Here is a 113672-nt window from a genome sequence, read left to right as displayed (position 1 = left end):
CGAGCGATCGAGCGCGTTCGTAAATGTTAGCCAAGGGCACGCCATCGGATGTGAATCCGAACTGGGCTGGTGATACGCTGACGAGCTCGACATCCATTTTTTGCGAGCTGACGGTGAACGCGGGCCGAGCAAGGATTTCGGCGGCCTGCCCACCGACGTTGCAGCCCTTGGCATCCAGCGCATCGCGTAGCCTCATCGGGTCGGCGAAGCTGCCGATTGTAATGGTCTTCCATGCGGCGATGTCGCGGGCGGACTTGATAGGCCGTTGGGACGTTTGGGTCGCGCTGGTCCTGAACTTGAGCTGGTTCTGCAATAGATCGCGAGCTGCGCATTGAGCCGAACCGGTGCTCGCGCATAAAATAGTGCAAGCTGCACATATCAGCGAAGCCACGACGCAATGACACACGCGTCCGGCGATCGAACGATCCCGACCTGCTCTGCGATCGTTGCTTGCCCTGCAATGGGCCCGGCCTATCGGAACAGACATGGCGAAACGCTCTTTCATGGCGTTTGACAGAAAGAGCCCGCCTCCGAGTCAAGGGGAAGAACGGAGGGAAATGACGTCCATGACATTTCCCGGCCGACTTTGAAAAGCGTCCGGAGGCGGAGCCAGGGGCCTCAAGTATTCCAATCTCGGCGGGCGGCAGTCCGTAAGCCTGGTCGCCCGCCCCATCACTCACAGGAATGATGTGGTTGGAGACGTACCATCACGGCCACCTCGCCTCAATGTCGAGCGTCCGCTTTTGGGTCACACTGTGAATGGCTCAAACGGGGTATATCGAACGGAGTATATCTCGTCTGCCATGCCTCACGGAACGGTCCGGCGTTGCGAACGCGGCGCCGGTGCATCATCCACGGACTGCCGGGCACCTTCTTCAGTGCGCCGTGTTTGATCGCCGGAGTTCAGCAAAGCGCCCAGCGATGAAGTCCAGAAGCGCGCGAACGCGATTGGGGACGAAGCGCCCGCTGGGTAGGAGAGCATGCAACGGATACGGATCCGTCTCCCATTCGGTCAGCAATCGCACCAGATTGCCGCTTTGCAGATCACGCCGTTGTTCAATCTCGGTCATGAAGATGATTCCCGCTCCCGAAACGGCCCATTCGCGTGCCAGCGAGGCGTCATCCACGATCCGGTCGCCACTGACCCTTACCATGGTCCATTGGCCGTTCTGACCGAAGCGCCAAGAGCTGAATGCGCGGCCACCGCGAATGAATGAGATGCAGTTGTGGTTCACCAGGTCTGTCGGCACGAGTGGCGTGCCGTGACGACTCAAATAGTCGGGAGAGGCGCTGACAACGGGATGCGCAGGCCAAAGAGGACGGGCCACGAGGCGAGAGTCGCTCAACTCACCGTACCTGATAACCAAGTCCACCTCATCTCGCAGCACGTCGAGCACGCGGTCGCCAACATTGAGCGCCAGTTTCACTCCGGGATGAAGGTGCAGGAACTCGTCAAACATTGGCATTAACACGGTCCGAGCCAGGTCCGACGGCGCCGAGACACGCACGGTGCCCACCAGCGCGCTGCGTTCGGCATCAAGCTGGGATTCCCCCTCGGCAAGCAGCTCGAACGCGCGCTGCGCATACTCCAGAAGGATTTGACCTGGCGGCGTAAGCCGCATTGCACGTGTGGAGCGTTCGAAGAGCCGCGTGCCGAGCTGAGTCTCGAGCCGCTTCAGCGTTGCGCTGGCCGCCGCCGGCGTGATGCCGAGTGCCTGCGCCGCCGCGGTCAATGATCCTCCGCTGACCGTGTGCAGCAGCACCTGGAGGTCGCCCACATTTTCAATTTTGCTTTGAAAGTGAAACATCCAGATGCCGTATTATCAAATTCATAGATGCTATCTACATTGCCTTCCATCGACATGGAAGGAAAGATTGCCATGAAAGCTGTCGGTTATCACACGAACCTGCCCATCAACGCGCCCAAGGCGCTCGAAGACGTGGAACTGCCGGCCCCGGTGCCCGGTCCGCGTGACCTGCTCGTGCGCGTGCACGCGGTCTCGGTCAATCCGGTCGACACCAAGGTGCGCGCCACCAGCGCGCCGGCCGCCGGCGAGATCAAGGTGCTCGGCTGGGATGCCGTCGGCGTGGTCGAGGCCGCTGGCCCGCAGGCCAGTGGCTTCGCTGTCGGCGACCGCGTCTGGTATGCCGGCTCGATCAAGCGCCCGGGCGCTAACAGCGAGCTGCATGCCGTGGACGCTCGCATCGTCTCGAAGGCGCCCAACTCGCTTTCAGATGCGCAAGCCGCGGCGCTGCCGCTGACGGCCATCACCGCCTGGGAGCTGCTGTTCGATCGGCTGCGCATCGTCCAAGGCGGCGGCGAAGGTCAGACGCTGATGGTCGTGGGCGGCGCCGGGGGCGTGGGCTCGATCCTGATCCAGCTGGCCCGGCAGCTGACCAAGCTGCGCGTGATCGCCACGGCGTCGCGTCCGGAGTCGCGTGAATGGTGCCTGGAGCTGGGCGCGCACGCGGTGATCGATCACTCCAAGCCGTTGTCGCAGGCGCTGCGCTCGGCCGGCATCGAGCACGTCGACGACGTGGCCTCGCTGACGCAGACCGGCACGCACTACCAGGAGATCATCCAAAGCCTGAGGCCACAGGGCGCGCTGGCCGTCATCGATGACATGGAAGGGCTGGATCCGATCGCGCTCAAGAGCAAGTCGCTGTCGCTGCACTGGGAGCTGATGTTCACGCGCTCGATGTTCGAGACGTCCGACATGCAAGAGCAAGGCGTGCTGCTCGGGCGCGTGGCTGACCTGGTCGACTTCGGCCGCCTCAAGACGACCGCCAATGCCGTCTTCGGCCGCATCAATGCGGAAAACCTGACCCGTGCGCATGCGCTGATCGAAAGCGGCAAGGCCGTAGGCAAGGTCGTGCTCGAAGGGTTCTGATTTCGAGCGCTCCGCATACGAGCGCCCAGGCGCACAACTTCAATTCTCCGCCCCCTAACGTCACCTCAAGGAAATTCATCATGGCTCAAGGCAACGCTACTCATACCCAAACCAAGGCTTCCATCACGCGTGACAGCGCGCTGGCGCTGGCCATCGCTGCGCGCGAGGCGGCCACCAGGGTCGGCCTGAATCTGGCCATTGCGGTCACCGACGAAGGCGGCCACCTGATCGCCTTCGAGCGTGCCGACGCCACGCCGTTCCTGGCCGCCGAAGTGGCCATCAACAAGGCTTGGACTGCCGCCTCCTTCGGCCTGGACACGATGATCTGGAACCAGGTCGTCGCTCTGCCGGCCACGGCTCCCTTGGCCAACCATCCGCGCGTCATGCCGGTGGGCGGCGGTGTTCCCATCGTGGTGGGCGGCCGTGTGGTCGGCGGCATCGGCATCTCCGGTGGCACCGCCCAACAGGACCACGACGTGGCAGTCGCTGCGCTCGAGGCCGCCGGTCGGGAGGTCCCCAAATGAACACACCCCTCTCTCAACCGATGTCGGCTCTGCCGCGGCTGTCTTTAGCAGCGCTCCGCGCAGGCCTGCGAAGACCCGACTTTCAACCTAAGTTGCAGGCCGTTCGCCTGCGTTCTTGATCCTCTGGAGGATGAAGTTCGCCGCGTCTTGATGGGTCAAGCCCTGCTCTGCAAGAAGCCAGGCGGCAGGGCTCTTCTTCTCGTAAAATATTGCGCTCAAGAGGTCGCCTCCGGACATGGCGCGATCCAGATGATAGTTTGCGCCTCCATCTGCCCCAAAGAGCCGGCCACCCTGATTGAAATTTGCTGACCAAAAGGACTTTGCCAATGAAGAGCATTTCGTCGGACATGATACCCGAGCACTTCTGGGGAATTCGATACGATCAAAACCACGACCCAAATACGCCGACGCTGCCAAGCATCTCCGAGAGCCCCAATTGCCAGAACTTTGCGTACAGTTTGCTCAAACACGTCGGATGTGAGGTCTCGCCGTTTCGGTCTAGCAATTTATGGCAGGACAGCAACGAGACCCATGTGGTGACAGACGAATTGAGAGCGCTCGATCTGTTGCTTTTCAATCGAACGAAAAATCCCTGGGGCGCGCACGTCGCACTTTATCTCGGCGACGACCGCGCCATCCATCTTAGCAAGAAGCAGTCCGAACCGGTCATCTGGCCGTTAGCCCAATTTCGAGAGCTTGCCGAGTATCGAATCTTCATCGGGGCAAAGCGGCTCCGAAGTATTGCCGTCTCGCCTTAAGCTAACGCTGAAAGTCAGCTTCGGGGCAAAGCCGACGGTCAGCTCATGGAGCGGCAAACGCCCGCAACGGGCCAGAACATTCGCGCAGCGATCTGGCGCGATGAGCGGACGTCCGTCAGACGCGGCGCAACTCCCATTAAGCGACATCCTGTGCGGGGTTGACGGACGCCCCATCCCATTGAAGCGAGCCGTTCCGTTGGTTAATTCATTGGGCATATCCCAAACCGATCCGCCGAACGGCTGTCGGAAACCATCGATCTCAGATGAGCGCGTGGGGTATCGTCGCGCTATTTGGCGTCGATCACGATGGACGCCGTGAGTTCGAGGTGTTTGTTGGAGCTAAGCAGCGCGTCAACCGCTACGGTCCAGTTGCCCGCAGCCGTCAGCTCGATGCCCTCGACACGCCAGTTGCCGTCAGCGTCCTGGACGGCGGCGCGCATGATCGGCTTGCTTCGGGGCGTCGGCGGGGTCAGGTTGAGCGTGATCTGCCGGACGGCGAGCGTCTTTAGATCGTCGCTCAAGATGTGAATGATGACCTTCGCCGGGCCGACGCGGCCCGGTTCGATCATGACGTCCGCCATGCCGTCTTCGCCATGGATGTGCTGAAAGCTGGCCTCGGCCGGGATCACGGCTTCGGCCGAATGATGATGGGCGTGGCTTCCGGGCGGCAACGTGCCCAGCACCGCGACAATGGCGATCACGGCGGCACCGAGGGACGCTTCGATTGTGGCGTTGCGGCAGAGCGCGCCTCGCGCGCGTTGAGCCGCTGTCAAATCGGCGCCGTCGAGCAGCTGGGGCGTGAGCCGCGTGCGATTGACGGCGGCGAACGCGACCATGGCTGCGAACAACGCGATCTTGATCAGGAGCAAGCGGCCGTACTCGGATCGGGTCAACGCCGGGATGCTGCCAACGAGATACCAGCTGTTGACGATGCCGGTGAACAGCAGGGTGGCGACGCTCAAGATGCCGAGCGTGGAGAAACGCAGCGTTGCGGTGCGCGCCGATGCCAGTGCGGTCACATGCTCGCCCGTCAATGAAAGCAACAGCGCAAGCGGAACGAGCGCTCCGAGCCACGCCGCGGCGGCGACCAGATGCAAAGCGTCGGCGACTGGATGCACAATGCCCTCGATGCCTTGGGCGCCGATCGCGTGGCCGGCCCAGGCCAATGACCCGACAAGCGCCGTGGCGAAAACGACTGCGGTCATCTTGAGCCAAGGCCGCACGGAGCCTTTTGCCGACGACAGCGGGACGAACGCGCCGGCGAGCATGCAGGCGAACACGAAACGTGCCACCCAGTCATTGCCAAAATCGGTCTGCGACAGCACTGTCCACAGCACGCCCTGCGTGTAGACGTTCGCGAGCGGTTGACCGCTCATCGATGCAGCTGTCAGAACCAGCCATAGCGCGCCGGACAGCAACAAAGTACCGAAGCTGATCCATACGATCTGCGCGACCCGGCGTCGAAAGGCCAGAGCGAGTGGCACCTCATTTGGTGCCTTGCGGAACGCCGCGTCAGCGATCAACACGACAAAGAAGGCGGTGCCCGCCATCAGCAGGGTAGCAGCGAAATGAACGCCACGCACGTAAAGCAGCAGATGGCCCATGTCGTCACCGGTCCGGGGGACTGGCTCTACTATTGACCGACCTGAAACGTGAAGCTGCCGTCCGACTTATGGGTATCCACCGACAGCACGTGCCAATCGACGCGGTAGGTGCCGCTGCCGGCCGGCCGCAACGAGACCGACATCTCGTTGCCGCTCACACGGGCCTTGCCGGTATCGACGCGCTGGCCGGCCGCGTCGGTCACGGTTACGCCGGAGAAGGCCGGCTCGAGTTTCTGGGTAAACCAGAGCGTGACCTGGTGCGGCGGAGTCGCGACCTTGTTGCCGACACGCGGCTCGGCATGATCCAGAAATGCGTGCGCCTGCGCTGCGCCGCTTGCGAGCACAAGCAGGAGGGGCGTGATGGCGATGAGAGATGAACGTGGCATGGTCAGTTACCTGGCAAAGGGGCTGGCGGGCTGGACCGAGCCGCCGAAGATCGGCTTGCCGATGCCGCGCGGATCGATGTCGTCGAGATACATGTGCAGTTGAGCGATCACACCGACATTGGTGCCGCTTTGGCGGTTGATCGGAATCAGCGCCTCGACGCCGACCTGAAACTTATTGCCGACCCAGATAACCCCGGGATTGATGGTCCCCGTGGTCGTTGTGCCCGAGGTCAGCGTGTTTGCCACCGGCGTCTGCAGGGTTGCTTCGACCAGCGGGACCAGGTGATTGATGAAGTCCGGCAAGCCGAGGTCCATCACGGCGGATTTCAGATAAGGCATGCTGTACTGGATGGTTCCACCCCAGTTCAGCACCCGCGGATGGAATTCAGTATCGGAGGTCAGCTCGCCCGTGTCCGGATCTCTTCCGAACGTCGTCGTGAAATTCCGGGCCGGGATCGCGTAGCCGACCTGGCCGGTGATCGCCACCGGCCTCAGCCACGGGAGCGTGTCCGGCAGGTCGCCGAATCCTTTGCCGAAAAAGATCGTCGGCGTGTAGGTGTTGAAGGGATCCGCACCGACATTCGCCGCGCCCGTGCCACCCCATTCGACGCTGAGGCCGACCGACATCACGAACTCGTGCACGGGGTCTTTGAAGACGCGATACTTGAACGTGGTCTCCAGGTTCTGAAATCCGTTGGCTCCAGGCACCGTCGGGTCTATCGGACCGAGGAAGGTGTAGGTCGTCCCAAACGAGATCGCGAAGTCTTCCGTGATACGCTTGGAGAATTCGGCCGATACATCGCGCTGGCGAATGGGCGGAACGTCGCCTGTCTTGAAGCTGTCGACCGTCGGAAGCGACAGCTCATCGTTGACGCCGGGATCATCGATGCCGAGTGTGGCGGGAAAGAAGCGATTGCCCACGATTTCATGAGCGCTTCCCGAGAGAGGAACAAGCGCAACAGCGAGCCCCGACAGGCCCTTACGCACGTGACGGATAGACATGAACATCTCCACAAACTTGAGGAGCAGGTGAAGTGGCCGACGGCCGCTCAGTTCACATCGCTTGCGGAGGAGCGCGCGCTGTGCCGGAGCCACCGCGTGCTGGAGAGAGATTGATTTCCGCCTCAGGCCAGATGAAGCGTTCGGGCTGGCTATCGAAGGTCACAAAGGCAGTGGCGTTCGGCGCATCAGCCAGGGTGCTGGTGTGGGTGACGCAGCAGATCGCGCAAGCACCATGAGAGGCGTGATGATCCGTTTGATCGCCTTGCGCCGGGCTACCGCCGTCATGGCAAACACTGGCCGACTGCAGCGGATCGGAAACAACAATCGCGGCCGCCCAGCAGGCCGCGATCGGTGCGAGGATCTGCACCGCCAACGCGATCAGCGCGATCGGCAGAAACTTTAGATATCGAGGCACGCTGTCCCCCCCTTGATCGCGCTATTAGCATCTCGGAACACGGAGTGTCGATACCGATCAGCCGCGCGGTAGCTGCACCACGCTTGCCGGCACCTGCTCAGGTGCACCCATGCGCGTGTCGACCGTCGCTTCGAATGGAGGCGACTGACCGACGATACTCCTCCCAGGAGGATTTGAGCGGGCAGCGGGAAGAACAGACGCTGCGGCCATCTCCGCGAAGCGCAGCCATGGGCCAAAAACAAACCACGGGCCCGCGCACGGTTGCGAGGTACCTGCGGGCATCTCTCGCCGCCTGTTGCTGCTGTGCAGAATGCTCGCCAGAGAAGAGCAAGGCCACGAGCTCGCTTGAACGGAGTGGAAGATGTGCCGTTCAGGTAACAGTCCGCATCAGAAAATGGCGTGCGCGCCTGTTCGCCTTATTCAATCGCATTTTGTGCGGAACGTTCGGTCGAGCGCTCGACTTTGAACCGTCGTCGAACCCCGTTGTGTTGCCCTGGGTGAGCCGCGCGGCGCGCGCGCGAAAGCGACAAGGAGATCATCGTGACGAAGCTAGCCAAGCTGCTTGCAGTAACCGCCATACCCGCATTGTTGATCGCAACGTCTGGACCGCTGCTCGCTGGCGGCGGCGGTGGCGGTGGCGGCGGAGGCGGTGCTGGCGGCGGCGGTGGCGGTGGCGGTGGCGGCGCTGGTGGCGCTGGAGGCGGAGTTGGAGGAGGTGCCGGAGTAGGAGCCGGCGTTGGTGCATCTGGTATGGGTGGGGGACATGGCGGCGGCGTGGGTGCAGGGCATGGCGGCGTAGGAGGCGCAGGAGGTGTCGGCCACGGCAGTTCGGCATCAGCTCCGGGGCACGCGATGCAAGCCGCGTTGTCGAGCCCGCACGCGCATGGAACGAATCATGGCGCGTCGAGCCTTAGCCCAGGACACCTAGGACACGCGATACAGGCGGCGTTTTCAGCGGTGTTTTCGAGCCCGCACTCACATGCCGGGCATCATGGTTCGTCAAACCATGCCGGGCATCCCGGCGCATCCGGTTTCAGCCCAGGGCACCAAATGCAGGCGGCAACTTCAAGCGCGCCTTCCGGGCATCCGGGGGCATCCGGCTTCAGCCCGGGGCACCAAATGCAGGCCGCAACTTCAGGCGCGCCTTCCGGGCAGCCGGGGGCATCCGGCTTCAGCCCGGGGCACCAAATGCAGGCCACAACTTCAGGCGCGCCTTCCGGGCAGCCGGCGGCATCCGGCTTCAGCCCGGGACACGAAATGCAGGCGGCAACTTCAAGCGCGCCCTCCGGGCAGCCGGGGGCATCCGGCTTCAGCCCGGGACACGAAACGCAGGCGGCAACTTCAAGTCCGCCCTCCGGTCAGCCGGGGGCATCCGGCTTCAGCCCAGGGCACGACATGCAAGCGCCTCCGAACCCTTGAACGGCGCCGACAAGCAACGAGCCAAGCGTCGATGAACGCAGGACGGCCTAGCCGTTCTGGAGCAGCGAACATGCGGGGCCGACGGACTCGACGGATGCGAGCGACGCAGCTCACAGCCTCATCGCTCTGACGTTTCGCAGCGTTCAGGTCGAAGGCGATCGCTGCGCAGGTGCTTCTGCCGTGTGCGCAGCCAGGAAGCCCTTGGCCAGCGCGTGGTAGATTCCTTCGGGACACAGCAGGCGCGATGTCGCCTGGGCGATCAGCGCGGCGGCCATCAGCGGCACGACCATGGCGTGATTGTCGGTCATCTCGGTCACGATGACGAAAGCGGTGATGGGAGCCTGCACGACGCCGGCAAAATAGGAAACCATCCCAAGCAGCATGAACGCGCCGAGCGGAGCGCCCGAAAACAGATCCGCGACGTTCGTGCCGATGCCGGCGCCGACGGCAAGCGATGGCGAGAAGATTCCGCCGGGGATGCCGCTGATCGCTGATAGCGCGGTTGCAGCGAGCTTCAACACGCCGAAATCCTGGGGAAGCGGACTGCCGGTCTCCAGGGCCGACTTCACTTGCGCATATCCGGTGCCGTAGACCATATCGCCCGAGGCCAGGCCGCAAAGGGCAACCCCAAGTCCGCAGATCGCGGCAAACGGCAGAGGATATTGCTTGGTCAATGGCCCCAGCCGGCCGGGCAGCCCGCGCGCGACCTCGATGAGGAGCCTGCTGAAGGCGCCGCCGGCCAGTCCACCGGCGATGCCGCACAACGGCACCGCAAGCCAGTCGGTGCCGTTGCGCAGCATCGTCGAGCTGCTGCCGAAATAATCGTAGTTTCCGACCAGAGCCAGCGAGGTCAGGCCCGCCGCTATCACGGCGCCGATGACCAGGCTGCTCGTCCGGGTCTCATAGGCTCGGCTCATCTCCTCGATGCCGAACACGATGCCGGCCAACGGCGTGTTGAATGCGGCTGCAACACCCGCCGCGGCGCCGGCGAGGATCAGGCCGGGCTGGCGGCGTGGCGACATGCGGCCGAGCGCGAACATGACGGACGCACCGACCTGCACGGTCGGCCCCTCCCGGCCTGCCGAAGCGCCGCAAAGCAGCCCGAGCAGCGTCAGCAACACCTTTCCGATGGCGATGCGGATGGAGACGAGCCTCTCGCGCGCCGCGTGCTCGGTGAGCTGACGGGCGGCGATCGCCTGCGGGATGCCGCTGCCTTGCGAATTCGGAAAGAAGCTGATGGTGAGGTAGACGGACAGCGCAAACCCCAGGGGCGTCACCATCAGGGCGGCATATCGCGATTCCGACAGCAGCAACGCGAATGCCTGCTGCGCCCAGTCGGCGAGCTTGGCCAGAGCGACGGCTGAGGCGCCGACCGCGAGTCCGCCGAGCAGAAAGGTCAGACGCCTGCGCCAGCGAACCGAAACGACCCGGATAAAGCGAAGGCGGCGGTAGTCGAGCATTTTGGACATGTGTCAGCTGATAGCTTGGCGAACGAGACAAGGCGAGGTCAGTCATGTGCTGTAAGCGCCTCGCGCGGATTGCGCTACGTGATTTCGACATCCCAGGAACGAGATTCGATCCGCGGTTCCGCCGCCATGACCATCGGGCCAGTGTCAGCTACCCGACCAGCTGCCTCGCCGCGGCCGAGACCATCACCAGGCCGCCGGTGATCACGGCAACATCGAGGATCGCCGTGTGGATATGCACCGGCATCCGCTCGACGAAGGCCCTGGCCAGGAATGCGCCGGGGATGGCGATGCCGCCGATCAGGAGCGCGAAGGCGAGCACCTGCGCGGTGACGGCGCCGGCGAGGCCGAACACCGAGATCTTGATCAAACCCGTCCCGAGCGAGATCATCGCATCGGTTGCGATCACGGCCGCGCCTTCGAGGCCCGCGGCCATCAGCAGCGAGAGCAGGATCACGCCCGAGCCCGACGTGCCGCCGACCAGCACGCCATAGCCGACCGAGCCAGCCGCCAGGCCGGTGTCGCCGATCTTGACCTGGCGCCGCCGCAGCACGCGGCGCAGCGGCACGCTCAGGATCAGCATGGCGCCGATCACCAGCGCGGCTCCGGCATTGGTGAGACGCGTGTAGCCGTAGGCACCGAGCGCGGTCGTGAGCGCGGCACAGGCCAGCACGACAGCTGCACGGCGGCGGTCGGCGTAGCTGATATAGGCGACGGCGCGGCTGGAATTGGTGAACAGCGCAGAGATCGCGATGATCGGCACCACCGGTTCGGCGCCGACCAGCGGCACCAGCACCAGCGGCATCAACGCGCCGGTGCCGTAGCCGGCAAGACCACCGATGATCGAAGCAAACAACGCCATCATCGCGACCAGCAGCAGCTGGAAAATCGAGATGTCGGCGAAGCCTGAGACGATGGTCAATTTTTCTCGCGAGTGGCGCGTGCTGTGGCTTGATCGGCGATGGCAGCGAGTGCGGCTTCCTCTAGTGGAAAATCGGCCGCGAGCCAAGCGTCCTCGGCAAGTGTCAACACATGTCCGAGCGCGGGTCCTTCCGCCAGTCCGCGCGCGATGAAGTCGGCGGCGCGAAGCGGAAATTTCGGCGCGGTCCAGCGCAGCGGCAGCTCGGCGAGCGCGCGCCAGTGCGAGGCGGTGACTTCGCCGCCGGCCCTCGCCCAGGCCAGCAACACGCGATCGTGATAGCGCTCGGCGCCGAGCCGGTAGAGCAGCCGCCGTGCACGCGCCTCGTCCATGGCGGCGAATCGCCACCAGCGATGGCCCATCGAATCCAGCGCCTTGGCTTCGGCATTGGAGAGCCGCAAGCGCGTCGCGACACGCCTGGCGTCTTCGGTGACCGCGACCGTGAGCGCCGCGAGACGGCGCGTGCTGCTTGGCGCAAGATCGAGCGCGCGCTCGATCGCGATCATCGCGGTCAGCGGCCCGGTATAGGCGACACCACCGATCATCGCTTGCAGCAGGCCGGCATCGGCCATGGCAAGCGCGGCCGCCGATGCGCCTGGCGTCACCAGCAATTTCAGAATCTCCATGCGCACGCGTTCGGCCGAGAGGGTCGCAAGGCCGGCACGGCCGCGGATGCAGGCGAGCGTGCCGTCGCGATCGGGCTCGCCGGCGCCAAAGGCGGCATGGATGCGGAAGAAGCGCAGGATGCGCAAATAATCCTCGGCGATGCGCTGGTCGGGCGCGCCGATGAAGCGCACGCGCCGCGCTTTGGCGTCCGCGATGCCGCCGACATAGTCGTAGACGACGCCGTCAGCGTCGACCGACAGGCCGTTCATGGTGAAATCGCGCCGCTCGGCGTCCTTGACCCAGTCGCGGCCGAACACGACCTTGGCCTTGCGGCCGAACGTCTCGGTGTCCTCGCGCAGCGTGGTGACTTCGTAGGGCGTGCCGTCGATGACCAGGGTGATGGTGCCGTGCTCGATCCCGGTCGGCACGCTCTTGATTCCTGCGCTTTTCGCGCGGCGCACCACCTCCTCGGGCAGCGCCGTGGTCGCGATATCCGCGTCACCAGGCGGCAGGCCGAGCAGCGCGTTGCGGACGGTGCCGCCGACCACGCGCGCTTCCTCGCCATCGGCGTTGAGCAGTTGCAGGACGCGTGCCGTCCCGCCTGCGGTCAGCCACGGCGCGCCAGCGAGTATGGACTCTGCGCTCATCGCCCGGCCCTTATCTGTTTCTGCCCGGCACGAGCTTGCCGTTCTCGATGTGGGCGGGAACGTAGGTGGAGTTCGGCGCGGCGCCGGAGAAATGCGCAAAGCCAACCAGCCCGGCGATCACAAGCAGCAGCGCCGCCAGCATCAGGCGCGCGACGATGGTGATCGGCCAGGACGATTGCACGAACAGGCCGGATCTGGTGGCGGCCAGGAACAGCGCATAGACGGCAAAAGGGATGAGGAAGATACCGATCTCGGTCAGAACCGGCCGGATCATGACGAATAGATCCGCTCATACAACACGCGCAGCATTCCGGCCGTCGCGCCCCAGATGTAGCGCTCCGCAAACGGCATCGCGTAGTAAAACCGCTCCATGCCGCGGAATTCCTTGCTGTGCACCTGATGGTTGACCGGATTCATCAGGAAGGATAGCGGCACCTCGAATGCGTCATCAACCTCGGAATGGTTGATGGCGAGCTCGAAGCCCGGCCTGACACGGGCGACCGTCGGCAGGATGCGGAATCCGAACGCCGTGCCGTAGAGATCGAGATATCCGATCGGCTCGACGAAGTCTCTGGACAGCCCGACCTCCTCCTCGGCCTCGCGCAAAGCGGCGTCGAGCGGCGAGGAATCGGTGGCGTCGATCTTGCCGCCGGGAAAGGCGATCTGGCCGGCATGATCGTTGAGATGCGCAGAGCGCTGCGTCAGCAGGATGGTCGGCTCGGGATGATCGACCACCGCGATCAGCACGGCTGCGGGGCGGACCGGCTGCTCGCGCGCGACGATTTCCAGCATCTTGTCGGTGCCGGGATCGCCTGATGCCGGGATGATGTTCGGATCATAAAGCCCGGGCGGCACGTCGAAGCTGAGCCTGGCCCGGGAGCGGGCGAAGAACTCGGCCGCGCGGAACGCGACAGGCTCGCTGGTCGGGATAGGCTTGTTCAAATTCAAAGCGCGGCCCTCACCTGCTCCGCATCGGCCATGGCGAAGAACTCGCCCGATGATTCGACGCCGAACATCGGCTGGCCATCGACCATCCGCTCCTCGCCCATGTCAACCAGATCGTAATAGAGCGCCCGGGTGACCTTGGCCCAGAGATCGGCGCGGACGTGCAGATATGGCGTCAGGCCGCCGTCCTTGGCCTGCTCGAAGCGGAGCCGGTGCGCGGCGTCGCAGGTGACCCAATCGTCCACATTGGTGCGAAAGCTCAGCACGCGATGGCTCCCCTCGCCGCTTCTGCGCATCTCGACCGCCATGAACGGCGCGTCGTCGACGCGAATGCCGACCTTCTCCACGGGCGTGACGAGGAAATGCTTGTCGCCTTCGCGCTTCAGGATGGTCGAGAACAGGCGCACCAGCGCGTGACGCCCGATTGGCGTGCCCATGTAGAACCAAGTACCATCGGACGCGATTCGGATGTCGAGATCGCCGCAAAACGGCGGATTCCACAGATGCACCGGGGGCAGGCCCTTTTTGGCGCCTTCGGCATTGGCAGCAGTTTTGGCGGCGGCAGTCAGCCCCTCGAGACCGCGATCGGCGCTCTGCCCTTGGTTCGCCATGGTTTGCCCTGACTCTGTCCGTTGGCACGATTGGTGCAAGTCTGATTGGTGCAAGTCTGACTGGTACAAGTCTGACTGGTACATCTACCTTGTACATCTACGTGTCCGTAACTGTACGGTTCCACCCGGCCAGCCTTCGGGGGAGGTCTCCACTTCGTGATGCCGTACATAGCCCGAAGCCGATAAGGTGGGGATAGGTTAATTCAACGAATACATGGCCTTCCTGCAAGTCTAGCATAGGGCCCATGACTGAAATTGATGACGCGGATTGATGCGATCATCTGGCGACGCAGATGAGCCGCGTGGCAGGCTTAAGGAGCGAGCGTATGGCGGAAAGTGTCGAGAAGCTCGAAGACGGCGTCGTCCGGTCGGCCGAGCAGGTGTCTGAGCAGATTCGCGCAGCGAAGGATGCGATCGGATCCGTGATCTTCGGCCAGGATCGTGTGGTCGAGAACACGCTGGTCACCATCCTGTCCGGCGGCCACGCACTGCTGATCGGCGTGCCCGGCCTTGCCAAGACAAAACTGGTCGAGACGCTCGGCGTCACACTCGGCCTCGACGCCAAGCGCATCCAGTTCACGCCCGATCTGATGCCGTCGGACATTCTCGGCGCCGAGGTGCTGGATGAGAGCACCGCGGGCAAGCGCTCGTTCCGCTTCATCTCCGGTCCGGTGTTCGCGCAGTTGCTGATGGCCGACGAGATCAACCGCGCCAGCCCGCGCACGCAGTCGGCGCTGCTGCAGGCGATGCAGGAGCAGCACATCACCGTTGCCGGCGCGCGCCACGATCTGCCGAAGCCGTTCCATGTACTCGCGACGCAGAACCCGCTGGAGCAGGAAGGCACCTATCCGCTGCCCGAGGCGCAGCTCGACCGCTTCCTGATGGAGATCGACGTCGATTATCCCGATCGGGAGGCCGAACGGCGCATCCTGTTCGAGACGACGGGCGCCGAGGAGACGCTGGCGAAAGGCTCGATGAGTGCGGACGCGCTGATATCCGCGCAGCGGCTGGTGCGCCGCCTGCCGGTCGGAGATTCCGTGGTCGAGGCCATTCTCTCGCTGGTGCGTTCGGCTCGTCCGGGCGCCGAGAGCGGCGAGGCCGGCAAGTTCATCGCGTGGGGCCCCGGCCCGCGCGCCAGCCAATCCCTGATGCTGGCGGTGCGCGCCCGGGCGCTGATCGACGGGCGTCTCGCGCCCTCGATCGACGACGTGCTCGACCTCGCCGAGCCCGTGCTGAAGCACCGCATGGCGTTGACGTTCCAGGCACGCGCCGAGGGCCGCACGATTCCTGACGTCATCAAGCAATTGAAAACTCGGATCGGTTGATGGCCGCGGAGACCGGGCACACAGCAAAGGAGATCATCGCGATCCGACGTGCCGATGGCGAAAGCCGTACGCTCGCCGCTTCGCTGCCGCGTCTGGTGCTCGAGGCCCGCCGCATCGCCGCCAACGTCATCCACGGTCTACACGGACGGCGCCGCGCCGGCTCGGGCGAGAATTTCTGGCAATACCGCCGTTTCGTGTCGGGCGAGCCGTCACAGAATGTCGACTGGCGCCGCTCGGCGCGTGACGACCATCTCTATGTCCGCGAGCTCGAATGGGAGGCCTCGCACACGGTCTGGATCTGGCCTGATCGTTCGCCGTCGATGGCCTTTGCCTCGAAGACCGCGCGCGAATCCAAGCTGGAGCGCACGCTGATCGTCGCGTTCGCGCTGGCCGAGCTGCTCGTCGCGGGCGGCGAGCGCGTCGGCATCCCCGGATTGATGGCGCCGACCGCGAGCCGCAGCGTCATCGACAAGATGGCGCAGGCGATGCTGCATGACGATGCCGATCGCCTGAGCCTGCCCCCCTCCTTCGTGCCTGCGGCACTGGCCGAGACCATCGTGCTGTCCGATTTCTGGTCGCCCATCGCGGAGATCAGGACGACGCTCGCAGGCCTGTCCGGCTCCGGCGCGCATGGCACGCTGGTGCAGGTCGTCGATCCCGCCGAGGAATCGTTTCCCTATTCCGGCCGCGTCGAATTCGTCGAGCCGGAAGGCGCTGGCATGATCACCGCCGGCCGCGCCGAGAGCTGGGCGCTGGATTACACCACGAGGCTGGCGCTGCATCGCGACCAGATCCGCGCCGAGACCAATAAGCTCGACTGGCTGTTCGCGACGCATGTAACCGACCGTTCGGCCGCCGAATTGCTGCTGTTCCTCCATGCCGGCATGCAGGTGAGCAAGTCGGGAGTCCGCACCACCACGATCAAGGGAGGGCCGGCAGCATGATGGGATTGCCGCTCGCCTTCACCGAACCGCTGCTCCTGATCGGCCTTGTCAGCCTGCCGGTGCTGTGGTGGCTGCTGCGTGTGATGCCGCCGCGGCCGCGCCGCATCGAGTTTCCGCCGACCCGCCTGCTGTTCGACGTCGCGCCACGGGAAGAGACGCCCGCGCGGACGCCGTGGTGGCTGACCGCGCTGCGGCTGCTCGCAGCAGCGCTGGTGATCTTTGCCGCCGCCGGCCCGATCTGGAATCCGCAGACCGGCCTCGCCGCCAGCAAGGCGCCGCTGATGATCATGCTCGACGACGGCTGGAGCGCCGCATCGAGCTGGGACACCAGAATCAAGGCCGCCGACGAGCTGATCGCGAACGCCGACAATGACCGCCGCGCCATTGCACTGGTGCCGCTGTCCGAGCCGAACCGCGACATCAAGCTGACGCCGGCGGGTGCGGCACGCGTTGCGCTGCGGCAGATCGTGCCAAAGCCCTATTCGATCGAGCGCGTCGAAACCCTTACCGCCATTGATCGTTTCCTGAATGCAACCGGCGATTGCGAGATCGCCTGGCTGTCCGATGGCGTCGACACTGGCCGCGGCGAGGAGTTCGTGGCTGGACTCGGCAAGACCTTGGGGGAGCGCAGCTTGACGGTGTTCGAAGGCGGCACCTCCTCCCCGCTGGCGCTGGTCGCGGCGGAAAACGCGGCCGCGAAGATGACGGTGAAGGTGCTGCGCACCGACAGCGGCATTCTCGCCGGCACCGTGCGGGCCCTCGACCAGAAGGGCTCGCCGATCGGCGAGGCGCGCTTCAGCTTCGGACTACAGGACAAGGAGACCGAAGCCGCGTTCGACCTGCCCGTGGAGCTGCGCAACGACATCTCCAGGCTCGAAATCTCAGGCGAGCGTTCGGCCGGCGCGGTGCAGCTGCTCGACAAGCGCTGGCGCCGCCGCGCCATCGGCATCGTCTCGGGTTCGACCAGCGAAACAGCGCAGCCGCTGCTTGCGCCGACCTTCTACCTGACGCGTGCACTGGCGCCGTTCGCGGACGTGCGACTCGCCGACAAGGGCGCGCCGCAGCAGGGCATCAGCCAATTCCTCGATCAGAAGCTGCCGATGATCATCCTGGCCGACGTCGGCACCGTTGCGCCCGAATTGCGCGATCGCCTCAACGCCTGGATCGACCAGGGCGGCGTGCTGGTGCGGTTCGCAGGTCCCCGGCTCGCCCAAGCCGAGGACGATCTCGTTCCGGTCAAGCTGCGCAAGGGCGGCCGCACGCTCGGCGGCAGCCTGACCTGGGAGAAGCCGCAGCATCTGGCCTCCTTCACGGCCGATGGTCCGTTCGCCGGCGTCGCCGTGCCGAAGGACGTCACCGTGAGCCGGCAGGTGCTGGCCGAGCCCGATGCGGTGCTCGCGACCAAGAGCTGGGCCTCGCTCGAAGACGGCACGCCCCTCGTCACCGGCGAGCATCGCGGCAAGGGCATCGTCAGCCTGTTCCATGTCAGCGCCGACATGCGCTGGTCGGATCTGCCGATGTCCGGCACCTTCGTCGAGATGCTCAGGCGCATCGTCGACATGTCCGGCTACACCTCAAAGCCCGGCGCCGGCGTTGCCGCTGAGGGCAGCACCGAGACGCTGGCGCCGCTGCATTTGCTCGACGGCTTCGGCGCGTTCGGGCCACCGGCCGCCACCGCCAAGCCGCTGACGGCTGATTATCGCGACCGCGCCACGCCGGACCATCCGCCCGGCTTCTACGGACCGGCAGAAGGACCGCTCGCCGTGAATACGCTCGCTGCCGCCGACCGCATCGCCGCCCTCAACACCGCGCCCCTGCGCGCCCGGCACGCGACCTATACCAATGCCGAACCGCGGGACCTGCGCGGCTGGTTGCTGTCGAGCTCGCTCGCGCTGTTTCTGCTGGATGCCATCATCGTCGCGTTGCTCGGCGGTGGCCTCGCCGCGCTGCTGCGCCGTCGCGCTGCGCCAGCAATGATCCTGCTCGGGCTGTTGCTGACGGGCATCGCGGTGCTTGCGCCGACGCCGTCGCGCGCCGACAGCGCGTCTGACGAATTCGCGATGAAGTCGACCTCGCAGACGCGCCTTGCTTATGTCGTGACAGGCAATGCCGACATCGATTCAATCGTCAAGGCCGGCCTGACCGGTCTGACGCTGTTCCTGGCGCAGCGCACCGCGCTGGAGGCCGGCGATCCCGTCGGCGTCGATCCGGCGCATGACGAGCTCGCTTTCTTCCCGCTGATCTACTGGCCGATCGTTCCGGGCGCACCGAAGCCACCGCAGGACGCCATCAACAAGATCGACGCCTATATGAAGCAAGGTGGCACCGTGATCTTCGACACCCGCGATGCGGTCGAGGCGCCGCCTGGCGACAACGGTGCGTCGCAGACGCCGGGCATGCAGACCCTGCGCGAGCTCCTGTCCTCGCTGGACGTGCCCGAGCTCGAGCCGGTGCCGCGCGAGCACGTGCTGACCAAGACGTTCTATCTGCTGCGCGACTTCCCCGGCCGCTTCAACACCGGCCAGACCTGGGTCGAGGCGCTGCCGCGCGACGACGATGACGAGAACGCGCAGCGGCCCGCGCGCGGCGGCGACGGCGTCTCGCCGATCATCATCACCTCAAACGACCTCGCGGGCGCCTGGGCACTCCGTCCCGACGGCCAGCCGATGCTGCCGCTCACGCCCGGCGAACCGCGGCAGCGCGAATTCGCCTACCGCGCCGGCGTCAACATCGTGATGTACACGCTGACCGGCAACTACAAGGCCGACCAAGTGCACGCACCGGCCCTGATCGAACGGCTGGGGCAATGATGTCGGTATTGAGACTCGGTGTGCGCCGAACTGAAGCCGTCATGCCCGGGCTCGTCCCGGGCATCCACGGTCTCCGCGCCGACTGGAAAGGCGTGGTTGGCCGGGACATGGGTGAGCGAAGCGACGCCGTCCTTTGCACCGCTATGCCCGGCCATGACGATGCCGAGAGAGTGACGTCATGAACTACGGCATAGCTTTCACGCCGCTTGTCCCCGCGATCGTGCTGTGGATCGCGCTCGCCGCGATCGTCGCCGTCGCAGCCGTGCTGCTGCTCGCGCGGGCGCGCGGCGCGGCGGTGCGCGTGGCTGCGCTGGCGCTGTTCCTGCTGGCGCTCGCCAATCCCTCGTTCACGCGCGAGGACCGCGACCCGCTGACGTCGGTCGCCGCCGTCGTGGTCGACAAGAGCCCGAGCCAGAATTTCGGCAAGCGCAACCAGGAAGCCGCGAAGGCGCAGGAGGAGCTGGTCGACAGCCTGAAGAAGATCAAGGGGCTTGAAGTGCGCGTCGTCGATGCCGGACAGGCCGACGGCGAGACCGACGGAACCAAGCTGTTCGGCGCGCTTGCCTCGGCATTGTCGGACGTTCCGGTCGACCGCGTCGCCGGCGCGTTCCTGATCACCGACGGCCGCGTTCACGACATCCCGGCCAATGCCGCCGCGCTCGGCTTCCAGGCGCCGGTGCAGGCGCTGATCACCGGACAGAAAGGCGAACGCGATCGCCGCATCGCGATCACGGCGGCACCGCGCTTCGGCATCGTCGGCCAGAACCAGACCATCACCTACAAGCTCGACGACCAGGGCGTCACCGGCGAGCGCGCCAAGGTCACGGTTCGCCGCGACGGCGAGGTCATCAACGAGCGCGCGCTCGCGAGTGGCCAGAGCGCCAGCGTCGACGTCGAGATCAAGCATGCCGGTCCCAACATCGTCGAGATCGAGGCCTCGCCGCTCGAACGCGAGCTGACGCCCGTGAACAATCGGGCCGTCGTCTCCATTGACGGCGTGCGCGACAAGCTGCGCGTGCTGCTGGTGTCTGGCGAGCCGCATTCCGGCGAACGCACCTGGCGCAACCTGTTGAAGTCCGACGCCAGCGTCGACCTCGTGCATTTCACCATCCTGCGTCCACCGGAGAAGCAGGACGGCACGCCGATCAACGAGCTCTCGCTGATCGCGTTTCCCACCCGCGAGCTGTTCCAGCAGCACATCAACGAATTCCAGCTGATCATCTTCGATCGCTACGCCCGCCAGGGCGTGCTTCCAATCGCCTATTTCGACAACATCGCGCGCTATGTGCGCTCGGGGGGCGCCGTGCTGGTCTCGGCCGGTCCCGACTATGCCTCCAACACCAGCATCTGGCGCACGCCGCTCGACGCTGTGCTGCCGGCCGAACCGGTCGGCGTCACCGAGAAGCCGTTCTATGCGCATCTCTCCGACATCGGAAAACGCCATCCGGTCACACGCGGCCTCGAGGGCTCGGCGTTCGAGCCGCCGCACTGGAGCCGTTTCTTCCGCACCGTCGAGACCCGCAACTCGGTCAATCCGCCCGTCATGACGGGCGCGGACGGCAAGCCGCTGCTGTTCCTGTCGCGCTTCGGCGAGGGCCGCGTCGCGCTGTTGCTGTCCGATCACATCTGGCTGTGGGCGCGCGGCTATGAGGGCGGCGGTCCGCATCTCGACCTGCTCAGGCGGATGTCGCACTGGCTGATGAAGCAGCCGGACCTCGATGAAGAGGCGCTGCGCTTGCAGGTGCGGGGCAAGGATCTCGTCGTGGTGCGCCAGACCATGGCCGACAGCGTGCAGCCGGTGAGCGTGACCTCACCTTCCGGTGTCTCGCATGATCTGACGCTCTCTCCCGGCGATCCCGGCGAGTGGCGCGCCAGCCTGCCGGCCAATGAGCTCGGCCTGTGGCAGGCCACCGACGGCACGCTGAAGGCGCTGATCAATGTCGGCCCGACCAATCCGAAGGAGTTTTCGGAAGTCACCTCCACCACCGAAACCCTGAAGCCGCTGACGCAGGCGACCGGCGGCAATTCCGTGCGGATCGCGGATGGCGGCAGCGTCGAGCTGCCGCGCATCGTCCCGGTCCGCTCGACCAGCGTCTTTTCCGGTGACGGCTGGATGGGCGTGCGCATGCGCGACGCCAGCGTCGTCAAGGGCGTCGGCGTGCTGCCGATTTTCGCCGGCCTGATCGGACTGCTGCTGCTGCTCGGCGCGTTTGCTGCGACCTGGGTGCGTGAGGGGCGGTGAGCTTTCGAGCGTGGTGGGATGAGCCTCGCCCGCGATGAAGGTGCGTTCCCTCCCCCCTTGTGGGGGAGGGCTAGGGAGAGGGGTGGCTCAGAAAAAGGTGCCGGTTACAAGCGATGAATTGCGTGTGGGTACGCCACGGAGAGAGTCCCCCTGTGGTACCCCCCTCCCTGCCCCTCCCCCACAAGGGGGGAGGGAACGGAGAGAGCGTCGCTGTTGGTCGAACTCGTTTCGACTTCTAATCCGTCGTCCGCTTAGTTGCCCGAACGCCACATCGAGCGGGCCGACTGCTCGCACCGATCCTCTCGCGGTTGACATCCTCTCACCGATACTGCGATGTTACAATATTACATCGCGACGTCTCGGTCGGCGTCTCGCGGTGTGGGGTGCATTTGGATGAAGTGGTTCCGGTCGAATATCAGGCACGGCGCCCGGCTCGCGATGTTCGCGATGCTGGTGCAGTTCGCGCTGACCTTCGGTCACAGCCACTGGTTTGCGCGGGCTGCGCCGCTTGCGCAGTCGCAGCTCACGGACAGCGCCAAAAGCATCGCCTCGCCCGATAGCGCGGCGGTCCAGAACAAGCAATCTCCGACCAATCACGATCGCGAGCAGCCAGGCGAGGACAATTGCGCGATCTGCGCCCTCGTTGCGATGGCTGGCACGGTCGTGTTCGCGACACCGCCTCTGCTGCATTTGCCGCAGGCGGTCGAGCTGCTCTACCGCACCACCGATGCCGAATTCCTCCATCTGGAATCGGCCGGCTCTGCGTTCCAGCCGCGCGCCCCGCCCGCCTCCTGATCTCCGTCACTTGAGCTGCCTTCGGCATCGGCCGCACCTCACGCCGATTCCGCTGGGCTATCATGATCCGTCGCATGTCGACGACGCGTGCCGCTGGCAAAGCCTCGACAAGAGAGCTGCGGCGGCACGCCATCGGAAATCAGGACAATGCTGTCTTCAAAAGCAATCTTGGCAGGCCCGAGCCTCGCCGCATTCACGCTGTTCTATCTCGGCGGCAGCGCCATGGCGCAAACCCCGGACGCGGCCACGACACTGCCCAGCGTCGAAGTCGAGGCGCCCAAGCAGGCGCCGGCACCGCGCCGCCCGAAAGCTCGCGTCGTCGCCAGCAAGCGACAACCGACGACGCCGGCGCGTTCGCAGAGAGAAGCGCCGGCGGCCGTCGAGGGACCGGGCGAACGGCTGGATGCGGCGCGCCAATCCATTCTTCCGCCTGGCGGGGCCACGGCCCACACGCTCACGCGCCAGGCGATCGAGGCGCTGCCCCAGGGCAGCAATGCCTCGCTGGACAAGGTGCTGCTGCAATTCCCCGGGGTCACGCAGGATTCGGCAGCGAGCGGCGATTTGCATATCCGCAACGAGCACGCCAATCTGCAATACCGCATCAACGGCGTCATGCTTCCCGACGGCGTTGGCGCGTTCGGGCAGATCCTCGACACCGGCATCGTCGGCAGCCTCAGCCTGCTCACCGGCGCGCTGCCCGCGCAATATGGCCAGCGCACCGCCGGCGTGCTGGACATCACGACCAAGGCCGACGCCTTCAACAATTCCGGCGTCGTCGGCGTCTACGGCGGCAGCAACGGCACCATCTCGACCAATGTGGAATATGGCGGGACGGTCGGCCAGACGCAGTATTTCCTGTCGGGGCGCTTTCTCCAGAACAATCTCGGCATCGAAAACCCGACGCCGTCGGTCAACGCGATTCACGACCGGACCAACCAGGAGAAGGGCTTTCTCTATCTCTCGACGATGATCGACCCGACCAGCCGGCTCACCTTCATGAGCGGCGTGTCGAACGCGACGTTCCAGATTCCGAACAATCCCGGCCAGACGCCTGTCAACACGGCGTTCGGCGTTTCGAATTTCGACTCGTCCCGGCTCAACGAGCACCAGAACGAGTTCAACCAGTTCAACGTCGTCTCCTACCAGACCTCGAACGGCGAGTTCGACACGCAGACATCCTACTTCAACCGCACCAGCCTGCTGCACTTCCATCCCGATCCGATCGGCGATCTCGTCTTCAACGGCGTCTCCTCCGACGTCTATCGCCAGAGCGTGGTCAACGGCCTCCAGCAGGACACCTCATGGCGCATCGGCTACGCGCATACGCTGCGTTTCGGCCTGTCGGTGAGCGCGGAGCGAACGCTGGTGAACAGCGGGACCACGGTGCTGCCGTTGGACCCGACAGGGGCGACGATCGACGCGCCGTTCTCGGTGTTCGATTCCAGCGCCAAGACCGGCTGGCTGATCGGGACCTACGTCCAGGACGAGTGGAAGATCACCAACAATCTCACGCTGAATGCCGGCCTGCGCTTCGACCAGATGGTGCAATATGTCGATGCGAACCAGCTCAGCCCGCGCGTCAGCCTGACCTGGAAGCCGTTCGACGGCACCACATTCCACGCTGGCTATGCGCGCAACTTCACTCCGCCCTCGCAGGTGATCGCCGCACCGGTCAATCTCGCGCTGGTGACGCCGCCCGGCGCGCCTGTCAACACGCAAACGCCGGAGGTCGGGCAGAACAGCCCGGTGCTCCCCGAACGCTCGCATGTGTTCGACGTCGGGGTGATGCAGAAGGTGTATCCGATCCCCGGTCTCGAAGTCGGCGCCGACGCCTATTACAAGAAGGCGCGCGACCTGCTCGACGACGGCCAGTTCGGCGCGGCCTATGTGCTGAGCGGCTTCAACTACGATCGCGGCGAGAATGTCGGGGTCGAGCTGAAATCGACCTACAAGAACGGCAATTTCAGCGCCTACGCCAATCTCGCCTGGGCCAAGCAGATCGCGAGCAACGTGGTCTCGAACCAGTATCTGTTCGGCGCAGACGAGCTCGCCTATATCGCAGGCCATTACATCTACACCGACCACGCGCAGATGCTGTCGGGGTCGGCCGGCGCCTCCTATCTCTGGGAGGGCACGCGTTACAGCGTGTCGATGGTGTATGGCAGCGGCCTGCGCTCGGGCTTTGCCAACACCGATCATCTGCCCGGCTACACCCAGGTGAATCTCGGCCTGTCGCACGACTTCAACATCGTCGCACCGAACAAGCCGACGACGCTGCGGTTCGACGTGGTCAATGTATTCGACACGATTTACCAGATCCGCGACGGCTCCGGCATCGGCGTGTTCGCCCCGCAATACGGACCGCGGCGCGGATTCTATGTCGGAATATCGCAGCGGTTCTAGCTGTGCGTCATGCGTGCGTCGGGGCTGACGGCCCCGACGTCCAAGGCGCCTCACTTGCGATAGGCGACGCAGTCGATCTCCACCTTGCAATCCACCACCATGCTCGACACCACGCAGGCCCGCGCCGGCGGATGGGCGCCGAAATATTCGGCGAAGACCTTGTTGAAGCTTTGAAAGTCTCTGGGATCATCCAGCCAGACGCCACAGCGCACCACATCCTTGGGCTCATAGCCAGCTTCAGCCAGGATGGCGAGCAGGTTGCTGATCGCCTTGTGCGATTGCGGGATGATGCCGCCCTCGATCACCTCGCCGTTCTCCATCGGCGTCTGTCCGGAGACGTAGAGCCAGCCATCGGCCTGCACCGCGCGGGCAAAGGGAAGGTGCTGGCCGCCGGTGCCGGTGCCGCCGGCCGCGCCGTATCGTATCAGCGTCATTGGTATCGTCCTGTGTGTGAAGACTAAAACGGCGGGGCCGTCATCCCGTGACCAGGGCCCGGCCCGGCCGTGCGAGGGTGCTGTGTCCATCCGCGACCACGGCCTCGCCGGCAACGAAGACGGAGCGGATGCCTGCGGGCATTTCCGTCGGCGTCTCGAAGGTCGCCTTGTCCATGATGGTCTCGTCGAACAGCGTGAGATCGGCCATCATGCCCGGCCGCAAGATGCCGCGGTCGGACAAGCCGAAGCGCTGCGCGGGCATCGCGGTCATCCGACGCACGGCATCTTCCAGCGTGAACCAGCCTTGCTCGCGCGTCAGCCGGCCGGCGACACGCGGGAAGCTGCCATAGGCGCGCGGATGCGGCTTGGTGCCCGGACGCGGAATGCCGTCGGAGCCGACCATGTGCAGGCGATGGGTGAAGGCGGCGCGCAAGTCCGCCTCATCGAGCTGGAACATGATGATGCCGGTCTGGCCCTGGTCCTGCTCGATGCAGCGGACCATCAGATCGAACGGCGAGATGCCGAGCTCGCACGCGGCATCGACCATCGACTTGCCCTCGAGCGGCTTGAGCGCGGGATTGCCGGTGCCGGAGATGCGCACATTGTGCCAGCCGATCAGCACGATCTTGGACTGCGCCGCATGCGGATCGGGATCGCCCTCCTCCACCAGCACGCGCAGCGCCTCGCGCTTGACGGGATCGCGCAGCCGTTCGCGCAGCGCGTCGATGCCACCTTCGAGCGCGGCCGGCGGCAGCAATTGCAGCATGTAGGAGCTGCCGGCGGGATACGGATACATGTCGAAGGAGATGTCGATCCCCTCGGCACGTGCGGCCTCGAGCCGGTCGAGCGCCCTGGGGATCGCGCCCCAGTTCGGCTTGCCCGCCGATTGCAGATGCGACAGCAGCCCCGCCGCACCTGAGGCGCGCAGGATCGCAATGAACTCGTCGATGGAATGCAGCAGGCCCGCTTCATAGCTGCGGATGTGCGCGGTGAGCAGCTTGCCATGCGCCCTGACGGTCTCGGCCAGCGCGATCAGTTCGTCGGCATCGGCAAAAGCACTCGGCGGATAGACGAGGCCGAGCGACAGGCCGGCCGCGCCTTGCGCGAGCTGCTGCGCCAGCAGCGCCTGCATCGCCGCGATCTCCTCGCCGCTCGCCGCGCGGCGCTCGTAACCGAGCACGGCGAGCCGGATCGCGGCATGTCCGACCAGGGAGACGAGGTTGAGCGCCACGCCCGGCCCCTCCAGGGCCCGCCGGTAGCCGTCGAAGCTGTCGAACACTTCGTTCGTCCTGACCTCACCGGCCAGTCCCGAGAAATGCAGGCGCAGCATCTCGGCTGAGGCTGCCGTCGCGGGGTAGAGCGAGAAGCAGCAATTGCCGACCACGAGCGTGGTCACGCCCTGCAACACCTTCTCCGGTCTGTCAGGCTCGCGCAGGCAGATCAAATCGTCATGGCAATGGGCGTCGATGAAGCCGGGCGCGAGATAGCATCCGCGCGCGTCGATGACATCGGCCCCATCGGCAGGCAAGGCGGCGCCGATCGCAGCGATTCGGCTGCCGCTGATGCGCAAATCGGCCTCGAACCACGGCGCGCCAGTGCCGTCGATCAGCCGGGCATTGCGGATGACCGTATCCTTGCTCTCGGAATTCCGGGGCATGCCCCCTCCTCAATGCACCGGTACGGCGTTTGGCAACGGTGCCTCGGTGAGATCGGGAATCGATTCGATCCGCCCGAGCACCACGACGTAGAAGAAGATGCCGATCAGCAGCACGACACCTGCGATCATGAAAGCGCCGGCAAAGGATTGAGTCCAGTCGACCAGGATGCCGGTCACGATCGGCGCGAGCACGCCCATCATGTTGTTGGTGAAATTCAGAATGCCGCCGACGGTTCCTGCCCCGCCCTTCGGCGCGATCAGCGACACGATCGAGGATCCGACCGGCGCCGCGGCCGACAGCCCCGAGATCGCGATCGACAACCACAGCAGCGCCCAGCCCGGCTTCACGGTGAAGGCGGCACCGATCACGGCGAGCCCCATCAGCATGCCGACGATGATCACCGACTGGCGCACCCGCGTCGAGTCGTAGCCGCGCGCGATCAGATGATCGACCAGGAAGCCGCCGATCAGCAGGTCCGACAGCGTCGCGAAGATCCAGGGGATCGTCGAATAGCCCGCCGCCGACATCAGGTTCATATGCATGGTCTGGGCGAGATAGCCCGGCAACCAGGTGAGGAAGAGATAGAAGGTATACCCATAGGCGGAGAACCCGATGGTCAGTCCCCAGACCTTGCGGTTGCGCAGGAGATAACCGAGCATGCGGCTCTGTCCCGCCGTGGCCGGGCCTTCCGGTGTGCCGCCGCCGGTGATGATGTAGTCATGCTCCGCCTTCGAGAGCTTCGGATCCTCGCTCGGATTCCGGTAGATGAGGTAGTAGGCGACGAAATACAGGAAGCTCAGCAGCGCGGTGACGCCAAAGCCCCAGCGCCAGCCATAGAGAAAGATCACATAGGCGACCAGCGGCACGCCGATCACGTTGGAGAACTTTGCAGCGGAATCGAAGATCGCGGTCGAGCGCGCGCGTTCGTCGAGCGGAAACCAGTGACCGGTTGCTTTCTGGCTGGCCGGAAACGCCGGCGCCTCCGCGACGCCCAGCAACAGGCGCGCCGCGGCGATGCCCCAGAGACCGCTGGCGAGCGCGGTGATGGTGGCGGCGACGGCCCAGAGGAAGCTGGACGCACGGCCGACCGTGGTGACGCCGAAGCGGTCGAGCACCATGCCGCCGGGGACTTGCAGCAGCGAATAGGTCCAGAAGAACGCGCTGCCGAGCAGCCCGATGTCGGTGGCGGTGAGTCCGAGCTCCTTGGTGAGCTCCGGCGTCGCGGCGGACAGCCCGACGCGATCGATGTAGTTGATGAGAATTCCGACGCCGAGGAGACAACCGATCAGCCAGCGTCGCCCGGGTACCTGTTGGCCTGCATTCGCCATTTCGAATCCTCGCCTGGAAACGCAGGATCGCGCCGCTCCCCGACACAAAGGACCGGGAAAGCTCGCCACACCTGCACGTCAAATTGTCTCTTATAGTGGACTGTATTATCTTATAGCGTCACGTTAGAGATTCCGGCGGCATGATGTCAAGAGTGGACGTGCGGGAATGCCTGGGCTTCGCGCACATTCGGCCGCCACGAGAGCAGCAGCGGCATCGGCCGTCGCGCCGCTGGTCGATCAATCAGTGATTGTCCGAGAGTTCGGTTGCGGTGGCGACCAAATCGTCGAGCAGCGCAGCCCTGCGCTCCTTCACCGAATCCGCAGGCACGACGAAGCAAAGCGTCGCGACCGCGACACCCTTCTTGTCACGAACGGGGGCGGCAAGGCATGACGTGAACCGGTCGGACAGCGCCGTCGTCACGCATTTGCCGTCGCGCCGCGCGCGCGCCACGTCCCTGATGAAATCGTCGATGTCGAGCATGCGGCCGTCCGGAAGGCGAAAATCCTCTTTCGGAACGAACGCGCGGATCTCTGCCGGGCTCATGTGATCGAGCAGCAACCGGCCCGATGCGGTCCACGGCAGCGGCACTTCGACGCCAACATCCGTCGTGATCCTGAACAGGCCCGACCCGTCCCTGGTATCGACCACCACATATTTGCGGCCGCGCAAGGCGCAGAGTTGCGCAGTCGCGCTGTGCTGGGTCGCCAGCCGGTCGAGCGCCTCGCGGCAGCGGCGATGCAGGGGATTGGCCTCCGCATAGGCCCGCCCATAGAGGTGCACCGCCTTGCCGAAATAGACCTGACCGCCCTCGCCGACACTCTCGAGCAGGTCCGCCTCGATCAGGCGGTTGGCGATGGCATAAACCGTCGAGCGCGGCGCGCCCATTTGCTTGGCGAGGTCGCTGAGCTTGGATGGCGCGCGCAAATGCAGCAGCGCTTCCAGGAGATCGATGGTCCGATCAATCCCGTTCTGGCGTTCCGCGGGCGGGGCGCCCTTCTTGGGTGCGGCCAAACTTCAAGAATCCTTCGTCAGCTTCGCCAGCGGGTTTTGGCATAAACCGCGCCGACGGTATAGCGTGTCGGGCTTTCGCATTCAAAGCTTTGGGGTCGCAGCGACGGCCCCGGCAGACGACGAGCCCTGCATGTAGCGAACGGGATTCTCAGGATCCGCCTTGACGATGCCGGCAACCTCGGCGAACAGGGCCGATACCGCATCCTGCTCGAGGTCGTCGAAGCGCTCGAAACTGAAGTTGTTGTTTCCCAGCCGTAGCGCGCCGAGCTTTCCGGCATGATGGGATACGACCGGCGCGCCTTGCCGGGTCACCGCCACATAGACGCTGATGTAGTTTTTCTGGAGCGCAACGCCGATCACCGGCCACTCCACGCTCTTTCCTGACTTGACGGCGTAGCGAAACTTTCCATAGCCGATCATCCTCATGCGCATTCCCGCCTCTCCCGCCGGCGTTCCACGATGGAAGTAGCGCTTGAGGGCCGGAGCGGCCGATACGACCAGCTCATGCAGCGCGATCAGATCGCGCTTTCGCTCCGGATCGAAATCGACATAGGCCTGCAATGTATCGGCTGTCACGCGGAACATGTGAGCCTCGCCCCAGTGATTGGTGCGCTATCCCCGCGCCTTGCTCCAGTCGGGAGCGACGGTGCCCGCGACCCCCGCAAACGCGCCGTCAACGAGCTCGAACACCAGGATACGCGCGGCATCGACCGGGCCCGGCATGGTCACGCGGCCCTTCGCGACCGGCTTGAAGCCGACCCGGCTGTAATAGGGCTCGTCACCGACCAGCAGCACGATTCGATGCCCTCTGGCCTTCGCATCCTTCAAGGCCCGCTCCATCAGCATGCGGCCGATGCCGCGGCTGCGAAACGGCGGCTCGACCGTGAGGGGTCCGAGCAGCAGCGCAGGTGTCTCGCCGATCATGACCGGCAATTGCCTGACGGAGCCAACCAGCAGCGTGCCGATACGGGCGGTGAAGGAGACGTCGAGCAGGTGATCGACGTGCTCGCGGATGCGATAGGCGCTGAGCACGAAACGGCCCGGGCCGAACGTCCGCTCGTGCAGCCGCTCGATCGCCTGGGCGTCGCCCGGCGCTTCGGGACTGATGGTGATTGCGAGATCGTTCATGTCGCCTAGCGCAGTAGCATCTGGAAAGGCCAAGGTCCACCGGAGCGGGGTCGCAGTCCACCTAGCCGAGCTGCCCCTTCATGGCGAAGCGGGGCGGCCGCATGACACCGGTGAAGCAAACGCTCCACAGCGAGAGCATGGTAACCGGAACCACGTAGTAAGGGGTGAAAATCGGATGGCTCAGGAAGAAGAAGAGATTGATCAGGAGATTGCAGGCGACGAGCAAGGCGACCTGCCGTGCTCCGTTGTCGCCGACCCGCAGCAGCCACGCGGTCGATCCGATCGCGAGCAGGACCAGCCCGAATTGCGGGTCATGTAAATAATGGCCGAGAATTTCCAGGTTCAATTCGGGTCCGATGGCATCCTCCGAACCGTAGGTCGTCGCAAATGGACTGCCGGCATTGATGGCGTTGGCAATCAACGTCGGTATCATGCCGGCGACATAGGCGAGACAAAAGATCAACCCTCGCACGAATGACGCGCCGGTACGCGCGCGGAGGAACGCGATGCCCAGATACAGGACGTAGCCTGCGACCAGGAACAGGTTTGGCAGCCTGAAATTGACCGACAATCCGAGCAGGAGACCGATCAACGATACCGACGATTTTTCACGCTTGCCCGTGGCCAGCCAATGCGCGGTCAGATACCCCGCAGCGGCGCAGATCGCCATGGTCGGGGCCATGGAATAGCTGGCCTTCGTTGGATTGATCATCATGTACACGGCAAGGGCGCCGAACACCCCCGCTCCAACGACTGTTGGAGAGGACCGCGCAGCGAAGATGCCGAGCAGCGCGAAACCGGTGACGATCAGGCTCGCAGCCGCATAAAGCGGGACCACCTGATGCCCCTCCGGAAACAGAGCCAGCAGAAATCCGGTTCCCGGTGGATATTGCAGGACGTATTTGCCGCTCCTGGCCGGAGGATGACACGGCGCGAGCCGTTCCTGCGGAAAGCCGATCTCCTTCAGCTTGCGCGCCAGGAAGTGATCCCCGTCTCGGGAGAGGTCCGTATCGAGGCCGCCGACCCCATAAAGCTGAAACAGGTGAGCCTGACGCAAATAGCAGACGTCGTCATAGACGCCGCGCGCTTCGGTCCAGTGCGACATCGTGCGCATATTGCTGGCAAGGATCAGCAGGCAGACCAGGCCGAAAGCGAGCTTGAGAATTTTCATCGACCTTCCACTGTATCCCGGGACGTGCGCATGCTTAGGACTGCTTGATCGACATCAGGCCGGCGAGAAAGCCCGTAAAGACCAGCTGGGCACCGACGGTGATCGCGGTCGTGGAGAGAGCCACCACCCGAAGCAGGCTCGACACGTCAAGCGATCCGAAATTGACTTCACCCCACCTGGCCACCGCCGTGATCAGGCCGACGATCCCGATCGCGAGGATCGCAGCGCCGCCAAAGACGAAACGCTCGAGCGTGAACGCGTCGATGACGCGGCCAAGTCGTGGCGACGGAAGAAGGTTCAATTCCGCTGCAAATCTGCGGGCAATCGTCGCAAAGCAGATGGCCTGGATGCCCACGACCAGGCAGGTGCACGCGACCAGCATCGTGCGAATGTCGAAGCCTATTCCACCGATTCTGATCGGCCCGAAGAAAAGCAGGCCGCTGAGAGCAGTGCCCACCGCAACCAGAAGCGCGCCAGGGTAGAAGAACAGCCACCTCGGTGAATACAGCAGCAGAAATTTGAGGTGGCGCCAGCCGTCGCGCCACGTCCGCAGGTGCGGCGGACGGGATCGTCCGTCCTTCGACAGCGTGGTCGGCACCTCGGAAATCTTCAGCCTGACGAGGGTCGCTCGCACCACCATCTCGCTTGCGAATTCCATGCCGGTCGTGCGCAGGTCGAGCCGCGACACCGCGGCCTTGGAGAAGCCGCGCATGCCGCAGTGAAAATCGCCAAGCCCCGAACCGAAGAAGAGCCGTCCAAACCAGCTCAGGACGGGATTGCCGAGATAACGATGGAGAAACGGCATCGCTCCTCGTTCAATGCCGCCGCGAAATCGGTTGCCCATCACCAGGTCGTCACCCGCGCGCAGCCGCTCCAGGAATGCGTCGATGCGGTCGAAGCTGTAGCTGTCGTCGGCGTCGCCCATGACGATATAGCTGCCGCGCGCCGTCGCGATCCCGGCCCGCAGCGCAGCCCCGTAGCCGCGAACGGGAACGTCGACGACGCGTGCGCCTGCGCGCCTGGCGATATCCTGCGAGCCGTCGGTGCTGCCGTTGTCCGCAATCAACACCTCGCCGGCGACCCCTGTGCGCAGCAGGAACGACTGTGCTTTGGCAATGCAGGTCGCGAGCGTCTCGGCCTCGTTGAGGCACGGCATCAAAATGGTGAGCTCGAGATCGGACGAAACGTTCCGTTCGCCGACAGCCGGCATTTGCGTGCTCATGTCGACAGCCCGAAACATGGAAGCCTGGAAACTTCGCGCGATCTATCACCTATGCCTGGCAAAGTCGATGGACCCCTTACCGCCACGTCGCCATCACGGCCTTGCCGCCGAGCACTTCCGCGATCCGCAGTCGCGTGCCCCGCGTCGTGCCCTCCGGCAGCGCAGCGGGGTCGAAGAAGCCGCATTCGATGATCTCGCGGTTCGGCGCAGGCAGCCGGTCCTGGCGGAAATGCCTGACCACGTAGACCGCGACATGGTCGCGGCGGGAGATGTGGCTGTTGAGGAAGATGCCGTGCAGCACGGGTTCCCCGGTCAGGTCGATATCGCCCTCTTCCTTGAGCTCGCGGCGCATCGCCTGTTCCATGGTCTCGCCAAAGTCGACGCCGCCACCGGGCAGGTACCAGCCCGAGACGTAGCTGTGCTTGACCAGAAACACCTTGTCGTCGGCATCGAGCACCACGGCGCGGACGCCCAGCGTCATGCCACGCACCACCAGGAAATAGGCGTGGAAGACGTGCCGCAGCAGCGGCTCGAATCTCCGTCGGATCTCGTCCAGGCGCTTCCCCATTGGCCTCTCGTGATGCGCCTTTTCAGGCTTCGCTTGCGCAGTTGTCGCGACCTTGCCATTACAGCAAGGGAATAGCGAGGCAATCGCGCGCGATGACATCCTTCTCGGCACCTTTCACGCTCGCCCATCTGTCCGACCCGCATCTGCCGCCCCTGCCGAAGCCGCGGCTGAGCGAGCTCGCCGGCAAGCGTGCGCTCGGCTATGTCAACTGGACGCGCAACCGCCACAAATACCAGCGCCGCGAAGTGCTCGACGCGCTGGTCGCCGATCTGCGGGCGCAGGCGCCCGACCACATCGCGGTGACAGGCGATCTCGTCAACCTGGCGATGGAGGCGGAGTTCGCGCCTGCCCGCGCCTGGCTCGACGAGATCGGCCCGCCCGACGGCGTCACGACGATCCCGGGCAATCACGATGCCTATGTCCGGGCCACGTATCACCGCTTCGGCGAGACCTTCGCGCCTTATCTCACAGGCGACGACGGCAGGGTCGGGTTTCCGAGCCTGCGCCGCCGCGGGCCGACCGCACTGATCAGCCTCTCCAGCGCGGTGCCGACGCCACCCTTGATGGCGACGGGCACGCTCGGACGCGATCAACTCGCCGATCTCGAACGCGTGCTCGACCAGCTGGCGGCCGAGGACGTCTTCCGCGTATTGCTGGTGCATCACCCGCTGAAATCCGACGCACGCCAGAAGCGGCTGACGGACTCGGCTGCGCTGCTTGCGCTGCTCAAGCGTCACGGCGTCGAGCTGGTCCTGCACGGGCACGACCACATCCACTCGACGATGTGGTTCGAAGGCCGCAACGGCAACATTCCCGCCATCGGCGTGCCGTCCGCGTCCGCGCTCGCACACGGGCACTATCCGGCGGCAGCCTACAATCTGTTCAAAATCGGGAAGGACAATGCCGGCTGGCGCTGCGAGCAGATCGTGCGAAGCCTCGATCACGCCATGCAGGTCCGCGAGATCAAGCGCGCACGGCTGGTATAGCTCGCCGTCATTGCGAGGAGCGAAGCGACGAAGCAATCCAGACTGCCTCCACGGAAAAGATTCCTGGATTGCTTCGCTTCGCTCGCAATGACGCCGGAGGAGAGCTCACCAGCTCCGCAATTCCGCGAGCAAGGCGACGCCGAACAGTGCGGCGGCTCCGAGAATGAATCCGAGCACGAACGGCCAGACGCGCGAGCGGCGCGGTGGCTCGGCAACCTCCGGCTTCGGCTCTGATGGCACGACCATCGCATGCTCGCGCTCGATCATGCGGCGGGCGACGTAGTCGGTGACGGCTTCGACGATGACGGACGTGTCGTGCGATTCGGCGAGCACGATGCGGCCGAAGCGAGTGTCCTGGACGAAGCGGTACTGCCGCTTGTCGCGGCCCATCATGACGTGGGCGACGACGTCGATCCAGAGTCTCGGCGTGTCGCCTTGGCTGATGCCGCGGTCGAACAAATCGATCTTGTCCGGCACCTGCGCGAACAGGGGATCGAGCGCGTCGTTGAGGATTTCGAGCCGTGCCACTTCGGCATCCCGGAGGTCAACGACGACCCCGGTCCGGTCAGCGGCCTCGATCCGCGCGCGCAACAACGCATCGCGCAGCCGCACCGGGCGGGGCTGGCCGGGATTGATACCGCTGGTCTCGGGCTCTGACATTGTCGGCCTCGTCCTTACTCGACGCCGTTAACCTATCAGCAACCATCACCTCCGCAAAGGGCCACAATTCCAGATACTTACAGCGCCCACAGGCCATCCATGTGTACCAAAAACAGACGATCCCACCCGGCTTGCGCCGGATGGGACCCTCCGTCCTTGGACGTCTTCTTCTATTTGTCAGGCAACCGTCAGGCCGAAACCCGCGACGGCTCTTCCACGATCGAGAACCGGACGCCGGCCTTGTGGCGGTTCTCTTCCGAAACCGAGCGCCAGGCGTCTTCGGCCTCCTTGCGGGTCTTGAACGGACCCTGAACCTGGGCCGAGCCTTCGACGAGCTTGTGGAAGTTCATCGAGCCGAACTCGCCGCCGATCACCCAGAAATTGCTGCCTTTGGTCATTGTCAGTCTCCTGTTGAGTGGCGTTAGCCGAACTGGTTCATCGTGTTGTGCGCGCCGCCCGCCTTGAGGGCCGCTTCACCTGCGAAGTATTCCTTGTGGTCGTCGCCGATATCGGAGCCGGCCATGTTCTGATGCTTGGCGCAGGCGATGCCCTGACGGATCTCCTGGCGCTGCACGTTCTTGACGTAGCCGAGCATGCCCTGGTCCCCGAAATATTCCTTCGCGAGATTGTCGGTGGACAGCGCGGCCGTGTGATAGGTCGGCAGCGTGATCAGATGGTGGAAGATGCCGGCACGCTTGGCCGAGTCCGCCTGGAAGGTGCGGATGCGGTCGTCGGCTTCGAGGGCCAGCGGCGTCTCGTCGTATTCCGGCTTCATCAGCTCGGCGCGGCTGTACTTGCTGACATCCTTGCCGGCCTCCTTCCACGCGTCATAGACCTGCTGACGGAAGTTGATGGTCCAGTTGAACGACGGCGAGTTGTTGTAGGCGAGCTTGGCGTTCGGGACGACCTTGCGGATGCGGTCGACCATCTTGGCGATCTGCTCGATATGCGGCTTTTCGGTCTCGATCCAGAGCAGGTCCGCGCCGTTCTGCAGCGAGGTGATGCTGTCGAGCACGCAGCGGTCCTCGCCCGTGCCCGGACGGAACTGGTAGAGGTTCGAGGGCAACCGCTTCGGGCGCATCATCTTGCCGTTGCGGTTGATGATGACGTCGCCGTTGCGGGCGTTCTCCGCGGTGATTTCCTCGCAATCGAGGAAGCTGTTGTACTGGTCGCCGATGTCGCCCGGCTTGTGGCTGACGGCGATCTGCTGCGTGAGACCGGCGCCGAGCGAGTCGGTGCGGGTGACGATGATGCCGTCTTCAACGCCGAGCTCGAGGAAAGCATGGCGGCAGGCGCGGATCTTGGCAATGAACACCTCGTGCGGAACGGTGACCTTGCCGTCCTGGTGACCGCACTGCTTCTCGTCGGAGACCTGGTTCTCGATCTGGAGCGCGCAGGCGCCCGCTTCGATCATCTTCTTGGCGAGCAGATAGGTCGCCTCGGCGTTGCCGAAGCCCGCGTCGATGTCGGCGATGACAGGCACGACATGGGTCTGGAAGTTGTCGATCTTCGCAATCAGCTCCTTCTCGCGCGTCTTGTCACCTTCCTTGCGCGCCTTGTCGAGCGCGCGGAAGATGTCGTTGAGCTCGCGGGAATCCGCCTGACGGAGGAAGGTGTAGAGTTCCTCGATCAGCGCCGGCACCGCGGTCTTCTCGTGCATCGACTGGTCGGGCAGCGGTCCGAACGCGGAGCGCAATGCCGCGATCATCCAGCCGGAGAGGTAGAGATAGGTGCGATCGGTCTTGCCACCGAAGTGCTTCTTGACCGAGATCAGCTTCTGCTGGGCGATGAAGCCGTGCCAGCAACCGAGCGACTGGGTGTACTTGGTCGGATCCTTGTCATAGGCCGCCATGTCGGCCCGCATCAGTGCCGCGGTGTAGCGGGCGATGTCGAGACCGGTCTTGAAGCGGTTCTGCAGGCGCATGCGGGCGACGGCCTCGGCTGACACCCCGTTCCAGGTCGGCTGGGTCTCAAGGAGCGCCTGGGCCGCTTCGACTTCGCTCTGATAGGAAGCCGGGCCCTGGAGGGTGCTGATGTCGCGAGGCTGGTAGTTCATGTGCCTTATCCTTCTCGACAGATGATGAAGCGAAAGGCCTCGTCATCGACATTTTTGACAATGCATTGCGAAATGCGTGTCGTGAGATAAACGCGAGAAAGAGAAGTTCGTACAGATACCTTGTATTTGAATGGTGATGTCATGTAACATCAGAACATGTATTAGATGTTATTTTGTAAGTCTTGTAAAATATGGGTCAGCAATGCTGACCTTGATGGCTCGGAGACCTGACAATGCCCGCCGAATCCGGGAAGAAACTGTTCGTCGGCCCGCGCTTCCGGAGGATCCGCCAGCAATTGGGGCTGTCGCAGACCCAGATTGCCGAGGGGCTCGGGATCTCGCCGAGCTATGTCAATCTGATCGAGCGGAACCAGCGCCCGGTAACGGCGCAGATCCTGCTGCGGCTGGCGGAGACCTACGACCTCGATCTGCGCGACCTCGCCACCGCCGACGAGGACCGCTTCTTCGCCGAGCTCAACGAGATCTTCTCCGATCCGCTGTTCCGCCAGATCGACGTTCCCAAGCAGGAGCTGCGCGACCTCGCCGAGCTCTGCCCCGGGGTCACCCATGCGCTGCAACGGCTCTATGCCGCCTATACCGAGGCGCGCCAGGGCGAGACGCTGGCGGCCGCGCAAATGGCCGACCGCGACGTCGGCACGCGCTACGAGGCCAATCCGGTCGAGCGCGTGCGCGAGCTGATCGAGGCCAATCGCAATTATTTTCCGGAGCTCGAACAGGCCGCGGAAAACCTGCGCGACGAACTGAACGTCCCGGCCGAGGAACTCTATGCGGCGCTCGTCACGCGCCTTCGCGAAAAACATTCGATCCAGACCCGGATCATGCCCGTCGACGTGATGCGGGAGACGCTGCGTCGTTTCGATCGGCACCGGCGCCAGCTCCTGATCTCGGAGCTGGTCGATCCGCCCGGTCGAGCCTTCCAGCTCGCCTTCCAGCTGGGCTTGGGGGAATGCGCGCAAGCCCTCGAGACCATCATCGGTCGCGCCGGCCCGCTCGATGACGCGCCGCGGCGGCTGTTCCGGATCACGCTCGGCAATTATTTTGCAGCAGCCGCGATGATGCCCTACCCGGCCTTCCTCGCGGCGGCCGAAGCGCTCAATTACGACATCCACGTGCTGGCACAGCGCTTCAATTCCGGCTTCGAGCAGGTCTGCCATCGCCTCACCACGCTGCAGCGCCCAAACGCGCGCGGCATCCCGTTCTTCCTGTTGCGCGTCGACAATGCCGGGAACGTGTCGAAGCGGTTTTCGTCCGGCACCTTCCCGTTTTCGAAATTCGGCGGCACCTGTCCGCTGTGGAACGTGCACTCGACCTTCGATACGCCGGATCGCCTGTTGAAGCAGGTGATCGAGCTGTCCGACGGCACGCGCTACTTCTCGATTGCGCAGATGGTCCGCCGTCCGGTCGCGCCGCACCCGCTGCCGCAGCCGCGCTTTGCCATCGGGCTCGGCTGCGAGATCCGCCACGCCGCACGCCTGACCTACGCCGCCGGCATCGATCTCGAGAAAACCGAGGGCACGCCGATCGGCGTCAACTGTCGGCTCTGCGAGCGCGAAAACTGCGCCCAGCGCGCCGAGCCGCCGATCACGCGCACGCTGATCCTGGACGAAACGACGCGGCGGGTGAGCTCGTTCGCGTTCTCGAATGCGCGGGAGTTGTGAGGGGGCGCGTTTTGGAAGGCGCCCGCTCCGCACACAACGGTCATTCCCCGCGAAGGCGGGGAATCCAGTACGCCGCGGCCCATCGGCTCTATCACTACTGTCACGGCGTACTGGATCGCCCGGTCAAGCCGGGCGATGACAGTTGAGTGTGAGGCGAGGACGACCGTCCAGCTACGCCAACGTATGCACGATCACCGGCCCCGCCGCAGCGCTCGCATGCCCTGCGAGCAGCGGGCCCAGGTCCTTCTCGATCCAGGCGATGGCGCGCTTGTTCGCCTCCTCGGCCTGCTCGAACTTGTCGAAGATGGAGATCGCGGTCACCGTGTCGTCGCCGGCATAGACCACGTAATAGGCCCTGAAGCCGTCGACGTCGCTGATGATCGGAACGGCGCCGTCCTTGATGCGGCGCGCCAGCTCTTCGGCGCTTCCACTCTTCGCCTTGGCCTGACGGATGGCGGCGTACATGGAATCCTCCCTTCCGGCTCTCGATGTGGGCGTGGTGCCCTCAGATGAATCTACACCTCAACGCCCTCTCCGTCATCCTGAGGTGCGAGGCGCGCGGCGCGACGCGCCGTGCGGGGAGCCTCGAAGGATGAACGGCCTGGGATGCAGCCGGGCCGTCGCCCTTCGAGGGCCGCGACGAAGGCGGCCACCTCACGATGACGGCGATAGAGCAGCGCTCGCGGTATCAGGCTTGGTTAACCCTGCCCTAACCCGCGCCGGCGATCTGCAACCAGGGATTAAGCACGCCTCAACATCGCTGCCTTAGTCTCGCCCCACTCACTTTTCGCAAACAACGGCAGCCTATCCTGCCGCGTGAAGTGACATCAGGGGGTTCATATGCGCATTGCGTTGCTGCTGACCGCGACCATTGTGGGCGCGCTGTTCGCCAATCCGTCCGCCGCCGGCTCGCTCGACGTCGCATCGTCCGATGCCGCGAAGCTGCCGCCGGGCTTTCAGAGCTATCGCGGCTACATGTTCGACCTTTCGGAGGCGTCCGATCGCAAGGACCTCGACAAGCTCACCGATAATCTGAAGCAGCAGATCGACGTCGTGGAGGCCGCCGGCCTCTCGCCGCGCGTGATGCGCTTCTTCCGCACCGTTCCGATCATCGCGAGCGAGCTCGCCTGTCTCGACGAGGGCGCCGCGACCGCGTGCTACGGCCGGGTCACGCCGGACGTCCAGCGCAGCACGCCGCGGACGCTGACGGTGTGGGACCACGACACGCAACGCTGGACCAATCCGAATGCGGTCGACCTCGCCGTCGATTCCGGGCTCGGCGTGATCATGGTCCGGCCGGACATGATGCGTTACGAGAAGGAGGCCGTGCTGCTGCATGAGATGCTGCACGCTTATCACGCGAGGCTGCTGCCGGACGGCTACGCCAACAAGGGCGTGATCAGCTATTACGCTTATGCCAAGTTCAAGGATCTCCTGCCCAAGGAAGCCTATGCGATGAAGAATCACATGGAGTTCTTTGCGGTGACCGCCAGCATCTTCCTGGCCGGCAAGAGCGATTACCAGGATCCGAAGACCCGCGAAGCGCTCAAGGAGAAGATGCCGGACTATTACAAATATCTGGTCGGCGTGTTCGGCTTCGACCCCGATCCGGCAGCGGCGTCGAGCGGACCAGTCGCCTCGCTGAAATAACGGGCCCAGCAGATCCGCAAAAGCCGCGCGAAAAGCGCGGCTTTTTTTGTTTTGGATGCCGGAAGCTGCGGATGACGGCCCACCGGGAATTGCCAAGGTGGGGGCTGATCTGCATAGTCCCGCCGCATCGATTGGGACTGTTTCGAAAGGGATAGAAGACATGGCGGACGCCGACCTGGATGTCGTGATCCGGCAATTGGCCAGACAGCTGCATACGGGCTTGATATCCCGCGCCAAGCAGCGGCGGGATCGTTTCAACGGCCTTGCAGCCAAGGCCAAAGGCAAGGAGACCGGCGCTCGCTTCAAGATGATGGCCAAGGCCACCATGGAGCAGGCCACCGCCGCCGCAAGGCGCCTTCAGATGTCCGCAGACAACGTCGCCGACAGCTACGCCCGCGCCATGCGGGTCGTCGCCAGCACGCCCGTCGAGGTCAAGGCGGAGAAGCCCGCGAAGGAAAAGCCGGCGAAGAAGGCTGCAACGGCGAAGAAGGCCAAAAAGGCGAAGTAGTCGAGGTTCTTCTTCCTTCTCCCCTTCTTGTGGGAGAAGGTGGCGCGAAGCGCCGGATGAGGGGTTGCTTCAGAGAATTCGCCTGTGACGTTTTCACGCGCGGAGAGAGACCCCTCACCGTCTCGCCGCTGTCGCGGCGAGCCACCCTCTCCCACAAGGGAGAGGGAAAGAAATCTCACTGCCGCGGCGTCGAAACCTGGCTCGGCTCGGCATGCGTGAGTTCGGCGAGCTTGGCGCGCGCGGCGTCGTGGGTCCGGCTATCCTTGCCGGGAGGCAGCGCGAGGGCCGCCTCAAAATCGGCGCCGGCATCAGCGGCCTGGCCGCGGGCGAGGAATGCAAGGCCGCGGTCGAGGCGGGCCTGCGCGTCTGTCGGGTCAAGGCGCACCGCCGTGCTGTAGCTCAGGATCGCGCGGTCGAGATCGCCCTTGGCAGCGAGCGCGAGGCCGCGCTCGTGATAGGGCGCGGCGGGTTTGGGATCGAGCGCAATCGCCTCGTCATAATCGGCAATCGCAAGTTCCTGCTCGCCGTTCTGCCGGTAGGCCTTCGCGCGATCGCGATAGAGCGAGGCCCTGTTGGGATTGAGGTGGATGGCCTCGTTGAAGTCGGCGATCGCCCGGCCATTGTCGCCGTGGCGCAGCGCGATCCGCCCGCGCCCCTCATAAGCGAAGGCGATCAGGGAGCCGCGCAACGGCGAGAAGCCGATCACCGCCGAGCAAATGTCGGGCTCGTCCTCATCGCCGCAATTCACGACCGTGTGCGTGGACAGGCCAATGGCCACGCCCAGGACGATCAACAATGGCACGGCAGCTTTGGTCATGTTCGACGGTGGCAGGCAGCGGACCGGCCACGCATCCCCTTTCGAAGGAACACTCTCGGTGGGGTGTTAACACCGGCCGGGCAGGTCCTTTGTGCGCCAGGTCACAAAACGAGGCAGAATCTCCGTATCAGCCCCAGGGGCCACGCGAGGACGAGCGGCCCCACGGGCCGTGCGGCGGATAGTTCTCGTTGGCGCCGACAGACGGCGCGGCTTGGGTGCCGAGCTCGGCCGCGAGCTGCTGGAGCGCGGCGATGCGGTTCTGCGTCGAGGGATGGGTGGCGAAGAGATTGTCGACGCCATGGCCCGACAGCGGGTTGATGATGAACATGTGCGCGGTCGCTGGGTTTCGCTCGGCCTCGACATTCGGCACCTGATGCGCCGCGCTCTCGATCTTGAGCAGCGCCGAGGCAAGCCACATCGGCTGGCCGGCGATGCGCGCGCCGAGATTGTCGGCGGCATATTCGCGGGTCCGGCTGATCGCCATCTGCACCAGCATGGCCGCGAGCGGCGCGAGGATCATCATCAGGATCGAGCCGACGATGCCCGGACCGTTATTGTCGCGGTTGCCGCCGAAGAACATGCCGAACTGCGCCAGCATCGAAATGGCGCCCGCGATGGTCGCGGTCACCGTCATCAGCAGCGTGTCGTGATGCTTGATGTGCGCAAGCTCGTGCGCGATCACCCCGGCGAGCTCCTCGCGACTGAGCTGGCGCATCAGCCCTGTGGTGACGGCCACCGCGGCGTTCTCGGGATTGCGCCCTGTCGCGAACGCGTTGGGCTGTGGTTCGTCCATCAGGAATACGCGCGGCATCGGCAGGCCGGCACGGCCCGCAAGCTCGGCGACGAGACCGACCAGCTCCGGAGCGCTGCGACGATCGACCTCGTGGGCGCCGTACATCGAGAGCACGGCGCGGTCGGAGTTCCAGTAGGTGAAGAGATTGGTCGCGGCCGCTATCACGAGCGCGATCATGGCGCCGCCCGCGCCGCCGATCAGATAGCCCACGCCCATGAACAGGGCGGTGAGGCCGGCGAGAAGCATTGCGGTACGCAGATAGTTCATGGCCGTCTCCCTGGCCTGCCAAGGCGACCGCCTTTGGCCGGCGCCCCCTCGAAGTAGGAAAGCAGCGGGTCGGTGCAAGGTCATCCTGGTGCGTCGCCCGGCCGCGGCGAGATCCGCGCGATCATCGTTTCGCCGTCACTAAAAGTTGACCAGCATTTACCCAAAAACACACGCTGTAGTTTATAAGCTTGGAAAGTGCAGCTTCGGCTTAATCGAGGCCGGCCGGGCACGTCGAGCGGTCCCTGGGCTTTATCCCGTTCCGCCCGCACCCGTCAGCAAGGTGACTGCCATGATGGACCGCTCTCGCACCGCTTCCGTCGACGACACCTCCGCTCACAACACGAAAGGTGACGCCAAGAGCCTGCGACAGACCTTGCACGAGGAGCTGCTCCCCCATGAGGAACACAGCCCCGGACCGGATGCGCGGACGGAACCTCCAGCGCCGGCGCCGGCTCGGCGCTGGCCGCATCTGCGGCGCGGCGTGAAGATCGCGGCAGGGCTTGCCATTGTCGCCGTGTTCGGCTGGCTACCACTGCGCGCCATGTGGCAGAATTCCAGCGTCGAGGCCGTGCTGAACTCCCGGCTCGTCACGTTGCGCGCGCCGATCGGGGGGCGCGTGGCCGCCGCCGCTCCGCTCAAGGACCAGGCCAGACTCGAGGCCGGCACCATCGTGCTGCGCGTGGCGAACTCGCGCAGCGATCGCACGCGGCTCGATGATCTCCGGCGGCAGAAGTCGCGCCTTGAGAACGAGCGGCCGAGCGTCGCCGCCAAGCTCGCCACGGCGCAGGCCGCGCAAGCGGACCTCGCGCGGCAGGCCGCGCAGTTCCGGGACGGGCGCGTACTGCAGCTCGAGGCGCGGATCGCGGAAATCCAGACCTCGATCGAAGCGACCGCTGCGCGGCGGGAGGAGGCCAGCGCCGCCGTCGACCGCGCCTCGTCGCTGGCGAAAACCGGCAACGTCTCCACCGTCGAGCTCGCGCGGCTGACGCGCGAGCTTTCGGTGGCGCAGCAGACCGAGCTCGGCGCGCGCAAGCGGCTCGATGCGGCCAAGGTCGAGCTGACTGCGGCGAAAGCCGGATCGTTCCTCGGCGACAGCTACAACGACCGGCCGAGCTCGGTGCAACGCGAGGAGGAGATGCGCCAGCGCGCGCACGATCTCGAGGCCGATCTTTCGCGCATCGACACCGAGATCAGCTGGCTCGGCAACGAGATCGTCACCGAGGAGATCCGCTTCGCCGATCTCTCCGAGGCCGAAATCAAAACCCCGGTCGCGGGCCGCGTCTGGGAGATGATGACCTCGCCGGGCGAGGACGTGCAGGCCGGCCAGCCCCTGCTCAAGGTGCTCGATTGCAGCGGCGCCGTGATCACGGCGAACGTCACCGAGAGCGTCTATAACCGCCTGCAGCTCGGCGACCATGCCACGTTCGAGCCAAATGACGGCGCCGAGCCGATCGCCGGCACCGTCGTCAATCTGACCGGCGCCGCCGGCGCGCCGGCCAATCTCGCCATCAATCCCGATGCGCTGAGCAAGGAACCCTATCGCGTGACGGTGGCGATCGGTGATGCCGCCGCGCATGGCTGCGCGGTGGGACGAACCGGCCGCGTCGTCTTTGGCCGCAACGAGACCACGCCATGATGGCCGCGCTGGCGCCCGGCCTGATCGCGCTCGGCGCCTTTATGGCGCTGGTGCCGCTGCTCCGGCACGAGCGCACGCTGGCGCGCGCGTGCCTCGCGGGCGTGTCGTTCGTCCTGCTCGTGCGTTACTTCCACTGGCGGGTGACGCAGACGCTGCCGCCGCTCGGGCTGACTGCGGACGCGATGGTCGGCTATCCCTTCATGCTGGCGGAGGCGGCCTCGATGATCGCGGTGGCCCTGTCGCTCCTGTTCCTGAGCCGGACGATCGATCGCTCCAGCTCCGCCAGGATCGACGGCCGCGCCAGCGATCCTGCCGCCCCGCTGGTCGACGTCTTCATCTGCACCTACAATGAGGAGCGGTCGATCCTCGAGCGCACCATCATCGGCGCGACCGGAATGGAGTACGGCAATTATCGCGTCTGGGTGCTCGATGACGGACGCCGCCTGTGGCTGCGGCGGCTCGCCGGCGAGCTCGGCTGCCGCTATCTCGCCCGTCCCGACAACCGCCATGCCAAAGCGGGCAACATCAATCACGCGCTCGGTCACGTCGGTGAGCTCGTAGAGCGGCCGGAGTTCGTCGCCATCCTCGACGCCGACTTCGTGCCGCGGCCCGATTTTCTCGCCAAAACCGTCAGCCTGATGGACGATGCATCGGTCGGCGTGGTGCAGACGCCACAGCATTTCATCAACCCCGATCCCATCCAGACCAACCTCGCCGCCGCGGACGTGTGGCCGGACGAGCAGCGCTTCTTTTTCGACATCCTGATGCCGGCCAAGGATGCCTGGGGCGTCGCGTTCTGCTGCGGCACGTCCTCGCTGGTCCGCTACGACGGCCTGCAGGCGATCGGTGGCTTTCCGACCGATTCGGTGACGGAGGACTATCTCGTCACGCTGCGCCTGAAGGAGCGCGGGCTGAGGACGATCTATCTCAACGAGCGGCTGTCCATCGGACTCGCGCCCGAGGGGCTGAAGGAATACATCACCCAGCGCGGCCGCTGGTGTCTCGGCTTCATGCAGATCGTGCGCGGCCGCAGCGGCCCCTTGTCGCGAGCATCGAAGCTTCCGTTCATCGACCGGCTGTCGCTGATCGACGCCTTCATGAGCTGGGCTGCGGTCTATCCGGCCAGAATGTTCGGGCTCGTGGTACCCTGGCTGTTCCTGCTGTTCGGCATCAAGGCCGTGCAGGCGGATCTCTCGGAGCTCTTGCAGTTCTTCCTGCCGTTCTATGTTTGGCACGGGCTCACCATGACCTGGCTGTCGCACGGTCGTGCGCTCGCCATGATGACCGACGTGTCGCAGCTCGTCGCAGCGCCCGCGGTGCTCAAGGCGATTACGACGGGCTTGCTGAAACCGAAAGGACATAAGTTCAAGGTGACCGCAAAGGGCGGCGAGCGCGGAAGCAAATTCGTCGAATGGCCGCTGCTTCGGCTTTATGGCACTGCGCTAGTCGTCACGCTTGCGGGCATCGCCTATGCCTTCATCCTGCATTTGCGCGGCGAGAGCATTGCCTATGGCGGGCTGGCGCTGGGCTGGAGCCTCTACAACGCGCTCATCCTCACCGTGGTCTGCTTCGTCTGCATCGAGCAGCCGCGCAAGCGCAAGGCGGAGCGCTTCGTTCGCAACGAGGCGATCCTGCTCCGTCAGGGCGGCAAGTCGCACCTCGCGCGGCTCGCCGATCTCTCCATCACCGGCGCCCGGCTGATCGATCCCGACCCGCCCGCAGTCGGCAGCGCGATCGAATGCCTCATCTATGGCCGTGCCATCGCGGCGGTCGTGGTGAGGCGAACGCCGGACGGCTTCGCGGTGCGGTTCGAGGAAGGCATGGACACGCGCGTCCATGCCATCCGCGCCTTCTATGCCGGCGAATATGTGCGCGCCTACCGGGACATCCGGGCGCTCCCGGTCGGCAGGGCGCTCTTGCTGCGGTTGTTCGGCTAGGCACCCAAGGGATGGCGTGAGGCCTTCACTTCACCTAAACTTCGGCAGATACCACGACTGCCCTTCCTTCCACCGGAATTCCTATGATCCAGACCCGATTTGCGATCGCGGCCGTCACGTTGCTCGCACTTTCCGCTCCCGCTTCCGCCCAACTGCTTCCGCCACCCGCAAAGCCGGTTGCGCCGAAGCACGCTGCGCCCTCGCCGCGCGCGGCCTCATGCCACAATGGCGCTAGCTTCGACCGTTTCCTCGCCGACGTGAAGCAACAAGCGATCGCCGCGGGCGTGTCGCAGCGCACGATCAGCGAGGCTTCGCCCTATCTCGTCTATGACCAGGGCATCGTCAACCGCGACCGCGGGCAGCGCGTGTTCGGCCAGCTCTTCACCGAATTTGCCGGCCGCATGGCCGCGCCCTATCGCATGCAGAACGGCCAGCAGCACATCAAGCACCACGCAGCGGCGTTCGCGCGTGCCGAGAAGGAATACGGCGTGCCGCCGGCGGTGATCGCCGCATTCTGGGGCCTGGAGAGCGATTTCGGCGCCAACATGGGCAATCTGCCGACGCTGAAATCGCTGGTGTCGCTCGCCTATGACTGCCGGCGCTCGGAGATGTTCGTGAACGAGACCATCGCCGCGCTGAAAATCATCGACCGCGGCGATCTCACGCCCGAGGAGATGATCGGCTCCTGGGCCGGCGAGCTCGGCCAGACCCAATTCCTGCCGACGCATTACGTCAATTACGCCGTCGATTACGACGGCGACGGGCGGCGCGACCTCCTGCGCAGCGAGGACGACGTGATCGGCTCGACCGCGAACTACATCGCCAACGGCTTGAAGTGGCGGCGCGGCGAGCCGTGGCTGGAAGAGATCAAGGTGCCCCCGAACCTGCCGTGGGAGCAGACCGATCTCAGCGTGCAGCTGCCGCGCTCGAAATGGGCGCAGTTCGGCGTCACCTATCCCGACGGCCGGCCGCTGCCGAACGACAATCTCGCAGGCTCCGTGCTGCTGCCGATGGGACGCTTCGGGCCGGCCTTCATGGCCTACGCGAATTTCGCGGCTTACACCGAGTGGAATAACTCGCTGATCTATTCGACCACGGCCGGCTATCTCGCCTCCCGCATTGCCGGTGCGGCGCCGATGCGCAAGCCCGCCGGGCCAGTGGCACAACTGCCGTTCAACGAGCTCAAGCAATTGCAGCAGCTTCTGGTCCAAGCCGGCTTCAATGTCGGCAAGGTGGACGGCGTGCTGGGGCAGCAGAGCCGCACCGCCGTAAAGGCGATGCAGGTCAAATACGGCCTGCCGGCGGATTCCTGGCCGACCGCGGAGCTTCTGGCCCGCATGCGTGGCAGCACGGCACAGGCACCGCCCCAGGCGACGGTGCGATAGAATTTTCGCACCGCACCAACCACTTCGACGATTGTATTATTCCATGAGGCTACCATGTGAGTGGCTCAGGTTTTCGCCTGGAATCTCTCACCATTGGAAGCGAGCATCACATGTCCTTTTACGACGCCGTCGTCCCCGCCTATTTGCAAATGCTCAACAGCATGACCGGCCTGCTCACCAAGGCCGAGGCGCATTGCGCGGCCAAAAAGATCGACCCGAGCGTGCTGCTCGGCTCCCGCCTCTTCCCGGACATGCTGCCGCTGTCGAAGCAGATCCAGCTCGCCAGCGATTTCGCCGCCAAGGGCTGCGCCCGGCTGACCCACAGCGAGCTGCCTTCGATGCCCGACACGGAAAAGACATTCGAGGAGCTGAAGCAGCGCCTCGCCAAGACGATCGATTGTGTGAAGTCGTACAAGCCCGAGCAGTTCGAGGGCGCCGACACCAAGGACGTGACCTTCCCAGCGGGCCCCGATCGTACCATGACGCTCAAGGGCCAGCAGTTCTTCAGCGCCGTCTCGCTGCCGAACTTCTATTTCCACGCCACGACGGCTCACGGCATCATGCGCCACAACGGCGTCGAGATCGGCAAACGCGATTTCCTCGGCGCGAACTGATTGCTGGATCGCACGACCGCGCAGCGGAATTCTGCTGCCGCGGCCGAAAATGCGCATGAATCATGCTGCGCGGTCTCTGCCGCGTAGCTCGCCTGCACTTTCCGTATGGCTCATCCCTTGCGCCTGATATCGCAATGCACAAGTGTTCGGGACCTCTCACCGCCTGGAAACACTCCCAATGAGCCGTCCGACCAAATTGTTTGAGACCTACAAGCTCGGCCCGATCACGCTGGCCAATCGCCTGGTGATGGCGCCGCTGACGCGCAACCGCGCCGTACCCGGCACCTTCGTCCCCTCGCCGCTGGCGGCCGACTATTACAGCCAGCGCGCCTCCGCAGGCCTCCTGATCACCGAAGCGAGCCAGGTCTCGCAGCAAGGCCAGGGTTATCAGGACACCCCCGGCATCTATTCCAAGGAGCAGGTCGCCGGCTGGCGCAAGGTCAACGACAAGGTGCATGAGCGCGGCGGCAAGATCTTCATCCAGCTCTGGCATGTCGGCCGCATCTCGCATGTCGACCTCCAGGCGGGTGGCGCAGCCCCGGTGGCGCCGAGCGCGATCCGCGCCAAGGGCAAGACTTTCGTCAACGGCACCTTTGCCGACGTCTCCGAGCCGCGCGCGCTCGAGCTCTCCGAAATTCCAGGGATTATCGACGACTTCAAACGAGCTGCGAGGAATGCACTGGAGGCCGGCTTCGACGGCGTCGAGATCCATGGTGCCAACGGCTATCTGCTCGACCAGTTCGCCAAGGATGGCGCCAACAAGCGCACCGATGCCTATGGCGGCTCGATCGAGAACCGCGCGCGGCTGATGCTGGAGGTCTCCAAGGCCGTGGTGGCGGAAGCCGGCGCCGACCGGACCGGCATCCGCATCTCGCCGGTGACGCCGGCAAACGACATCTCGGATTCCAATCCGCAGCCGTTGTTCGATCACATCGTCGATGGGCTGAACGCGCTGAAGCTCGTCTATATCCACGTCATCGAGGGCGCCACCGGCGGACCGCGCGACGTCGCGCCGTTCGACTACGCATCCCTGCGCAAGCGCTTCTCGGGCACGTACATGGCCAACAACGGCTATGATTTCGATCTCGCCGCCAAGGTGCTGGACGCTGACGCGGCCGATCTGATCGCCTTCGGCAAGCCGTTCATCTCCAACCCCGATCTGGTCGAGCGGTTGAAGAAGGGCGCAGCGCTGAACGATTGGGACAAGAACACGTTCTACGGTGGCGGCGCCAGGGGCTACACGGATTATCCGACGCTCGCGGCCGAGCCGGCGGAGTGATTTGACACTCTACCGCTTGCCCAAAGAAGCGAAGCGACAGAAGGCCGGGATCGCTCCCGGCCTTTCGTCTTGGTGGATGTGTCCAATCGCACTGTATTGCTGCGCCGTCCCGTTCTTGCTCTAATGCCGCAATGGATGACACGCAGACACTCGTTCGCCGCGCCACTGCAGCCGTCAATTCGGGCAAGCCGGACGAGGCGCAGCGTCTGTGCGAACAGGGCCTTGCACGCGATCCCGGCGATGCGGTGCTGCATCATCTGCTCGCCGCCGTGTTGTTCTCCAGAGGTGCCGTCGCTCCGGCTCATGCGCATATCGACGTGAGTCTCGCCAAACGGCCGAACAACGCGCCGGCCCGGCTGCTGGCGGCGCGCATCGCACGCAGCGAGGGCCAGTTCGACGCCGCGCTCGCCCATCTCGATGCTGCGATCGGCAACAGCCCGCAGCGCGAGATGTTCATCGAGAAGGCACGAACGCTCGACATGGCCGGGCTGCGGGATCAGGCCCGCGGCGCCTGGCAGGCCATCCTCAAGGTCATCCCCGGCCATCAGGAAGCAACGGCGCAGCTTGGCAGGCTGGCGTGGGAAGACGGCGATCCCATCACCGCCGCAAGCCTGCTCGCGCAGGCGACCGAAGCCGACGCGCCGGCTTCGGTGTGGTTCAATCTTGGCCTCGCGCGGCAGGATTTGCGCGACCACGACGGCGCAGCCAACGCCTATCGCAAGGCGTTCGCGCTCAAGCCCGACCATGCCGAGGCCGCGCTCAATCTCGGCATCGCCCTGCAGGAGAGTGGCGACCTGGATGCCGCCATGGACGCGTTCGGACAGGCCTATCGCCTGCGTCCGCAGCTGTTCGGCTCCATCGCGATGGCGCTGACCTCGGCCTCGCACGGTCGACTATGGCTCGACGAGGACGCCCTGCGGCGTGCTCTAGCGCGTTAGGCGTCCGCGCTTGGCACGAAACCGCTTGCGATAGACGTTGGGCGCGGCCAGCACGTCGGCAACGACCTTCTCGTAGGACTGCCGGTGCGCGGCGTCGAACGGCTCGAACGTCAGCTCCGGCGCTTGCCGCGGCACGGCAAAGCATTGGGCAATCGGCGTCCCCTTGGCAAGGACACCGGAGAAATCCGGCCTGGTCCACACGGCGGGAAAATTGATGCCGCCATCGTGAAAGCGGTCGGCGTCGACCAGACCCGAAACGAGGCGGAACGGCAGGTCGTCGCGATTGACGGGATGCGTCGCGAACAGCGACCAGCCGGGCTCGAGCTCGATGGTCCAGAAACTGTTGAACTTGAGCGCCGAGCGCCCGTTGGCGAACGGCGCCGCGGCAAATTGCGCGACGGGATGGAAGCTGAGCGGCGCGCGTGGATGGCCTGACGTGTCCGGTTCGGGGATGTCCCAATCCCACGAGAACGCACCGGCCTCGATCCTGATGTCGCAGGGCAGCGGGATCATGACCCCGTACGCCATCGCATCGACGAAGGGCGGGCATTGCTTGACCGTGCGGATATCGCGGCCGTGGATATCCGAATGCGCGGTCGCAGGCATCGCCCGCAGCCAGTCGGGCAAGGCGGTGCGCGCGGGAAACGGCCGCAGCAGATGGCCGGCCAGCTTTGGGTCGCAACGGAAAATCATGCGCATGCAGAAGTCTCGCGTCTATGTCCCGGCCAGTTCAGATCAAGCCCGCCCGCATGGCAAGAGGGCAACACGACAAAAGGCCGGGATTGCTCCCGGCCTCCTGCTCTCATGATATGCCGGGGCGAACCCGGCCATGATGATGTCGGCGAATTACTTCGCTTCGGCGCGCTTCGGCGGCGAGGCCGGCCACGACTTGATCAGCGTGTCGTAGTCGACGGTTTCGCCCTTCGGCTTCTCGTTCGCCAGCTTGCGCTGCGGAGCGATGTTGCCGTCCTTGGCCGACTTGTCGTACCAGAACTCAGCCGTCTTCTTCGGGTTGAGCTTCGGTCCGCAGGCACCCTGCACACCGGACTTCTCGAGACGCTCCATCACCGAGTCCTGAGCGGCTGCGAGCGCATCCATCGCGGCTTGCGGCGTCTTGGCACCGGACGACGCGTCGCCGATGTTCTGCCACCACAGCTGGGCGAGCTTCGGATAGTCAGGCACGTTGTTGCCGGTCGGGGTCCACTGCACGCGCGCGGGCGAGCGGTAGAACTCGATCAGGCCGCCGAGCTTCGGCGCACGTTCGGTGAACGACTTGTCCCAGATGTCGGATTCACGGATGAAGGTCAGACCAACATGGCTCTTCTTCAGGCTGACCGTCTTGGAGACGATGAACTGGAGATAGAGCCAGGCCGCCTTGCGGCGGTCGACCGGGGTCGACTTCAGCAAGGTCGCCGATCCCACGTCCTGATAGCCGAGCTTCATGCCGTCCTTCCAGTACGCGCCGTGCGGCGACGGAGCCATACGCCACTTCGGCGTACCGTCCGCGTTCATCACGGGCAGGCCGGGCTTCACCATGTCGGCGGTGAAGGCGGTGTACCAGAAGATCTGCTGGGCGATGTTGCCCTGCGACGGCACCGGACCCGACTCGGAGAAGGTCATGCCCTGAGCCTGCGGCGGAGCATACTTCTTCATCCAGTCGAGATACTTGACGATCGAGTAGACCGCCGCCGGGCCGTTGACGTCGCCACCACGCTCGACCGAGGAGCCGACCGGACGGCAGCCTTCCATGCGGATGCCCCATTCGTCGACCGGCAGCCCGTTCGGGATGCCCTTGTCGCCGTTGCCGGCCATCGACAGCCAGGCGTCGGTGAACCGCCAGCCGAGCGAGGGATCCTTCTTGCCATAGTCCATATGGCCGTAGACCTTGGCGCCGTTGATCTCCTTGATGTCGTTGGTGAAGAAGTCGGCGATGTCTTCGTAAGCCGACCAGTTCACGGGAACGCCGAGGTCGTAGCCGTACTTGGCCTTGAACTTGGCCTTGTAGTCCGGATTGGTGAACCAGTCGTACCGGAACCAGTATAGGTTCGCGAACTGCTGGTCGGGCAGCTGATAGAGGTGACCGTTCGGCGCGGTCGTGAACGACTTGCCGATGAAGTCGTTGACGTCGAGCATCGGGTCGGTGACGTCCTTGCCGTCCTTCGCCATCCAGTCGGTCAGGTCGACCGCCTGGCCGTAGCGGAAGTGCGTTCCGATGAAGTCGGAGTCGTTGATCCAGCCGTCATAGACGTTCTTGCCCGACTGCATCTGGGTCTGGATCTTTTCGACGACGTCACCTTCCTGGATGATGTCGTGCTTGACCTTGATGCCGGTGATTTCCTCGAACGCCTTGGCGAGCGTGCGGGATTCATATTCGTGCGTCGTCAGCGTTTCCGAGACGACGTTGATCTCCATGCCCTTGAAGGGTTCAGCGGCCTTGATGAACCACTGCATTTCCTTCAGCGCATCGTCTTTCGACAGGGTCGACGGCTGGAATTCGCTGTCGATCCACTTCTTGGCGGCGGCCTCGTCCGCGCGCGCCGGCGCGGCGATCGTCATCGAAGCCGCGATCAGCGCGAGCGCGCTGGTCATGGTCAGAAGACTGTCCTTGGTCGTTCTCAAGTGTCGCATTAGTTTCCTCCGGTTGAAGCGACAAAACTTAAATCCAGGCCCGGGTAGACCCCGGATCTGCTCTTTCTCGCATGCCTCACACGGTGCGAAAGATCACCACGCCTGAGGCAAACGAAATCACGGTTGCGAGCCACAGGCTCGTTATTTCAAATTCTTCCTCCCCGATCGGAATCGTGGCGATCGGATTGGTACCGACGAGGCCGATCCACGCCAGGTGGATGACGGCCGCAACGATCAGCGAGACGAACAGGCGGTCGCCGCGCGTGGTCGGGATGCGCAGGATCCCGACGCGTTCGGCCTCGGGATAGACGGCGGCGAGCCAGGTCATGACTGCCAGCGTGCAGGCCAGCGCCACGAAGAAGATCGCGGTCGGCAGCGTCCACGCCATCCATGCGATGGAGTCCATAAAAACCTCCTACACCCGGCCGAGCGCGAAGCCGCGCGCGATGTAGTTGCGGACGAACCAGATCACGAGTGCGCCCGGAATGATGGTGAGCACGCCGGCAGCCGCCAGCAGGCCCCAATCCATGCCGGCCGCCGACACCGTGCGCGTCATCACGGCGGCGATCGGCTTGGCGTTGACCGAGGTCAGCGTCCGCGCCAGCAGCAGTTCGACCCAGGAGAACATGAAGCAGAAGAAGGCGGCGACGCCGATGCCGCTCGCGATCAGCGGCACCAGGATCCGGATGAAGAAGCGCGGGAACGAATAGCCGTCGAGGAAGGCGGTCTCGTCGATCTCGCGCGGCACGCCGGAGACGAACCCTTCGAGAATCCACACCGCCAGCGGAACGTTGAAGATGCAGTGCGCGAGCGCAACGGCCCAGGGCGTATCAAACAGCCCGATCGCCGAATAGAGATTGAAGAACGGCAGCGCATAGACCGCCGCCGGCGCCATGCGGTTCGACAGCAACCAGAAGAACAGATGCTTGTCGCCGAGGAAGCGATAGCGCGAAAACGCGTAGGCTGCCGGCAACGCCACCGAAATCGAGATGATGGTGTTGATGACGACGTATTCCAGCGAGTTGATATAGCCGGAATACCAGCTCTCGTCGGTGAAGATACGCCTGTAGTGCTGCAGCGTCGGCGCATGCGGCCACAGCGTCATGGTCGAGATGATCTCGCCGTTGGTCTTGAAGCTCATGTTGACGAGCCAGTAGATCGGCAACATCAGGAAGATCAGGAACAGCCCCATGATGAGGCGGCGGCCGGGAATCGAATGCATCAGGCCACTCCTTCCTTGGGCTTGAGCGCGGGCACGGGCTTCAGCCCGGCCGAAGGCTTCGGCTCCACCGCCGGCTTGCTCTCCGTCTGGACCTTGCGTTCGACGCCGGCGTTGGTCATGACGGTGTAGAAGATCCAGCAGACGATCAGGATGATCAGGTTGTAGACCAGCGAGAGCGCGGCAGCCTTGCCGAGATCGAACTGACCGAGCGCGATCTTGACGAGCTCGATCGACACGAAGGTGGTCGAGTTGCCGGGTCCGCCACCGGTGACGACGAACGGCTCGGTGTAGATCATGAAGCTGTCCATGAAGCGCAGCAGCACCGCAATCAGCAGCACGCGGTTCATCTTCGGCAGCTGGATCGCCTTGAACACGGCCCAGCGCGAGGCGCCGTCGATCTGAGCGGCCTGATAATAGGCATCGGGGATCGACTTCAGGCCGGCATAGCAGAGCAGCGCGACGAGGCTCGTCCAATGCCAGACATCCATCACGATGACGGTGACCCAGGCGTCGATGTCGTTGGAGACGTAATTGTAATCGAGCCCGACGTGGTTGAGCACATAGCCGAGCAGGCCGATGTCTGGCCGGCCGAAAATCTGCCAGATCGTGCCGACCACGTTCCACGGAATCAGGAGCGGCAGCGCGAGGGTGACGAGGCAGGCCGCGACCGGCCAGCCCTGGCGCGGCATCGACAGCGCGACGACGATGCCGAGCGGCACTTCGATGGCGAGGATCACCAGCGAGAAGAACAGGTTGCGCCCGAGCGAGGCCAGGAAGCGGCCGCCCAGATCGGTCGAGGGATCGAGCAATTCCTTGAACCAGCCGACGCCGTTCCAGAAGAACTGGTTGTTCCCGAAGGTGTCCTGCATCGAATAGTTCACCACCGTCATCAGCGGCAGCACCGCCGAGAAGGCGACGACCAGGAACACCGGCAGCACCAGGAACCAGGCTTTTTGGTTGACGGTCTTGTCCATCAGGCGGCTCCTTCCACCAGAAGGCTGTCGGCATAGACGTGGATGTGCGCCGGATTGAATTTGAGCCCGACATTTCCGTCAGAGCTGGTGAAGCCCGCGGGGGCGCGCGCCGCGATCTTGGCCTCACCGACGCGCACACGCGCAAAACGAATGCGGCCGAGATCGTCGATGCGTTCGATTTTTGCCGTGAGCAGACCGGGTACGGGCGCGACCGCGTCGACGAACTCCGGACGCACGCCGATCTCGATCCTGGCGCCCGCGGGCAGGTTGTCGTAGCTGCGGTTCAGCGCGATGACATGGCCATCGACCCGCGCCTCGCGCCCCTTCACCTCGGCCGGCAGGATGTTCATGCCGGGCGAGCCGATGAAATAGCCGACGAAGGTATGGGCGGGCTTGTCGAACAGCTCGGCCGGCGTGCCGCTCTGCACCACGCGGCCGTCATGCATGACGACGACGGTGTCGGCGAAGGTCAGCGCCTCGGTCTGGTCGTGGGTGACGTAGATCATCGTGAGGTCGAGTTCGCGATGCAGCGCCTTGAGCTTGGAGCGCAGCTGCCATTTCAGCTCGGGATCGATCACGGTCAGCGGCTCGTCGAACAGGACGGCTGCGACGTCGGAACGGACGAGGCCGCGGCCGAGCGAGATCTTCTGCTTGGCGTCCGCGGTCAGGCGCGTGGCCTTGCGGTTCAGATAGGGTTCGAGATCGAGCAGGCGGCCGATCTCGGCAACGCGCTTGTCGATTTCGGGCTTCGGCACGCCGCGGTTCTTCAACGGGAACGCCAGGTTCTCCCCCACCGTCATGGTGTCGTAGATCACCGGAAACTGGAACACCTGGGCGATGTTGCGCTTCTGGGTTGACAGGGGTGTGATGTCCTGTTGGTCGAACAGGATTTTCCCCCGGGAGGGCGTAATGATGCCGGAGATGACGTTGAGCAGCGTGGTCTTGCCGCAGCCGGACGGTCCGAGCAGCGCATAGGCGCCGCCTTGCCTCCAGGTCATGGTGACGGGCTTCAGCGCAAAGCTTTCCTGCGGCGCATCGTTGCCGCCGTAGGAATGGGCGAGATCGACGAGGTCAATGCGGGCCATGGCGCATTCCCCTCAGGCTTTTTTCTTTGACGCGTTTTCTTCACGCGAACCGCCAGGCACTTCGCTTGAAAACGCTATGGAACCAGGCGCCGCGACGAGGCGATCAGCCGCGTCGAAGACGAAGACATCATTGGGATCGAGCACGGCGTCGATGGTCTGGCCGGGCTCGAACTCGTGCACGCCGTGCAGCACCGCAACCCAGTTCGATCCGTCGCGAGTCAAATGCACGAAACTCTCCGAACCGGTGATCTCGGTCACCGTCACCGTTGCATGGAAGGCGTGGCGGTCAGTCTGGCCATTGGCGAGCGCAAGCTGATGGGCGCGAAAACCGACGCGATAGGCGCCATCGGCGAGTGAAGAATAGAGACCGGAAGCCGGCGCGGCCACGCCGCCCGCATATTGCACCGAGCCGTTCTTCTTCTCGATGCCGACGAGATTGAGCGGCGGATCGGAAAACACTTGGGCGACCCGCAGGGTCTGCGGCTGACGATAGACACTGGGTGTCCCGCCGATCTGGAGCGCCCGCCCCTCCCACATGCAAACGGTGTTGCCGCCGAGCAGCAGCGCCTCGGTCGGCTCGGTCGTGGCATAGACGAAGATCGCGCCCGATGCCTCGAAGATGCGCGGCAATTCGGCGCGCAGCTCCTCGCGCAGCTTGTAGTCGAGGTTGGCGAGCGGCTCATCGAGCAGCACGAGATCGGCGCCCTTCACCAGCGCGCGCGCCATCGCGGTGCGCTGTTGCTGACCACCGGAGAGCTGGAGCGGCGTGCGCTTCAGGAACGGCTCGAGCCGCAGCAGGCGCGCGGCTTCCGCCACGCGTGCCTCGATCTCGTCTCGCGGCTTGCCTTGCACCCGCAAGGGAGAAGCGATGTTCTCATAGACCGTGAGCGAGGGGTAGTTGATGAACTGCTGATAGACCATCGCGACCGAACGCTGGCGCACGTCGGCGCCGGTGACGTCCTTGCCATTGACCAGCACCCTGCCCGTGGTCGGCTTGTCGAGGCCCGCGAGCAGCCGCATGATCGAGGTCTTGCCCGACAGCGTCGGCCCAAGCAGCACGTTGAGCGTGCCGCTCTCGAGCGTCAGAGAGACGTCGCGAATGTGAGGAACCCCCTCGACGGTCCGGGTCACGTGATCGAGTGTCACGCTCATGAGCGTCCTCCTGCTTCCAGCAGAGGACTTTGCGACACAAAATGGGTCCTGATCCAGTCGTCCAGGGCGGCAATTTCGCCGGCTGATAGCCGCAGGCCGAGCTTGGAGCGGCGCCAGACGATATCCTCGGCGGTCACCGCCCATTCGTTGGTCATCAGGTAGCGAACCTCACGTTCTGTCAGAGTTGCACCAAAGGCCTGTCCGAGATCGGCTGCCGATTTCGCGTCGCCAAGCAATTTGATGGCACGGGTGCCATAGGCACGCGCGAGACGTCGGGCATGCTCATGACTCAGGAAGGGGTAGCCGCGCTGGAGTTCGGCGATCAGGCCATCGACGGCCGACACATCCATGTCGCCGCCCGGCAGCGGCCATTTGCCGGTCCAGCCCTCGCGCGCTTTCGCGCTGCGAAGATAGGGCGCAAGCCGTTCCAGCGCCTCTTCGGCAAGGCGGCGATAGGTCGTGATCTTGCCGCCATAGATCGACAGCAACGGCGAACCGCCGGGCGTATCGAGCTCGAACACGTAGTCGCGGGTCGCGGCCTTGGCCTCGCTGGCCCCATCGTCATAGAGCGGGCGCACGCCGGAATAGGTCCAGACCACGTCCTCTGGTGTCACCGGCTTGGCCAGGTATTCGCTTGCGGCAGCACAGAGATACTGGATCTCCTCCGCCGTCGCCTTCACCTTGGCGGGATCGCCGTCATAGTCGCGGTCGGTGGTGCCGATCAGCGTGAAGTCGTCCTGGTAGGGGATGACGAAGATGATGCGACCGTCGGCGTTCTGGAACATGTAGGCGCGGTCGTGGTCGTAGAGCTTCTTGACCACGATGTGCGACCCCTGCACCAGGCGCACCTTTGCCTTGGCGTTGACGCCGGCACCGCGCCCGAGCACGTCCTCGACCCAGGGGCCGCCGGCATTGACCAGCGCGCGGGCCTGGATTTGCGAGCGCGCACCGGTCAGCGTGTCGACCATGCTGACGGTCCAGACACCGTCGGATTGCTTGATATCGGTCGCACGGGTCCGGGTGCGGATCTCCGCGCCCTTGTCGGCTGCATCGCGCGCGTTGAGCACGACCAGGCGAGCGTCATCGACGAAGCAGTCGGAATATTCGAAGGCGCGGCTATAGCGATTCGGGATCAGCGGCCGGCCGACTTCGTCGCGCCTGAGATCGAGCGAGCGGGTCGCCGGCAGCAAATGACGACCGCCGATGTGGTCATAGAGAAAGAGGCCGAGACGCAGCAGCCAGGCCGGGCGCAGGCCGGCATGATGCGGCAAAACGAAACGCAGGGGGCGGATGATATGGGGCGCGATACCCCAGAGAATCTCGCGCTCGATCAGCGCCTCGCGGACCAGGCGAAACTCGTAATATTCGAGATAGCGCAGGCCGCCATGCACCAGCTTGGTCGACCAGGATGACGTCCCGCTCGCCAAATCGTTCATTTCGCACAAGAAAACGGTGTTGCCGCGGCCCACCGCATCGCGCGCGATGCCGCAACCGTTAACACCGCCCCCAATGATGGCGAGGTCGAAAATACGATCCAACAGACGCATCCCCCGGCGACCACCCGTTCAGTCGAGTGGCTACTTTCGTTTTTGATTAGATCACACCGAAAAACGAAAGCAAGACGAAAGAGAGGGGAAAGGAAGCGAAAGCGGAACTTTTTCTGTGTGCAAATCGCTCTCGAAGTGAGCACCGTAAGATGACGATTTGGATGCAACGCACACTTGGGTGGTCATGCCAGCTATATCGATCGTCATACTGATGCCCCATCATAGTACCGCTCCCGCCTCAGCAGCAGCTGACGCCGACACCTGAACGCTTGCGAGCCTCTCCGAGGTGGTCGATCGCGCCCACGCGGGCCCCCAGATCATCACCCGTCACGGCGGGGCCTGACGCCGTGATCGTTTCTGCCGAAGAATGGGCACGGAAAACCGCGCGCAAAGGCACGCTCGCCGACTTCCTGCTGGGTTCGCCGCTGCGCGGCGCCGAACTCGACCTTGAACGTGCGCACGACGACCACGTGACGAGATGCCGTGAACCTGCTCCTCGACACCAATGTACTGTCGGAGGCTCAGCGGCCGGCGCGCTGGGGTGGCATCGGGTTTTCGGTGATGGATGGATTGTTCGCAGCAGCCGCGCTTGCCAACACGCTCACACTCGTCACGCGTACCGTGAAGGACTTTGCCGCATTCGGCATTCCGCTGCTCAATCCGTGGGACGGCCCATAGACCTCTACCTCAACCGCACCACCGGTGACCCTGTGTCCTGCGCATCGGCCTGGGTATCGTCGATATCCTCCGCTCCCTTCGGCATCGCCGCCATCACCTCGATGCCCTTGCCGTGGCAGATGGTGGCGAGGCGCTCCGGCAGTTCCTGATCCGTGACGAAGGTCTGGATCTGACTGATATGGGCGATGCGAACCGGCGCGCTGCGGCGAAGCTTTGTGGAATCGGCCACCAGCATGACGCTGCGGGCGTTGGCGATGATGGCCTGTGCCACCTGCACCTCGCGATAGTCGAAGTCGAGCAGCGCGCCCTCCTCGTCGATCGCGGACGCGCCGATGATGGCGTAATCGACCTTGAACTGGCCGATCAGCTGCGTCGCCGTCGAGCCGACCACCGCGCCGTCGGCGCGCCGCACCGTGCCGCCGGCCACCACGACCTCGATGCGGGGATGGCGGTAGAGCAGCATGGCGACATTGAGGTTATTGGTGATGACGAGCAGATCTTCGTGCGAGGTCAGCGCGCTCGCCACCTCTTCCGTCGTCGTGCCGATGTTGATGAAGAGCGAACAACCGTTCGGGATCAGGGACGCGGCCGCAGCGCCGATCGCCTTCTTCTCGTCGGCGGCGACGAAGCGGCGCGCCTCGTAAGCGAGGTTCTCGACGCCGGAGGCGATGATCGCGCCGCCATGGACGCGGGTCAGCGAACGGCGCTCGCAGAGATCGTTGAGGTCCTTCCGGATGGTCTGCGCCGAGACTTCGAACCGGCGCGCCAGCTCTTCGACCATGACGCGGCCGGAGGCGCGGGCGATGTTGAGGATTTCAGCTTGGCGATGGGTCAATCCGGTCACGGCAATGGCCTCCAGAAGGTGCATGGTGCGGCGGTTTGGGCGCGCGGTCAATGCGCGCCGAGTGGTTCGTGGATGAAACCCTCACCACGCCATCGCGCTCGCCAGCCGCGCGAGCAGCGACGGGTCGTCGAAAGCGCTCGCGGAGGCAACCGCGCCTGACCCAACAAGGTCAGCATCGCTGAGGCTGGTCCGGATGCCGATCGTCGGGATACCGGCCGCGGTGGCCGACTGCACGCCGGAGCGCGAATCCTCGAACGCGATCGACGCAGCCGCGCTGGCTCCGACGAAGCGCAGACCCTCCTGATAAGGCAGCGGATGCGGTTTGCCGTGCGGCAACTCGTCGCCGATCACAAGCGCCTCGAACCGCTCCGTGATGCCGAGGCCGGAGAGCAGCAGCTCGGCATTGAGGCGCGGCGCATTGGTGACGGCGACCATGGGAATCCCGGCGCTATCCGCGCGGTCGAGCAGCGCCATCAGCCCTGGCAGCGGCTCGATATGACCCGCAACGAGGGCGCGGAACACTTCTTCTTTCTCGTCCAGGATGGCGGCACGCCGCTCCAGCGTTTCATCGGGCAAAAACCGCTCGCCGATCGCGACATTGGCGAAGCCTTGCAGTTCCTTCGAGAAGCGCGCGTGATCGAAGACATGGCCGCGAGGACCGAGCACCTGGTTGAACGCCTTCAAGTGCAGCGGGTCGGTATTGGCGAGCGTGCCGTCGATATCGAACAGCAACGCCCTGCCCATCGTCTCGATCATGTCTGGACTTTCCCAAATGCGCGATGCACCGATGCGGAAGACGTATCAATTGAGCGTTAGGCGCGCAATGACGTACACGCATGACGACCACGCGCCACTCGACAACCGCGCACCCGGCTGCAAAACTCCGTGCAAGATCAAAAAGGAGGAAACGATGACGATCAACCGACGCGATCTGGCTCTCTCGACTTTCGCCATCTCCGCGCTTGCGCTCTCGACACCGGCGCTCGCGGCCTCAGCGGACGAAGAGGCCGTGGCCAAGCAGGTCGAGGCCTTCCGCCTCGCCCAGATCGCGGCTGATCCCAAGGCGCTCGGCGCGCTGTGCTGGGACGAGCTGAGCTACAGCCATTCCAGCGGCAAGGTCGAGGACAAGGCGACCTTCGTCACCAATGCCACCGACCGCAAATCAACGTTTCTCTCGATTGAATACAAGGACCCGACCATCAAGGTCGTCGGCCCCGCCGCGATCGTGCGCTTCCACTGGATCGCGGAACAGGAAATGGCGGCCGACGGGAAAAAAGTGCCGACCAATCTTCACATCCTGATGAACTGGCAGAAGCGGGGCGACGATTGGAAGCTCCTATCGCGCGCCGCGACGAAGCTGTAATCAAAGCGGTCGCAGCAGCATCGATTCCGGGCTCGCTCCAGGCGCGCCCGGAATGACGAGAACGCAATCTACGCCGCCTCCCTCACATCGCCATTCACCAGCTTGCGCGCGGCACGCTCGGCTTCGCGGGCGTTGCGGAAGAGCTGGCCTTCGAGCCGGTTGAATTGGTCAGACGAGGCGAAGAAGCAGTAGCCGCCTTGCCCGCGGACCACGATGCCCGCGGTCTGCGAATTCACTTCGATGATATAGCTGTCCGGCATGTCCCGTGGATTCCTCAGTGCGGGCAAATAACGGCGTGTCTGCCCAAAGGTTCCTAGGGCAAATCAACCGGTTTCCACCCCGAATCGACGGGCTATTGAGTACGCCGGGACCTCATCCGTTTTATGACTGGTTGTTGGCGAAGGCGCGACGCGTTGACTCACTCGCGCCGCGTTTCCTAACACTGCACGCCTTCGCGGGATGAGACAGAGCGCCGCATGCGATCATGTCGCGATCGGCGGATCGTTGCGCTGGATCGCTTGCGGGTGGCCGTTGTCGTCGATCGAGACGTAAGTGAAATTGCCGTCGGTCACCAGGATCGGCTGCAGCTCGCGCCGCCGCAGCGCCCACGCTTCGAGATGGACGGTCAACGAGGTGCGGCCGACGCGCACGAGGGTGGCGTAGACCGAGACGAGATCGCCGACATAGACCGCCTTGCGAAAGTTCATCGCGTCGATCGCGACGGTGACGGTGCGCGACTTCGCAGTCTTCGACGCAAACACGCCGCCACCGACGTCCATCTGGCTGAGCAGCCAGCCCCCGAAAATGTCGCCATTGGCATTGGTATCGGCGGGCATCGCCAGCGTGCGGATGCAGAGATCGCCGCTCGGCTCGGCCCCGGACTTTTCGGTCATGCGGATCTCACTTGAAATTGTCCCAGCCCGGATCGGGCGCGAAGCGGCCGCCGAATCGCTCGGCCAGCGCGCGCATGGTCGATACGACGTTTTCCGTGCCGCGCGCACGCGCATAGTTCAGCGGCCCGCCGCGGAACGGCGCATAGCCGGTGCCGAAGATCATGGCGCCGTCGACCGCCTCGGGGTCGTCGACGATGCCTTCGCGCAGAGCCGCGACGCAGACATTGGACATCGGCAGCACCAGGCGGTCGATCATCTGGTCCGTGACGCGAGGACCGGTCTCGGGCAACGGCGCCTTTTCAGCCTTGCCGTCCTTCCAGGTGTAGAAGCCCTTGCCCGTCTTGCGGCCGAGCTCGCCCTTGGCGACTTTGTCGCGCAACCATGCAGGCGTGGGTGGCAGCAGGTCGCCAAATTTGCTGCGCAGCATGTCGCCAACGTCGAGACAGATGTCGAGCCCAACCTGGTCGGCGAGCTCGATCGGTCCCATCGGCATGCCGAACTGTTCGGCGGCCGCATCGATCAGGCGCTGGTCAATCTTCTCGTCCAGCATCACCATCGCTTCCAGCATGTAGGGGGTCAGCGCGCGGTTGACGAGGAAGCCGGGCGAGCTCTTCACCTGTAACGGCAGGCGGTCGATCGCGCCGACAAAGGCGAGCGCTTCTTTCAGAACTTGCGCGTCGTTGCCATCGTGGCTGACGATTTCGACCAGTTGCAACCGCGATACCGGATTGAAGAAGTGCAGCCCGACAAGGCGCTCCGGCCGCGAGAGCGTGGTGCGGAGATCCCCAAGCGGGATGCTCGACGTGTTGGTGGCAAGAATCGCACCCGGCTTCATCCTGGGCTCGAGGGCGGCATGGACCTTCTGCTTCAGCTCGAGCTTTTCCGGCACCGCCTCGATGATGAGGTCGGCGTTGCGCACGCCCTCGCCGTCCATGTCAGGGATCAGCCGATCGAGCGCGTCGCGCACCTCGATCGGCTTGCGGATGATCTTGCCATAGAGCTCGGCGGCGCGCTTCACCGCGCCAGCGATCGGCTCCGGCTTCATGTCGGCGAGCGAGACGCGTAGCCCCTGCCCGGCGACCCAGGCCGCGATGTCGCCGCCCATGGCGCCGGCGCCGATGACGTGGACGTGCTTTACAATGTTGCCGGAGCCGGCGGATTTCTTCATCTGCTCGCGCAGGAAGAACACCCGGATGAGATTCTGCGCGGTCGGCGTCACCATCAATTTGGCGAACGAAACCTGCTCCGCCTTCAACATCGCAGCCTTGCTGCCGCCATGCGTCTCCCAGAGATCGATCAGCGCGTAGGGCGCGGGATAGTGCTCGCGGGAAGCGGCCTTCGCCGCCTCCGAGCGCATGCGTTTCGCGAGCAGGCCGCGCATCGGCCCGAAATTGGCGGCGCGCGTCAGGAAGCCCGGACGCGTCCGCTTCAGGCGCCCGAACAGCGCGTCCTTCACCGCGCCCCGGACATGGCGCTCCTGCGTCACGGCGTCGACGAGGCCGAGCGACTTGGCGCGGCGCGCGTCGATGGTGCGCCCGGTCAGCATCAGCGCCATCGACTGGGTCGGATTGACCAGCGCGGTGAACCGCGCGGTGCCACCGAGGCCGGGATGCAGCCCCAGCATCACCTCCGGAAAGCCGAAGCGCGCACCGTCGATGGCAATGCGCGACTGACAAGCCAGCGCGACTTCGAGCCCGCCACCGAGGCAGAAGCCGTGAATGACCGCGACGGTCGGCAGCTTCAGCGCCTCCAGATGGTCGACCACCGCATGTGCGGCACGAATGCGTGTCTCCACCATCTCCGGATCGGATGCGCCACGGAATTCGTTGACATCGGCGCCCGCGATGAAGCCGGACGGTTTTGCAGAGCGGATCACCAGGCCGGCGGGGCGCTCAGTCTCGATCGCCGCGAGTACGGCGTCGAACTCCTCCATCACGTCCGAAGAGAGCGTGTTGGCGCTGGTCTCGGCGCGATCGAACAACAGCCAGGCGACGCCATCGGCATCGCGCGTCAGCTTGAAATGCTTGTACGGGCCGTCTGCCGCCGGCTTGGGCCCGAGCTCCAGCACGCGGTCGCCGAGCGCGGTCATGATCTTGGAATCCATGGTCACACCGCCTCGATCAGCATGGCACCGCCGAGCCCGCCACCAATGCATTCGGTCGCAATACCGCGCCGCGTGCCGAGCCGTTTCATGGCGTTGACGAGATGCAGCACGATGCGGTTGCCGGAGGTGCCGACGGGATGGCCGAGGGAGATAGCGCCACCATCGACGTTGAGTTTGTCGCGCTCGATCTGGCCGGCCGCGCCGTCGAGCCCGAGAATCTCGCGGCAGAATTTGTCATCGTTCCAGGCAGCGAGGCAGCCGAGCACCTGCGTCGCAAACGCCTCGTTCAACTCCCAGGTATCGACGTCCCCGAGAGCGAGATTGTTGCGGGTCAGGAGCGGCGTTGCAGACATCACGGGACCGAGCCCCATGATGGAAGGATCGAGCGCGGCCCAATTGCTGTCGACGATGGCAGCCTTCGGCGTCAGCTTGTGTTTGGCCACCGCCGCGTCGGACGCCAGGATCACCCAGGAGGCGCCGTCGGTGATCTGCGAGGAATTGCCGGCAGTGACCTGGCCCCAGGGACGCTCGAATACCGGCCGGAGCTTTGCCAGCGTCTCGGCCGTGGAGTCCGGGCGCACGCCGTCGTCATGGTCGAAGAATTTGCCGTCGCGGGAGAACGCGGTCTCGACCTCGCCTTTCAGAAAACCCGCGTCTTGCGCATGCGCAAGACGGCGATGACTCTCGGCCGCATAGGCATCCGATTGTGCGCGGGTAATGCCGAAGAGATGGCCGACCACTTCTGCGGTTTGGCCCATGTTCAATTCGGTGATGGGATCGGTCAGTCCGCGCTCCAGCCCGATGATGGGCTTGAGATAACGAGGGCGAAGCCTGAAGGCTGCGGCGAGCTTCGCGGCCACGCCCTTGGCGGTGGCGAGCCCTGCGAACCAGCGCACGCCGGAATTCGGCCAGACCAGCGGCGCGTGGCTCAACGCCTCGGTGCCGCCAGCCAGGATCATGTCGGCATGGCCTTCGCGGATGTAGCGATAGGCGGTATCGATCGACTGCATGCCGGAGCCGCAGTTGATCTGCACGGTGAAGGCAACCATGTCTTCGCCCATGCCGAGGCGGAGCGCGGCGACCCGGGCCGGGTTCATCTCGTCGGCGATCACGTTGACGCAGCCAAGGATGAGCTGGTCGAAATCCGTAGCCGCGAACGGTTGGCGCGCCAAAAGCGGCCGTCCGCATTGCACGGCGAGATCGACAGGCGTGAACGGGCCGGGCCCGGAGCGCGCCTTGAGAAACGGGGTCCGGCTGCCGTCGACGATGAATACCGGTCGTGCCATCAGCTCGCCGCCCTCTGCTCACCGAGTTCCTGGAAGAACTGATGCACGTCGCCGGTTTTCTTGTAAATCGGCGACAGCGCCTCCGGCGCAAAATCGTCGACCTCGATGACTTTTGTGACGGCCTCGTGAGCGGAAGCGAGCTGCTCGCCCTCGGGCTGCGTGATCACGCCCTTGGCGAGGGCTTCCTTCCAGTCGCGGATTCCAGCGACGCGCATGCGCTTGGCGATCGCGTCCGTGGCCGTCACCAGCTTGAACGCGCGCTCCAGCCGCGCAAAGCCGCTGTCGTCGTCGACACGAGCAAGATCCGGCGTCAGGCGCTCGCGCGCGGCCGAGGGCTCCAGCACAATGCCACCGCATTGGTGCACGACGCGGTCGGACGGGCCGAGCACGCGGGCGCCGAAGGGCTGGACCACGAGCTTGAGGATGACGGCGACGAAGCGGTTCGGCAGGTTGGCAAGGATTTCGGCGAGCCTGACCTCGATGGTCCTGAAGCCGGTCGCCATGCACCATTCCAGCGCGGCAAAATCCTCCTTCTGCCGGCCTTCGTCCTGCCAGCGCTTCAGCGCGGCCGAGAGCAGATACAGCTCGGCGAGGATGTCGCCGAAGCGCGCCGACAGCATCTCCTTGCGCTTCAGCGCGCCGCCAAGCGTCAGCAGCGCCATGTCGGCGCAGAGTGCGAACGCAGCGGAGTAACGCGAAAGCTGACGATAGAATGGCGTGGCATCGCCTGCATCGGGCGCAAGCGCGAAGGCGCCAAAGGTCCAGCTCCGGCCGAAGGCGCGGAACAGCGTCCGGAAACTGTGGCCGAGATGCTTCCAGAACGCCTTGTCGAACCCGGTGAGCCCGCGCTCCCGGTCGGTATCGGCCAGCGCATTCATCTCGTCCAGCAGATAGGGATGCGCGCGGATCGCGCCCTGGCCGAACACGATGAGATTGCGCGTGAGGATGTTGGCGCCCTCGACCGTGATGCCGACAGGCACGGCGCGGTGGAGATTGCCGAGATAGTTTTGCGGGCCGTCGATCACGGCCTTGCCACCGTGGATGTCCATCGCGTCGTCGATCGCGATCCGCATCCGCTCGGTCGCGTGCAGCTTCATGATGCCTGATATCACGGCGGGATGGACGCCGGCATTCAGCGCCGCGCAGGTCAGCCGCCGCGCCGCGTCGAGCTGATAAGCGGTGGCGACAATCCGCGCGAGCGGCTCCTCGACGCCTTCGAACTTGGAGATGGAGATGCCGAACTGCTCGCGGATGCGCGCATAGGCGCCGGTGGTACGGGCGGCATAGGCGGCGCCAGCGGCCGAGAGCGACGGCAGCGAGATGCCGCGGCCGGCGGCAAGCGCCGTCATCAGCATCTTCCAACCCTGCCCGAGGCGTTCTTTACCGCCGATGACATAGTCGAGCGGGATGAAGACATCGCGGCCCCAGTTAGGGCCGTTCTGGAACACCTGCATCGAGGGCAGATGGCGGTGGCCGATCTCGACGCCGGGGAGATCGGTCGGGATCAGCGCCACGGTGATGCCGAGCTCTTCCTGCTGGCCCACGAGATGATCGGGATCATAGGCCTTGAACGCGAGGCCGAGCAACGTCGCGACGGGACCAAGCGTGATGTACCGCTTGTGCCAGTTGAGCCTGAGGCCTGTGACCTCGCGGCCCTCGAATACGCCCTTGCAGATGATGCCGCTGTCGACCATCGAAGCCGCATCGGAGCCGGCCTCCGGACTGGTGAGGCCGAAGCAGGGAATGTCGCGGCCATCGGCCAGGCGCGGCAGCCAGCGCTCCTGCTGCTCCCTGGTGCCGAAGCGCATCAGGAGCTCGCCGGGACCGAGCGAGTTCGGCACCATGACCGTGACGGCGGCCGCGATCGAACGTGTCGAGATTTTCCGCACCACTTCCGAATGCGCATAGGGTGAGAAGCCGAGGCCGCCAAATTCCTTCGGGATGATCATGCCGAAGAATTTTTCGCGCTTGATGAAGTGCCAGACATCGGGCGGCAGGTCGCGCCATTCCCAAAAGATCTTCCATTCATCGAGCATGGCGCAGAGCTCGTCGACGGGACCGTTGAGGAAGGCCCGCTCCTCCTCGGTCAATGTCGCCTGCGGGATCTTCAGCAGCTTCGACCAATCAGGGTTGCCGGTGAAGAGATCGGCATCCCACCAGACGTCACCGGCCTCCAGCGCCTCGCGCTCGGTATCGGACATCGCCGGCAGCACGCCGCGCGCCCAAGAGAAGATCGGCTTGGTCAGGGTGTCGCGGCGGAAGCTCATGGCGGACCTCATGGTGGGAGTAGCGGCGCGAGCGGGCCGAGCTTGCAATTGGCCGAACTGATGCCCCCACTAGAATTGCGGGGCACATCCAAGTGCAATGGAGTGGAATTGAACGCCAATGAAGCGGAAATAACAACAGCCAAAACCAGCACGGGTTCCACTGCCGCCGAAACAGGTGCAGGTGCAAATTACCGCCTAGGGCGTCTCGCTGAGCGGCAGTGCGAAGAAGCCAAGCAGATAAACATCCGTGCTGACGAACAGATTTGGCAGCGCTGGACCGCCTCGGACAAAGCCGGTTTTTTTTAACGCATCCTCAAGCGGCCGAGCGAGAAGCGCCCGTTGATCGAACGCCAGACTCAATCGTGCTCGAATGAGCCGCGTTACCAGGAGCTGGGGCCGACCTGGACAAGCCTCTGCGACCTCGCGTCGAAACCGAGGCGGCGGGTAGTCACTTTGATCCTGAGCGGCGCCGATGATGATGAACTGCAAATCTGTGTAATTACCTTCAGGCAATTCGACATTTAGCAATTGGCCGAGCTCTCCGCGCACTTTTTCCGCCGGGACGCGGTACGCTCTCTGCCCGAGCTTTGTCGTGTCGCTCTCAGGAACTTTCGTCATTGTTTCGAGAGATGGCGCGCATATCTGATCCGAGCCGTTCTCGCGCGATGTACCGTTCCGCCCGGAAATCACTGTCAACAGCCCAATGCCAGCCACGGATTTGGCTGGCCCGGTACAATCGCCATCCGCGCCCAAACGGCACTTGATCTTCTGAAATGGAAGCGTCAGCCTGGGTACGTGGAAGTCTTTGGCTATCTCAAGAGAGATCGAGCCATCCAGCGATGGCAGATCGCCAGCGTGGACTTCATTGCACCATGCAAAGATCGCGCTCACAAGCAGACATGCGACACCCGCGACTTTCAACACCCATCTAGTTCGTGATGACTCCCAATATTGCATTCTTGTTCGCGCTCAGGTTGCCTGCCGATTGCAAAATATGAAGTTTGAGAATATCCGTCTTCAACCTGACGCCTCCAGCATATTGTGTTTCGACCTTAACATCACCCAGGATCACCTTCTTGATAGTCACCAATGACCCTTGCGCAGCCAGTCGCGTCATGCAGTGACGCCCCTTGAGGTCAGCCATCGCCTTGTCCCATTGCTCCGGCGTCAGCGAATAAACCCGCAGATTGCTCAAACTGATAGTAACCCTACGAAGCCGCCCGATCTCATTGTCTGAGATGTCTTCGTAAGTAGCCCGGATGGCGTTCTTGTTGAACCAGGTTTGCGGATCCCAAGAGAGCGTCGCATCGAGACGATAGTCATCTGTATAATCAATTTGTCGTTCGAGAACGCCGGAATCGAATAGTTTTACGGCGCGCTGCTGGCAGTAGTTCTTCTGCTGATGAACGATCCGCCAGACTTCCGCGAGACCGTTGAACACGTCCTTCGGTTTCTGCACCGAGGCGAGAACAAATGTACCCGGCACGTAGGGGTACGAATTTCTCTTGTAATATTTGCTAGGAGATCCCGGCGGGGTAGCCACGGGATCCAGCATCGTGACCTGCCCCTGGAATTTCTGAAATACGGCAGACCGGAGGGAAGGTTCGCGGGCGCAACCTCCTAACGCGGCGACCGCACAAAGCGTGATTGCCGTTTTTTTCACGGTACACCTATTGATGCGCCGCAGAGGCGGTCTCGGGCTTTTTGGTCACCGCTTTGACCAAGGCAGCTACCGACCCGTCGCCTGTGCCGGTCGCCGAAAGCCGCACGCCGATCACTGCATTGGGCGAGCTCGTAAAGTAGGCGATGTCGTAACATTTCTGAGGATCGGGGCTGGCTGTCGATGTCTTTGCGGGCGTATCGGTAGCCTTCGGCGCAGGGGCTGCTCCCGTGTTTGCCGATTGATCTTTTGACATCGCGGTCAAGGCCGCGGCCACGGCCGCTCCCACGGCTTCCGGTGTGACGGTGGTCGACGCTGGCTTCGACGTGGCGGCAGCGCCCTTCGTCGCTGGCGCGACAGCTGCAGCCGGCTTGCTAGGCGCGGCCGGAGCGTCATTCTTGCACGGCTTCACACTGCTCAACTGATCGAGGAAGTGCACGTCGAAATTTACCTTCAGTGCACTCAATGTCAGATCAACCAACGAGCCCTTGACCTCCCGCTTGTAATAGACGCCTAATTTGATTGTGCCTGTGCAGATGCGATAGACCATTTGAGACTTTTGCGAAGCAAGCGACTCCGCACAGTCTTCCCCACGAGAAATGATGCTTCGAATGGCGTCCTTCTGGTCACCCGTGTCGGCCAGAAAATATTTGAGATCGTCGACACCGTAGGCGACAGCATCGACATAGTTCGCTGTCAGATCAACCAAATTGAAGACTTTGTTTAAGGTAACGTTGAAATCGACTCCCGCGTCGATCACCCTTTGCCGAAGATCGACAGTCCCGCCGCCCTGGTAATCGTTCGCGACTGGTAATGGCCACGACTTTGGCGCGCACCAAGGCTTGCTTTCAGCCATCGTCACGATCTGGGTCGGATTCTCGGTCTCGGCGTCATAGGGTTTACCGTTCGACGTCTGGTATTGAGCGATCGCACCAATGCGATTCGAGCTGCGAGTGGTTTGGGCAGCCGTGGGCAAAACCATCGCGCACTTTGATTGCGCACCAAACGATGAAGCAAATGTAGCAATCGGATCCGGCTCGGCAGCCCAAGCGGATTTGTCGGAATTGATCCAGAATGCCGTTGCAGCAACGGCGAACATCATAGTCTTCATAATGACCCCCAATAGACTATTCCCGCGCCACTCAGCTTGGCGGTCCAGAAAATTTAAGTCAATCGAAGGTTGTATGCCCGTCCCCGGTTATCCCGAGAGCAGTTGAACCAGGCTAGAAGCTCCGGTCACATCGCTCGTGAACGAGGCCCGGCCTAATCCGGCCGGACCATCTCGAACATGTTTTCCGGCTTGATCTCGAAATAATCGCCGCGACGGCCAGCGCGCACGATCGGGCGGGCGGCGGCCGTCTGGTAGACGCCGTCCTTGATCATGGCCTTGTCGATGTGGACGGCGACGACCTCGCCCAGGGTCAGCCAGGCGTCGGCCTCCTTGCCGTCGGCACCCTTGAGGCGGACGATGTCGGATACCTTGCACTCGAAGGCGACCGGGCTTTCGCCGACGCGTGGCACATTGACGAGCTTGCCGGGCACGGCGGTGAGGCCCGCGATCTCGAACTCGTCGACGTCGGAGGCGACATGCGCGGCGGTCGCGTTCATCTGCCTGGCCAAATCCATGGTGGCGAGATTCCAGACGAACTCGCCGGTCTGCTTGATGTTCTCGACCGAGTCCTTCCAGTTTGTGGAGGAAAAGCCGATGATCGGCGGCACATAGCAGAACGCGTTGAAGAAGCTGTAGGGCGCAAGGTTGACGTGGCCCTTGGTATCGCGCGACGAGATCCAGCCGATCGGTCGCGGCGCGATGATGGCGTTGAAGGGATCGTGCCTGAGGCCGTGGCCTTTGGCGGGCTCATAGAAGTACAGGTCTTTGTCGGTCACGCGCTGCTTCCTTTTCGTCATTGCGAGCGAAGCATCCAGTATCCCTCCTCGGAGACACCTCCTCGGAGACAAGTCTGGATGCTTCGCTTCGCTCCCAATGACGGAGTGTGTTGATAGGTCGTCGCTCGCCATCCGCCGTTGAGGGCGCCGCGAGCCTGGTTATAGGGGGAATCCCGCCGCCGGGTCAGTGGCGCGGCGACAGAGCCGCGATGACGAAATCGATCATCTGGTCGATCGAGGGGCCGGGCTTGGTGGCGCACTGCGCGATCATCTGGGGGTGGAAGAAACGCATCATGGCGGTGCAGGCACACAGCGAGGCCAGTTGCAGGTCCGGGGCCTCGAACTCGCCGGAGGCGGCGCCCTGCGCGATCATCTGGCCGATCACGCCGGCAATGCACTCCATGTGGGTGACGCAGACCTCCCAGTCCTCCTGCATCGCGACCTCGACCATCTCGTGCAGCTTGTTGTCACCGACATAGCGCTCGGTGTTCATGCGGTTGATGGTGGTGAGCAGCTCGCGGAAGCGCGGGATCACCGCACCGGGCCTTGCCACGATGCGCCGGGCCTCGAGCTCGACCTCGCCCATGAGGGCCCGCGCCACCGATTGGTGGATCGCCTTCTTCGATTCGAAGAAGCGATAGACGTTGGCGGGACTCATCCGGAGCTCTTTGGCGATGTCCCCGACCGTGGTCTTCTGATAGCCGATCTGGCGGAACAGCCGCTCGGCCACCTCGAGAATACGATCCCGGGTGTCGCCTTCGATATGTTCCGAAACCAGTGTCATGCGTCAGGACTCGTCCATCGCCAGTTTTCTCATTTATTCAGCCGCTTCAGCAAGCGGAATTGCGTGCTCGTCATCGCTCCCATGCTGCGGCGCGGCAGGCTGTTCCGGCGTACCGGCCTCGTCGAGGCTCTTCCTGAACCACAGGGCATAGAGACCCGGCAGGTACAGCAGCGTCAGGAAGGTCGCGACGAACAGGCCGCCCATGATCGTGATCGCCATGGGGCCCCAGAACGCCGAACGCGACAGCGGGATCATGGCGAGGATGGCGGCGAGCGCCGTCAGCACCACCGGACGGGCGCGGCGGACGGTTGCCTCGACGATCGCCTCACGCCGGGTCAGGCCATGCGAGACGTCGGTCTCGATCTGGTCGACCAAAATGACCGTGTTGCGCATGATCATGCCGGCGAGCGCGATCAGGCCCAGCAGCGCCACGAAGCCGAACGGGGCGTTGGCGACGTTTAGGCCGAGGGACGCGCCGACGATGCCGAGCGGCGCGGTCAGGAACACCAGGAACAGGCGCGAGAAGCTTTGCAGCTGGATCATCAGCAGCGTCAGCATCACCATGACCATGACAGGGAAGAGGATGAAGATCGAAGCGTTGCCCTTGGCAGATTCTTCGAACGCACCGCCCGCCTCGATGCGGTAGGCCGGCTCGAGATGATCCTGAATCTGCTTCAGCTTCGGCGCGATCTGGCCAGTGACGTCGGGCGCCTGCACGCCGTCGACGACGTCGGAGCGCACGGTGATCGCCATGTCGCGGTTGCGCCGCCACAGGATCGGCTCCTCGTGGGAATATTCGATCCTGGCGATCTGCTGCAGCGGCACCGCCACGCCATTCTTCGAGGTGATGGTGAGATCGCCGACGCCGCCGAGATCGAGACGTTCGGACGGAATCGCGCGGGCGACCACGCCGACCTTCTCGATGCCGTCGCGCACGGTCGTGACCTGTGCCCCCGAGATCAGCATCGACAGTGCCTGCGACACGTCCTGCGGAGTCAGACCCATGGCGCGGGCGCGATCCTGGTCGACGACCAGCTTGAGGTAAGGCGACTGCTCGTTCCAGTCGAGCTGGACGTCCTTGACGTTCTTGTTCTGCCGCATGACGTCGCGAACCTGGTAGGCGATCTCGCGCACCTTGTTGGCATCGGGGCCGATCACGCGGAACTGCACGGGGAAGCCGACGGGCGGGCCGAAATTGAAGCGGTCGACGCGGACGCGCGCCTCGGTCAGCATGCCGTCGGCAACTGCGCCCTCGATCTTGGCCTTGACCCGCTCGCGCGCCTCGACGCCCTTGGCGACGATGACGATCTCGGCAAAGGCCTCGTTCGGAAGCTGCGGGTTGAGGCCGAGCCAGAAGCGCGGCGAACCCTGGCCGACATAGGCGGTATAGGTCTCGATGTCCTTGTCGTCCTTGAGCAACGTCTCGGCCTTCTTCACGGCCTTCTCGGTGACGTTGAAGGCGGTGCCTTCGGGCAGGCGCAGCTGCAGGAACAGTTCGGGCCGCTCGGACAGCGGGAAGAACTGCTGCTGCACATGGCCGAAGCCGACGACGGAAGCGACGAAGACACCCACAGTCGCGACCACCACCGTGATGCGATGATTGACGCACCATTGCACGATGGCGCGCAAACCGCGGTACATGCGGGTCTCATAGACCGCATGCGGATCATGATTGTGGTGAAGCTTGATCTCCGGCAACAACTTGACGCCGATATAAGGCGTGAAGATCACCGCCACGAACCAGGAGGCGACCAGCGCGATCGCCACGATCCAGAAGATGCTGCCGGCATATTCGCCGACCGCGGAATTGGCAAAGCCGATGGGGAGGAAGCCAGCGGCCGTAACCAGCGTTCCCGTGAGCATCGGAAACGCAGTCGATTCCCAGGCAAAGGACGCCGCGCGCATGCGGTCCCAGCCCTGCTCCATCTTCACCACCATCATCTCGACCGCGATGATGGCATCGTCCACCAGGAGACCGAGCGCGATGATCAGCGCGCCGAGGGTGATGCGGTGCAGGTCGAGCGACATCACGTTCATGACGATGAAGACGATGCCGAGCACGAGCGGCACCGACATCGCGACCACGATGCCGGTGCGCCAGCCGAGCGCCAGGAACGACACGAACAGCACGATGACGAGCGCTTCCATGAAGGAGTGCACGAACTCGCCGACGGCGTGCTCGACCACCTTGGGCTGATCCGCGATCAGGCTGACGTCGACGCCCTGCGGCACCGCCTTCATGAACTCGGCCGTCGCCTTCTCGACCTCCTTGCCGAGCTCGAGGATGTTGGCGCCCTTGGCGGTGACGATGCCGATGCCGATGGCGGGCTTGCCTTCCTGGCGAACGATGAAGCTCGGCGGATCGACATAGCCGTGGGTGACGGTGGCGATGTCGCCGAGGCGGAACACGCGGCCGTTGCTCTCGACCGGGGTCTCGGCCACGGCCTTGGCACCGTCGAGCGCGCCGGTGACGCGCAGCGGCACACGCTGCGACGAGGTTTCGACCGTGCCGGCCGGCGTGACGTTGTTCTGCTTGGCGAGCGAATCGAACAGGGCCTGTGGCGTGATGCCCAGCGTCGCGAGCTTGGCGTGGCTGAACTCGACGTAGATGCGCTCATCCTGGTTGCCGTAGACGTCGACCTTGGTCACGCCAGGCACCTTGAGCAGGCGCTGACGGAAGCCTTCGGAGACCTTCTTGAGCTGGGCGTAATCAGCGCCGTCGCCGGTCATCATGTAGAGGATGGAGTCCACGTCCGAGAACTCGTCATTGACGACGGGTCCCAGGATTCCGGCGGGCAGCTGACCCTGCACGTCGACCAGCTTCTTGCGCAGCAGATAGAAAAGGTAGGGCACGTCCTTCGGCGGCGTGGAATCGCGGAAGGTCACCTGGAGCGCGGTGAAGCCGGGCTTGGAATAGGTCTGCACCTTCTCGAAGTAGGGCAGCTCCTGGATCTTCTTCTCGATGGGATCGGCGACCTGGGTCTGGATTTCCTGCGCGGTCGCGCCCGGCCACATCACCGAGACGTTGACCACCTTCACCGTGAAGAACGGATCTTCGGCGCGGCCGAGCTTCTGATAGGAGAAGAAGCCGGCGACGCCGAGCACCAGCATCAGGAACAGAACCAGCGTCGGATGGCTGACGGCCCAGGCCGAAAGGTTGAAGCGCTTCATCGCTCTCTCCGAAAAGTCGATCCAATTGCCACAAACGACAGCCGCTCTGTTCAAGGCGTCGTCGCGAGGCAGCGAAGCAATCCAGGGGGCTGGGCAGGTTCTGGATCGCTTCGCCGCTTCAGCCCTTGCATTTGCGCGTGGGGCCGAAACTCGCCTTGCAACAACGTAACTTACTCTCTCGTCATTCCGGGATGGTCCGAAGGACCAGACCCGGGAATGACGGGATCAAAAAGACAGTGACGACACGACCCGCACCTTCTGGCCGGGATCGAGCTTCTGGACGCCGAGAGCGACGATCTTGGCGCCCTCGTCCACGCCGCCGGTGATGACGACGTCGTTGCTGTCGTAAGCCTTCACCGCAACCGGCTTCAGCGTGACCGCACCATTGTCGTCGACGACGTAGAAGGACGGCTTGCCGCCTTCGTTGAACAGCGCCGACAGCGGCAGCCGCGCGACACGTTCGGTGGCGGCGTCCGACAACGTCAACGTCGCGGTCATGCCGAGCGAAACCCTGTCGTCGGCTTCAGGCAGCGAAAACTTCGCGAGATAAGTGCGCGTCGCCGGATCGGCCGTGGGCGCGATCTCGCGCAGCTTGGCCGTATATTTCTTGTCCGGCTCCGACCAAAGAGTGACGCTGGCGACGCCCGATTTGGCGCGTCCAACCAGCGTCTCAGGGATCGCGACGACCGCTTCCTTTTCAGCAAAGCGGGCGACACGGATCGAAGCCTGGCCTGCGGCGACCACCTGGCCGGGCTCGATCAGCGTTGCCGTGACGACGCCACGGGCGTCGGCGTTGAGCGTCGCGTAGGAAAGAGAATTCTTGGTCAGCTCGACCGAACGGATGGCGCGGTCGAGGCGCGCGCGGGCCTCGTCGGCGGCGGCGCGGCTCGAATCCATGGCGGCATCCGTGGTCCAGCCCTTGGCCTTCAGTTCCTTGGCGCGCTGCTCGGCGGCGGCGGCCTGGGCCAGCACGCCGGTAGCGGCGGTCTGTTCGGCGACGGCCTGCTCGGCCTGGAGCTTCAGGTCGACCTCGTCGAGGGTGGCGAGGGCCTGACCGACTTCGACGGTCTGTCCGACCTCGACCAGTCGCTTGTCGACCTTGCCGGCGACGCGGAAACCAAGATCGCTCTCGATCCGGGGCCTGATCGTGCCGACGAAGCTGCGCTCCGGGGTCTCGGCATCAAAATGGGCTGTTGCCACCAGAACCGGCCGCGGTGGCTCGGCCTTTTCGGCGACGGTGTCATTGCACCCGGCCAGCGCAGCGGCCATCAGGGCCAGCGAGACACCCGCCAAGAGCCTGGAATAGCTGGACAAAACGGACCGAACGAACATCGGACGACACTCCTGCGTCTGCAACCGTCTGCAATGAGAGGAATGTCGACTAATCACTGACGAAAGTCAATAATCGTCAGTCATCAGGAAAGCGTGATCGCTAAAGGGACCTCTGCCCGTTGCTGCAATGGTTGCTACTGGCGTTCGGCGAACTCGTGCTTGCTCTCGTGGCCGCCGATGAAGACCAGGATGCCGGCGATCAGGGGCAGCACCGCGAGCACCAGCAAGCCGGACGAGGTCTGCCCCGTCGCTTCCTTGACCCAGCCGATCAAATACGGGCCGCCGAAGCCTGCGAGGTTGCCGACCGAGTTGATCAGCGCGATGGCGCCGGCAGCAGCGGTGCCGGAGAGCCAGGCCGTCGGCAGCGTCCAGAACACACCGAAGCAGCAGAACACGCCGATCGCTGCGAAGGTCAGCACCACCATCGTCATCGTGGGATCGGTGAGGTAGCTGGAGACGGCGAGCGCGACGGCGGTCAGCAGCAGCGGCGCGCCGACATGCATCACGCGCTCGCGCGTCGCGTCCGAATGCCGCGCCCACAGGATCATCGCGATGGTGCCGAACAGATACGGAATCGCGGTGACGAACCCGGTCTGGGCGTTGGTAAGGCCGAACGCCTTGACGATCTGCGGCAACCAGAACTGCATGCCATAGAGCGCGCCCACGAAGCCGAAATAGACCAGGCTCAGCATGATCACCTTCGGCGAGGACAGCGCTTCGCCGAGGGACAGATGCTTGACCGCCTGCTTGGCGGCAATCTCGGAATCGAGCCGAGCCTTGAGCCACGCCTTCTGCTCGGCCGAGAGCCAGTCCGCCTTCTCCGGCCTGTCGGTGAGGTAGAACCAGGTGACGATGCCGAGCAGCACGGAAGGAATGCCCTCGAGGATGAACAGCCACTGCCAGCCCTTCAGCCCCAACGCGCCGTCGAGGCCGAGCAGCAGGCCCGAGATCGGCGCACCGATCACGGTCGAAACCGGCACGGCGATCGCGAAGGCCGCGAGGAACCGGGCGCGATATTCGGCCGGATACCAATAGGTGAGATAGAGGATGATGCCGGGGAAGAAGCCGGCCTCGGCCACGCCGAGCAGGAAGCGCAGAACGTAGAAGCTGGTGACGCCGCTCGTGAGCGCCATCAGGGCCGAGATGATGCCCCAGGTCACCATGATGCGCGCGATCCAGCGGCTCGCACCGAACTTTTCCAGCGCGAGGTTGCTCGGCACCTCGAAGATGAAATAGCCGATGAAGAAGATGCCGGCGCCCCAGGAGAAGATCAGCGGCGTGAACTTCAGCTCCGCATTCATGGTCAGCGCGGCGAAGCCGAGATTGACGCGGTCGAGATAGGAGAAGAAGTAGGCCAGCACCAGGAACGGGATCAGGCGCCAGGAGATGGCACGGATGGTCGAGGTCTCGATGTCCGACCTGTTGGTATTCCTGGCTCCCGTGGAACCGGTATAGGCTGTGGTCTGGCTCATGGCGTCCCCCCGTATTGTTGCTTTTGTGAGCTAAAGGCGGTTTTGAGCATCACGGGCAAAGAGTCAATGCAAGCAAAGCAGCCAGTCAACACCCTTGCGCTGCGGCAGATATCGCTGATCCGCCTCGCCCTGGCGCTGGTCGTGATTGCCTGCGGGCTGTCTCTCCGCTGGTACGGCTTTCCGCTCGGCCTTCCCGCCTTCTTGGTGAAGTATGGCGGCTCGCTCTTATGGGCGACGATGGTGTTTTTGCTGGTCGGGCTGTTGCTGCCGCGGCTGACCCGGAGCCAGCTCGCGGTGATCGCGATGGCGGTCGCGGTGGTGGTCGAGTTTTCCCGGCTGGTGCATACGCCATGGCTCGATGCGTTCCGCCTCACCACCGCCGGCGCCTTGCTGCTCGGCCGCATCTTCTCGCTGTGGAATTTGGCGGCTTATGCCGTCGGGATTGGGGTCGGGGTGTGGATTGACCGGCTCGCCGTGACGAGGCCAGTCTCCGGTCATTCCGCCAACTGAAACCGCTCGAACCGATCGAGTTCTTCCTCGATTTTCCGCTTCAGCTCCTTGCGCCCCGCGGCCTTCCTGCCCTGTCCGAGCCAGGTCCATTTCTGCATCAAGAGCTTCCTGGCCTGCCGGTCGGTCTTGAGGTCGAGCGCGGCGACGATCTCGTCGCCGACCAGCACGGGCAGCGCGAAATAGCCGAGCTTGCGCTTGGCCTTCGGCACATAGGCTTCGAACAGATGATTGTAACCGAAAATGAGATTGGTGCGCTTGCGCTGGATGATCAGCGGATCGAACGGCGAGAGGATATGGACGAGATCAGGCGACAATTCATGCGGCTGCAGCGCCTCGGGCGTCGCCCAATGCTCCTGCTTTCCCGCGCCCTCGACCGCAACAGGAAGGAGCTCGCCGCGGCGGACGCGCGAGGCGATCAGGCCGGCGACGGCCTTCTTGCTGGGCGCATCGAGATAGCAGATCGAATCGAGGCTGACCACGCCTTGCGAGCGCAACGCGCGGTCAAGCAGATACGACGTGATCTCTTTCGCCGAAGCGGGTTTCGGCAGCTTGTCCCAGCCAAAATGGCGCGTCATCAGATCATAGGTCTTGAGCATGCCCTGGCGCGCGCTAATGGTCGCGACACCGGTATAGAAGGCAAGCTGAAGCGCGCGCTTTGACGGCTTGCGGCTCTGCCACAGATGCTCCTTCTCGGTGAGCACGTCGTCTTCGATGTCGCGGATGGTCAGCGAACCGGCGCGCAATAGCCGCATCACCTTGCGCGTATCGGCCGGCGTCACCGAGGCATACCATTTGTGCCCCTCGCGCCCGTGCTTGCGCATCGTTGGCAGGAAGAAACGAAAATCATCTGACGGAACGTAGGAGAGCGCATGAGTCCAGTATTCGAACACGCTTTTGTCGACGCTTTGGGCATGACTGAGGTCGGCGCGGCGGTAGGACGGAATGCGGCTGAAGAGGATGTGATGATGGCAGCGCTCGATCACGTTGATGGTGTCGATCTGCACGTAGCCCAGATGGCCGATCGCCTCCGCGACGGCCTGAGGCCCCTCCCCGAACGGTTCGCGCGTGTCGAGCCGCTGGGCGCGCAGCCAGATCTGCCGGGCCTGTCTCGTCGGGAGCGGGAGGGGTTTTGGCGGGCGGGACATTGCAATGGCAATGTAGCGGGATTCGCGCCGGGAGAAGAAGCGGCAGATCGACCGAAAATAAAGGCCGCGCCGTCATCTGTTGTCGGCGGGACCGGACATCGCGGCCGTCGACTTCATCAGATTATCGCTGGTGCACGCCATCATCGCGGCGGACGCGGGAGAAAAGGCAAACGCGACAAAAGCTGCGGCGGTGAGCAAGCTTCATCGAAAAGTCTCCTTAAGCAAAACGAAACCGGCGTCATGCCGGCCTTCGCAATGACGTATTCTCTAGCGGGGAACGTTTCGTGGAGAAGACAATGTTCTTGCTGCAGCGCAAAGCGAGACGGCCTCAGCGGTCGTCCTTCGGCACCTTGGGCCGGTCGCCGAGGCTGCCTGTGGCGATATCGGGCTCGCAGGAGGCCCTGCCGCGCCCTCCCGCCTCGCAGCGATAGACGCTGCCAGTGAGGCGGTCGACCAGCCACACCGTCTCGTCGGTCGGAGCTTGGAGGCCGGTATACCGCGAGGTCACTCCCGTGATCAGCGTGGAGAGCAGGATCGCGACCGCAATCATCGCCGCGCCGATGTAGATGGGCATGGCATTCAGAGACACGGTCCGATCCGGCGGGCCACTGCGATGGAATTGATAGTCACTTGGCCGCGGCACGGGTTGGAACTCGGCTCCTCTGTGCGATTGTCGGATGAAGGCGTTTGCTAGGCGCGCATCTGGCCAAAAACTTGTTCGCAGACAGGCCCTCATGCGACGGCTTTGCGACGAAGACGGAGCGCAGGTTTCCAACAGCGAAGGCGGCCCGGATCGAGCCGCCTCCCCCGTCGCTCTTTGCCTCAGCGGCGGCCGAACAATCCGCCCATCATGCCGCCAAACAGAGCGCCCGGGCCAGCCGTCGGGGCACCGCCGCCACTACTATGATGGCGCCGGCCACCACCGCCGGAAGAGCGGCGACGCGCCGGCTCATCGCCTGCCTGCTCGGAGGAGGCCGCGCGCGTCGAAACGATCTCCGACAGCAGAGCCTTGTGCTGGAGCTTGTTGAGGTAACCGGTGGCAGGATAGCCACGTGCCGCCTGCCATCGCTTCATCACGGAACGGGTGTCGTCGTCGAACTTCCCGGTCGCCTTGACGTCGAAGCCGAGCGCGGTGAGGCGACGCTGCACGTCCCGGCGCTGTCCCCTGTCGAGACCGATCTGGTCTTCGGAGATCTGGTTGGCCTCTTCGGTGAAAGTCGCGGGATCGATCCCGGCCGACAGGTTGCGGGTGGTGTTGGACGGTCCATCCTGCAGCGCCGCAATGCGGGCGAGCGCGATCGATTTGAACGTGCCGTTCGGATAGTTCGTGAGATAGGCGTTGAGCTCTTCCACCTTGTTGGTGTCCTTGATCGAGCGCCAGAACTCGAGCTCGATGTCGGAGCCTTGCCTGGTCGCGGCCGACACGGGCGCGTTCGACGGGTCGATCGTAGCCGCAGCCGACGCGGCAACCGGATTGAGGTAGACGTTGCCGGTGAGGTTGGTGTGTCCCCAGGGCAATTGGCCCTTGCTGGTCTCGTCACTGACCTGGGCACGAACCTTGGTCATGGCCTCTTGGATCTCGACTCCCGGCTGGGCAATGTTGGCGACGAGGGCGCGGGTGAACGGGCTGTTGGTGCCGGCCTCGCCGTCGAGCGCGGTCTGGCCGGGGCCGGTGGCAAAGGCAATCAGCGTGCCCTCGCCCGACTTCATCTCGGCGAGGCCGGTCTGCACATTGACGGAGCGGGTGGCCTTGGCCGACCGGATCTTTGCCGCGAACGGGTTATCACGGCAGGCGTCCAGGAATACGAGCTTCACCTTCGCATCCGCCATGGTCTGATCGAGCGTGATGTCGACATTGATCGCAGCACCGAGCTTGACGTCCATCTCGGATTTGAGGTCGGCATCAATAGGCAGCAGATAGTTGATACCATTCACGGCAATGCCGTGGCCGGCATAGAAAAAGACGGCGACATCGGCGCCTTCGCTCTTCTTGCCAAACTCCAAGAGCTTTGCAGTCATGGCGTCGCGGGTGAGGTTGGAGCCCTCGACGACATCGAAGCCGACGTTGCGCAGCACCCTGGCCATCGCCTTGGAATCGATCGCCGGGTTGGGGAGCTGCGGGACATTCTTGTAAGCGGCGTTGCCGACCACGAAGGCGACGCGCTTGTCGGCCATGGCTGCGTTCTCGCTGATGAGAAATGCTGCGATTGAAATTGCTGCGATCAAGAAGCGCATGATCATTCTCCCCTGATCCAAGCTTCTTCGATGCTCTCGGATCACCTAGAGCGATCCGATGAGAGCAATCTGATCCAGTTCACAACGACGCACTGTGATCTGGATCGCCCGGGGATTTCTACTGCTCGAACCGAGCTGCAAGACACCGCGACGGCTACTTTTCGGTCAGCTGACGCAACGGGCAATAACCGCGGTGACCAGCAATGGCAGGGAGATTGTACCCGCACCGGCACGAAGTCCAGCGAGCCGCGGAACGCCAGATCGAAAAGACGCAGAGGATTTGCCCGCTGCTCTCGAGTCGAATGAGACAGAGTTACTTCCGGACGAAGGCCTCATGCTGCCCCGGTGGCAGGCCGCTGCCGCTGCTGAATGCCGTGTATACCGGCCGGCTCGGCTGCTAAGATACGAACCGAATTCGGCTCTTCCTGAATGTGACCCGCATCACATCTGGATCTTTGAACCTTCCCTAACCTCTGAGCATCAAATCGCCATCAAGCGTCACACCGAGGATACGACAATGACCCATTTCAATAAGTCTTTTGGACTGAAGGCGATCACGCTGACCGCGGCGCTGTCGATGACGGCGGGCCTCGCTTTCGCCGGCGATGCCAATGTTTCCACCAAACAGATCCTGGACGCATTGAAGCCGAAGCCGGTGACCCGCGGATTGTCGGTCGGTCCGCAGGCCGACCCGACGGCGCAGGCCAAGGAAGCGACCTTCCTCAATACCGTGCGTAACAGGCAGACCCGCTCGCTCTCGATGGGCGAGCGCGATCAGATCGCCGAGCTCGCGTCGACCAAACCCAACATCGATCTGGAAATCCAGTTCGACTACAACTCGGCCGACATCGCCAAGACCTCGCTGCCATCGGTCCAGGCGCTCGGAAAGGCGCTGTCGGATCCGTCGCTCAAGGGATCGACCTTCGTGGTTGCCGGCCACACTGACGCGATCGGCACCGAAGAGTACAATCAGGGCCTCTCTGAGCGTCGCGCGGACACGATCAAGAAGTACCTGGTGCAGAACTACGGTCTCAACGGCGGCGATCTCGTCACCGTCGGCTACGGCAAGACCAAGCTGAAGGACACCGCCAACGGCGCCGACCCGATCAACCGCCGCGTCCAGGTCGTGAACATGGATACCAAGACGGCGTCCAAATGATGTGAGAAGTCCTGGCAACAACCGACAAGCCGCCTGCCACGAAAGTGGCGGGCGGCTTCCTCCTGTCAGATCCAGCTCTGGAACAACATCAGCCGGCTGAACATCTGCATCGACGTGCCGATGAAAGCGGCTGAAATCGGCAGCATGAGCGCAAAGCCGATCGCCGCAATCCCGACATAGGCCCACAGCACCCAGTGCGGCAGGCCATCCTTGCGCAGCACATAGACCAGCGCGAGCGAGGCCGCGGTTGCGGCTGGCATGTAATAATAGATGAAGCCGAGCGTGCGCGGCAGCAGCGCCCAGGCGAGCCAGGGACCGAAATAAAATGCCGCAATCAGGAACGCATCCCAGCGACGCGCAACGATGAAGTCGCGCAGCACCACGACAAGGGCTGGCAACGCCGGCCACAGCACCAGGGGATTACCGAGGAAGACGATCGCCGCGACGTCGTCGTCCGTCGTCTTGTCGAACAGGAACCACACCGGCCGCACCAGCAACGGCCAGGACGGCCACGAGCTCATATACGTATGGCCGGCGATCGCGGTGGTGGTGTTGTCGGCGAAGATCCGGCGCTGCGCTTCGATCAGATCCGGCCATGACAGGCCATAGAGCGGAACGAAGGCAGCGATATAAGTTACGGCCGGCAGCAGCGCAAAACAGAGGGCGGCATGATGGGCCCTGAAGGCGGGCCAGAGATCGGGCCGGTACCAGTCGCTCGGCTTCGCATCGGCAAACAGCGTGTGCCAGCCCTGCATGAGTCGGATCATCGCCACGATGACGATGCAGACGCCGAGCGGAAACAGGCCGCTCCATTTGCAGGCCGCCGCAAAACCGAACAAGCTGCCGGCGAGCGCGAACAGAGCCTGCGGACGTTCCCGTCGAAAGCCGTGCATGAAGGCGGCAATTGCGAGCAGGCCGAGACCGAGCGCAAAGATGTCGAGCATCGCGATGCGCGCTTGCACGTAAACCATCTGGTTGAACGCCGCGATCAGCGCTGCTGCGATTGCAGGTCCCTGCGACCCGAACAAGGCGAGGCCGCAGAGATAGATCGCGACGATCGCAAGCGCGCCGAACAACGTTGCCGGATAGCGCCAGCCCAGCGCATTGTCGCCGAATGCCGAGATCGAGAGAGCGATCAGCTCCTTTGCCAGCGGCGGATGCATCGGATTGAGCATCGGCTCCGACACCGTGGTGCCCAGCATCTGCCGCGCAGCCGGCACGTAATGCACCTCGTCGAAGACGAATTTTTCCGGCGTCGTCAGCCCGACCAGCAGGGCGAGATGCGCAGCTAGGAAGATCGCGACAGCGACCACTGCGCTTCGCGACGTCATCGCAGCCGCATGTGCTTTGCGCGACGGCTCTAGGGCTGTTTTACGTGGCAAATCTGCGTCACCGCGAATAAAAAACCACTCGGACGATCCATTGAACGCATTCTGCCGCAACTGTCACTAAGCTAGCGCTTGTCTCACGCTGCTTGTGATAATTCTGCCACAACACGAGCGCGCGCGATCCAGTACGATCAGGGGCCTCGATCGGTTGCGACATGAATTTGCGTTTTCTGCTTTTCCAAACTCTGCTGTCCGCGACACTCTGCGCTGCGCCTTGCGCGCAAGCCCAGACGCGCGTCGGCGAAGCCGTTCTCGTCCAGAACGAGGTGGTCCGCGTCGCTGCAGGTACGACACCGATCAATGTCGGCGACAGCATGTTGCGCGACGAGACCGTGCACACCGGCGCGGAGAGTGCGGCGCGGTTCGTCATGGCCGACAGCACCAATCTGTCGCTCGGGCCGGGCGCGACGCTGAAACTCGACCGCACCGTGTTCAATGACGAGCACAGCTATCGCGACGTGGCGATCAGCATGGCCACCGGCGCCTTCCGCTTCGTGACCGGACATTCGGCGAAGACCGCCTACAAGATCACGACACCGCTTGCGACCATCGGCGTTCGCGGCACCACGCTCGACATCCTGTCGCAGCGCGGCCGCTCGGTCGTCGTGCTTCAGGAGGGCGCGGCGAGCGTCTGCACCCTGAACTTCCAGTGCTTTCAGCTCACCCGGCCCGGTGACACCGCGGTCATTACCTCGACCGGCGGGAAGGTCACCATCACCAAGACCAACACGCCGCCCTGGACCTTTGCCGCCAACTGCGCCGCCAATGCGGGACTTTGCGCCGTCAACCAATACGCCGATGCCTCGCCGACCACACCCGCCGTTCATGACGACGGCATGCTGTGCGGGCGCTGATGATGGCAAAGCCCGGCTTGAAACGCCTCGCCCTGGCCTGCGCGCTCGGCGCCGCCGCCGCGCTCACGCTGTTCGCGCTCGAGGCCCGTCCAGCGACGGCCGCGACCTTCTGCGAATCCGAGTGCGGTCATCCAACGCCCACCCCGTCACCGACATATTCGCCGTCCCCGACGCCAGGCGCATCGCCCTCCCCGAGCCCGTCTCCATCGCCAAGCCCGTCTCCGTCGCCAAGCCCGTCTCCGTCGCCGAGCCAGTCTCCGTCGCCGAACCCGACGCCGACCGGCTCCGATTCCAGCGGCAACTCGGTCAACGGCCTCGCCAACCAGCGCTTCAACCAGATGATCACCAACCGGGTGCTCGGGACGGTGCTGCTTGGCGTCAACGAGCAGGTCAATTGCAGTGACTGCGTCAGCGCGTTCGGTTCGGCTGGCTCGTTCTCGGCGGGCATCCACGGCCGCAAGGAGCTGACGCCCCATCTGTCGCTGCTGGCCGGCCTCGCCTACACGCAATACAGCGAGGGCGGCTACCACGTCACCAGCGCGCCGATCGGCGCCTTCGCGCTGCGATATGACTTCACCGATTGGGGTTCATCGCGTCCGTTCTTCGACGTCGGCACGATTCTGACGCCATGGGAGAAGGCGCGCTACACCCGCAGCTACAACACCAGCCTCGGCGCGGTGAGCGTGACGGGGTCGACCGATGCCTCCAACTATGCGGTCTATGGCCGCGCCGGCTGGATCAGCCGCCTGTCACCACGCGATGAGATTGCGGCCTCGATCGAGGTCTGGCAACTCTGGCAGCGCGTGTCGGCCTACGCGGACAATGCGGTCGCGTTCAACCCGTTCGACGCGAGCATTGCGAACGGCACCGACCGCACCAGCCTGGTCAAGATCGGCGGCCAGTGGACGCATCTCTTCGCCGGCAGTATCGAGACCAACATCAATGGCGGCTGGGTGCAGTCATTCGCCAGTCACAGCGGCATCGTTGCCACCGTGACCGGCGACGGCACGGTGGTGCCGACGATGGGCAGCCAGGGCTGGTTCGAATATGGCGGACGTCTCGGCTTCCGCGTACAGAAGGACTGGGTCGTGGACCTCTTTGCCAACGGCACGCTCGGCCCTCAGCCAGTGGGCAACACGATCCATGGCGGTGTGGGGCTGAGGATCAATTATTAGCGTGGTTGACGAAAGCGCCAGGCGCAAGCCTCGCAGGATGGGCAAAGCGCAAGCGTGTCCGCCACCTGTCTGAATAGAACAGGGATCGTGGCCACGGCGCTTTCGCGCCGTTGCCCACCCCGCGGCACCTGGGTTGACGTCACGCCGCCGACCTGCCCTCGAACGCACGGCGCAGAACATCCACGTCCAGCTTCACCATCTTCATCATGGCCTGCATCGCGCGGGCGGCGGCGGCCTTGTCCGGACTCGAGAGAAACTCGAACATCACCTTGGGCACCACCTGCCAGGACACGCCATAGCGGTCACTGATCCAGCCACACTGCTGCTCCTTGCCACCATTGGCCAGGAATGCACTCCACACGCTGTCGACCTGGGCCTGATCGTCGCAATGGATCATCAACGACAGCGCGTGGGTATATTCGACCTTCATCCCGCCGTTGAGCGCGACCAAGGGCTGGCCGGCGACCGTGAACTCGACGACGAGCACCGAGCCCTCCTTGCCGGACGGGTTGTCCGAGACGTTGCGCTGGACGCGCGTGATCCCTGAATCCGGAACCAGCGAGACGTAGAACTTCGCGGCCTCCTCGGCATCGCCGTTAAACCACATGCAAGGCACGAGCTTGGACATTGCGAATGCTCCTCTTCAGGTTCCAATCAGGCGTTCGCCATGGCGGGCTTCGCCGGGACGGCCGCCATGTCCAGCCAGTTCACACCCCACATGTGGCCATCCGGATCCTCAAAGCTGCGGCCGTACATGAAGTCGTACTCGTCAACGGGGCTGGGATCGGCGATCCCGCCTGCGGCATCCGCCTTGCCGACGATATCGTCCACCTCGTTGCGGCTATCGGCGGACAGGCAGAACAGTGCCTGGTTCGAGGCCTTGGCATCCGCGATCGGCTTCGGCGTGAACTGACGGAATTTGTCGTGGGTCGTCAGCATCACGTGGATGGTCTCGGAAAACACCATGCAGCTCGCCGTATCGTCACTGAATTGCGGATTCCTGGTCGCGCCGATCGCCTCATAAAAGGCAGTCGCGCGCTTGAGGTCAGTCACCGGCAGATTGAGGAAGATCATCCTGGGCATCGAAAGCTCCTTGGGGCGGGTTCTGCCCAAGGACGGATGGCCCGGCGGCCATCCGACACGCCTTCCGAAACTTTTTTGGCCATTTTTGCGCTGGAGGGTCTGTCGAACCGCCGGGCGGCCGCCAACGTTACTTCTTCTCGTTGGGATCCCGGTGGATCGGATCGACCCACAGCACGGTCTCGGGCTTCTCGACCGGCTCGATGTCGAGATTGACCGCGACCGCCTCACCGTCGCTGCGGACCAGCACGCATTCCAGCACCTCGTCGGGACTGGCATTGATCTCCTGGTGCGGCACGTAGGGCGGCACGAAGATGAAATCGCCGGGGCCGGCCTCGGCGGTGAATTGCAGGCTCTCGCCCCAGCGCATCCGCGCCTTGCCCTTGACCACGTAGATGACACTTTCCAGATGCCCGTGGTGATGTGCGCCGGTCTTGGCATCGGGCTTGATGCTGACGGTGCCCGCCCACAATTTCTGCGCGCCAACGCGCGCGAAATTGATCGCAGCCGCGCGGTCCATGCCTGCGGTCGAGGGCACATTGGTATCGAGCTGGTTACCGGGAATGACGCGCACGCCGTCATGTTTCCAGCGATCGTCGTGATGATCGTGGTCATGGTGGGAATGCGAATGGTCATGGCCGGTCATGGGGTTTTCTTTCTGTCGGTTCCGTGCCGGCGAAACTAACCAATGCCTCGGCTGCAGGCCATAGCAAATTCGGAACTCTCATAGCCGCCGGGCGTTGTCCTCTAGGCAATCTGGAAGGAGAGTTTCATGGGCAGCACTAGTGACAAGATCAAGGGCAGTGCCAACGAGGCTATCGGGAAGGCCAAGCAGGGCATCGGTGAAGCCACCGGTTCCGAGCGTCTGCAAGGCGAAGGCACGGTCCAGGAAGTGAAGGGCAAGGGCCAGAAGGCGATGGGTGATGCCAAGGACGCAGCGAAGGATGCAATCGATCGCGCAGCAGCGTCAGCACGTCGCTCGACTGAATAACGCGCGCCAAACCGAAATGAAAAGACCGGCCGCAAGGCCGGTCTTTTTGTTTGCAGAGATCTTCGCTCACTTCACCGCAAGCAATTCCACGTCGAACATCAGCGTCGCGTTGGGCGGGATCACGCCGCCGGCACCGCGCGCGCCGTAGCCGAGCTGCGGCGGGATGATCAGCGTGCGCTTACCGCCGACCTTCATCGTGGCGACGCCCTCGTCCCAGCCCGCGATGACGCGGCCCTTGCCGATGGGGAATTCGAACGGCTCGTTGCGATCGACGGAGCTATCGAACTTCTTGCCCTTTTGGCCATTCTCGTAGAGCCAGCCGGTATAGTGCATCACGCAGATCTGGCCGGGCTTCGGCGAAGCGCCGGTGCCGACGACATGGTCGATGGTTTGCAAGCCTGAAGCTGTTGTCATGGGTTTTCCTGCGGTCTGGGCCGATGCCGTGGTGGAGACGAACGTCGACACGCTGCCGATCAAGGTGATCGCGAGTGCCGAGATGATGGCGAGGAGTGCGCGCTGAAAACGCTGCATAGAACACCTTCCGTTTGAGGCGGAAGGTGTCTACCGCAAGCCCGACGCCCTTTCCACCCCTCAAACCTCGATATTTTCCAGCCGCACCGGCAGCTTGCGGATGCGCTGGCCGGTGGCGTGATAGATCGCGTTGCAGATCGCCGCATTGGTCCCGACATTGGCGAGTTCGCCGAGCCCCTTCGCCCCGGCCGGATTGATGTGGTCGTCCTGCTCGGAGAGGAGGATCACCTCGACACCAGGGACATCGGCACTCACGGGCACGAGGTAGTCGGCAAGATTGTCGTTGACGTAACGCGCGGTACGCTGGTCGATCTCGGTCGCTTCCAGCAGTGCCGACGACATGCCCCAGATCAGGCCTCCCATCAGCTGGCTGCGAGCCGTGCGCGGATTCATGATACGGCCGGCTGCGAAGGCGCCGACCAGGCGTGGCGCACGGATCTCGTGCGTGAATCGGTTGACGCGGACTTCGACGAACTCGGCCCCGAACGCGTAGGCGATCTTGTCCTTCATCGCGGCTCCGCCGACGAGCCGCGCATGACCGCTATGCATGGCCTTGAAGGAATCCGGTGGCGCGCCCTCCGGTTTCCACTCGCCATATTCCTCGATCACGCCGACGCCGAGCGCGTCGAACGCCCTCTCCAGATCGAGAGTACGGTCGCTCTTGGCCGCCTGCATCGTCGGCGTCCGGCCGATGCCGACCGTTTCCTTGGCCTTATCGGTGAGACTTTGCCTTGGCATCATCGCCTTGAACATGCGCTGGCGGATCTGGTCACATACCATCATCACGGCCGAGCAGGTGCTGGCCGTCGAATTGGAGCCACCCGCGACAGGACCCGGCGGCAGGTCGCTGTCGCCGATAAAGACGGCCACCTGCTCCAGGGGAACGCCGAGCCGCTCCGCCGCGGTCTGTGCAATGACCGTGTAGGCCCCGGTGCCGATCTCGTGGCCGGCGATCTCGACGCGGGTGCGGCCATCACGCTGGAGGCGCACGCGCGCCGCCGATGGCGCCATCTGCGTCGGGTAGCAGGTCGCCGCGCAGCCATAGCCGATAAGCCAGTCGCCATCTGACATCGATTTCGGCGCCGCCGAGCGCTGCGACCAGCCGAAAGCTTTCGCAGCCTCGTCGAAACACCCCATCAGCGATCGGGAGGTATAGGGCTTGCCACCGATCGGCTCGTTGGTCGTGTCGTTGACGCGACGGAGCTCGATCGGGTCCATGTCGAGCTTGACGGCCAGCTCATCCATCGCGCTCTCCAGCGCGAACATATAGGGCACCTCCGGCGGCGAGCGCATGAAGCCGGGCGTGTTGCGGTCCGCACGCACGATCGACACCAGGCTGTCGACATTCGGGCAGGCGTAGAGACGTGTCGTGGTCTTGGTGCCGCCGACGCAATAGGGATCGGCCCGCGAGGAGACCTCGACGCCCTCGTGCCTGAGGGCAACCAGCTTCCCATCACGGTTCGCCCCGAGCTTGATCGCATGCCGCGTCTCGGCGCGATACGTCGCGATGGTGAAGCCCTGGTCGCGGGTCGGGACCAGCTTGATCGGCCGGTTCAGCCGCTTCGCGATGCCGGCGATGATGGCCGTCCGCGGCGTCATCGAGCCGCGCGAGCCAAAGCCGCCGCCAACATAGGGATTGACCACCCTCACCTTGTCGGCGTCGATGCCAAGCTGCTCGGCCACGCCGTTCTTCAGACCGTAGACGTATTGGCTGGGCTCATAGATGACGAGATCGTCGCCCATCCAGACACAGCTCGTCGAAAACAGCTCCATCGGATTGTGGTGCTGCGTTGGCGTCTCGTAGGCAGCATCGACCTTCACCTCGGCCTCGTCGAACGCCTTCGCGAAATCGCCGACCTGCGGGTCTTCCTTGAATTGCGCATTCTGCCCCTTCGCAGCGGCTTTCGTCGTTCCCGGCGAGTCGAAGCTCGCGCTCGGGGTGGCCGCGGTGTAGCTGACCTTGACACGGTTGGCGGCCTCACGCGCGGCCTCGTAGCTCTCCGCAATGACTACGGCAACGATCTCGCCGTCATGCGCGATGTCGGCCGATTTCAACGGCTGGATCGTGGTACCTGCATAACCGCCATTGCTGAAGAGCTTTGACTCCTTCAGATCAGGGGCGTTCTCGTGCGTGATAATGTCGATCACGCCACGGACGCGTTTGGCATCGTCGAGGTCAAAACCATTGATACGGCCCCTGGCGATTGCGCTCGTGACCAGGAACGCATAGGCCGGATTGTCCAACGGCATATCGGACCCGTACGTGGCGCGCCCCGCAACCTTTGCGACCGCATCATAGCGCGGCACGGGCTGGCCCATATTCGCCTTGGGCTCGGGAGCAGCTGCGTTCATGGTCAGATCTCCATCGTTACGGCCCGGTGGAGCGCGCGAGCCACCACGCGCTTGCCGAGCGCGATCTTGAAATTGTTGTATTGGCGCCCCTTGGCGTCCGCGAAGGCAGCCTCGGCAGCGCGCTCTGCCAGGCCATCATCGAAGGTCTGCCCCTTCAGCAGCGCCTCCGCCTCGCGCGATCGCCACGGCACCGTCGCGACACCGCCCAGCGCGACACGCGCATCCTTGATCGCGCCGTGCTGCACATCGAGTGCGACCGCGGCTGACGAGAGCGCGAACTCATACGATTGCCGATCACGCGCCTTGAGATAGACCGAGCGCGGCCAGCGGCCGGGAACGACGAAAGCTGAAATCAGCTCGCCCGATCGTAGTGCGGTCTCGGTCTCGGGCGTGCTGCCGGGTGCCTTGTGCAGCTGTGCAAACGGCATGCTGCGGGTGCCGGACCTGCCGGTAATCTCGACCGTGGCATCCAGCGCGATCAGCGCCTGAGCGAAATCACCGGGATAGGTGGCGATGCACTGATCCGAAACGCCGAGCACCGCATGCATGCGGTTGACGCCATCCATCGCGGCACAGCCGGAGCCGGGATTGCGCTTGTTGCAATTCTCGTAGGAGACATCGCGGAAATAAGGGCAACGCGTCCGCTGCATGACGTTACCGCCGAGCGTCGCCATGTTGCGCAGCTGGGCGCTGGCCGCAAGTTTCAGTGAGTTCGCGATGACCGGATAGTTGCGCTGGACCTCGCCTTGCGCGGCGACGTCGGACATTTTTGCGAGCGCGCCAAGCCGCAGGTTCTCACGGCCCGGATCGATTGCCGACCAGCCCTCCGCCAGCGGATTGATATCGACGATTGCGGCAGGCCTCATGACGTCGAGCTTCATCAAGTCGATCAGCGTGGTGCCGCCGGCGAGCGGCTGCACCGTGGCGCGGGTCAACGGATTGTCGACGGCCGCATCGGCGCTGAGCGCCTGCACGGCCATGTCAGGGTCTGTCGCTCTCTGATAAGAAAACGGTCGCATCGCCTAGCCTTTCGTGATCTCGGGCGCGGCCTGCTTCATGGCGGCGACGATGTTCGGGTAAGCGGCGCAGCGGCAGATGTTGCCGCTCATATATTCGCGGATGTCGGCATCGCTGCTCGCGTGCCCCTCCTTGACGCAAGCGACGGCAGACATGATCTGGCCGGGCGTGCAATAACCGCACTGGAACGCGTCGTTATCGATGAAAGCCTGCTGCATCGGGTGCAGCTGATCGCCCGTGGCAAGCCCTTCGATCGTCGTGATCTCCTGCCCTTCGGCCGCCAGTGCGAGCGTCAGGCACGACACCACGCGCCGCTCACCGATCAGCACTGTGCACGCGCCGCACTGCCCGTGGTCGCAGCCCTTCTTGCTGCCGGTGAGCTTGAGATGTTCACGCAGTGCGTCCAGCACGGTGGTGCGCGGGTCGAGGCTCAGGCGCTTGTCCTGGCCGTTCACCCGCAGCGTGATCTCAACGTGAAGCGCCGGATCCTGCGCCACTGGCGCCGGCGCGTCCAGCGCGCCTGCTCGCGCGGTCATCGGAACAAGCGCACTGCCTGCGGCGCAGGCCATGAACGCGCGCCGATCGAATCCCGATAGTCGGGAACTTGAATTGCCGGACATGGGCGGCCTCCACCGCTTCGAAGACAAAGCAGCGCAGGCCTGCACCGCCGCCGGTCAACGAGGGGCCTTGAGCTCCGTTCCGAACGGAAAAGGGCGACACAGCGAATGCCCGCGTCGCCCTCCGTCAACTTTTCCTGATCTACTTGCGAGGGAACCTCGCGCGCGATCAATAGCCGAGCGCGCACCCATCCTTACGCGGGTCGGAACCGCCAGTCAGCGTACCCTTATCCCAGTCGATCCAGATCGCCTGGGCCCCACCGAGCGGGCCGACCACGCTCGTGGTCTTGTGGCCGAGCTTCTTCAAGCCCTGGACGATATCGGCCGGGACGCTGTCCTCGAGCTGATACTGGCCCTCGTAATGCAGGCCCCGCGGCATATCGATCGCCTCCTGCACGTCGCAGCCATAATCGAGAATGTTGGTCACGACGTGGGTTTGGCCGACCGGCTGGTACTGACCACCCATGACGGCGAACGGCATGACCGAGCGGCCCCCCTTTGTCATGAGGCTCGGCATGATCGTGTGCAGCGGCCGCTTGCCGCCGGCGATGCAGTTGGGATGACCGGGCTGGATGCGGAAGCCGCCGGCACGATTCTGGAACAGCACGCCTGTCTTGTTCGAGACGATCGCCGAGCCGAAGGAATGCGCGATCGAATTGATGAACGAGCAAACGTTACGGTCCTTGTCCACGACGGTGATGTAGATGGTCGAAGGGTTCATCGGCGGCGCGACATCAGGCAGATCGAGCATGCCATCCATGCGGATGTTCGCGATGTGCTCGTCGCAGAATTCCTTGGCGAGGATCTTCGACACCTCGACCTGCATATGATCGGGATCGGCGACGTGCAGCTCGCGATGCATATAGGCGATGCGCGCGGCTTCCGCCTCGAGGTGGAAGCGCTCGACACTGAGCGGCGCATACTTCGTCAGGTCGAATCGCGACAGGATGTTGAGCATCAACAGCGCAGTGAGGCCTGGGCCGTTCGGCGGGCACTGCCAGACGTCGTAGCCCTTGTACATGGTGCCGATCGGCGTCGTCGTCTCGGTGCTGTGCGCGGCGAAATCGTCGAGTGTGTGCAGGCCGCCGATGCTGCGCAGGGTCTCGACCATGTCCTCCGCGATCGGGCCTTTGTAAAAGGCGTCGCGGCCGTCCTTGGCGATCGCACGCAGCGTGTTGCCGAGCTCGGCCTGCCGGATGACGTCGCCGGCGACCGGCGGCTTGCCGCCCGGCAGCAGGTAACGCACGGTGTTGGTGCCAGCCTTCAGCTTCTCGAACTGGTTCTTCCAGTCGAAGGCGATGCGGGGGGCGACGACGTAGCCCTCTTCCGCCGCCTTGATCGCGGGCTGGAGCAGCCGGTCGAAGCCGAACTTGCCGTGATCACGCAGCACGGTCGCGAACGCATCGATCACGCCGGGGACCGAAACGGCATGCGCCGACGTCAACGGCACCGAGTTGATCTTGCGCTCGAGATACCAGTCGGCGTTGGCCGCCTTCGGCGCGCGGCCGGAGCCGTTATAGGCGATGATCTTGCCCTCGCCGCGCGGCTGGATCAGCGCAAAGCAGTCGCCGCCGATGCCGGTCGATTGCGGCTCGATCACGCCGAGCAGCGCCGAGCCGGCGACGGCCGCGTCCACGGCCGTGCCGCCCTCGCGCAGCACCTCGATCGCGGCAAGGGATGCCTGCGGATGCGAGGTCGCCACCATCGCGTTGGTGGCGTGGACCGTGGACCTGCCGGGGAAATGGAAGTTTCTCATCGATTTTTTGCTCTCTCAGACCGTGGGCGCGGATGGCACGCCATCCCGGAAAAACCGGGGTTACATGACACATTCCGGCCCATCCGGGCAATGCTGGCATGCCAGGGAGATGGCTGCCATCCGGTGGGAATAGGCCTGCTCATTGCGGGTTTTCTGAGCGCGGGCGGCCTGATAAACGGGCGTCATGACTTACAAGGTCTGCGCCTTCTACCAATTCGCCGCCCTGCCCGATTACCGCGAGCTGCGCGAGCCGCTGCGTGCGTTCTGCGCCGGTCTGTCGCTCAAGGGCAGCGTGCTCCTGGCCCAGGAGGGCATCAACGGCACCATCGCGGGTGCGCGCGACGCCATTGACGCCTTCGCCCAGGAGCTTGCGCATGGGACGATGTTTGGCGGCAGGCTGAACAATCTCGAATTGAAGTGCTCGACCGCGGAAGCAATGCCGTTCGGCCGGCTTAAGGTGCGGCTGAAGAGGGAGATCGTCACGCTGGGCGATGCGGCCGCCGATCCGACCCGTCGGGTCGGCACCTATGTCGAGGCAACGGAGTGGAACGCGCTGATCGCCTCGCCCGACATGCTGGTGCTCGACACCCGCAACGCCTTCGAGGTGGCAATGGGGACGTTCGAGGGCGCAGTCGACCCCGAGATCAAGAGCTTCGGCCAATTCAAGGATTTTGCCACCGAGAAACTCGATCCGGCAAAACACCGGCGTATCGCGATGTTCTGCACTGGCGGGATCCGCTGCGAGAAGGCGAGCGCACACCTGCTGGCTCGCGGCTTTGCCGAGGTCTACCACCTCAAGGGCGGGATCCTGAAATATCTCGAACAGGTACCTGAGGCGCAAAGCCGCTGGCGCGGCGAATGTTTCGTGTTCGACGAGCGCGTGTCGCTCGGCCACGGCCTGCGAGAAACTGGTTTGCGCGAACGGGACAAGGACGCGACACGTGACAAATGAGATCAAGACCCTCGCCGAGCGCATCGACACGCTGGAGACGCGTCTTGCCTATCAGGACGATACCATCGAGACCCTGAGCCAGACCATCACCGCGCAATGGAAGCAGATCGATGGGCTGACGCGACAACTCGCGCAGCTCAGAGAGCGACTGCAAGAGGCCGAGGCGAGTGCGCCGGGCCCGTCCAACGAGCGCCCGCCACACTATTGAGCACGGTTACCGAGGGGATGCCCTCTACTCGCCGGAAGCCTTGGCCATCAGGTTCATGACCTCACCGGACATCATCAGCCGGTTGCGGCCGGCGTCCTTGGCGGCGTAGAGCGCGCGGTCGGCGGCCTCCACCAGCGATCCCGTGCCCGCGGTGCGCTCGAACGCCGGCCGGCAAGCCGCACCTCCGACCGAGACGGTGACGCAAGCAGCCGCCGGATTGGAGGCATGAACGAGGCCTGCACCATGGACGGCGCTTCGGATCCGCTCGCCGATCCGGGCGCCGCCGGCGGCATCGGTGTTCGGCAGCAGCATGGCAAATTCCTCGCCGCCATAGCGCGCCGCGAGATCGCCGGCCCGCTGCATCTCCGTCGCGATGATCTTGGCAACCACGCGCAAGCAGGCGTCGCCCGCAGGGTGGCCATATTCGTCGTTGTAGGCCTTGAAGTGATCGACATCGATCATCAGGAGGCCAAGGCTGGTGCGATCGCGATAGGCGCGCGCCCATTCCTCCTTCAGCCGCTCGTCGAAGCGGCGGCGGTTGGCAAGGCCGGTGAGGCTGTCCTCGATCGCGAGCGTCTCGAGCCGTGTCTCCAGGTTCTTCTGCTCGGAGATGTCGCGCGAGATCGAGACCACGCCGTCGACATTGCCGTTGTCCTTGCGCGTCACGCGCATGGTCGATTCCAGCCAGACCTCGGTCTTCTGCCGGTGCGCGTTGCGATAAGTGATGCGCGCTTCTTCTGCGTCGCCTCGCTTCATGGCGTCGACGGTGGCCTGGACGTGCGGCCGGTCCTCCGGATGAATTCCGGCGAGCGCGTCGGTGCCGATGAGCTGATTGGGACGCCAGCCGACGACGCGGTTGGACGACGGAGACACGTAGCGCAGCCGCTCGTCGAGCCCGATGCGGGTGACCATGTCGCTGGACCCTTCCGCGAGCAGGCGGAAGTGCGCCTCCTTCTCGACCAGTGCCGCCGCCATGCGCTGGCCGCGCTGCAATTGTCGCACGAGTACAGCGCCGATGATCGCAATCAGCAGCACCAGCGCGAGCACGTACAGCATGCGGGAGATCGCAGCAGCCCGCCACGGCGCGAGCAGCTCATCTCTGTCGACGGTCGCGAGCAGCACGAGGGGATAACGGCCGCTGCGCTTGAAGAAGCTGACGCGCTCCGCGCCATCCAGCGGCGAGGTGAATAGATAGGCGCCGCTCGGCCGTTGCAGGCTGGGATCGCGAAACAGCGGACGGTCGGCGACGCTGCGGCCGACGAACTTTTCGTTGTTCGGGTTGCGCGCGATGATCAGGCCGTCGCCATACATCAGCGCCACCGAGCTGTTGCGGCCGATCTCGAACTGCTCGTAGAAATGCGAGAGATACCGCGAGCCGATGGCCGCGAGCACCACGCCGCCGAAGCTGCCGTCAGGCTTGTTGAAGCGGCGCGAGAGGGTGATGACCCATTCGCCGTCGACGAGGCTCTTCACGGGGTGACCGACATAAGCCTCGCGCTTGGGCGAGAGCTGGTGGTGACGGAAGAATGCGTCGTCGCTGAGCGTCGAGGCGATCGTGCCGGGCGAGGTCAGCCAGTTGCCCTGGTCGTCAATGATGGCGAGGCTGTGGACCCGCTCTATCGCCTTCTTGCGCGCTTCCAGGAGGTTGCGCAGCTTACCGATCGTGACGGCGTCGGCGCCATCCATCTCCAGCCGGCTGACGACGCCGACGACGCCGGAGTCCAGCAGATCCAGGCTGTCCTCGGCATGCTGTGTCAGGGAGCGGGCGACGTTCGCCATCTCGGTCTCGGCGCCCTTGAGCACCGCGTCCCGCGCGGCCCATTCACGCCAGCCGCTGACACCGAGGATCGCGACGCAGGTGAGCACGACGAACGCGGCCGCGCGCATCGGCAGACGGCTCCATCCGGCTCTGTGTGAGACGAGGTTCATGCGACAGAAATCTCCAATAGAGGGAAACTCTGCCGCTTCTCTTAGTGAACCCTGAAGCGCGCGCCGGGATTCGCATTGATCTACGGGCTTTTCCGTACCCCTACGGACCGGGGCCTCGGTAGATCACTAACAAGGTCTTAGCAAGCCTATCGGAAACCGGCCGATCTAGCTGAAGATCGACTTGACCTTGTCCCAGAGCGAGGGAGTGTCGGCATCGGCATCAGCCTTCGACGGCGTCGGCTGGGTCGCGCTGACGGGATCCGAAGCGGGGAAAGTATCTTCCAGCCCGGTGTCGAGCTTGGCGTGGCGATCTGCGGCGAGCGCTTCGCGCAAGTCGTCAGCGTGCTTGTCATGGGGCGCGGGATTGAATGTCTGGGCCATGGAATTCTTCCTCCATTGGCGAGGTCAACGCGGCGCATTTGCGCTGGTTCCCCAGTTCCGATTCTGCCCGCGGCGGTGTATCAGGAACTCCAAATCTGCATCAGGATCTCCAGTGCCCCAGTCTGCGACAAAGCCGTTCATCGACGTGCTCTCCGGCCAGCGCCAAGCCGTCCCGCCCCTCTGGATGATGCGGCAGGCCGGCCGCTATCTGCCTGAATATCGCGAGGTGCGCGCCAGGGCCGGCGGCTTCCTCGATCTCTGCTTCAATCCGGAGCTCGCCGCCGAAGTCACGCTGCAGCCGATCCGCCGGTTCGGCTTCGATGCGGCGATCATCTTCTCCGACATTCTGGTGATGCCTTATGCGCTCGGCCGTTCCGTGCGCTTCGAGGTCGGCGAGGGTCCGCGGCTCGAGCCGCTGGATGACCCGGCGAAGGTTGGAACGCTCGCCGCGCAGGCCGATTTCGGCAAGCTCGCGCCGGTGTTCGAGGCGCTGAAGATCGTGCGCGGCGCGCTCGACCCGCAGACCGCGCTGATCGGCTTCTGCGGCGCGCCGTGGACGGTTGCGACCTACATGGTCGCGGGCCATGGCACGCCCGACCAGGCGCCGGCGCGGATGATGGCCTATCGGCATCCGGAGGCGTTCGCGGAAATCATCGACGCGCTGGTCGAGAACTCGATCCACTACCTGCTGGCACAGCTCGAGGCCGGCGCCAACGCACTGCAGATCTTCGACACCTGGGCCGGCGTGCTGCCTGCGGCCGAGTTCGCGCGCTGGTCGACGGAGCCGACGCGGCGCATCGTCGAAGGCGTGCGCGCGAAAGTGCCTGACGCGAAGATCATCGGCTTCCCGCGCGGTGCCGGCGCGCAATTGCCCGGTTACGTCGAGGCGACCGGCGTCAATGCGGTCAGCATCGACTGGACGGCCGAGCCCGCCTTCATCCGCGAGCGCGTACAGAGCAAGGTCGCCGTACAGGGCAATCTCGATCCGCTGGCGCTGATCACGGGCGGCGCCGCGCTCGACCGCGCGGTCGACGACGTGCTGGCGAACTTTGCGCAAGGGCGCTTCATCTTCAATCTCGGCCACGGCATCCAGCCGGAGACGCCGATCGCCCATGTCGAGCAGATGATCAGGCGCGTGCGGGGATAATTTTGTGCCGCCCTTGAGCCCGCGCACAAAACGCCAAAACAACCCCATGCACAGTACGAATCGTTGAGGAATTTCGCTTCGGCTCTCGATAGCCCCTGCAGAGATGACGTTTGACACGTCGGGCAAAACAGGAGCACGATGGCATCATTCCACCGATCGTGATGTCGTGGGCCGATCGCGCGATCGTGGAGCGCGCGCTCGGCGAGCGGTCGAAATGTTGATTGACGCCTATCTGACGAAGCTGAGATACGACGCCAGCGCCTCGATCTCGTTCGGGCCGAGCGAGCGCGCAACGATGGGCATCGGCGTCCCAATGCCCGAATGATATCCCTGGCCCCACTGCTCCAGTCGCGCCTTGACGTAGAAATAGGCAAGGCCGCCGACGCGGGGAATCTCCCCCACGCCCTCGGCGTTTGGGCCGTGACAGGCATAACAGGATGCGATGTTGGCTTCGGGAATGCCGTCCATGTAGATCGCCTTGCCCTTCGCCATCAGATTGGCGTCCCCGTCATTGGCGGGCTTCGGCGGAATGGCTGCAAAGTAGGCCGCGAGATCGCGCGCGGCGCGGGGATCGAGTGCGGCGACGGCGCCCCACATGTACTGCTTGGAGAAGGGATTGTCCCGGGTATGGTCGCGGAAGCTCCGCATCTGGCTTTCGAGATAGGCCGGACGCTGCCCGGCGAGTCTGGGTGCCACCGTGTACCCTTGCGCCGAGGTCCCGTGACACCAGGTGCAGTTGCGGACGCTGGCCCCATCCCACGCCATCGCAGGGCCGATACAGGCCAGCATTGCAAGCAGCGCTGTCTTCAGTCCGATGCGCTTCATGACCTCTCGTCCCTGCGCGATGCGGTCCGCCCGCTCTCTATGTCCCGCCTTGCGCCCCTCATTGCAGGTAGCTCACATAGGCAGCCACCGCCTCGACCTGTGATCGCGTCAGATTGTGCGCGGTCGGTGCCATGATTGCGGAGGTGTCGACCGCCGACCCCTGGCCGCGCACCTTCGCCCAACCGGTAAGCTGACCGACGGTGTACTCGTAGAGCTGGCCGGCAAGCCGCGGAATTTCATTCTGCCCCTTGCCGTCGCTGCCATGGCAGGCGGCGCATGCCGGCACGTTGGATTCGGGGAGACCTTCCTCGTAGATGCGCTTGCCGAGCCCGATCGATCCCTTCGGCGCGCCGCCGATCGGCTTCGGATCGAGATTCTTCATATGCGTCGCGAGCGAGGCGACCATGGCTGGACTGAGCACGTGGGCGACGTTCGCCATGACGGGATTGGTGCGCCGGCGCTCGATGAAGGCGCGGAGCTGGTTCTCGAGATATTGCGGCTGCTGTCCCGCCAGCCGCGGCATCGGAAACCATCCGCGATAGCCTTGCGCCGACAACCCGTGGCACGTCTTGCAGTATTCGACCTTGGCTTCGAAGCCGCCCCTTTCCTGCGCGTCGGATGTAGCCGAGCAGGCCACCGTCAGGGCCATGGCGTACAGGACCACACGCAGGCTGGTTGCGCGCCGCGATGATGAGCGCCTTGGTCCGGAAGGCGCGAGCATTTATTGAGCCGCCCACATGTGAAAGTTCACTCCGACCTTCACGACCTGGATCGACTGCCTGACATTGACCAGACCCTGGAAGACATTGGCCTGATCGGCGAAGGTGGAGGTCCGGTTGCCGAACCCGTAATAGTCATATTCGAGATTGGCGGACCAATGACGCGTGAAAGCCCAGTCGACACCGGCACCGGCAGTCCAGCCCCAGCGGTCTTCCAGTCCCCTGAAGTCGAAGGGCAGGCCGGTGAATGTGCCACTGACCTCATATTTGTCGCCGGCCATCGCCACACCGGCCTTACCGTAAAGCAGGACGTTGTCGAAGGCGTAGCCGATGCGGCCGGTCACGCTGGTGAGAAATTCGGTCTTCGCGTCCACGATCGCGGTGTCGCCGGGATTGCCAAGCGGGAGGCCAACGGTCTTGTTGTCCCTCAGGGTCAAGCCGGCGACATCGCCCTGGATGCCGATCACGATCGAAGAGGCGGCAAACTGATAATCGCAGCCGCCCTGACCACCGATGACCGCACCGCTGGGCGACGGGCTTACGGTGGTCACACCGACTGTAGAGCCGGCGCCCAGAAAGGAGTCCTGCACGAGCTGCACGGGATCCGTGATGTCTTTCTTCGCAAACCCCGCGCCGACATGGACGCCAATGTAGCAGCCCGTCCAGTTGAAGGGCACTGCGACCGGAACAGGAGCCTTGACGGCCAGATCGGCTGCAGATGCCGGTCCTGCCAAGGTTACTGCGAAAGCCGCAAGATGCGCGGCAGGCAATCTTTTCATCTGACAATCTCCTTTGCGGCGCGGCCTACATGGCGACCCAAGCGTGCAGGAACAGGGTGTTATTGTCGTGGGCACCGACCGTGGTGCCGTTGAACTTGTTGTAGTAGGTGTATTGCAGGCCGATACGGGCGTTGAACCACGGCCAGCCGATCATCTTGCTGGTCCCAAACGGGATGTAGGCGATCTCGGCCGTCCAACCGTTGGTATCGGGGGTCAATGCCGTCCCGGTGAGCGGGTCGGTGCCGAAGAGATTGGCATCCGAGGTGCCCCAGACGTTGAAATACTGCCCGGTCAGAACAATGCGATTGTCGGCACCCATCGCCAGCGAGGCCTGCAGCTTCATGCTGTTGAGCTGATTGGCCGGATTGGACGCAGCGCCAAGGGCGGCGAAGCTCGCATCCAGGCGCTGGAACTCGCGGATATAGCTGCCACGGAAGGTCAGCCAGTAATTGTCGCCCTGATATTGATATTGCGCATCGAAGCCGAGGTCAGTGAATTTGTCCGATACCGGCAGCACCGCGGTCGATCCCGAGGCGAACGTCGTGTCGAGCCACGGATGCACGTCGAACATCATTCCGAACGTGCCGACCATCAGCGAGTGCCGCCCCCAATGCGGCTCGATCGCCGCGCGCCAATAAGGTGCCACGTTGCCGAGCTGACCCGGGGTATCGAACGGATTCGCTCCGAGCGCATTCAGCGCGTGGAAGCCGATCGATTTGTATCCGGTGATTTCCAGGTAAAGCAGGTCGTTGACCATCGTATAGAGGCCGACGCCGCCGACATGTGCCGCAAAGGCGCCTTCAAGCATTGTGCCGGGCGGGCCGGCGGCAAGCGTCGATGACGCGTAGGGGAAACCCCAGGCGGGTGTGGTGTTCCACAAATCCTGAACGGACGGATTGTTGTTGGCGGTGACGCCGAAGACAAAATCGAATGGTCCGGCGCTCGCGGTATTGGCATAGCGAACGTCGGTATTGTCCCACCCCCAGCTGTGGATGAACTGGTCCGCCGGCGTCCCCGAGAACGACGACAGCGGTGTCGCCCCGGCATACGTGTACTGGGCGAACGCGCCGACGTGATCGGTGATCGCGCCGCCCCAGAACACGCTGACCGGCGAGGCCACGAGATTGTCGTTTGTCTTGAACGGCTCCGTCGGATCCGGAATTGTCGGTCCCTGGGTGCGTGTGAATCCTTCGACGGCCATGAACGAGATCGGCGGCACCCATTCTTTGCGGTCAGCCTCGGCCTGCGATTCCTGCGGCAATGCCTTGACGTAGCCGCGCAGCTTGTCGAGTTCAGCGCGCGCCGCGCGCCCGCTTTCAGATGAGAACGGTGTCGTCTTGAACTCGCCGCCACCGGCGGTATAGCCGAGCAATTTGAAACGACGTCCATACGGCGTAAGTGCAGGAAAGTCGGTGTGACAGGTGCCGCAGGGTTGGCCTGTCTGGCGCGCGAAGCTCGGCAGCGCTTGCGCCGGCATGGTCGAGCCGACCATCAATGCGGCTGTCGAGAGAGCGGCTAACGCGAGCGTGGCGAAAAGCCACCTGCCGTTCCTCGCGATGACACTGTAACAGTAACCCCACATAGCGCCTGTCCCGTTGCGCCTTGTTAACTTGGGATATTGCGAACCGCTTTCGTTTCGAAGTAGGCCAGCACACCGACGCTTCGCCAAGCGACATTCGCGGCGCGTCAGCCGTTTTCAAGTCTCGCGAGACATTTCCGCAACGTCACATGCACACGCTTGTAGGAAGCGGTTGCATAAGGCAGCAAATTACCACCGTGCTCGGCATCGCATTACCGCTCGAGCTCTGCTGCGAAACTCGTCTCCACGCTCGACCAAAATCAACTGGACCAAAGTGCGTCGCTGCGCGTAGCTTGCGCTTCATAAAAGCGGGGGGCGCTCATGAACCTGCAATCGCTCGGGCGGATAGCGGCCGCGATCGTCGTGGCCTCGATATCGACGATCGCGCAAGCGCAAGATAAAGGCGCGCAAGTGTCGGCGCACGACCTCAAGGCAAAGACGGACTATTGCAAGACCTGCCATGGCATCGACGCGCAAGGTTTTCGCGGATCGTACCCGATGCCGCGACTGGCGGGACAGCAACCGGAATACCTCGAAAATCAACTGAAGGCCTTCGTCGAACATCGTCGCAACAACCCCGTGATGTTCAACGTGGCACATGTGCTCAGCCCCGCGATGTTGACGGCGCTGACCACGGAATTCAAAGCTCTGAATCCAAAGCCGCTCGGCGGCGCGCCGATGGCGAACGTCGCCGAAGGCAAGAAGATTTACGAGGATGGCGTTCCCAGCGCCAACGTACCGCCGTGCGCATCGTGCCACGGGACCGACGCCAAGGGCGACGGCCAATTTCCGCGCCTCGCAGGACAGCTCAACGACTACGTCACCAAAAAGCTGACGAACTGGGACAAGGAGCGAGGGCAGGACAAGGCCAATCCAGACAGCTCAACGATAATGCAGCCGATTGCGCACGACTTGACACAGGCGCAGATCAAGTCTGTGGCGGCTTACGTCAGCCAACTAGATTAGTTCAGCGCCTTGCAGCGTCCTTAGCCTTGCGATTGCGTTCCAGTTCTGGCCCGCTCATAACTCGCCGTGGACGCCGGACGTCCGCTTGCGCCTACAGCTGCGACCTTTCGCATGTCAGCTCCTGGTGATCGGATGTCCACTCTCGCTCTGGCAACGCCCATTGCCCCGGAGCAGAGATTACCGGCCGCTGATGAGGTCGCAGCCCTACCGCGGCCGGCTGCGCTCGATGATTTCGGCGGCGCCCTTGTCCAGAAGATCCAGTCCGACGCTACGACCGAGTTCGCGCGGCCGATTGGCGGGGCCGGTGCGCGAGGCTTCGATGATGGTGTTGCCGGAGAGATCGAGCACGGAGGCCGTCAGCGACATCTGGTGGCCCGCGATGGTCGAGAAGCCCGCCACCGGCGAATTGCAATGACCGTTCAGCACCCACAGCACCTCGCGCTCCGCATCGGCGCAGGCGTGCGCGGCGGGATCGTCGATCGATGACAGGATTTGCCGCGTCCCCCAGTCCTGCGCGGCACATTCGACGGCGACGATGCCCTGCCCTGCCGCCGGCAACATCTCCGCCGCGGTGAACTCATGGGCGATGCGGCTGGATAGGCCGACGCGATCGAGGCCGGAGCGCGCCATGATCAACGCATCCGCTGGCCCGACCGCACCGCCGTCCGGCAGCTTCTGCATCTCGCTGTTATCGAGCTTTCGCACGCGCGTATCGGCGGCGCCGCGGAAGTGGATGACTTCGACCTCAGGAAACAACCGCCGCGCATACGCCGCACGGCGCACGGCGTTGGTGCCGATCTTGAAACCCTTGCCGCCGGACTGGCGTAGCGCGTCCAGCGTCACGCCCGCGCGCAGCACCAGCGCATCGCTGGGTGGATCGCGTGACAACGTGGCGCCGATGACGAGGCCGGGCGTGTCTTCGTTGCCAGGCATGTCCTTCAGCGAATGCATCGCGGCCTGGAGTTCACCCGACAGCACCGCGGCGCGGATCTGCGCCACGAACGCGCCGCCCTTGCCGCCATGCGGCAGCAGCTTGCTGGTCTGGTCGAGATCGCCCGTGGTGTCGAACTTGACGATCTCGACGTCGAGATCGGGAATGGCAGCGGTCAGGCGGCGCGCAATCTCTTCCGTCTGGGCCAGCGCCATCGCGCTCTTGCGGGTGCCGATCTTGAATCGTGGTGCCAAGTCCAAATCCTCTCCAGACGCGGGTGTTACCGCGCATCCTGCAATATCATGTCGGACGCCTTTTCCGCGATCATGATGATCGGTGCGTTGGTGTTCCCCGACACCAGGTCCGGCATGACAGAGCCGTCGACGACGCGAAGGCCCTCGAGCCCCCTCACCTTCAGCCGCTGGTCCACCACCGCGAGCGCATCGTTGCCCATACGACAGGTCGAGGTCGGATGGTAGATGGTGCTGCCACGGTCGCGGCAATAATCCAGGATCTCCGCGTCCGTGGATACCTTCGCCCCGGGATCGTACTCGCTGACCACGAACGGCTTCAGCGCCGGCGCGTTCAGTATCTTGCGCAGGATCTTGATGCCTTCGACATTGGTGGTGCGGTCCGTCTCGGTCGACATGTAGTTGATGCGAATTTCCGGCGGCACGGTCGGGTCCGCGCTCCTGATGCGCAAAGAGCCCCGGCTTTCGGGGCGGAGCTGGCACACCGAGGCCGTGAAGCCGGAAAAATCATGCAGCCGCTCGCCCATCTTGTCGGTCGAGAACGGCAGGAAGTGAACCTGAATGTCGGGCGAGGCCAGCCGCGGATTGGTCTTGAAGAACGCGCCCGCCGTTCCGGCTGCGATCGTCAGCCAGCCTTTGCGGAACAGCGCATAGCGCGCGCCGGCGAGGGTGCGGCGGAGCGGATGATTGACGGTGTCGTTGAGCGTGATCTTCTGCGAGCAGCGCATCACGATGCGGACCTGCATGTGGTCCTGGAGATCGTGGCCGACGCCCTGCGCATCCAGCACCACGTCAATGCCATGCTTGCGCAGGAGATCGGCGGGGCCGACGCCGGAGAGCTGCAACAGCTGCGGCGAGTTGTAGGCTCCACTCGACAGCACGACCTCCTTCCGCGCCCGCGCGCGACGCACGTTCGTACCTTGCCGGTACTCGACGCCGACGGCGCGGCGGCCCTCGAACAGCACGCGCTGGCCGAGCGCCTCGGTCTCGATCCTGAGATTGCCGCGTCTCTTCGCCGGGCCGAGATAGGCCACCGCCGTCGAGGCGCGGCGGCCGTTGCGCGTGGTGGTCTGAAACAGGCCGACGCCCTCCTGCGTGGCGCCATTGAAGTCAGGGTTGTAGGGCAGTCCGGTTTCGACCGCGGCGTCGATGAAGGCTTTCGACAGCGGATCGGTCACGACCATGTTGGAGACCGGCAGCGGACCGCCGGTGCCGTGATATTGATCGGCGCCGCGCGTCTGGTTCTCCGCTTTCTTGAAATAGGGCAGCACGTCGTCATAGCCCCAGCCGGCATTGCCGTGCTGGCGCCAGCGATCGTAATCCTCGTGCTGGCCGCGCACGTAGAGCAGCCCGTTGATCGAGCTCGATCCGCCCAGCGTCTTCCCGCGCGGCTGGAACACCTGCCGTCCCTTCAGCTCGGGCTCCGGCTCGGTCTGGTACATCCAGTTGACGGTCTTCTCCTTGAACAGCTTGCCGTAGCCGAGCGGCACGTGGATCCAGATGTTGGAATCCTTTGGTCCGGCTTCCAGCAGCAGCACGCTGTGTTTGCCGTTCGCCGAGAGGCGGTTGGCAAGCACGCAGCCGGCCGAGCCGGCACCCACGATGATGTAGTCGAATTCCGGATCAGATGGTGCGAGGGCGGAATTTGCGTTCATGCGCTATTGTTCTTCTTGTTGTGGGCGTTTCCGCTTATCACTAGCACAATCATGCAGCGACACGCAGCGCCTCGACCAGCGACTTGAACGCACGGGCGTATTCCGCGCCGGCCCTTGCGATATCCGCGCGACCGGCGCAGGCGACCGCGGCCTCCGTGACCGCGCCGAGCAGCAGCCGCGCCAGCGGCTCGACCGGCTGCTTTGCGATCAGGCCGGCTTCCATGGCAGCGGCGATTGCCCGCGGCATCTTGCCGCCAAAGTGTTTCGCGTCGATCTCGCGCCAGCGTTCCCAGCCGAGCACGGCGGGTCCATCGCGCAAGATGATCTGGCCGGTCGGCCCCTTGGCGGTCGCGGCAAAATAATGCTGGGTGCCGGCGACCATCGCCGCCAGCACGTCCTTCTCGGCCCGCGCGGCGCCGTCGATCTCGGTCACGAGATCGCGCGAGACGAGGTCGAACACCGCTTCGAACACCGCCTCCTTGGTCTTGAAGTGATGATAGACCGCGCCCTTGGCGATGTGGGCTCCTTCCGCAATCTCGTCCATCGTGGTCGCGGCAAAACCCTGTGTCCCGAACAGCCTTCGCGCCGCCGTCAGGATCGCCTCCGAAGTCGCCGCCCGCCGCTCCGCCTGTTTCGCCATGGGTCTCGTCAGTTTCACGGGTGCTGAACGATTAAAGTGGCGAACGACGGCCCATCCGTTCCCTCCCCCACAAAGGGGGAGGGAACGCACCTTTGTCGGAGCGCCAGCTTTCACCTTCTGGCTCTAATCCAATTCGCACCATGCCACCAGTTGACTTTTCGACTATCGGTCGGTATTTACCGACCAACAGTCGGTTTTATCAAGAGGTGCCGCATGCCGAGCCGTGAGATCGTGGAAGCCTTTGCGCAGCGTCTGGAAGTCGGGGATTTTGTCGGTGCGATCGAGCAATTCTATGCGCCCGATGCCGCCACTTACGAAAACAACGCCGCGCCGACGGTCGGCCGGGACGAGCTGGCAGCCAAAGAACGCGGCGTGCTTGCCGCCTTCAAGGAGGTCAAAGCGGTCCGCATTGGGCCGAGCCTGATCGGGGGCGACAACGTCGCCTCGCGCTGGATCTTCAGCTTCACCAACGCCGAGGGCGTCACGCGCACGCTGGAGGAGATCGCGTGGCAGACCTGGCGGGGCGATGAGCTGATCGAGGAGCGGTTCTTCTACGATCCGAAGCAGCTGGGGCGGTGAGTCAGGCTGAGCACCGAAACCTCCCCTGCGTCATGGCCGGGCTTGACCAGGCTTGTCCCGGCCATCCACGCGCTCCCTCTGCGACACAAAGTACGTGGATGCCCGGGCCTTCGCCGCGCCGAAGCGGCTTCGGCCGCGCAGGCGGGACAACCCCGGGCATGACGACTTCCTGTAAAAGGGCGGAGAGCAAGTTCCATCCCGTCGCCTGCACCGCATTTGTATCGATTTGTTATCGATACGATGATCCGAGCACGCAGAATTGGCCGCAGAGCCCGTGGCAAGCGGGGATAATTCATAGTTCGTCAAAGGTTTGCGGAGAATTCTCCGGACTGAGCCGGACAACGGCCCTTGCTGCAGGCCCTGGAATGCGGACTCACCTGACCAATTATGTCGCGCGGCTGTTTGCCGGCGATCTGTCAGCCTTTGGCGGTCCCGCAACCAACGAAACCGTTGCCGGGCACATCCGCGCCGAACAGATGTCGCTGGTGCTGGGCTATTCGGTCGGAATCATGCTGGCCAACGCCTGCAACGCGATCGTGCTCGCGATTGCGCTGTGGCCATCGCCAGACCGCACCTTCGCGTTGGTCTGGGCCGTCATCGTCGCCGGCGCCGCGATCGCGTTCGGCCTGCAGTCGCATGCTTCGCGCAGGATCACAAAACCGCAATTCGTCTCGCGCCGCGCCATCCATCGGCTGGTGCGCAACGCCTTCGTTCTCGGCATCGCCTGGGGCATCGTGCCCGCCGCCTTCTTCGCGGATGCGTCCACCGGCGGTCAGCTCGTCATTACCTGCCTGTGCTCGGGCATGCTGGCCGGCGGCGCGCTCGCCTTTGCCACCATCCCGATCGCGGCCATCGCGTTCACCGCGCCCATCTTCGTCGGCATCGCCATTTGCCTCAGCCGAAACGGCGACCTCGCCTTCCTGCTGATCGCCTTCCTCGTCGTGGCCTATGGCAGCGTGCTGCTGCGCGGCGTGTTCATCAATTCATTCGCCTTCGCACGGCGCGTGATGCGGCAGCTCGAGGCCGAGCGCACGGTGCGGCAGGACCCGCTGACGCAGCTGGCAAACCGCGTCGCCTTCAACGAGATGCTCGATGCCGCCTTGAAGCGGCTTGCGCTGTCAGGCGAGGAATTCGCGGTGCTGCTGCTCGACCTCGATCGCTTCAAGGAGGTGAATGACCGCTTCGGCCATCCCGCCGGCGACGAATTCCTGGTCCAGGTCGCCAATCGCCTGCAACGCTGCACCCGCGCGGCCGAGCATGTCGCGCGGATCGGCGGCGACGAGTTCGCGCTGCTGATGGCCAATCTGACGCGCGCCGAAGATGCCCTCGAGATCGCCGAGCGCTTCGTTGCGGCCTTCGACGAACCGTTCCTGATCGAGGGCTGCGAGATCGTGGGGGCGACCAGCGTCGGCATCGTGCTCGCGCCGCGGGACGGCAACACCCCGCTCGACGTCATGAAGAATGCGGATGCCGCGCTCTATCGCGCCAAGAAGGCCGGGCCCGGAACGATCTGCTTCTTCGAGGAGGCCGACGACAAGGTCTCGCGCGACCGCAAGGCCTTGCAAGCCGATCTCGCGCGCGCCATTGCGCACGACGAGCTGTTCCTGGTTTTCCAGCCATTCCTCGATCTCGACAAAAACCGCATCACCGGTTTCGAGGCGCTGCTGCGCTGGCAACATCCCGCGCGCGGCCTGGTGCCGCCGAGCGAGTTCATTCCGATTGCCGAGGAAACCGGGCTGATCCACGAGATCGGCGAATGGGTGATCAGGCGCGCCTGCGCGACGCTGAAGGACTGGCCGGAGGACATCCGCGTCGCCGTGAATTTCTCGGCGGCGCAGTTCCACAACGCGAGCATTCTCCAGACCATCGTGCAGGCGCTGGCCGACGCCAAGGTCGCGCCTGACAGGCTCGAGATCGAAATTACGGAATCGATGCTGCTGTCGAAATACGGCTCGGCCGCCTCGGTCCTGAACGCGCTGCTGGAGCTCGGCGCCACGGTGGCGCTCGATGATTTCGGCACCGGCTTCTCGTCGCTGACCTATTTGCGCAAGCTCCCGTTCAGCCGCATCAAGATCGACCAGTCCTTCATCCGCGACATGCTGGTGCAGCCGGACTGCGCCGCGATCGTCAAGTCGGTGATCTCGCTGGCGCGCGACCTCAACATCGGCGTGGTCGCGGAGGGCGTCGAGACCGCCGACCAGCTCGACTATCTCAGGCAGTTCGCTTGCGACGAGGTGCAGGGCTATCTGATCGGCCGGCCGGTGTCGGCCCATGCCGTGCAGGCGCTGCTTGCCACAAAGAAGCTCCGGGCGATCTTCGCGGCTTAGGTCATGATGAGACGAGTCCATCTCGGACGAAGGTGTGTTCCCTCCCCCCTTGTGGGGGAGGGCTAGGGAGGGGGTAGCCCAGGAAAAGGTGCTGATTGGTGAAAGTGCGTTGCGGTGTGCGCGACGGATGGAGTCCCCGTGTAGGACCCCCCTCCCTGCCCCTCCCCCATAAGGGGGGAGGGAACGCAGAGAGCGTCGCTGCTAGCTGAATCCATTTGGTTTCACATCGCGCTCCGTCTCACACCGCATCCGCCCGCAGCAGCGTATCCACCGTGATCGTGCCCCTCGCGCGCGAGACGCAGGTGCAGATCTTCGCGTTGCTTTGCTTCTGGTGATCGCTGAAAAAGACGTCGCGATGGTCGATCTCGCCGTCGACGGCGACGACGTCGATGGCGCAGAGGCCGCATTCGCCACGCTTGCAGTCGGATATCACCTCGAAGCCGCTGGCGTTGAGGACATCGAGCATCGAACGCTCGCGCGGAATCTCGAGCTCCACATCGGTGTCCTTCAGGCGCACGCGAAAGGCTTCGGTCGGCAGCGTGCCGCTGGAGCCGAAGGTCTCGTAGCGCAGATCTGACAGCGGATGGCCGGCGCCGATCCAGGCGTGGCGGGCGGCATCGAGCATGCGCATCGGGCCGCAGAACAGCGCGAGGGTGCCCTTCGGCAGCGAAGCGAACAGCGCGTCGAGATCGAGCCGCTTGCCCTCGTCGCTGGCATGGACGACCAGCCGATCACCCAGCAGGCTTGCGAGCTCATCGAGATAGGCGGCATCCGCACGCCCGCGCACGGCGTAGTGCAGCGCGACCTGCGAGCCGCGGCGCGCCAGCGCCTGCGCGGCGCCGAGGATCGGGGTGATGCCGATGCCGCCGGCGATCAGGCAATAGTTTTCGCGCTCCCAGTCCACCGCGACGAGCGAGGCCGGCCGCGTGATGTCGAGCCGCGCCCCCGGCGCCAACTGCCACATGTAGCGCGAGCCGCCACGGGAATCCTCGGCGCGGCGCACCGCGATCCTGAAGCCTTGGGAGGTCGCTTCGCCGACCAGCGAATAAGACCGCGTCTCCGGCTGGCCATCGATGGTGACGCTGACGTTGATGTGGCTGCCGACCGGATAGGCGGCGCCATCAAACTGGTCGGGCCTGATCAGGAATTCGCGGATGCCGGGCGACAGATCGCGCGTCGAGACCAGCGTTGCGGGAATCCAGGTTTCGATGAAGCGCATGGTGCCCTCAATCGGTTGTGGTCTTGATCAGCGCCAGCGCCGGCAAGAGGTCGAGATGGGTGCGATTGCGCAGTGCGAGGCGGAGATTGCGCACGGCAAGCCGGGCGTGCTCGCGCATGATCGCTTCGGCCCGCGCTCCCTCGCGGTTCTCGATCGCGTCGATCACGACGCGGTGGTGCTCCTGCCCGATGATCAGGATCTGCTGCGCCTCCGGCAGCGCCGACTGGGCCATGACGAAGCCGCTCGGCGAGGCAAACGGCAGCGCGGAGGCGCGGTCGATCTGCCGGATCAGCGGCGGGCTGCGCGAGAGCTCGGTCAGCAGGGCGTGGAAGCGCGCGTTCAGCGTGACATAGGCCGAGAAGGCCTCGATCGAGATCGGGACCTGACGCAGGAGATCATCGATCGCGAGATGGCATTCCTTCAACGGCTCCAGCTCGCGCGCGGAAACGCCGCGCTCGGCGGCGAAGCGTGCGGCAAGGCCCTCCAGGGTGCCGCGGAGCTCGATGGAATCGGAGATGTCGCGTTCGGAGAACGCCTTCACCATGAAGCCGCCGGAGGGGATCGCCTCCAGCAGCCCCTCCTCCTCCAGCCGCACCAACGCCATGCGCACAGGGGTGCGCGAGGCGCCCGTGGTCTCCACCGCCTGGAGCTCGGAGATGCGCTCGCCAGGCCGCAACGATCCGGACAATATCTGGTCGCGCAGCGCGAGCTGCGCCTTCACGGTCTGCGAGACGGAGCGGTCGACCTCGGCCATGCCCTACTCCGCGGCCTGCAGATGCTGCGGCCCGTTTTCCTTCGCCACCATCTTGTCGATCAGCTTGCGCATCCACATCGCGCCGGCGTCGATGTTGAGATTGTAAAAGATGCGGTCCGGGTTCTCGTCCATGGCGCGCTGCTGCGCTTCCAGGATCAGCTCGTCCTCGCGGAAGATGCTGGAGACGCCTTCGCGGAGTTCGGTGGTGAGGCGCTGCTCGCCGAGCCGGTAATT

104 protein-coding genes and 3 pseudogenes (1 of these 107 running past the window's edge) are annotated in these 113672 nt (G+C 64.2%); 33 read left to right on the top strand and 74 right to left on the bottom strand.

Going from position 1 to position 113672, the window contains the following annotated elements; translation table 11 throughout:
* Positions 1 to 313 carry the 5' portion of a hypothetical protein gene (locus tag BM222_RS06180; protein ID WP_177243038.1) on the bottom strand. 299 nt of this gene lie to the left of the window's left edge, so 313 of the gene's 612 nt are visible here — the first part of the coding sequence; its start codon is at positions 311 to 313; its stop codon lies beyond the left edge, outside the window.
* A 562-nt stretch (positions 314 to 875) separates the two neighbouring features.
* Positions 876 to 1808 (bottom strand): LysR family transcriptional regulator, encoded by a 933-nt coding sequence (locus tag BM222_RS06175; protein WP_092227402.1) that lies wholly within the window; start codon positions 1806 to 1808, stop codon positions 876 to 878.
* Between the two features lie 72 nt (positions 1809 to 1880).
* On the opposite strand from BM222_RS06175, the gene BM222_RS06170 reads away from it, so the two are divergent.
* The 3 genes from BM222_RS06170 (at position 1881) to BM222_RS06160 (ending at position 4173) form a co-directional block, all read left to right on the top strand.
* The gene (locus BM222_RS06170) at positions 1881 to 2891 is read left to right on the top strand and encodes a zinc-binding alcohol dehydrogenase family protein (RefSeq protein ID WP_092227739.1); all 1011 of its coding nucleotides are present in this window, start codon (positions 1881 to 1883) and stop codon (positions 2889 to 2891) included.
* A gap of 80 nt (positions 2892 to 2971) precedes the next feature.
* A complete protein-coding gene (locus BM222_RS06165) occupies positions 2972 to 3415 on the top strand; it encodes a GlcG/HbpS family heme-binding protein (RefSeq protein ID WP_092227401.1) in 444 nt (147 codons plus the stop codon).
* Positions 3416 to 3741: 326 nt separating this feature from the next.
* Positions 3742 to 4173 (top strand): NlpC/P60 family protein, encoded by a 432-nt coding sequence (locus BM222_RS06160; RefSeq protein WP_092227400.1) that lies wholly within the window; start codon positions 3742 to 3744, stop codon positions 4171 to 4173.
* Positions 4174 to 4460: 287 nt separating this feature from the next.
* Here the strand turns inward: BM222_RS06160 and copD are convergent, their stop codons facing one another.
* The 10 genes from copD to BM222_RS06105 all read right to left on the bottom strand — a co-directional run bounded on the left by copD (position 4461) and on the right by BM222_RS06105 (position 14193).
* The gene (copD, locus tag BM222_RS06155; protein WP_092227399.1) at positions 4461 to 5777 is read right to left on the bottom strand and encodes a copper homeostasis membrane protein CopD; all 1317 of its coding nucleotides are present in this window, start codon (positions 5775 to 5777) and stop codon (positions 4461 to 4463) included.
* 29 nt (positions 5778 to 5806) lie between these two features.
* Positions 5807 to 6163: a copper resistance CopC family protein gene (locus BM222_RS06150; protein WP_092227398.1), complete on the bottom strand. Its 357-nt coding sequence runs from the start codon at positions 6161 to 6163 to the stop codon at positions 5807 to 5809.
* A gap of 6 nt (positions 6164 to 6169) precedes the next feature.
* Entirely contained in the window at positions 6170 to 7165 is a 996-nt protein-coding gene (locus BM222_RS06145; protein ID WP_092227738.1) for a hypothetical protein, read from the bottom strand.
* 52 nt (positions 7166 to 7217) lie between these two features.
* The gene (locus tag BM222_RS06140) at positions 7218 to 7532 is read right to left on the bottom strand and encodes a DUF2946 family protein (RefSeq protein WP_244547033.1); all 315 of its coding nucleotides are present in this window, start codon (positions 7530 to 7532) and stop codon (positions 7218 to 7220) included.
* A gap of 1610 nt (positions 7533 to 9142) precedes the next feature.
* Positions 9143 to 10468 (bottom strand): chloride channel protein, encoded by a 1326-nt coding sequence (locus tag BM222_RS06130; protein ID WP_092227396.1) that lies wholly within the window; start codon positions 10466 to 10468, stop codon positions 9143 to 9145.
* Between the two features lie 148 nt (positions 10469 to 10616).
* Entirely contained in the window at positions 10617 to 11387 is a 771-nt protein-coding gene (locus tag BM222_RS06125) for a TSUP family transporter (protein WP_092227395.1), read from the bottom strand.
* Entirely contained in the window at positions 11384 to 12637 is a 1254-nt protein-coding gene (locus BM222_RS06120; RefSeq protein WP_092227394.1) for a CCA tRNA nucleotidyltransferase, read from the bottom strand. The genes BM222_RS06125 and BM222_RS06120 overlap by 4 nt, the downstream gene beginning before the upstream one ends.
* 10 nt (positions 12638 to 12647) lie before the next feature.
* Positions 12648 to 12911, bottom strand: a complete 264-nt coding sequence (locus tag BM222_RS06115) for a DUF6111 family protein (RefSeq protein WP_092227393.1) — start codon at positions 12909 to 12911, stop codon at positions 12648 to 12650.
* Positions 12908 to 13579 carry a CoA pyrophosphatase gene (locus BM222_RS06110; protein ID WP_092227392.1) on the bottom strand — a complete coding sequence of 224 codons (672 nt, stop codon included), beginning with the start codon at positions 13577 to 13579 and terminating at the stop codon, positions 12908 to 12910. Before BM222_RS06110 ends, BM222_RS06115 begins: the two co-directional genes overlap by 4 nt.
* A gap of 2 nt (positions 13580 to 13581) precedes the next feature.
* The gene (locus BM222_RS06105; protein ID WP_092227391.1) at positions 13582 to 14193 is read right to left on the bottom strand and encodes a DUF1285 domain-containing protein; all 612 of its coding nucleotides are present in this window, start codon (positions 14191 to 14193) and stop codon (positions 13582 to 13584) included.
* A 326-nt stretch (positions 14194 to 14519) separates the two neighbouring features.
* On the opposite strand from BM222_RS06105, the gene BM222_RS06100 reads away from it, so the two are divergent.
* The 6 genes from BM222_RS06100 (at position 14520) to BM222_RS06070 (ending at position 24712) form a co-directional block, all read left to right on the top strand.
* Entirely contained in the window at positions 14520 to 15518 is a 999-nt protein-coding gene (locus tag BM222_RS06100; protein WP_092227737.1) for an AAA family ATPase, read from the top strand.
* On the top strand, positions 15518 to 16462 hold the full coding sequence (locus BM222_RS06095; RefSeq protein ID WP_092227390.1) for a DUF58 domain-containing protein: 945 nt from the start codon (positions 15518 to 15520) through the stop codon (positions 16460 to 16462). Before BM222_RS06100 ends, BM222_RS06095 begins: the two co-directional genes overlap by 1 nt.
* The gene (locus BM222_RS06090) at positions 16459 to 19272 is read left to right on the top strand and encodes a DUF4159 domain-containing protein (RefSeq protein WP_092227389.1); all 2814 of its coding nucleotides are present in this window, start codon (positions 16459 to 16461) and stop codon (positions 19270 to 19272) included. Before BM222_RS06095 ends, BM222_RS06090 begins: the two co-directional genes overlap by 4 nt.
* Before the next feature lie 178 nt (positions 19273 to 19450).
* Positions 19451 to 21514 (top strand): hypothetical protein, encoded by a 2064-nt coding sequence (locus tag BM222_RS06080; protein ID WP_092227387.1) that lies wholly within the window; start codon positions 19451 to 19453, stop codon positions 21512 to 21514.
* 393 nt (positions 21515 to 21907) lie between these two features.
* On the top strand, positions 21908 to 22309 hold the full coding sequence (locus tag BM222_RS06075) for a DUF2946 domain-containing protein (RefSeq protein WP_177243037.1): 402 nt from the start codon (positions 21908 to 21910) through the stop codon (positions 22307 to 22309).
* A 147-nt stretch (positions 22310 to 22456) separates the two neighbouring features.
* Entirely contained in the window at positions 22457 to 24712 is a 2256-nt protein-coding gene (locus BM222_RS06070) for a TonB-dependent receptor (protein WP_092227385.1), read from the top strand.
* A gap of 50 nt (positions 24713 to 24762) precedes the next feature.
* Here the strand turns inward: BM222_RS06070 and BM222_RS06065 are convergent, their stop codons facing one another.
* The 9 genes from BM222_RS06065 to BM222_RS06025 form a co-directional block, all read right to left on the bottom strand.
* Positions 24763 to 25146 carry a RidA family protein gene (locus BM222_RS06065; protein ID WP_092227384.1) on the bottom strand — a complete coding sequence of 128 codons (384 nt, stop codon included), beginning with the start codon at positions 25144 to 25146 and terminating at the stop codon, positions 24763 to 24765.
* A gap of 40 nt (positions 25147 to 25186) precedes the next feature.
* A complete protein-coding gene (locus tag BM222_RS06060) occupies positions 25187 to 26803 on the bottom strand; it encodes an N-acyl-D-amino-acid deacylase family protein (protein WP_092227383.1) in 1617 nt (538 codons plus the stop codon).
* 9 nt (positions 26804 to 26812) lie between these two features.
* Positions 26813 to 28132 (bottom strand): MFS transporter, encoded by a 1320-nt coding sequence (locus BM222_RS06055; RefSeq protein WP_092227382.1) that lies wholly within the window; start codon positions 28130 to 28132, stop codon positions 26813 to 26815.
* A 241-nt stretch (positions 28133 to 28373) separates the two neighbouring features.
* Positions 28374 to 29144: an IclR family transcriptional regulator gene (locus BM222_RS06050; protein ID WP_092227381.1), complete on the bottom strand. Its 771-nt coding sequence runs from the start codon at positions 29142 to 29144 to the stop codon at positions 28374 to 28376.
* 81 nt (positions 29145 to 29225) lie between these two features.
* Positions 29226 to 29729, bottom strand: coding sequence for a hypothetical protein (locus BM222_RS06045; RefSeq protein WP_092227380.1), 504 nt, complete (start codon positions 29727 to 29729; stop codon positions 29226 to 29228).
* Positions 29730 to 29756: 27 nt separating this feature from the next.
* Complete coding sequence (locus BM222_RS06040; protein ID WP_092227379.1) at positions 29757 to 30272, bottom strand: GNAT family N-acetyltransferase; 516 nt, start codon at positions 30270 to 30272, stop codon at positions 29757 to 29759.
* A gap of 61 nt (positions 30273 to 30333) precedes the next feature.
* Positions 30334 to 31443, bottom strand: coding sequence for a hypothetical protein (locus tag BM222_RS06035; RefSeq protein WP_092227378.1), 1110 nt, complete (start codon positions 31441 to 31443; stop codon positions 30334 to 30336).
* 34 nt (positions 31444 to 31477) lie between these two features.
* Positions 31478 to 32665 (bottom strand): glycosyltransferase family 2 protein, encoded by a 1188-nt coding sequence (locus BM222_RS06030; RefSeq protein WP_210188490.1) that lies wholly within the window; start codon positions 32663 to 32665, stop codon positions 31478 to 31480.
* 76 nt (positions 32666 to 32741) lie between these two features.
* On the bottom strand, positions 32742 to 33233 hold the full coding sequence (locus BM222_RS06025; RefSeq protein WP_092227377.1) for an NUDIX domain-containing protein: 492 nt from the start codon (positions 33231 to 33233) through the stop codon (positions 32742 to 32744).
* 92 nt (positions 33234 to 33325) lie between these two features.
* Between BM222_RS06025 and BM222_RS06020 the strand changes: the two genes are divergently transcribed.
* Positions 33326 to 34219: a metallophosphoesterase family protein gene (locus BM222_RS06020; RefSeq protein ID WP_092227376.1), complete on the top strand. Its 894-nt coding sequence runs from the start codon at positions 33326 to 33328 to the stop codon at positions 34217 to 34219.
* Between the two features lie 105 nt (positions 34220 to 34324).
* On the opposite strand, the gene BM222_RS06015 is transcribed toward BM222_RS06020, so the two are convergent.
* The 3 genes from BM222_RS06015 to BM222_RS06005 form a co-directional block, all read right to left on the bottom strand.
* On the bottom strand, positions 34325 to 34879 hold the full coding sequence (locus tag BM222_RS06015; protein ID WP_092227375.1) for a hypothetical protein: 555 nt from the start codon (positions 34877 to 34879) through the stop codon (positions 34325 to 34327).
* Between the two features lie 188 nt (positions 34880 to 35067).
* The gene (locus BM222_RS06010; RefSeq protein WP_008137787.1) at positions 35068 to 35277 is read right to left on the bottom strand and encodes a DUF4170 domain-containing protein; all 210 of its coding nucleotides are present in this window, start codon (positions 35275 to 35277) and stop codon (positions 35068 to 35070) included.
* A gap of 23 nt (positions 35278 to 35300) precedes the next feature.
* Entirely contained in the window at positions 35301 to 36935 is a 1635-nt protein-coding gene (locus tag BM222_RS06005) for an isocitrate lyase (RefSeq protein ID WP_092227374.1), read from the bottom strand.
* 233 nt (positions 36936 to 37168) lie between these two features.
* On the opposite strand from BM222_RS06005, the gene BM222_RS06000 reads away from it, so the two are divergent.
* Positions 37169 to 38614 (top strand): helix-turn-helix domain-containing protein, encoded by a 1446-nt coding sequence (locus BM222_RS06000; RefSeq protein ID WP_092227373.1) that lies wholly within the window; start codon positions 37169 to 37171, stop codon positions 38612 to 38614.
* A 171-nt stretch (positions 38615 to 38785) separates the two neighbouring features.
* Here BM222_RS06000 and BM222_RS05995 read toward each other — a convergent pair whose 3' ends face one another.
* The gene (locus tag BM222_RS05995; protein ID WP_027575542.1) at positions 38786 to 39079 is read right to left on the bottom strand and encodes an antibiotic biosynthesis monooxygenase; all 294 of its coding nucleotides are present in this window, start codon (positions 39077 to 39079) and stop codon (positions 38786 to 38788) included.
* A gap of 375 nt (positions 39080 to 39454) precedes the next feature.
* On the opposite strand from BM222_RS05995, the gene BM222_RS05990 reads away from it, so the two are divergent.
* Together BM222_RS05990 and BM222_RS05985 are read left to right on the top strand one after the other, a co-directional pair.
* On the top strand, positions 39455 to 40264 hold the full coding sequence (locus BM222_RS05990; RefSeq protein ID WP_092227372.1) for a hypothetical protein: 810 nt from the start codon (positions 39455 to 39457) through the stop codon (positions 40262 to 40264).
* 160 nt (positions 40265 to 40424) lie between these two features.
* Positions 40425 to 40772: a hypothetical protein gene (locus BM222_RS05985; protein WP_092227371.1), complete on the top strand. Its 348-nt coding sequence runs from the start codon at positions 40425 to 40427 to the stop codon at positions 40770 to 40772.
* A 175-nt stretch (positions 40773 to 40947) separates the two neighbouring features.
* On the opposite strand, the gene BM222_RS05980 is transcribed toward BM222_RS05985, so the two are convergent.
* The gene (locus BM222_RS05980) at positions 40948 to 41589 is read right to left on the bottom strand and encodes a tetratricopeptide repeat protein (RefSeq protein WP_092227370.1); all 642 of its coding nucleotides are present in this window, start codon (positions 41587 to 41589) and stop codon (positions 40948 to 40950) included.
* 127 nt (positions 41590 to 41716) lie between these two features.
* Positions 41717 to 42649, bottom strand: a complete 933-nt coding sequence (gene htpX, locus BM222_RS05975; RefSeq protein WP_092227369.1) for a zinc metalloprotease HtpX — start codon at positions 42647 to 42649, stop codon at positions 41717 to 41719.
* A 289-nt stretch (positions 42650 to 42938) separates the two neighbouring features.
* On the opposite strand from htpX, the gene BM222_RS05970 reads away from it, so the two are divergent.
* The 6 genes from BM222_RS05970 (at position 42939) to BM222_RS05945 (ending at position 50438) form a co-directional block, all read left to right on the top strand.
* A complete protein-coding gene (locus BM222_RS05970) occupies positions 42939 to 44285 on the top strand; it encodes an HlyD family secretion protein (RefSeq protein WP_092227368.1) in 1347 nt (448 codons plus the stop codon).
* Positions 44282 to 46222, top strand: a complete 1941-nt coding sequence (locus BM222_RS05965; protein WP_092227367.1) for a glycosyltransferase — start codon at positions 44282 to 44284, stop codon at positions 46220 to 46222. The genes BM222_RS05970 and BM222_RS05965 overlap by 4 nt, the downstream gene beginning before the upstream one ends.
* A gap of 83 nt (positions 46223 to 46305) precedes the next feature.
* Complete coding sequence (locus BM222_RS05960; RefSeq protein WP_092227366.1) at positions 46306 to 47607, top strand: lytic murein transglycosylase; 1302 nt, start codon at positions 46306 to 46308, stop codon at positions 47605 to 47607.
* A 110-nt stretch (positions 47608 to 47717) separates the two neighbouring features.
* Complete coding sequence (locus tag BM222_RS05955; protein ID WP_092227365.1) at positions 47718 to 48221, top strand: DUF1993 domain-containing protein; 504 nt, start codon at positions 47718 to 47720, stop codon at positions 48219 to 48221.
* Positions 48222 to 48399: 178 nt separating this feature from the next.
* On the top strand, positions 48400 to 49500 hold the full coding sequence (locus BM222_RS05950; RefSeq protein ID WP_092227364.1) for an alkene reductase: 1101 nt from the start codon (positions 48400 to 48402) through the stop codon (positions 49498 to 49500).
* Positions 49501 to 49631: 131 nt separating this feature from the next.
* Positions 49632 to 50438, top strand: coding sequence for a tetratricopeptide repeat protein (locus BM222_RS05945; protein WP_092227363.1), 807 nt, complete (start codon positions 49632 to 49634; stop codon positions 50436 to 50438).
* Here BM222_RS05945 and BM222_RS05940 read toward each other — a convergent pair.
* The 8 genes from BM222_RS05940 to glpD all read right to left on the bottom strand — a co-directional run bounded on the left by BM222_RS05940 (position 50427) and on the right by glpD (position 59046).
* A complete protein-coding gene (locus BM222_RS05940) occupies positions 50427 to 51137 on the bottom strand; it encodes a hypothetical protein (RefSeq protein ID WP_092227362.1) in 711 nt (236 codons plus the stop codon). The genes BM222_RS05945 and BM222_RS05940 overlap by 12 nt on opposite strands.
* 147 nt (positions 51138 to 51284) lie before the next feature.
* Positions 51285 to 53066, bottom strand: coding sequence for an ABC transporter substrate-binding protein (locus tag BM222_RS05935; protein WP_092227361.1), 1782 nt, complete (start codon positions 53064 to 53066; stop codon positions 51285 to 51287).
* 76 nt (positions 53067 to 53142) lie between these two features.
* Positions 53143 to 53472: a DUF2160 domain-containing protein gene (locus BM222_RS05930; protein ID WP_092227360.1), complete on the bottom strand. Its 330-nt coding sequence runs from the start codon at positions 53470 to 53472 to the stop codon at positions 53143 to 53145.
* Between the two features lie 9 nt (positions 53473 to 53481).
* Entirely contained in the window at positions 53482 to 54288 is an 807-nt protein-coding gene (locus tag BM222_RS05925; protein WP_092227359.1) for a carbohydrate ABC transporter permease, read from the bottom strand.
* Positions 54288 to 55262, bottom strand: coding sequence for a carbohydrate ABC transporter permease (locus tag BM222_RS05920; RefSeq protein ID WP_092227358.1), 975 nt, complete (start codon positions 55260 to 55262; stop codon positions 54288 to 54290). Before BM222_RS05920 ends, BM222_RS05925 begins: the two co-directional genes overlap by 1 nt.
* Positions 55262 to 56347: an ABC transporter ATP-binding protein gene (locus BM222_RS05915; protein WP_092227357.1), complete on the bottom strand. Its 1086-nt coding sequence runs from the start codon at positions 56345 to 56347 to the stop codon at positions 55262 to 55264. The genes BM222_RS05920 and BM222_RS05915 overlap by 1 nt, the downstream gene beginning before the upstream one ends.
* Before the next feature lie 12 nt (positions 56348 to 56359).
* Positions 56360 to 57499, bottom strand: a complete 1140-nt coding sequence (locus BM222_RS05910; RefSeq protein WP_092227356.1) for an ABC transporter ATP-binding protein — start codon at positions 57497 to 57499, stop codon at positions 56360 to 56362.
* A complete protein-coding gene (gene glpD, locus BM222_RS05905; RefSeq protein ID WP_092227355.1) occupies positions 57496 to 59046 on the bottom strand; it encodes a glycerol-3-phosphate dehydrogenase in 1551 nt (516 codons plus the stop codon). Before glpD ends, BM222_RS05910 begins: the two co-directional genes overlap by 4 nt.
* Positions 59047 to 59317: 271 nt before the next feature.
* Between glpD and BM222_RS41910 the strand changes: the two are divergent.
* Positions 59318 to 59513, top strand: a pseudogene (locus BM222_RS41910) (type II toxin-antitoxin system Phd/YefM family antitoxin); the annotation flags it as partial.
* A gap of 82 nt (positions 59514 to 59595) precedes the next feature.
* A pseudogene (locus tag BM222_RS05895) lies at positions 59596 to 59724 on the top strand (VapC toxin family PIN domain ribonuclease); the annotation flags it as partial.
* A gap of 4 nt (positions 59725 to 59728) precedes the next feature.
* Here the strand turns inward: BM222_RS05895 and BM222_RS05890 are convergent.
* A complete protein-coding gene (locus BM222_RS05890) occupies positions 59729 to 60568 on the bottom strand; it encodes a DeoR/GlpR family DNA-binding transcription regulator (RefSeq protein WP_092227735.1) in 840 nt (279 codons plus the stop codon).
* A gap of 81 nt (positions 60569 to 60649) precedes the next feature.
* On the bottom strand, positions 60650 to 61324 hold the full coding sequence (locus tag BM222_RS05885) for an HAD family hydrolase (protein ID WP_092227353.1): 675 nt from the start codon (positions 61322 to 61324) through the stop codon (positions 60650 to 60652).
* A 154-nt stretch (positions 61325 to 61478) separates the two neighbouring features.
* On the opposite strand from BM222_RS05885, the gene BM222_RS05880 reads away from it, so the two are divergent.
* Complete coding sequence (locus tag BM222_RS05880) at positions 61479 to 61931, top strand: nuclear transport factor 2 family protein (RefSeq protein ID WP_092227734.1); 453 nt, start codon at positions 61479 to 61481, stop codon at positions 61929 to 61931.
* Positions 61932 to 61999: 68 nt separating this feature from the next.
* Here the strand turns inward: BM222_RS05880 and BM222_RS05875 are convergent, their stop codons facing one another.
* The 13 genes from BM222_RS05875 to BM222_RS05815 all read right to left on the bottom strand — a co-directional run bounded on the left by BM222_RS05875 (position 62000) and on the right by BM222_RS05815 (position 78787).
* Entirely contained in the window at positions 62000 to 62191 is a 192-nt protein-coding gene (locus BM222_RS05875) for a hypothetical protein (RefSeq protein WP_092227352.1), read from the bottom strand.
* A 222-nt stretch (positions 62192 to 62413) separates the two neighbouring features.
* A complete protein-coding gene (locus tag BM222_RS05870; protein WP_092227351.1) occupies positions 62414 to 62824 on the bottom strand; it encodes an acyl-CoA thioesterase in 411 nt (136 codons plus the stop codon).
* A gap of 7 nt (positions 62825 to 62831) precedes the next feature.
* Entirely contained in the window at positions 62832 to 64928 is a 2097-nt protein-coding gene (locus tag BM222_RS05865) for a 3-hydroxyacyl-CoA dehydrogenase NAD-binding domain-containing protein (RefSeq protein WP_177243036.1), read from the bottom strand.
* A 2-nt stretch (positions 64929 to 64930) separates the two neighbouring features.
* Positions 64931 to 66214 carry an acetyl-CoA C-acetyltransferase gene (locus BM222_RS05860; RefSeq protein ID WP_092227349.1) on the bottom strand — a complete coding sequence of 428 codons (1284 nt, stop codon included), beginning with the start codon at positions 66212 to 66214 and terminating at the stop codon, positions 64931 to 64933.
* Positions 66214 to 68481, bottom strand: a complete 2268-nt coding sequence (locus BM222_RS05855; RefSeq protein WP_177243035.1) for an acyl-CoA dehydrogenase — start codon at positions 68479 to 68481, stop codon at positions 66214 to 66216. The genes BM222_RS05860 and BM222_RS05855 overlap by 1 nt, the downstream gene beginning before the upstream one ends.
* Before the next feature lie 195 nt (positions 68482 to 68676).
* On the bottom strand, positions 68677 to 69405 hold the full coding sequence (locus tag BM222_RS05850) for a hypothetical protein (RefSeq protein WP_143105901.1): 729 nt from the start codon (positions 69403 to 69405) through the stop codon (positions 68677 to 68679).
* Positions 69406 to 69409: 4 nt separating this feature from the next.
* Positions 69410 to 70036, bottom strand: coding sequence for a hypothetical protein (locus BM222_RS05845; RefSeq protein ID WP_143105900.1), 627 nt, complete (start codon positions 70034 to 70036; stop codon positions 69410 to 69412).
* Positions 70037 to 70151: 115 nt separating this feature from the next.
* Complete coding sequence (locus BM222_RS05840) at positions 70152 to 71252, bottom strand: hypothetical protein (protein WP_143105899.1); 1101 nt, start codon at positions 71250 to 71252, stop codon at positions 70152 to 70154.
* A gap of 152 nt (positions 71253 to 71404) precedes the next feature.
* Positions 71405 to 72028: a flavin reductase family protein gene (locus tag BM222_RS05835; RefSeq protein ID WP_092227733.1), complete on the bottom strand. Its 624-nt coding sequence runs from the start codon at positions 72026 to 72028 to the stop codon at positions 71405 to 71407.
* 184 nt (positions 72029 to 72212) lie between these two features.
* On the bottom strand, positions 72213 to 72812 hold the full coding sequence (locus BM222_RS05830; RefSeq protein ID WP_092227344.1) for a TetR/AcrR family transcriptional regulator: 600 nt from the start codon (positions 72810 to 72812) through the stop codon (positions 72213 to 72215).
* 33 nt (positions 72813 to 72845) lie between these two features.
* Entirely contained in the window at positions 72846 to 75983 is a 3138-nt protein-coding gene (locus BM222_RS05825; protein WP_092227343.1) for an efflux RND transporter permease subunit, read from the bottom strand.
* A 225-nt stretch (positions 75984 to 76208) separates the two neighbouring features.
* A complete protein-coding gene (locus BM222_RS05820; RefSeq protein ID WP_092227342.1) occupies positions 76209 to 77315 on the bottom strand; it encodes an efflux RND transporter periplasmic adaptor subunit in 1107 nt (368 codons plus the stop codon).
* Between the two features lie 134 nt (positions 77316 to 77449).
* Positions 77450 to 78787 (bottom strand): MFS transporter, encoded by a 1338-nt coding sequence (locus BM222_RS05815; RefSeq protein ID WP_092227341.1) that lies wholly within the window; start codon positions 78785 to 78787, stop codon positions 77450 to 77452.
* Positions 78788 to 78853: 66 nt separating this feature from the next.
* On the opposite strand from BM222_RS05815, the gene BM222_RS05810 reads away from it, so the two are divergent.
* Positions 78854 to 79297, top strand: a complete 444-nt coding sequence (locus tag BM222_RS05810; protein ID WP_092227340.1) for a ribosomal maturation YjgA family protein — start codon at positions 78854 to 78856, stop codon at positions 79295 to 79297.
* On the opposite strand, the gene BM222_RS05805 is transcribed toward BM222_RS05810, so the two are convergent.
* The 3 genes from BM222_RS05805 to BM222_RS05795 form a co-directional block, all read right to left on the bottom strand.
* On the bottom strand, positions 79282 to 80442 hold the full coding sequence (locus BM222_RS05805) for a winged helix-turn-helix domain-containing protein (RefSeq protein ID WP_092227339.1): 1161 nt from the start codon (positions 80440 to 80442) through the stop codon (positions 79282 to 79284). The two genes, BM222_RS05810 and BM222_RS05805, sit on opposite strands and share 16 nt — an antisense overlap.
* A 328-nt stretch (positions 80443 to 80770) precedes the next feature.
* Complete coding sequence (locus BM222_RS05800) at positions 80771 to 81016, bottom strand: hypothetical protein (RefSeq protein ID WP_092227338.1); 246 nt, start codon at positions 81014 to 81016, stop codon at positions 80771 to 80773.
* 248 nt (positions 81017 to 81264) lie between these two features.
* Entirely contained in the window at positions 81265 to 82677 is a 1413-nt protein-coding gene (locus BM222_RS05795; RefSeq protein WP_177243034.1) for a caspase family protein, read from the bottom strand.
* 517 nt (positions 82678 to 83194) lie between these two features.
* On the opposite strand from BM222_RS05795, the gene BM222_RS05790 reads away from it, so the two are divergent.
* Positions 83195 to 83836 (top strand): OmpA family protein, encoded by a 642-nt coding sequence (locus BM222_RS05790; RefSeq protein WP_092227336.1) that lies wholly within the window; start codon positions 83195 to 83197, stop codon positions 83834 to 83836.
* Between the two features lie 65 nt (positions 83837 to 83901).
* On the opposite strand, the gene BM222_RS05785 is transcribed toward BM222_RS05790, so the two are convergent.
* Positions 83902 to 85167: a phospholipid carrier-dependent glycosyltransferase gene (locus tag BM222_RS05785; RefSeq protein WP_092227335.1), complete on the bottom strand. Its 1266-nt coding sequence runs from the start codon at positions 85165 to 85167 to the stop codon at positions 83902 to 83904.
* Between the two features lie 212 nt (positions 85168 to 85379).
* On the opposite strand from BM222_RS05785, the gene BM222_RS05780 reads away from it, so the two are divergent.
* Together BM222_RS05780 and BM222_RS05775 are read left to right on the top strand one after the other, a co-directional pair.
* Positions 85380 to 86078 carry a FecR family protein gene (locus BM222_RS05780; RefSeq protein ID WP_092227334.1) on the top strand — a complete coding sequence of 233 codons (699 nt, stop codon included), beginning with the start codon at positions 85380 to 85382 and terminating at the stop codon, positions 86076 to 86078.
* Between the two features lie 2 nt (positions 86079 to 86080).
* Complete coding sequence (locus BM222_RS05775) at positions 86081 to 87253, top strand: hypothetical protein (RefSeq protein WP_177243066.1); 1173 nt, start codon at positions 86081 to 86083, stop codon at positions 87251 to 87253.
* Between the two features lie 139 nt (positions 87254 to 87392).
* On the opposite strand, the gene BM222_RS05770 is transcribed toward BM222_RS05775, so the two are convergent.
* The 3 genes from BM222_RS05770 to BM222_RS05760 form a co-directional block, all read right to left on the bottom strand.
* Entirely contained in the window at positions 87393 to 87881 is a 489-nt protein-coding gene (locus tag BM222_RS05770; RefSeq protein WP_092227332.1) for a VOC family protein, read from the bottom strand.
* A gap of 26 nt (positions 87882 to 87907) precedes the next feature.
* The gene (locus BM222_RS05765) at positions 87908 to 88336 is read right to left on the bottom strand and encodes a VOC family protein (protein ID WP_092227331.1); all 429 of its coding nucleotides are present in this window, start codon (positions 88334 to 88336) and stop codon (positions 87908 to 87910) included.
* 127 nt (positions 88337 to 88463) lie between these two features.
* Entirely contained in the window at positions 88464 to 88979 is a 516-nt protein-coding gene (locus BM222_RS05760; protein WP_092227330.1) for a cupin domain-containing protein, read from the bottom strand.
* Between the two features lie 126 nt (positions 88980 to 89105).
* On the opposite strand from BM222_RS05760, the gene BM222_RS05755 reads away from it, so the two are divergent.
* On the top strand, positions 89106 to 89324 hold the full coding sequence (locus BM222_RS05755; protein ID WP_092227329.1) for a CsbD family protein: 219 nt from the start codon (positions 89106 to 89108) through the stop codon (positions 89322 to 89324).
* Positions 89325 to 89390: 66 nt separating this feature from the next.
* Here BM222_RS05755 and BM222_RS05750 read toward each other — a convergent pair whose 3' ends face one another.
* From BM222_RS05750 to ggt, 5 genes are all read right to left on the bottom strand, one after another.
* Entirely contained in the window at positions 89391 to 89855 is a 465-nt protein-coding gene (locus BM222_RS05750) for an FKBP-type peptidyl-prolyl cis-trans isomerase (protein ID WP_092227328.1), read from the bottom strand.
* A 60-nt stretch (positions 89856 to 89915) separates the two neighbouring features.
* Positions 89916 to 92207, bottom strand: coding sequence for a xanthine dehydrogenase family protein molybdopterin-binding subunit (locus BM222_RS05745; RefSeq protein WP_092227327.1), 2292 nt, complete (start codon positions 92205 to 92207; stop codon positions 89916 to 89918).
* A gap of 2 nt (positions 92208 to 92209) precedes the next feature.
* The gene (locus BM222_RS05740; RefSeq protein ID WP_092227326.1) at positions 92210 to 93226 is read right to left on the bottom strand and encodes an FAD binding domain-containing protein; all 1017 of its coding nucleotides are present in this window, start codon (positions 93224 to 93226) and stop codon (positions 92210 to 92212) included.
* Positions 93227 to 93229: 3 nt separating this feature from the next.
* Positions 93230 to 93844: a (2Fe-2S)-binding protein gene (locus BM222_RS05735; protein WP_092227325.1), complete on the bottom strand. Its 615-nt coding sequence runs from the start codon at positions 93842 to 93844 to the stop codon at positions 93230 to 93232.
* A 166-nt stretch (positions 93845 to 94010) separates the two neighbouring features.
* Positions 94011 to 95597 (bottom strand): gamma-glutamyltransferase, encoded by a 1587-nt coding sequence (gene ggt, locus BM222_RS05730; RefSeq protein WP_092227324.1) that lies wholly within the window; start codon positions 95595 to 95597, stop codon positions 94011 to 94013.
* A gap of 184 nt (positions 95598 to 95781) precedes the next feature.
* Between ggt and trhO the strand changes: the two genes are divergently transcribed.
* Positions 95782 to 96549, top strand: a complete 768-nt coding sequence (trhO, locus tag BM222_RS05725; RefSeq protein ID WP_092227323.1) for an oxygen-dependent tRNA uridine(34) hydroxylase TrhO — start codon at positions 95782 to 95784, stop codon at positions 96547 to 96549.
* A complete protein-coding gene (locus BM222_RS05720) occupies positions 96539 to 96757 on the top strand; it encodes a SlyX family protein (RefSeq protein WP_092227322.1) in 219 nt (72 codons plus the stop codon). The genes trhO and BM222_RS05720 overlap by 11 nt, the downstream gene beginning before the upstream one ends.
* A 24-nt stretch (positions 96758 to 96781) precedes the next feature.
* Here the strand turns inward: BM222_RS05720 and BM222_RS05715 are convergent, their stop codons facing one another.
* Complete coding sequence (locus BM222_RS05715; RefSeq protein WP_092227321.1) at positions 96782 to 98686, bottom strand: diguanylate cyclase; 1905 nt, start codon at positions 98684 to 98686, stop codon at positions 96782 to 96784.
* A gap of 165 nt (positions 98687 to 98851) precedes the next feature.
* Positions 98852 to 99067, bottom strand: a complete 216-nt coding sequence (locus BM222_RS05710; RefSeq protein ID WP_092227320.1) for a hypothetical protein — start codon at positions 99065 to 99067, stop codon at positions 98852 to 98854.
* A 112-nt stretch (positions 99068 to 99179) separates the two neighbouring features.
* Here BM222_RS05710 and hemE point away from each other — a divergent pair, with 112 nt between their 5' ends.
* On the top strand, positions 99180 to 100214 hold the full coding sequence (gene hemE / locus BM222_RS05705) for a uroporphyrinogen decarboxylase (protein WP_092227319.1): 1035 nt from the start codon (positions 99180 to 99182) through the stop codon (positions 100212 to 100214).
* A 228-nt stretch (positions 100215 to 100442) separates the two neighbouring features.
* On the opposite strand, the gene BM222_RS05700 is transcribed toward hemE, so the two are convergent.
* From BM222_RS05700 to BM222_RS05685, 4 genes are all read right to left on the bottom strand, one after another.
* On the bottom strand, positions 100443 to 101039 hold the full coding sequence (locus BM222_RS05700) for a c-type cytochrome (RefSeq protein ID WP_092227318.1): 597 nt from the start codon (positions 101037 to 101039) through the stop codon (positions 100443 to 100445).
* Between the two features lie 58 nt (positions 101040 to 101097).
* Positions 101098 to 101688 (bottom strand): c-type cytochrome, encoded by a 591-nt coding sequence (locus tag BM222_RS05695; protein WP_092227732.1) that lies wholly within the window; start codon positions 101686 to 101688, stop codon positions 101098 to 101100.
* 72 nt (positions 101689 to 101760) lie between these two features.
* Positions 101761 to 102537, bottom strand: coding sequence for an outer membrane protein (locus tag BM222_RS05690; protein WP_092227317.1), 777 nt, complete (start codon positions 102535 to 102537; stop codon positions 101761 to 101763).
* Positions 102538 to 102562: 25 nt separating this feature from the next.
* Positions 102563 to 104119: a cytochrome C gene (locus tag BM222_RS05685; protein ID WP_244547019.1), complete on the bottom strand. Its 1557-nt coding sequence runs from the start codon at positions 104117 to 104119 to the stop codon at positions 102563 to 102565.
* Between the two features lie 318 nt (positions 104120 to 104437).
* Between BM222_RS05685 and BM222_RS05680 the strand changes: the two genes are divergently transcribed.
* Complete coding sequence (locus tag BM222_RS05680; RefSeq protein ID WP_092227315.1) at positions 104438 to 105082, top strand: c-type cytochrome; 645 nt, start codon at positions 104438 to 104440, stop codon at positions 105080 to 105082.
* A 204-nt stretch (positions 105083 to 105286) separates the two neighbouring features.
* On the opposite strand, the gene hemC is transcribed toward BM222_RS05680, so the two are convergent.
* Genes hemC through BM222_RS05665 form a run of 3 tightly spaced genes read right to left on the bottom strand, consistent with a single transcriptional unit; the run spans position 105287 to position 108559 of the window.
* Positions 105287 to 106267, bottom strand: coding sequence for a hydroxymethylbilane synthase (gene hemC / locus BM222_RS05675; RefSeq protein WP_092227314.1), 981 nt, complete (start codon positions 106265 to 106267; stop codon positions 105287 to 105289).
* Positions 106268 to 106293: 26 nt separating this feature from the next.
* Entirely contained in the window at positions 106294 to 107919 is a 1626-nt protein-coding gene (locus tag BM222_RS05670) for a GMC family oxidoreductase (RefSeq protein WP_092227313.1), read from the bottom strand.
* A 49-nt stretch (positions 107920 to 107968) separates the two neighbouring features.
* On the bottom strand, positions 107969 to 108559 hold the full coding sequence (locus BM222_RS05665; RefSeq protein WP_177243033.1) for a TetR/AcrR family transcriptional regulator: 591 nt from the start codon (positions 108557 to 108559) through the stop codon (positions 107969 to 107971).
* Positions 108560 to 108772: 213 nt separating this feature from the next.
* On the opposite strand from BM222_RS05665, the gene BM222_RS05660 reads away from it, so the two are divergent.
* Both BM222_RS05660 and BM222_RS05655 read left to right on the top strand, forming a co-directional pair.
* Positions 108773 to 109138 (top strand): nuclear transport factor 2 family protein, encoded by a 366-nt coding sequence (locus BM222_RS05660; RefSeq protein ID WP_092227312.1) that lies wholly within the window; start codon positions 108773 to 108775, stop codon positions 109136 to 109138.
* 365 nt (positions 109139 to 109503) lie between these two features.
* A complete protein-coding gene (locus tag BM222_RS05655) occupies positions 109504 to 111465 on the top strand; it encodes a putative bifunctional diguanylate cyclase/phosphodiesterase (RefSeq protein ID WP_092227311.1) in 1962 nt (653 codons plus the stop codon).
* A gap of 238 nt (positions 111466 to 111703) precedes the next feature.
* Here BM222_RS05655 and BM222_RS05650 read toward each other — a convergent pair whose 3' ends face one another.
* From BM222_RS05650 to BM222_RS05640, 3 genes and pseudogenes are all read right to left on the bottom strand, one after another.
* Positions 111704 to 112684 (bottom strand): PDR/VanB family oxidoreductase, encoded by a 981-nt coding sequence (locus BM222_RS05650; RefSeq protein WP_092227310.1) that lies wholly within the window; start codon positions 112682 to 112684, stop codon positions 111704 to 111706.
* 7 nt (positions 112685 to 112691) lie between these two features.
* Positions 112692 to 113438 (bottom strand): GntR family transcriptional regulator, encoded by a 747-nt coding sequence (locus BM222_RS05645; RefSeq protein WP_092227309.1) that lies wholly within the window; start codon positions 113436 to 113438, stop codon positions 112692 to 112694.
* Positions 113439 to 113441: 3 nt separating this feature from the next.
* Positions 113442 to 113672, bottom strand: a pseudogene (locus BM222_RS05640) (aromatic ring-hydroxylating dioxygenase subunit alpha); the annotation flags it as partial.

This window comes from Bradyrhizobium sp. Gha (genome assembly GCF_900113735.1).
Classification (GTDB): Bacteria; Pseudomonadota; Alphaproteobacteria; order Rhizobiales; family Xanthobacteraceae; genus Bradyrhizobium.
This window is presented reverse-complemented; position numbering and strand designations above follow the sequence as displayed.

What these genes read in the sequence shown, in the direction of transcription:
- BM222_RS06175 (WP_092227402.1), bottom strand. Translation starts at nt 1,808, where the DNA reads ATGTTTCACTTTCAAAGCAAAATTGAAAATGTGGGCGACCTCCAGGTG.
- BM222_RS06170 (WP_092227739.1), top strand. Translation starts at nt 1,881, where the DNA reads ATGAAAGCTGTCGGTTATCACACGAACCTGCCCATCAACGCGCCCAAG.
- BM222_RS06165 (WP_092227401.1), top strand. Translation starts at nt 2,972, where the DNA reads ATGGCTCAAGGCAACGCTACTCATACCCAAACCAAGGCTTCCATCACG.
- BM222_RS06160 (WP_092227400.1), top strand. Translation starts at nt 3,742, where the DNA reads ATGAAGAGCATTTCGTCGGACATGATACCCGAGCACTTCTGGGGAATT.
- copD (WP_092227399.1), bottom strand. Translation starts at nt 5,777, where the DNA reads ATGGGCCATCTGCTGCTTTACGTGCGTGGCGTTCATTTCGCTGCTACC.
- BM222_RS06150 (WP_092227398.1), bottom strand. Translation starts at nt 6,163, where the DNA reads ATGCCACGTTCATCTCTCATCGCCATCACGCCCCTCCTGCTTGTGCTC.
- BM222_RS06145 (WP_092227738.1), bottom strand. Translation starts at nt 7,165, where the DNA reads ATGTCTATCCGTCACGTGCGTAAGGGCCTGTCGGGGCTCGCTGTTGCG.
- BM222_RS06130 (WP_092227396.1), bottom strand. Translation starts at nt 10,468, where the DNA reads ATGTCCAAAATGCTCGACTACCGCCGCCTTCGCTTTATCCGGGTCGTT.
- BM222_RS06120 (WP_092227394.1), bottom strand. Translation starts at nt 12,637, where the DNA reads ATGAGCGCAGAGTCCATACTCGCTGGCGCGCCGTGGCTGACCGCAGGC.
- BM222_RS06115 (WP_092227393.1), bottom strand. Translation starts at nt 12,911, where the DNA reads ATGATCCGGCCGGTTCTGACCGAGATCGGTATCTTCCTCATCCCTTTT.
- BM222_RS06105 (WP_092227391.1), bottom strand. Translation starts at nt 14,193, where the DNA reads ATGGCGAACCAAGGGCAGAGCGCCGATCGCGGTCTCGAGGGGCTGACT.
- BM222_RS06100 (WP_092227737.1), top strand. Translation starts at nt 14,520, where the DNA reads ATGGCGGAAAGTGTCGAGAAGCTCGAAGACGGCGTCGTCCGGTCGGCC.
- BM222_RS06095 (WP_092227390.1), top strand. Translation starts at nt 15,518, where the DNA reads ATGGCCGCGGAGACCGGGCACACAGCAAAGGAGATCATCGCGATCCGA.
- BM222_RS06090 (WP_092227389.1), top strand. Translation starts at nt 16,459, where the DNA reads ATGATGGGATTGCCGCTCGCCTTCACCGAACCGCTGCTCCTGATCGGC.
- BM222_RS06080 (WP_092227387.1), top strand. Translation starts at nt 19,451, where the DNA reads ATGAACTACGGCATAGCTTTCACGCCGCTTGTCCCCGCGATCGTGCTG.
- BM222_RS06075 (WP_177243037.1), top strand. Translation starts at nt 21,908, where the DNA reads ATGAAGTGGTTCCGGTCGAATATCAGGCACGGCGCCCGGCTCGCGATG.
- BM222_RS06070 (WP_092227385.1), top strand. Translation starts at nt 22,457, where the DNA reads ATGCTGTCTTCAAAAGCAATCTTGGCAGGCCCGAGCCTCGCCGCATTC.
- BM222_RS06065 (WP_092227384.1), bottom strand. Translation starts at nt 25,146, where the DNA reads ATGACGCTGATACGATACGGCGCGGCCGGCGGCACCGGCACCGGCGGC.
- BM222_RS06060 (WP_092227383.1), bottom strand. Translation starts at nt 26,803, where the DNA reads ATGCCCCGGAATTCCGAGAGCAAGGATACGGTCATCCGCAATGCCCGG.
- BM222_RS06055 (WP_092227382.1), bottom strand. Translation starts at nt 28,132, where the DNA reads ATGGCGAATGCAGGCCAACAGGTACCCGGGCGACGCTGGCTGATCGGT.
- BM222_RS06045 (WP_092227380.1), bottom strand. Translation starts at nt 29,729, where the DNA reads ATGTTCCGCGTGACAGCCGATACATTGCAGGCCTATGTCGATTTCGAT.
- BM222_RS06040 (WP_092227379.1), bottom strand. Translation starts at nt 30,272, where the DNA reads ATGAACGATCTCGCAATCACCATCAGTCCCGAAGCGCCGGGCGACGCC.
- BM222_RS06035 (WP_092227378.1), bottom strand. Translation starts at nt 31,443, where the DNA reads ATGAAAATTCTCAAGCTCGCTTTCGGCCTGGTCTGCCTGCTGATCCTT.
- BM222_RS06030 (WP_210188490.1), bottom strand. Translation starts at nt 32,665, where the DNA reads ATGAGCACGCAAATGCCGGCTGTCGGCGAACGGAACGTTTCGTCCGAT.
- BM222_RS06025 (WP_092227377.1), bottom strand. Translation starts at nt 33,233, where the DNA reads ATGGGGAAGCGCCTGGACGAGATCCGACGGAGATTCGAGCCGCTGCTG.
- BM222_RS06020 (WP_092227376.1), top strand. Translation starts at nt 33,326, where the DNA reads ATGACATCCTTCTCGGCACCTTTCACGCTCGCCCATCTGTCCGACCCG.
- BM222_RS06015 (WP_092227375.1), bottom strand. Translation starts at nt 34,879, where the DNA reads ATGTCAGAGCCCGAGACCAGCGGTATCAATCCCGGCCAGCCCCGCCCG.
- BM222_RS06010 (WP_008137787.1), bottom strand. Translation starts at nt 35,277, where the DNA reads ATGACCAAAGGCAGCAATTTCTGGGTGATCGGCGGCGAGTTCGGCTCG.
- BM222_RS06005 (WP_092227374.1), bottom strand. Translation starts at nt 36,935, where the DNA reads ATGAACTACCAGCCTCGCGACATCAGCACCCTCCAGGGCCCGGCTTCC.
- BM222_RS06000 (WP_092227373.1), top strand. Translation starts at nt 37,169, where the DNA reads ATGCCCGCCGAATCCGGGAAGAAACTGTTCGTCGGCCCGCGCTTCCGG.
- BM222_RS05995 (WP_027575542.1), bottom strand. Translation starts at nt 39,079, where the DNA reads ATGTACGCCGCCATCCGTCAGGCCAAGGCGAAGAGTGGAAGCGCCGAA.
- BM222_RS05990 (WP_092227372.1), top strand. Translation starts at nt 39,455, where the DNA reads ATGCGCATTGCGTTGCTGCTGACCGCGACCATTGTGGGCGCGCTGTTC.
- BM222_RS05985 (WP_092227371.1), top strand. Translation starts at nt 40,425, where the DNA reads ATGGCGGACGCCGACCTGGATGTCGTGATCCGGCAATTGGCCAGACAG.
- BM222_RS05980 (WP_092227370.1), bottom strand. Translation starts at nt 41,589, where the DNA reads ATGACCAAAGCTGCCGTGCCATTGTTGATCGTCCTGGGCGTGGCCATT.
- htpX (WP_092227369.1), bottom strand. Translation starts at nt 42,649, where the DNA reads ATGAACTATCTGCGTACCGCAATGCTTCTCGCCGGCCTCACCGCCCTG.
- BM222_RS05970 (WP_092227368.1), top strand. Translation starts at nt 42,939, where the DNA reads ATGATGGACCGCTCTCGCACCGCTTCCGTCGACGACACCTCCGCTCAC.
- BM222_RS05965 (WP_092227367.1), top strand. Translation starts at nt 44,282, where the DNA reads ATGATGGCCGCGCTGGCGCCCGGCCTGATCGCGCTCGGCGCCTTTATG.
- BM222_RS05960 (WP_092227366.1), top strand. Translation starts at nt 46,306, where the DNA reads ATGATCCAGACCCGATTTGCGATCGCGGCCGTCACGTTGCTCGCACTT.
- BM222_RS05955 (WP_092227365.1), top strand. Translation starts at nt 47,718, where the DNA reads ATGTCCTTTTACGACGCCGTCGTCCCCGCCTATTTGCAAATGCTCAAC.
- BM222_RS05950 (WP_092227364.1), top strand. Translation starts at nt 48,400, where the DNA reads ATGAGCCGTCCGACCAAATTGTTTGAGACCTACAAGCTCGGCCCGATC.
- BM222_RS05945 (WP_092227363.1), top strand. Translation starts at nt 49,632, where the DNA reads ATGGATGACACGCAGACACTCGTTCGCCGCGCCACTGCAGCCGTCAAT.
- BM222_RS05940 (WP_092227362.1), bottom strand. Translation starts at nt 51,137, where the DNA reads ATGCGCATGATTTTCCGTTGCGACCCAAAGCTGGCCGGCCATCTGCTG.
- BM222_RS05935 (WP_092227361.1), bottom strand. Translation starts at nt 53,066, where the DNA reads ATGCGACACTTGAGAACGACCAAGGACAGTCTTCTGACCATGACCAGC.
- BM222_RS05930 (WP_092227360.1), bottom strand. Translation starts at nt 53,472, where the DNA reads ATGGACTCCATCGCATGGATGGCGTGGACGCTGCCGACCGCGATCTTC.
- BM222_RS05925 (WP_092227359.1), bottom strand. Translation starts at nt 54,288, where the DNA reads ATGCATTCGATTCCCGGCCGCCGCCTCATCATGGGGCTGTTCCTGATC.
- BM222_RS05920 (WP_092227358.1), bottom strand. Translation starts at nt 55,262, where the DNA reads ATGGACAAGACCGTCAACCAAAAAGCCTGGTTCCTGGTGCTGCCGGTG.
- BM222_RS05915 (WP_092227357.1), bottom strand. Translation starts at nt 56,347, where the DNA reads ATGGCCCGCATTGACCTCGTCGATCTCGCCCATTCCTACGGCGGCAAC.
- BM222_RS05910 (WP_092227356.1), bottom strand. Translation starts at nt 57,499, where the DNA reads ATGAGCGTGACACTCGATCACGTGACCCGGACCGTCGAGGGGGTTCCT.
- glpD (WP_092227355.1), bottom strand. Translation starts at nt 59,046, where the DNA reads ATGCGTCTGTTGGATCGTATTTTCGACCTCGCCATCATTGGGGGCGGT.
- BM222_RS05885 (WP_092227353.1), bottom strand. Translation starts at nt 61,324, where the DNA reads ATGATCGAGACGATGGGCAGGGCGTTGCTGTTCGATATCGACGGCACG.
- BM222_RS05880 (WP_092227734.1), top strand. Translation starts at nt 61,479, where the DNA reads ATGACGATCAACCGACGCGATCTGGCTCTCTCGACTTTCGCCATCTCC.
- BM222_RS05875 (WP_092227352.1), bottom strand. Translation starts at nt 62,191, where the DNA reads ATGCCGGACAGCTATATCATCGAAGTGAATTCGCAGACCGCGGGCATC.
- BM222_RS05870 (WP_092227351.1), bottom strand. Translation starts at nt 62,824, where the DNA reads ATGACCGAAAAGTCCGGGGCCGAGCCGAGCGGCGATCTCTGCATCCGC.
- BM222_RS05865 (WP_177243036.1), bottom strand. Translation starts at nt 64,928, where the DNA reads ATGGATTCCAAGATCATGACCGCGCTCGGCGACCGCGTGCTGGAGCTC.
- BM222_RS05860 (WP_092227349.1), bottom strand. Translation starts at nt 66,214, where the DNA reads ATGGCACGACCGGTATTCATCGTCGACGGCAGCCGGACCCCGTTTCTC.
- BM222_RS05855 (WP_177243035.1), bottom strand. Translation starts at nt 68,481, where the DNA reads ATGAGCTTCCGCCGCGACACCCTGACCAAGCCGATCTTCTCTTGGGCG.
- BM222_RS05845 (WP_143105900.1), bottom strand. Translation starts at nt 70,036, where the DNA reads ATGCTGGATCCCGTGGCTACCCCGCCGGGATCTCCTAGCAAATATTAC.
- BM222_RS05840 (WP_143105899.1), bottom strand. Translation starts at nt 71,252, where the DNA reads ATGAAGACTATGATGTTCGCCGTTGCTGCAACGGCATTCTGGATCAAT.
- BM222_RS05830 (WP_092227344.1), bottom strand. Translation starts at nt 72,812, where the DNA reads ATGACACTGGTTTCGGAACATATCGAAGGCGACACCCGGGATCGTATT.
- BM222_RS05825 (WP_092227343.1), bottom strand. Translation starts at nt 75,983, where the DNA reads ATGAAGCGCTTCAACCTTTCGGCCTGGGCCGTCAGCCATCCGACGCTG.
- BM222_RS05820 (WP_092227342.1), bottom strand. Translation starts at nt 77,315, where the DNA reads ATGTTCGTTCGGTCCGTTTTGTCCAGCTATTCCAGGCTCTTGGCGGGT.
- BM222_RS05815 (WP_092227341.1), bottom strand. Translation starts at nt 78,787, where the DNA reads ATGAGCCAGACCACAGCCTATACCGGTTCCACGGGAGCCAGGAATACC.
- BM222_RS05810 (WP_092227340.1), top strand. Translation starts at nt 78,854, where the DNA reads ATGCAAGCAAAGCAGCCAGTCAACACCCTTGCGCTGCGGCAGATATCG.
- BM222_RS05805 (WP_092227339.1), bottom strand. Translation starts at nt 80,442, where the DNA reads ATGTCCCGCCCGCCAAAACCCCTCCCGCTCCCGACGAGACAGGCCCGG.
- BM222_RS05800 (WP_092227338.1), bottom strand. Translation starts at nt 81,016, where the DNA reads ATGCCCATCTACATCGGCGCGGCGATGATTGCGGTCGCGATCCTGCTC.
- BM222_RS05795 (WP_177243034.1), bottom strand. Translation starts at nt 82,677, where the DNA reads ATGCGCTTCTTGATCGCAGCAATTTCAATCGCAGCATTTCTCATCAGC.
- BM222_RS05790 (WP_092227336.1), top strand. Translation starts at nt 83,195, where the DNA reads ATGACCCATTTCAATAAGTCTTTTGGACTGAAGGCGATCACGCTGACC.
- BM222_RS05785 (WP_092227335.1), bottom strand. Translation starts at nt 85,167, where the DNA reads ATGACGTCGCGAAGCGCAGTGGTCGCTGTCGCGATCTTCCTAGCTGCG.
- BM222_RS05780 (WP_092227334.1), top strand. Translation starts at nt 85,380, where the DNA reads ATGAATTTGCGTTTTCTGCTTTTCCAAACTCTGCTGTCCGCGACACTC.
- BM222_RS05775 (WP_177243066.1), top strand. Translation starts at nt 86,081, where the DNA reads ATGGCAAAGCCCGGCTTGAAACGCCTCGCCCTGGCCTGCGCGCTCGGC.
- BM222_RS05770 (WP_092227332.1), bottom strand. Translation starts at nt 87,881, where the DNA reads ATGTCCAAGCTCGTGCCTTGCATGTGGTTTAACGGCGATGCCGAGGAG.
- BM222_RS05765 (WP_092227331.1), bottom strand. Translation starts at nt 88,336, where the DNA reads ATGCCCAGGATGATCTTCCTCAATCTGCCGGTGACTGACCTCAAGCGC.
- BM222_RS05760 (WP_092227330.1), bottom strand. Translation starts at nt 88,979, where the DNA reads ATGACCGGCCATGACCATTCGCATTCCCACCATGACCACGATCATCAC.
- BM222_RS05755 (WP_092227329.1), top strand. Translation starts at nt 89,106, where the DNA reads ATGGGCAGCACTAGTGACAAGATCAAGGGCAGTGCCAACGAGGCTATC.
- BM222_RS05750 (WP_092227328.1), bottom strand. Translation starts at nt 89,855, where the DNA reads ATGCAGCGTTTTCAGCGCGCACTCCTCGCCATCATCTCGGCACTCGCG.
- BM222_RS05745 (WP_092227327.1), bottom strand. Translation starts at nt 92,207, where the DNA reads ATGAACGCAGCTGCTCCCGAGCCCAAGGCGAATATGGGCCAGCCCGTG.
- BM222_RS05740 (WP_092227326.1), bottom strand. Translation starts at nt 93,226, where the DNA reads ATGCGACCGTTTTCTTATCAGAGAGCGACAGACCCTGACATGGCCGTG.
- BM222_RS05735 (WP_092227325.1), bottom strand. Translation starts at nt 93,844, where the DNA reads ATGTCCGGCAATTCAAGTTCCCGACTATCGGGATTCGATCGGCGCGCG.
- ggt (WP_092227324.1), bottom strand. Translation starts at nt 95,597, where the DNA reads ATGAGAAACTTCCATTTCCCCGGCAGGTCCACGGTCCACGCCACCAAC.
- trhO (WP_092227323.1), top strand. Translation starts at nt 95,782, where the DNA reads ATGACTTACAAGGTCTGCGCCTTCTACCAATTCGCCGCCCTGCCCGAT.
- BM222_RS05715 (WP_092227321.1), bottom strand. Translation starts at nt 98,686, where the DNA reads ATGAACCTCGTCTCACACAGAGCCGGATGGAGCCGTCTGCCGATGCGC.
- BM222_RS05710 (WP_092227320.1), bottom strand. Translation starts at nt 99,067, where the DNA reads ATGGCCCAGACATTCAATCCCGCGCCCCATGACAAGCACGCTGACGAC.
- BM222_RS05700 (WP_092227318.1), bottom strand. Translation starts at nt 101,039, where the DNA reads ATGAAGCGCATCGGACTGAAGACAGCGCTGCTTGCAATGCTGGCCTGT.
- BM222_RS05695 (WP_092227732.1), bottom strand. Translation starts at nt 101,688, where the DNA reads ATGGCCCTGACGGTGGCCTGCTCGGCTACATCCGACGCGCAGGAAAGG.
- BM222_RS05690 (WP_092227317.1), bottom strand. Translation starts at nt 102,537, where the DNA reads ATGAAAAGATTGCCTGCCGCGCATCTTGCGGCTTTCGCAGTAACCTTG.
- BM222_RS05685 (WP_244547019.1), bottom strand. Translation starts at nt 104,119, where the DNA reads ATGTGGGGTTACTGTTACAGTGTCATCGCGAGGAACGGCAGGTGGCTT.
- BM222_RS05680 (WP_092227315.1), top strand. Translation starts at nt 104,438, where the DNA reads ATGAACCTGCAATCGCTCGGGCGGATAGCGGCCGCGATCGTCGTGGCC.
- BM222_RS05670 (WP_092227313.1), bottom strand. Translation starts at nt 107,919, where the DNA reads ATGAACGCAAATTCCGCCCTCGCACCATCTGATCCGGAATTCGACTAC.
- BM222_RS05665 (WP_177243033.1), bottom strand. Translation starts at nt 108,559, where the DNA reads ATGGCGAAACAGGCGGAGCGGCGGGCGGCGACTTCGGAGGCGATCCTG.
- BM222_RS05660 (WP_092227312.1), top strand. Translation starts at nt 108,773, where the DNA reads ATGCCGAGCCGTGAGATCGTGGAAGCCTTTGCGCAGCGTCTGGAAGTC.
- BM222_RS05655 (WP_092227311.1), top strand. Translation starts at nt 109,504, where the DNA reads ATGCGGACTCACCTGACCAATTATGTCGCGCGGCTGTTTGCCGGCGAT.
- BM222_RS05650 (WP_092227310.1), bottom strand. Translation starts at nt 112,684, where the DNA reads ATGCGCTTCATCGAAACCTGGATTCCCGCAACGCTGGTCTCGACGCGC.
- BM222_RS05645 (WP_092227309.1), bottom strand. Translation starts at nt 113,438, where the DNA reads ATGGCCGAGGTCGACCGCTCCGTCTCGCAGACCGTGAAGGCGCAGCTC.